At 67.0% G+C, this 99,202-nt stretch carries 81 protein-coding genes, 2 tRNA genes and 2 pseudogenes; 40 read left to right on the top strand and 45 right to left on the bottom strand.

The features are described from left to right. Both AC1DVA_RS15690 and AC1DVA_RS15685 read left to right on the top strand, forming a co-directional pair. On the top strand, nucleotides 1-781 hold a 781-nt coding region (locus tag AC1DVA_RS15690; RefSeq protein WP_476806460.1), incomplete at its 5' end, for a TRAP transporter large permease subunit. A gap of 356 nt (nucleotides 782-1,137) precedes the next feature. Then, entirely contained in the window at nucleotides 1,138-1,911 is a 774-nt protein-coding gene (locus AC1DVA_RS15685) for a maleate cis-trans isomerase family protein (protein ID WP_476806466.1), read from the top strand. Between the two features lie 191 nt (nucleotides 1,912-2,102). Here the strand turns inward: AC1DVA_RS15685 and AC1DVA_RS15680 are convergent, their stop codons facing one another. Then, complete coding sequence (locus AC1DVA_RS15680) at nucleotides 2,103-3,671, bottom strand: ABC transporter substrate-binding protein (protein WP_476806465.1); 1,569 nt, start codon at nucleotides 3,669-3,671, stop codon at nucleotides 2,103-2,105. A 352-nt stretch (nucleotides 3,672-4,023) separates the two neighbouring features. Here AC1DVA_RS15680 and AC1DVA_RS15675 point away from each other — a divergent pair, with 352 nt between their 5' ends. Together AC1DVA_RS15675 and AC1DVA_RS15670 are read left to right on the top strand one after the other, a co-directional pair. After that, a complete protein-coding gene (locus AC1DVA_RS15675; protein ID WP_476806459.1) occupies nucleotides 4,024-4,950 on the top strand; it encodes a DUF1989 domain-containing protein in 927 nt (308 codons plus the stop codon). A 1-nt stretch (nucleotide 4,951) separates the two neighbouring features. Beyond that, a complete protein-coding gene (locus tag AC1DVA_RS15670; RefSeq protein WP_476806458.1) occupies nucleotides 4,952-6,184 on the top strand; it encodes an amidohydrolase family protein in 1,233 nt (410 codons plus the stop codon). 264 nt (nucleotides 6,185-6,448) lie between these two features. Here the strand turns inward: AC1DVA_RS15670 and AC1DVA_RS15665 are convergent, their stop codons facing one another. Continuing rightward, nucleotides 6,449-6,712 carry a hypothetical protein gene (locus tag AC1DVA_RS15665; protein ID WP_476806457.1) on the bottom strand — a complete coding sequence of 88 codons (264 nt, stop codon included), beginning with the start codon at nucleotides 6,710-6,712 and terminating at the stop codon, nucleotides 6,449-6,451. A gap of 244 nt (nucleotides 6,713-6,956) precedes the next feature. Here AC1DVA_RS15665 and AC1DVA_RS15660 point away from each other — a divergent pair, with 244 nt between their 5' ends. Beyond that, the gene (locus tag AC1DVA_RS15660; RefSeq protein ID WP_265052912.1) at nucleotides 6,957-7,178 is read left to right on the top strand and encodes a hypothetical protein; all 222 of its coding nucleotides are present in this window, start codon (nucleotides 6,957-6,959) and stop codon (nucleotides 7,176-7,178) included. 730 nt (nucleotides 7,179-7,908) lie between these two features. Continuing rightward, entirely contained in the window at nucleotides 7,909-8,178 is a 270-nt protein-coding gene (locus tag AC1DVA_RS15655) for an ATP dependent DNA ligase (protein ID WP_476806456.1), read from the top strand. Nucleotides 8,179-8,271: 93 nt separating this feature from the next. Here AC1DVA_RS15655 and AC1DVA_RS15650 read toward each other — a convergent pair. From AC1DVA_RS15650 to AC1DVA_RS15635, 4 genes are all read right to left on the bottom strand, one after another. Next, nucleotides 8,272-8,348, bottom strand: a tRNA-Arg gene (locus AC1DVA_RS15650). Between the two features lie 450 nt (nucleotides 8,349-8,798). Further along, nucleotides 8,799-9,095, bottom strand: coding sequence for an ATPase inhibitor subunit zeta (locus AC1DVA_RS15645; RefSeq protein ID WP_476806455.1), 297 nt, complete (start codon nucleotides 9,093-9,095; stop codon nucleotides 8,799-8,801). A gap of 198 nt (nucleotides 9,096-9,293) precedes the next feature. Then, nucleotides 9,294-10,991, bottom strand: a complete 1,698-nt coding sequence (locus tag AC1DVA_RS15640; RefSeq protein WP_476806464.1) for a SulP family inorganic anion transporter — start codon at nucleotides 10,989-10,991, stop codon at nucleotides 9,294-9,296. A 178-nt stretch (nucleotides 10,992-11,169) separates the two neighbouring features. After that, nucleotides 11,170-12,684 (bottom strand): phospholipase D family protein, encoded by a 1,515-nt coding sequence (locus tag AC1DVA_RS15635; protein ID WP_476806454.1) that lies wholly within the window; start codon nucleotides 12,682-12,684, stop codon nucleotides 11,170-11,172. A gap of 535 nt (nucleotides 12,685-13,219) precedes the next feature. Between AC1DVA_RS15635 and AC1DVA_RS15630 the strand changes: the two genes are divergently transcribed. Next, nucleotides 13,220-14,551 (top strand): DUF2252 domain-containing protein, encoded by a 1,332-nt coding sequence (locus AC1DVA_RS15630; protein WP_265051324.1) that lies wholly within the window; start codon nucleotides 13,220-13,222, stop codon nucleotides 14,549-14,551. A gap of 141 nt (nucleotides 14,552-14,692) precedes the next feature. Here AC1DVA_RS15630 and AC1DVA_RS15625 read toward each other — a convergent pair whose 3' ends face one another. Next, a complete protein-coding gene (locus AC1DVA_RS15625) occupies nucleotides 14,693-15,025 on the bottom strand; it encodes a potassium channel family protein (RefSeq protein WP_265051325.1) in 333 nt (110 codons plus the stop codon). A gap of 523 nt (nucleotides 15,026-15,548) precedes the next feature. Between AC1DVA_RS15625 and AC1DVA_RS15620 the strand changes: the two genes are divergently transcribed. From AC1DVA_RS15620 to phhA, 3 genes are all read left to right on the top strand, one after another. Then, the gene (locus tag AC1DVA_RS15620) at nucleotides 15,549-16,613 is read left to right on the top strand and encodes an AI-2E family transporter (protein ID WP_476806453.1); all 1,065 of its coding nucleotides are present in this window, start codon (nucleotides 15,549-15,551) and stop codon (nucleotides 16,611-16,613) included. Between the two features lie 327 nt (nucleotides 16,614-16,940). Beyond that, entirely contained in the window at nucleotides 16,941-17,183 is a 243-nt protein-coding gene (locus tag AC1DVA_RS15615) for a hypothetical protein (RefSeq protein WP_442864865.1), read from the top strand. 1,512 nt (nucleotides 17,184-18,695) lie between these two features. Further along, nucleotides 18,696-19,571: a phenylalanine 4-monooxygenase gene (gene phhA, locus AC1DVA_RS15610; RefSeq protein WP_476806452.1), complete on the top strand. Its 876-nt coding sequence runs from the start codon at nucleotides 18,696-18,698 to the stop codon at nucleotides 19,569-19,571. Nucleotides 19,572-20,079: 508 nt separating this feature from the next. Here the strand turns inward: phhA and AC1DVA_RS15605 are convergent. Further along, entirely contained in the window at nucleotides 20,080-21,321 is a 1,242-nt protein-coding gene (locus AC1DVA_RS15605) for an amidohydrolase family protein (protein WP_265051328.1), read from the bottom strand. A gap of 219 nt (nucleotides 21,322-21,540) precedes the next feature. Then, nucleotides 21,541-22,293, bottom strand: coding sequence for a GntR family transcriptional regulator (locus AC1DVA_RS15600; RefSeq protein ID WP_476806451.1), 753 nt, complete (start codon nucleotides 22,291-22,293; stop codon nucleotides 21,541-21,543). Between the two features lie 124 nt (nucleotides 22,294-22,417). On the opposite strand from AC1DVA_RS15600, the gene AC1DVA_RS15595 reads away from it, so the two are divergent. From AC1DVA_RS15595 to AC1DVA_RS15580, 4 genes are read left to right on the top strand one after another with little or no spacing between them, the layout of a single operon-like run. Further along, complete coding sequence (locus tag AC1DVA_RS15595; RefSeq protein WP_476806463.1) at nucleotides 22,418-23,302, top strand: ABC transporter ATP-binding protein; 885 nt, start codon at nucleotides 22,418-22,420, stop codon at nucleotides 23,300-23,302. Nucleotide 23,303: 1 nt separating this feature from the next. After that, the gene (locus AC1DVA_RS15590) at nucleotides 23,304-24,080 is read left to right on the top strand and encodes an ABC transporter permease (protein ID WP_265051331.1); all 777 of its coding nucleotides are present in this window, start codon (nucleotides 23,304-23,306) and stop codon (nucleotides 24,078-24,080) included. Nucleotides 24,081-24,117: 37 nt separating this feature from the next. Continuing rightward, entirely contained in the window at nucleotides 24,118-25,143 is a 1,026-nt protein-coding gene (locus AC1DVA_RS15585) for an ABC transporter substrate-binding protein (protein WP_476806450.1), read from the top strand. Between the two features lie 14 nt (nucleotides 25,144-25,157). Next, nucleotides 25,158-26,591, top strand: coding sequence for an amidohydrolase family protein (locus tag AC1DVA_RS15580; protein WP_476806449.1), 1,434 nt, complete (start codon nucleotides 25,158-25,160; stop codon nucleotides 26,589-26,591). Between the two features lie 19 nt (nucleotides 26,592-26,610). On the opposite strand, the pseudogene AC1DVA_RS15575 reads toward AC1DVA_RS15580, so the two are convergent. Together AC1DVA_RS15575 and AC1DVA_RS15570 are read right to left on the bottom strand one after the other, a co-directional pair. Further along, nucleotides 26,611-26,951, bottom strand: a pseudogene (locus AC1DVA_RS15575) (ABC transporter permease); the annotation flags it as partial. Nucleotides 26,952-27,027: 76 nt separating this feature from the next. Further along, nucleotides 27,028-27,633 carry an FMN-dependent NADH-azoreductase gene (locus AC1DVA_RS15570; protein WP_476806448.1) on the bottom strand — a complete coding sequence of 202 codons (606 nt, stop codon included), beginning with the start codon at nucleotides 27,631-27,633 and terminating at the stop codon, nucleotides 27,028-27,030. A gap of 111 nt (nucleotides 27,634-27,744) precedes the next feature. Here AC1DVA_RS15570 and AC1DVA_RS15565 point away from each other — a divergent pair, with 111 nt between their 5' ends. Both AC1DVA_RS15565 and AC1DVA_RS15560 read left to right on the top strand, forming a co-directional pair. After that, nucleotides 27,745-28,737 (top strand): LysR family transcriptional regulator, encoded by a 993-nt coding sequence (locus tag AC1DVA_RS15565; protein WP_476806447.1) that lies wholly within the window; start codon nucleotides 27,745-27,747, stop codon nucleotides 28,735-28,737. Between the two features lie 78 nt (nucleotides 28,738-28,815). After that, entirely contained in the window at nucleotides 28,816-29,424 is a 609-nt protein-coding gene (locus tag AC1DVA_RS15560) for a glutathione S-transferase family protein (RefSeq protein WP_476806446.1), read from the top strand. Nucleotide 29,425: 1 nt separating this feature from the next. Here AC1DVA_RS15560 and AC1DVA_RS15555 read toward each other — a convergent pair whose 3' ends face one another. The 3 genes from AC1DVA_RS15555 to AC1DVA_RS15545 form a co-directional block, all read right to left on the bottom strand. Then, the gene (locus AC1DVA_RS15555) at nucleotides 29,426-31,135 is read right to left on the bottom strand and encodes a peptidoglycan L,D-endopeptidase MepK (RefSeq protein WP_476806445.1); all 1,710 of its coding nucleotides are present in this window, start codon (nucleotides 31,133-31,135) and stop codon (nucleotides 29,426-29,428) included. 259 nt (nucleotides 31,136-31,394) lie between these two features. Then, nucleotides 31,395-33,305 carry a L,D-transpeptidase family protein gene (locus AC1DVA_RS15550; protein WP_476806444.1) on the bottom strand — a complete coding sequence of 637 codons (1,911 nt, stop codon included), beginning with the start codon at nucleotides 33,303-33,305 and terminating at the stop codon, nucleotides 31,395-31,397. Between the two features lie 105 nt (nucleotides 33,306-33,410). Then, on the bottom strand, nucleotides 33,411-34,907 hold the full coding sequence (locus AC1DVA_RS15545; protein ID WP_265051339.1) for a sigma-54-dependent transcriptional regulator: 1,497 nt from the start codon (nucleotides 34,905-34,907) through the stop codon (nucleotides 33,411-33,413). A 194-nt stretch (nucleotides 34,908-35,101) separates the two neighbouring features. Between AC1DVA_RS15545 and AC1DVA_RS15540 the strand changes: the two genes are divergently transcribed. Then, the gene (locus tag AC1DVA_RS15540) at nucleotides 35,102-36,943 is read left to right on the top strand and encodes a M3 family oligoendopeptidase (protein WP_265051340.1); all 1,842 of its coding nucleotides are present in this window, start codon (nucleotides 35,102-35,104) and stop codon (nucleotides 36,941-36,943) included. Between the two features lie 175 nt (nucleotides 36,944-37,118). Here AC1DVA_RS15540 and AC1DVA_RS15535 read toward each other — a convergent pair whose 3' ends face one another. Then, the gene (locus AC1DVA_RS15535) at nucleotides 37,119-38,645 is read right to left on the bottom strand and encodes an outer membrane beta-barrel protein (protein WP_476806443.1); all 1,527 of its coding nucleotides are present in this window, start codon (nucleotides 38,643-38,645) and stop codon (nucleotides 37,119-37,121) included. Nucleotides 38,646-38,800: 155 nt separating this feature from the next. Between AC1DVA_RS15535 and AC1DVA_RS15530 the strand changes: the two genes are divergently transcribed. The 6 genes from AC1DVA_RS15530 to AC1DVA_RS15505 all read left to right on the top strand — a co-directional run bounded on the left by AC1DVA_RS15530 (nucleotide 38,801) and on the right by AC1DVA_RS15505 (nucleotide 45,942). Continuing rightward, a complete protein-coding gene (locus AC1DVA_RS15530) occupies nucleotides 38,801-39,775 on the top strand; it encodes a KpsF/GutQ family sugar-phosphate isomerase (RefSeq protein ID WP_476806442.1) in 975 nt (324 codons plus the stop codon). Between the two features lie 262 nt (nucleotides 39,776-40,037). Next, on the top strand, nucleotides 40,038-40,484 hold the full coding sequence (locus tag AC1DVA_RS15525) for a MerR family transcriptional regulator (protein WP_476806441.1): 447 nt from the start codon (nucleotides 40,038-40,040) through the stop codon (nucleotides 40,482-40,484). A 264-nt stretch (nucleotides 40,485-40,748) separates the two neighbouring features. Further along, nucleotides 40,749-44,141, top strand: coding sequence for a helicase-related protein (locus AC1DVA_RS15520; protein ID WP_476806440.1), 3,393 nt, complete (start codon nucleotides 40,749-40,751; stop codon nucleotides 44,139-44,141). A gap of 24 nt (nucleotides 44,142-44,165) precedes the next feature. Continuing rightward, nucleotides 44,166-44,474: an RNA-binding S4 domain-containing protein gene (locus AC1DVA_RS15515; protein WP_265051345.1), complete on the top strand. Its 309-nt coding sequence runs from the start codon at nucleotides 44,166-44,168 to the stop codon at nucleotides 44,472-44,474. Nucleotides 44,475-44,645: 171 nt separating this feature from the next. Then, complete coding sequence (fdxA, locus tag AC1DVA_RS15510; protein ID WP_265051346.1) at nucleotides 44,646-44,981, top strand: ferredoxin FdxA; 336 nt, start codon at nucleotides 44,646-44,648, stop codon at nucleotides 44,979-44,981. 376 nt (nucleotides 44,982-45,357) lie between these two features. Then, entirely contained in the window at nucleotides 45,358-45,942 is a 585-nt protein-coding gene (locus AC1DVA_RS15505; RefSeq protein WP_476806439.1) for a CarD family transcriptional regulator, read from the top strand. Between the two features lie 217 nt (nucleotides 45,943-46,159). Here the strand turns inward: AC1DVA_RS15505 and AC1DVA_RS15500 are convergent, their stop codons facing one another. From AC1DVA_RS15500 to AC1DVA_RS15490, 3 genes are all read right to left on the bottom strand, one after another. Beyond that, the gene (locus tag AC1DVA_RS15500; RefSeq protein ID WP_265051348.1) at nucleotides 46,160-47,029 is read right to left on the bottom strand and encodes a dienelactone hydrolase family protein; all 870 of its coding nucleotides are present in this window, start codon (nucleotides 47,027-47,029) and stop codon (nucleotides 46,160-46,162) included. Nucleotides 47,030-47,126: 97 nt separating this feature from the next. Beyond that, complete coding sequence (locus tag AC1DVA_RS15495) at nucleotides 47,127-48,605, bottom strand: M48 family metalloprotease (protein WP_476806438.1); 1,479 nt, start codon at nucleotides 48,603-48,605, stop codon at nucleotides 47,127-47,129. A gap of 4 nt (nucleotides 48,606-48,609) precedes the next feature. Then, nucleotides 48,610-49,341, bottom strand: coding sequence for a hypothetical protein (locus AC1DVA_RS15490; RefSeq protein WP_476806437.1), 732 nt, complete (start codon nucleotides 49,339-49,341; stop codon nucleotides 48,610-48,612). Between the two features lie 70 nt (nucleotides 49,342-49,411). Here AC1DVA_RS15490 and AC1DVA_RS15485 point away from each other — a divergent pair. Together AC1DVA_RS15485 and AC1DVA_RS15480 are read left to right on the top strand one after the other, a co-directional pair. Next, nucleotides 49,412-49,488, top strand: a tRNA-Arg gene (locus tag AC1DVA_RS15485). A gap of 103 nt (nucleotides 49,489-49,591) precedes the next feature. After that, the gene (locus AC1DVA_RS15480) at nucleotides 49,592-50,179 is read left to right on the top strand and encodes a hypothetical protein (protein ID WP_442864868.1); all 588 of its coding nucleotides are present in this window, start codon (nucleotides 49,592-49,594) and stop codon (nucleotides 50,177-50,179) included. Nucleotides 50,180-50,195: 16 nt separating this feature from the next. Here the strand turns inward: AC1DVA_RS15480 and AC1DVA_RS15475 are convergent, their stop codons facing one another. The 9 genes from AC1DVA_RS15475 to proB form a co-directional block, all read right to left on the bottom strand. Next, nucleotides 50,196-50,705, bottom strand: a complete 510-nt coding sequence (locus AC1DVA_RS15475; RefSeq protein ID WP_265051373.1) for an RNA pyrophosphohydrolase — start codon at nucleotides 50,703-50,705, stop codon at nucleotides 50,196-50,198. Then, nucleotides 50,702-51,925 carry a divergent polysaccharide deacetylase family protein gene (locus AC1DVA_RS15470; protein ID WP_476806436.1) on the bottom strand — a complete coding sequence of 408 codons (1,224 nt, stop codon included), beginning with the start codon at nucleotides 51,923-51,925 and terminating at the stop codon, nucleotides 50,702-50,704. The genes AC1DVA_RS15475 and AC1DVA_RS15470 overlap by 4 nt, the downstream gene beginning before the upstream one ends. Nucleotides 51,926-52,030: 105 nt before the next feature. Next, nucleotides 52,031-53,407, bottom strand: coding sequence for a S41 family peptidase (locus AC1DVA_RS15465; protein ID WP_265051375.1), 1,377 nt, complete (start codon nucleotides 53,405-53,407; stop codon nucleotides 52,031-52,033). After that, the gene (locus AC1DVA_RS15460) at nucleotides 53,407-54,771 is read right to left on the bottom strand and encodes a murein hydrolase activator EnvC family protein (RefSeq protein ID WP_476806435.1); all 1,365 of its coding nucleotides are present in this window, start codon (nucleotides 54,769-54,771) and stop codon (nucleotides 53,407-53,409) included. The genes AC1DVA_RS15465 and AC1DVA_RS15460 overlap by 1 nt, the downstream gene beginning before the upstream one ends. After that, the gene (rlmH, locus tag AC1DVA_RS15455) at nucleotides 54,768-55,247 is read right to left on the bottom strand and encodes a 23S rRNA (pseudouridine(1915)-N(3))-methyltransferase RlmH (RefSeq protein WP_476806434.1); all 480 of its coding nucleotides are present in this window, start codon (nucleotides 55,245-55,247) and stop codon (nucleotides 54,768-54,770) included. The genes AC1DVA_RS15460 and rlmH overlap by 4 nt, the downstream gene beginning before the upstream one ends. Before the next feature lie 12 nt (nucleotides 55,248-55,259). Further along, nucleotides 55,260-55,637, bottom strand: a complete 378-nt coding sequence (rsfS, locus tag AC1DVA_RS15450; protein ID WP_265051378.1) for a ribosome silencing factor — start codon at nucleotides 55,635-55,637, stop codon at nucleotides 55,260-55,262. Between the two features lie 103 nt (nucleotides 55,638-55,740). Beyond that, entirely contained in the window at nucleotides 55,741-56,352 is a 612-nt protein-coding gene (locus AC1DVA_RS15445) for a nicotinate-nucleotide adenylyltransferase (RefSeq protein WP_476806433.1), read from the bottom strand. A 15-nt stretch (nucleotides 56,353-56,367) separates the two neighbouring features. Beyond that, nucleotides 56,368-57,609: a glutamate-5-semialdehyde dehydrogenase gene (locus AC1DVA_RS15440; protein ID WP_476806462.1), complete on the bottom strand. Its 1,242-nt coding sequence runs from the start codon at nucleotides 57,607-57,609 to the stop codon at nucleotides 56,368-56,370. 111 nt (nucleotides 57,610-57,720) lie between these two features. Beyond that, nucleotides 57,721-58,845, bottom strand: coding sequence for a glutamate 5-kinase (proB, locus tag AC1DVA_RS15435; protein WP_476806432.1), 1,125 nt, complete (start codon nucleotides 58,843-58,845; stop codon nucleotides 57,721-57,723). Nucleotides 58,846-59,175: 330 nt separating this feature from the next. Between proB and AC1DVA_RS15430 the strand changes: the two genes are divergently transcribed. The 6 genes from AC1DVA_RS15430 (at nucleotide 59,176) to AC1DVA_RS15405 (ending at nucleotide 64,536) form a co-directional block, all read left to right on the top strand. After that, entirely contained in the window at nucleotides 59,176-59,550 is a 375-nt protein-coding gene (locus AC1DVA_RS15430; RefSeq protein ID WP_265051381.1) for a DUF6481 family protein, read from the top strand. A gap of 254 nt (nucleotides 59,551-59,804) precedes the next feature. Then, complete coding sequence (locus tag AC1DVA_RS15425) at nucleotides 59,805-60,365, top strand: sigma-70 family RNA polymerase sigma factor (protein ID WP_265051382.1); 561 nt, start codon at nucleotides 59,805-59,807, stop codon at nucleotides 60,363-60,365. 48 nt (nucleotides 60,366-60,413) lie between these two features. Continuing rightward, nucleotides 60,414-61,106, top strand: a complete 693-nt coding sequence (locus AC1DVA_RS15420; protein WP_476806431.1) for an anti-sigma factor family protein — start codon at nucleotides 60,414-60,416, stop codon at nucleotides 61,104-61,106. Nucleotides 61,107-61,167: 61 nt separating this feature from the next. Next, complete coding sequence (locus tag AC1DVA_RS15415) at nucleotides 61,168-62,676, top strand: S8 family serine peptidase (RefSeq protein WP_476806430.1); 1,509 nt, start codon at nucleotides 61,168-61,170, stop codon at nucleotides 62,674-62,676. Between the two features lie 46 nt (nucleotides 62,677-62,722). Then, nucleotides 62,723-63,877: a glycosyltransferase family 4 protein gene (locus AC1DVA_RS15410; RefSeq protein WP_476806429.1), complete on the top strand. Its 1,155-nt coding sequence runs from the start codon at nucleotides 62,723-62,725 to the stop codon at nucleotides 63,875-63,877. Then, nucleotides 63,874-64,536 carry a class I SAM-dependent methyltransferase gene (locus AC1DVA_RS15405; RefSeq protein ID WP_476806428.1) on the top strand — a complete coding sequence of 221 codons (663 nt, stop codon included), beginning with the start codon at nucleotides 63,874-63,876 and terminating at the stop codon, nucleotides 64,534-64,536. The genes AC1DVA_RS15410 and AC1DVA_RS15405 overlap by 4 nt, the downstream gene beginning before the upstream one ends. Nucleotides 64,537-64,547: 11 nt before the next feature. Here AC1DVA_RS15405 and AC1DVA_RS15400 read toward each other — a convergent pair whose 3' ends face one another. Both AC1DVA_RS15400 and AC1DVA_RS15395 read right to left on the bottom strand, forming a co-directional pair. Beyond that, nucleotides 64,548-66,056, bottom strand: a complete 1,509-nt coding sequence (locus tag AC1DVA_RS15400) for a methyl-accepting chemotaxis protein (protein WP_476806427.1) — start codon at nucleotides 66,054-66,056, stop codon at nucleotides 64,548-64,550. Between the two features lie 117 nt (nucleotides 66,057-66,173). After that, nucleotides 66,174-66,809 carry an LbetaH domain-containing protein gene (locus tag AC1DVA_RS15395; RefSeq protein WP_476806426.1) on the bottom strand — a complete coding sequence of 212 codons (636 nt, stop codon included), beginning with the start codon at nucleotides 66,807-66,809 and terminating at the stop codon, nucleotides 66,174-66,176. On the opposite strand from AC1DVA_RS15395, the gene phnN reads away from it, so the two are divergent. After that, nucleotides 66,808-67,407 carry a phosphonate metabolism protein/1,5-bisphosphokinase (PRPP-forming) PhnN gene (phnN, locus tag AC1DVA_RS15390; RefSeq protein ID WP_265051389.1) on the top strand — a complete coding sequence of 200 codons (600 nt, stop codon included), beginning with the start codon at nucleotides 66,808-66,810 and terminating at the stop codon, nucleotides 67,405-67,407. The genes AC1DVA_RS15395 and phnN overlap by 2 nt on opposite strands. On the opposite strand, the gene AC1DVA_RS15385 is transcribed toward phnN, so the two are convergent. The 8 genes and pseudogenes from AC1DVA_RS15385 to phnG all read right to left on the bottom strand — a co-directional run bounded on the left by AC1DVA_RS15385 (nucleotide 67,404) and on the right by phnG (nucleotide 74,244). Continuing rightward, nucleotides 67,404-68,099 carry a DUF1045 domain-containing protein gene (locus AC1DVA_RS15385; RefSeq protein WP_265051390.1) on the bottom strand — a complete coding sequence of 232 codons (696 nt, stop codon included), beginning with the start codon at nucleotides 68,097-68,099 and terminating at the stop codon, nucleotides 67,404-67,406. The two genes, phnN and AC1DVA_RS15385, sit on opposite strands and share 4 nt — an antisense overlap. Beyond that, nucleotides 68,096-69,235: an alpha-D-ribose 1-methylphosphonate 5-triphosphate diphosphatase gene (locus tag AC1DVA_RS15380; RefSeq protein WP_476806425.1), complete on the bottom strand. Its 1,140-nt coding sequence runs from the start codon at nucleotides 69,233-69,235 to the stop codon at nucleotides 68,096-68,098. Before AC1DVA_RS15380 ends, AC1DVA_RS15385 begins: the two co-directional genes overlap by 4 nt. Before the next feature lie 2 nt (nucleotides 69,236-69,237). After that, nucleotides 69,238-69,933: a phosphonate C-P lyase system protein PhnL gene (gene phnL, locus AC1DVA_RS15375; RefSeq protein WP_265051392.1), complete on the bottom strand. Its 696-nt coding sequence runs from the start codon at nucleotides 69,931-69,933 to the stop codon at nucleotides 69,238-69,240. Nucleotides 69,934-70,145: 212 nt separating this feature from the next. Continuing rightward, complete coding sequence (gene phnK, locus AC1DVA_RS15370) at nucleotides 70,146-70,952, bottom strand: phosphonate C-P lyase system protein PhnK (RefSeq protein ID WP_265051393.1); 807 nt, start codon at nucleotides 70,950-70,952, stop codon at nucleotides 70,146-70,148. A 161-nt stretch (nucleotides 70,953-71,113) separates the two neighbouring features. Further along, nucleotides 71,114-72,004: pseudogene (locus AC1DVA_RS15365) on the bottom strand (alpha-D-ribose 1-methylphosphonate 5-phosphate C-P-lyase PhnJ); the annotation flags it as partial. After that, a complete protein-coding gene (locus AC1DVA_RS15360; RefSeq protein WP_265051394.1) occupies nucleotides 72,001-73,188 on the bottom strand; it encodes a carbon-phosphorus lyase complex subunit in 1,188 nt (395 codons plus the stop codon). The pseudogene AC1DVA_RS15365 and the gene AC1DVA_RS15360, both read right to left, overlap by 4 nt. Before the next feature lie 22 nt (nucleotides 73,189-73,210). Next, nucleotides 73,211-73,813, bottom strand: a complete 603-nt coding sequence (gene phnH / locus AC1DVA_RS15355) for a phosphonate C-P lyase system protein PhnH (RefSeq protein WP_476806424.1) — start codon at nucleotides 73,811-73,813, stop codon at nucleotides 73,211-73,213. Continuing rightward, on the bottom strand, nucleotides 73,813-74,244 hold the full coding sequence (gene phnG / locus AC1DVA_RS15350; RefSeq protein WP_265051396.1) for a phosphonate C-P lyase system protein PhnG: 432 nt from the start codon (nucleotides 74,242-74,244) through the stop codon (nucleotides 73,813-73,815). Before phnG ends, phnH begins: the two co-directional genes overlap by 1 nt. Nucleotides 74,245-74,332: 88 nt before the next feature. On the opposite strand from phnG, the gene phnF reads away from it, so the two are divergent. Beyond that, nucleotides 74,333-75,076, top strand: a complete 744-nt coding sequence (gene phnF / locus AC1DVA_RS15345) for a phosphonate metabolism transcriptional regulator PhnF (protein ID WP_476806423.1) — start codon at nucleotides 74,333-74,335, stop codon at nucleotides 75,074-75,076. Between the two features lie 112 nt (nucleotides 75,077-75,188). Here the strand turns inward: phnF and phnE (AC1DVA_RS15340) are convergent, their stop codons facing one another. The 5 genes from phnE (AC1DVA_RS15340) to AC1DVA_RS15320 form a co-directional block, all read right to left on the bottom strand. Further along, nucleotides 75,189-76,043: a phosphonate ABC transporter, permease protein PhnE gene (phnE, locus tag AC1DVA_RS15340; RefSeq protein ID WP_476806422.1), complete on the bottom strand. Its 855-nt coding sequence runs from the start codon at nucleotides 76,041-76,043 to the stop codon at nucleotides 75,189-75,191. Further along, nucleotides 76,040-76,921, bottom strand: a complete 882-nt coding sequence (gene phnE / locus AC1DVA_RS15335; protein WP_265051399.1) for a phosphonate ABC transporter, permease protein PhnE — start codon at nucleotides 76,919-76,921, stop codon at nucleotides 76,040-76,042. The genes phnE (AC1DVA_RS15340) and phnE (AC1DVA_RS15335) overlap by 4 nt, the downstream gene beginning before the upstream one ends. Before the next feature lie 143 nt (nucleotides 76,922-77,064). Further along, nucleotides 77,065-77,994 (bottom strand): phosphonate ABC transporter substrate-binding protein, encoded by a 930-nt coding sequence (gene phnD / locus AC1DVA_RS15330; RefSeq protein ID WP_265051400.1) that lies wholly within the window; start codon nucleotides 77,992-77,994, stop codon nucleotides 77,065-77,067. Nucleotides 77,995-78,070: 76 nt separating this feature from the next. After that, a complete protein-coding gene (gene phnC / locus AC1DVA_RS15325; RefSeq protein ID WP_476806421.1) occupies nucleotides 78,071-78,889 on the bottom strand; it encodes a phosphonate ABC transporter ATP-binding protein in 819 nt (272 codons plus the stop codon). A 151-nt stretch (nucleotides 78,890-79,040) separates the two neighbouring features. Further along, nucleotides 79,041-79,805 (bottom strand): TetR/AcrR family transcriptional regulator, encoded by a 765-nt coding sequence (locus AC1DVA_RS15320; RefSeq protein ID WP_476806420.1) that lies wholly within the window; start codon nucleotides 79,803-79,805, stop codon nucleotides 79,041-79,043. A 78-nt stretch (nucleotides 79,806-79,883) separates the two neighbouring features. Between AC1DVA_RS15320 and AC1DVA_RS15315 the strand changes: the two genes are divergently transcribed. Then, nucleotides 79,884-80,963: an efflux RND transporter periplasmic adaptor subunit gene (locus AC1DVA_RS15315; RefSeq protein WP_476806419.1), complete on the top strand. Its 1,080-nt coding sequence runs from the start codon at nucleotides 79,884-79,886 to the stop codon at nucleotides 80,961-80,963. Then, nucleotides 80,963-84,049 (top strand): efflux RND transporter permease subunit, encoded by a 3,087-nt coding sequence (locus AC1DVA_RS15310; RefSeq protein WP_265051404.1) that lies wholly within the window; start codon nucleotides 80,963-80,965, stop codon nucleotides 84,047-84,049. The genes AC1DVA_RS15315 and AC1DVA_RS15310 overlap by 1 nt, the downstream gene beginning before the upstream one ends. A 601-nt stretch (nucleotides 84,050-84,650) precedes the next feature. On the opposite strand, the gene pbpC is transcribed toward AC1DVA_RS15310, so the two are convergent. Together pbpC and AC1DVA_RS15300 are read right to left on the bottom strand one after the other, a co-directional pair. After that, on the bottom strand, nucleotides 84,651-86,744 hold the full coding sequence (gene pbpC, locus AC1DVA_RS15305; RefSeq protein ID WP_476806461.1) for a penicillin-binding protein 1C: 2,094 nt from the start codon (nucleotides 86,742-86,744) through the stop codon (nucleotides 84,651-84,653). 92 nt (nucleotides 86,745-86,836) lie between these two features. After that, a complete protein-coding gene (locus AC1DVA_RS15300) occupies nucleotides 86,837-92,092 on the bottom strand; it encodes an alpha-2-macroglobulin family protein (protein ID WP_476806418.1) in 5,256 nt (1,751 codons plus the stop codon). A gap of 290 nt (nucleotides 92,093-92,382) precedes the next feature. On the opposite strand from AC1DVA_RS15300, the gene AC1DVA_RS15295 reads away from it, so the two are divergent. The 4 genes from AC1DVA_RS15295 (at nucleotide 92,383) to AC1DVA_RS15280 (ending at nucleotide 97,152) form a co-directional block, all read left to right on the top strand. Further along, nucleotides 92,383-93,933: a serine protease gene (locus tag AC1DVA_RS15295; protein WP_476806417.1), complete on the top strand. Its 1,551-nt coding sequence runs from the start codon at nucleotides 92,383-92,385 to the stop codon at nucleotides 93,931-93,933. Nucleotides 93,934-94,061: 128 nt separating this feature from the next. Continuing rightward, nucleotides 94,062-95,057, top strand: a complete 996-nt coding sequence (locus AC1DVA_RS15290) for a tripartite tricarboxylate transporter substrate binding protein (RefSeq protein ID WP_265051408.1) — start codon at nucleotides 94,062-94,064, stop codon at nucleotides 95,055-95,057. 84 nt (nucleotides 95,058-95,141) lie between these two features. Then, on the top strand, nucleotides 95,142-95,633 hold the full coding sequence (locus AC1DVA_RS15285) for a tripartite tricarboxylate transporter TctB family protein (protein ID WP_476806416.1): 492 nt from the start codon (nucleotides 95,142-95,144) through the stop codon (nucleotides 95,631-95,633). 13 nt (nucleotides 95,634-95,646) lie between these two features. After that, nucleotides 95,647-97,152 carry a tripartite tricarboxylate transporter permease gene (locus AC1DVA_RS15280; RefSeq protein WP_476806415.1) on the top strand — a complete coding sequence of 502 codons (1,506 nt, stop codon included), beginning with the start codon at nucleotides 95,647-95,649 and terminating at the stop codon, nucleotides 97,150-97,152. Nucleotides 97,153-97,426: 274 nt separating this feature from the next. Here the strand turns inward: AC1DVA_RS15280 and AC1DVA_RS15275 are convergent, their stop codons facing one another. After that, nucleotides 97,427-98,176: an enoyl-CoA hydratase-related protein gene (locus tag AC1DVA_RS15275; RefSeq protein WP_476806414.1), complete on the bottom strand. Its 750-nt coding sequence runs from the start codon at nucleotides 98,174-98,176 to the stop codon at nucleotides 97,427-97,429. 182 nt (nucleotides 98,177-98,358) lie between these two features. On the opposite strand from AC1DVA_RS15275, the gene AC1DVA_RS15270 reads away from it, so the two are divergent. Next, on the top strand, nucleotides 98,359-99,202 hold an 844-nt coding region (locus tag AC1DVA_RS15270; protein ID WP_476806413.1), incomplete at its 3' end, for an enoyl-CoA hydratase/isomerase family protein.

Here is a 99,202-nt window from a genome sequence, read left to right as displayed (position 1 = left end):
GTATGCGGCGGCCATGATCCCGGGTCTAATCCTGACCGCTCTGTTCATGCTGACCATCGTGGTGATCTGCGCGCTGTGGCCCAATCTCGCCGGTGATAGAGAGGATGGGGTCCCGCTGCGAGAGCGGCTTGCACGCGTCAAGGACCTCACCGGCCCAATCGTCGTCTTCGCCATCATCATGGGCTCGGTCTACACCGGCTGGGCGACGGTCACGGAATCGGCAGCGCTCGCGGTAATCGCGACGATCATCATTGCAGCCCTCCAGCGCAGGCTGACGGTAGCGATGCTGCATGACTCCTTCATCGCGACGGCGAACCTGACCGCGATCACCATGTTGATCCTGGCAGTGGCGTTCTACCTGAACTTCGCGCTCGGCCTGCTCAACGTCACGCAGACGCTGAGCGCCTGGGTCGGCGGCCTAGGCGCCAGCCCGCTCGCGCTCAAATGGGTGTTGGCCCTGTTTTACGTCCTGCTCGGCATCTTCTTCGAGACGCTGCCGATGATGGTCGGCACGGTGCCAATCCTGTTTCCCATTATTGTCGCCGCCGGCATCGATCCGATCTGGTTCGGGGTGTTCATCGTGCTGATGTGCGAGATGTCGCTGCTTACGCCACCGGTCGGCATGACGTTGTACGTCATCCAAACGGTTCGGCGCGAAGGCAATATCGGCACCGTGTTCGCGGGAACTATTCCTTTCGTGATCGCCATGATCGTGATGACCGCGCTCCTTATCCATTTCCCGCAGATGGCGACCTGGGCCAGCAAGGTCACGCCGCCATAATCTGGGTGGCGCATGACAAGGTTCTATGGATATCCGTGTCGCAACCGACCGCGCGCGACTATCGTCGGCATGCGCCTGATGTCGCAAATCCTCCCGGGCGGTTGTTCAGCGTTAGCTGTGGGACCTTGGACGAATTCATTATCGCCTATGCCGGTGCCCGTCCCGTTGTGCCTCTAAAGAATTCCGGTGGCTGGGCCGACCGCGTCATTCCCTGCTTGCAGGACGGCAGGTATGTCGATTACCGCCAGACCGCCGAGATCTCGATTGCGGACACACCTGCCGCCGCGATCGAACGCGCTCTCGCCCTCGCGACCGATATCACCGCGAAGATCCTACCCTCAAATCCAGGTCTGACGATGCTGCGCATTGGCATGCTGACACCGTCCTCCAACACGGTGCTCGAACCCGTCACCAACGCGATGCTTTCGGGCGTCGATGGCGTAAGCGCTCATTTCAGCCGCTTCAAGGTCACCGAGATCGCGCTTGATGCGAAGGCGCTGGCGCAGTTCGACGACAGCGAAATTCTCCGTGCGGCTGAACTACTCGCCCATGCCAAGGTCGATGTGATCTCGTGGAACGGCACCTCGGCGAGTTGGCTCGGGATCGAGCGCGACCGGACGCTGGCCGAGCGCATCACGCAGGCGACCGGGATCAGAGCCAGCACCTGCATCCTGTCGCTGGTCGAGGTCCTCGAACGCATCGGTGCGACGAGCCAGGGACTGGTCTCGCCCTATACCGATGATGTGCAGGCGAAGATCGTCGCGATCTATGCGGCGGCCGGCATCGCCTGTCCGGCCGAACGCCATCTCGGCATCCGCGACAATTTTGCCTTCGGAACGGTGCCCGAGGCGACGGTTGGCGCGATGATCGCAGAGGTCGCCGCTGCAGGGCCCGAGGCTGTCAGCGTGCTCTGCACCAATATGAACGGCGCACGGATCGGGGCGGAGCTGGAGACCGAAACGGGGCCGATGATCCTCGATTCCGTTGCCGTGACCTTGTGGGGCTGCCTGATGGCCATCGGCTTTCCGCTTGCGCCCTTCGCGTGCTGGGGCCGGCTGTTCCGCGATCCGAGGCTGGTTGCGCCACGTGAAGGTTTTGTTGCTCGCCCCCCAACACCAGCGAGAGCCTGACATCGCGGCTGCTGGACGTGGCCCTGCAGGTGATCGCACCCGGACTGAAATCGTGCCGGCAACGGCGCGCTGTGGGCGGCCGTCCACCACACCCGGGAGCTAGCTCTTCCTCTCCCCCTAACATGAGATGCGCCGCGATCAGGGATCACGGCGCATCAGGGGCAGCTGCGAGCGGGCGATAAGCCGCCAGGCTACTTTACGACTGTGAGCCACATCCGCGGCTTGTTGTCCGAGGTCTGGACGAGGGACGCGATCCGCGACCTTGCGGCCCAGGCCATCGGCTGCTGATGCAGCGGGATGAACATGTGCTGATCCTTGGCGATTTTCATCGCCGCGGTCAGCAGGGCGGTGCGTTTGGCGGCATCGTTCTCGATGGCAGCTTGGGCATTCAGGGCATCGATCCTATCATCGCCCCATTCGCCCCAGTTGAAGACGCCGGCCGCGGCATCCTTCTTATGGATCACCTGCGTCAGCAACGAGGACGAATCCAGTGTGGGCTCATTGGCCCAGCCGAACGCCACCACGTCGAACTCACCCCGAACACGCTTCGGTGTCTGCTGGCTGCGCGGGCCGATGCTGAGATTGGGCCGAAGGCCGATACGCGACCACATCGAGGCGACGGCCTGGCAGAACTCCTCCTCGTTTATGAGAGCGTCGCTGGCGCAGTTCATCAAGAAGGAGAAGCCATTGGGATACCCAGCCTCGGTCAGGAGGCGGCGCGCTTCGGTTGCATCGAAGGGCAGGCGCTGGTCGAGCTCGGGAGTGAAGCCCGGTATCGATGGTGCGACAAGGGCGCCGGTGGTGCGAGACAGGCCACGCATGGCGCGAGTTTGGATCGCGGTAATGTCGATCCCGCGATACATGGCTTCGCGCACGCGAATATCGCGTAGCGGGTTCTTGTCCTGCACATCGCTTTCCGTGAGTTTCTCGCGCCAGTTGAACCCGAAGAATGTTGAGCGAAGCTCGTTCGCCTGGAGGACCTTGATATCCGGCGAGGCCGATAGGCGGGTGAGATCCTGCAGCGGCGCGGCATTGGTGAAATCGATCTCACCCGAGAGCATGGCCGCGACGCGCGTCGCCGCCGATCCGATCGGAATGAACTCGATGCGCTCGAGATTATGGATGGGCTTATCCCACCACGAAGTATTCCTGACGAAGACCGTCTGGGTGTCCCGTCGTCGGGAGACGATCTTGAAGGGACCGGTGCCGTTCGTGTTGCTCGTGGCGAAACCTTCGACGCCCTTACCGGCATCGGTGGGCAGCAGGCTGTTATTCGTGATCAGCCACGCCTTGTTGAAGATGTGGACATTGGTCAGGTCGTTCAGGAGCAACGGATTTGGGCTGTCGAGCTCGATCTCGACGACGGAATCGCTGATTTTTCGAGCGCTCTTGTAACCGTGCAGTTCTCCCCGCATCGGCGAAGTGGGATGCGTGATTCGCTCTAGTGATGCGATGACGTCATCCGCGCCGAAGGGGGCGCCGTCATGGAAGGTGACGCCGGAACGCAAGGTGAAGCGCCAGAGCGTCGGCGAGGCAATCGTCCAGGCGGTGGCAAGTGCCGGTTCGATTTCCTGCTTGCCGTTATAGCGAACCAGTCCTTCATAGACATGGTTCAGGACCGAAAGGGCGTAAGTATCGCCAAAAGAATATGGGTCCAGCGAGCCGATCTCGCGGGGCGACCCCCACTTGAGCGTCTGCGCTTCGGCACGCCCCATTCCCGCATGTCCGACGCCCGCCGCGAATGCGGCTACCATCACCATCGAAAGCAAACGGCCCATCCAAACCCTCCACCAATGTCGTGCGGGATCGCACTGTCGGCAATAATTGCATACGATGCGATCCGCAGGCTGTATGCAATAAGAGCGACCTTATGTGCTGCATTTTTAATCAAGACTGCATGCAATCTTGTGCTAGCGTCAGTCTTGTGAGGCAAAAGCGGTAGGCGCAAATGGCAACCCGTCGTGTGGTTCTTCGGCTCAATCAGCAGCAAATCGAGTTACTCGGGCGCGCGGTCGCTGCAATCGGAGCACGCGATGTGCAGGCGCTTGTGCAACTGGCATTGAGCGAGGCCGCGGCGAAGCCGGCTGCAACGAATGGCGGGAGCACGCGGCAATGAGGACGGAAATCGCCAGGATCCGGCTCGAGCCCGGCACCGGGAAGGCCATTGAAGTCAGGGCTGGTCAGATTCTGCGGATCCAGCAGATCGAGGGGCAGCAATGCGTCGACTTCAACTGCTTCAATCTTCATGACTATAAGGAATTCATGCATTGCGGGCGCACGCGCACGGTGCACGGCTTCAATCCCAGTAAGGGCACGTTCCTCTGGTCGGCGCCGCCGCGCGAGCGGGCGATGCTCTACATTCTTGAAGATACATATGGCCGTAACGACGTGCTTTTCCCGCGTTGCAGCGCCTATCTCTATGAGAGCGCCTATGGCTTCGCAAAGCACACCAATTGCCACGACATCCAGGCCGAAGCACAGCGCGAATACGGGCTGACTCCGGACGACGTGCATGACAGCTTCAACCTTTTCATGTGCACGGAGATCACCGAAGCGGGATCGGCAACGATCACGCGACAGGCTTCACGGGCCGGCGACTATGTCGACCTCCTTGCCCTGATGGATGTCCTGGCGGTGCCAAACGTCTGCGGCGCCGACATCATGCGCACGAGCAATTTCGCGCTGAAGCCGGTTGAGGTGATCGTTCTCGAATCGACGGAGGAGGATCGAGAGCGCGTTCCGCGCACCCCGATCCTGTCCAGCCAGCGCACGCCGCGCGACTTCAAGAATCCAACGATCAAAGCCGATCGAGAACTGAGCCGCGATCCGGCCTACATGCCAGAATTCACCAACGTCCCATTGCATCAGGTCGAAATCGAGATCGACCTGACGGAGGAGGACGCTGCACGCTTCGAGGCGCTGCGACACGCGGTGCATGGCGACAACGACGGGGCTGCATTGCGCGACATCGTCTTCTCCTGGTGGGAGGCGCGATTCCTAGCGGCGAAGAGCGGCGCTCCTGCAATCGACGAAGCCTAGGATGCAAGACGCCGCAATGTGTTCGCTGCTCATCAAGCACGTCCGCCTCTGGCGAGGTCCAGGCCTCCTGCTTTCGCCGCCGCAGGATATCCTGATCCGGGACGGCATGATTGCCGCGACGGGCGAGCGACTTGCTGCGCCCGAAGGGAGCGCCGTCGAGGATGGCGACGGCAGGATCGCCATCCCTGGGCTCGTCGAAGCCCATACGCATCTGGGCTATTCCTTGCTCGGGCTGCCCTGGTTCCGAAACGAGGTCGGCCYGGCCCTGGCCGACAAGATCCAGGCCGAGAAGGATGAACTGCGCCGGCGGGGGATCGACCCGGAATTGCAATCGACGCGCCAGCTTGTCCGGTCGGCCGAACTGGGATCGACGTTGCTTCGTGGCCATGTCGCGATCGACACCGATGTCGGTCTGGCGCCGTTAGAAGGCGTCCTCAGATCGCGGGAGGCATGCCGTGGGACAATCGAGGTGCAGACGGTCGCGTTCCCGCAAGCGGGTCTGCTTTCTCGACCCGGCACCCTCGAACTGATGGAGCAGGCTCTTCGGATCGGCGCAGATATCGTCGGTGGCCTTGACCCCAGCCAGATCGACCGCGACCCGCGCGGCAGCCTTGACATGACATTCGGCCTTGCCGAGCGTTCAGGGAAGCCAATCGACATCCATCTGCACGAACCCGGAGAACTCGGGGCCTTCAGTGTCGAACTGATCCTCGAGCGCACGCGGGCGCTTGGCCTTCAGGGCCGCGTGATGATCAGCCACGCCTTCTGCCTTGGCGACATCGGACCTGCTTATGCTGGGCGGCTGGGCGAGATGCTGGCGCGCGAAAAGGTTGYCATCATGACGACGGCGCCCCTTGCCAGGGCGTGCCCGAGCCTTGCCCTGCTGACTTCGCTCGGCGTAATCGTCTGCTCCGGCTCGGACGGCGTCCGCGACACCTGGGGCCCCTTCAACAACGCCGACATGCTGGAACGCGCGATGCTTCTCGCTCAGCGCAACGGCTTCCGCCGGGACGATGATCTCGAGCTCGCGCTCGACTGTTGCACCTTCGGGGGCGCGCGGGCCCTGGGCGTCGCAGATTACGGTCTGCATAACGGCGCACGGGGCAATCTAGTCCTACTGACGGGTGAGACACTCGCCGACGCGATCGTCACCCGCTCCCCGAACCGGACCGTTGTCAGGCAGGGTAGAGTGATCGCGCGCGACAGCGAGTTTGTGGCCGCTGCCGCTTCGTAGAGTGGTTTTGGGCCGGTCGTGGGCGAGCCAGAATCCAGTTTCCCTGGCTCCGTCTGGAACCTAGCTGGCGGAAGGCACGCCTGATTCTATGGTTTAGGCATTTTTGCACAGTCCGCTTTTGTGAGGCACAACAATGTCCGCAAATGCGCGACCCAGCCTCGCCGGTCGGCCTTGAGGAATGCCCGGAAACCACCCTTGTATGCCCCATTCAACGTCAGCTCTCTGGCACATTATCGAACCATAAAGCTCATCCGCTGAGGCCGATCAGCGTCGCGGGCCGGTGGTCGTCCCGGTCATGCGCCCGCTGGAATCACGGAACGTCGTCGTCCCCTGGCTGTCGGTCGAGGCGCGCCCCGTCGTCCTGCCATCTGGGCCGTAGAAGGTCTGGTTGCCTTGGCTGTCGGTCGTTGAGCGGCCTGTGACGCGCCCGGAACTGTCGCGGAAGGTCTGCTGCGACTGCTGCGCCCCTGCATCGCCCGCCAGAGCTGCGAGCGTCAGGCCGGCGATGATGGCGGTCGTCCTACTCATGGTCGCCTCCCAGTTCAGTCTGGTTACGGACGCCGTGATCCGCTCTCGGCGCTACGGCGGGCGGGGCTTTTCCATTCCGGCCGGGGAGCCTTGGCTTCGCATCGCGGTTGGCCAAAGGTCTCCTTTCGGTTTGAGCGAACTACCCCGCTTGCGTGCGCAGGCGGGGATTTTGTTATGTCAAAATATATTGCCTCCAGTCGAGAGGCATAGATTCTCGCCCGTACCCATGGCGGAGGAAGGAGCCATGCCATTCTCATCGCTGAGCGACCCGGTCGACCTGGCCCGCGCGCAAGCCGCGCTTGATGCTGCCTGGTCCGAGATCCGATCGACCACTCCCGATGCATTTGACCAGCGAGATCGAACGAAGCTGGCTTACATCGTGGCAAGCTTGGTCGCAGTTGCGGAGGATGAGGACGATCTGACGCTTCGGGCGATCGAGCGATTTCGACGCTCCCTCGTTGTATGAGCGTTTGCGTCGGTGGAACTCCGCTGCCGCTACCTCGTTTTGGAAGTGCTACTATCGCGACGTGACCCGCGATGGTTGTGGTGGCCACCTGCCCAGATGGTTACCGAAGGGAGCCGGTACAGCCCCCCAGCACTCGGCTCCCTTCTCCCGCCGATCGGGAAGTTAGCCGCGGATGTACCGGCGGCACCGATCGGCCGGTAGACCATGGAATTCARAAGCGGCCGTTCGCCCGCGCGCGACGACGGTCAYRGGCCCGGCACTCCGAAAKGGGGCCGGGCCTCTTTGCTTCCCCTCCGCAGCTAAAATGCTGGTCGGTCAGGGCCATTTTTACTTCTTCTAATTAGGAACTGAGACGAGGCGCTTGCGTTGATGGCCGTCGCACCGAGGTGCGTGGACTGGAGAAGGGGCCTGAAAGGAGAAGCTATGCGAATTTTTGCGACGATCGCCACCTTCACCGCAGTGGGAGGATACTTCGTCGCCTTGCATTGGCTGACGCGTCCGTCCGCCTCTGACGCTGGCACGYGGATTGACGTCAAAGGCCCACCTAAACCGGGAGGCCGCTGACGTAAATGCCGGCGCTGTTCGTACTGGCCGCTCTCACAGCCGTGATACTCGGCGTGATCGGATACGTATCTTTCAGGTGAGAGGAAGGAGTGGTGAAGAAGCSCGCAAATCCAGGGTGATGTTGTTTCAATTACCGGGAGGACATCAGAATGTCCCTACGCGCAAGGTGCTTCGCAAGCTGGTCTACGTCGGCAGTGTCGGCACCGGCTTCAGCCACGCCAGCGCGACCGCGCTCCGCAAGCAGATGGACGAACTCGTTATCCTGAAGCCGGCGATCAGCCGGAGTGGGCGTCGCCAGGCCTATCGCTGGTTAAAGCCGGCGCTGGGGGCGGAAGTCGAGTTCCGTGCGTGGACCGACGACGGCAAGCTTCGGCACGCGTCGTTCAAGGGCCTGCGCGAAGGAGAGGATGCTGCCGACGTGTATGCGCTGGAATAGGCTCAGCTGCGCGAAAATTCGCCGCCCGCTTACCTATTGCTTACCCGGGTCCGAACGCATCCCGCCGACGTCGGTGTAAGTACCTGATTTTATTGGCGCGCCCGACACGATTCGAACGTGTGACCTTTGCCTTCGGAGGGCAACGCTCTATCCAGCTGAGCTACGGGCGCTAACCGTGAAGGCTGGATAGCCGATCCCCGCCGCTTCGGCAATGCGGGATTTTGCGAAGGAGCACATGCCCGAAGAGGCAAAGGTCACACGTTCGAATCGTGTCGGGCGCGCCGCGAGTGTGGCTGATGAGCGCCGGCAACCAAACCCGTGCATAACGCCGGGACTGGGGCCAGCCACAGAATTGGCAATCACGCCGCTCGGCAGAACCGAAGCGCAACCAATTTTTTGCAACGATCCGGGAAGGCAGCGCCGCTAATGGCCCTTTCCGGACTCTGACCATGTCCGCTTTCAGGCATTCTGGTTCGAGCTCAGTTCAACAGCCAGAAGGGGGCATGTCGAGCTCTACGGACGTCGGCTTGGCAATACGCGGGCTGTCGCCATGTCTGAATTTTGCCTGGCCCAAAAGCGCTTAGTGGCCTGCAGTCGGCCATGCCATTCCGTTCATCAGGTTAGCATCCCGTAGCGCTATACGGGCAATCGACAGCCGACCTCAGCGCGACGGGAGATCGCGCGTGAGCATCACCGCTGCGGCATCGCGGGAACCTCGCAGCGTTGTTGGCATGAAGTTCCCCCCCTTTGAGCATGAGTTTGGTCATGATGCGCAGGATTTGCTCGTCCGATTGGGCAACGCCCGCGGCGTCAAAGTCCTTGCGGATTTTGCTGAACAGGTCACTGCGCTCGGGATCGACCGTGCCCCTGGCAAAGTCGTCCGAATAGGCATCGGCGTCCCGGCCCGAGCTTGCCAATTTCTCAGCGGCCCACCTGCGAGGAGCTTGTTGCGGAGGATCGTCCTCTGCGCATCGTTTGAACTGGTCCTTCGAAATTCTCCGATTGCCGGCCGGTGAATGCGCCTTCCGCTGTAGCTCCGTGGCCCGATGGATTGCATCGCTGGAACCGATGTAGCTTCAGGATGGTGTCAACAAAGCCGATTGGAAAGCGGCCTCTCACGCTTTTGGCTCAGGAACCAACCCGGCAGCGTTGACGGTTAGCGAGTTCAGCGCCGTGTAGCGTTCGATGGCACCGCGTGCGTTGAAGAGCAACCGGTCTGGGCCAAGCAACGTGTCCAGGCCTGCATGGCGAATGACCTCGAGCGCACCAGGGTTCAGGCCCACGAACCAGACTGTGACAGCCTGTTCTGCCATCCGTCTCTCGCCTTCCAGCAGCATCTGGAGGGCCGAATACTCGATGTCCGGAACGCGGCTGAGGTCGAGCGCGAGGACCCGCGGCTTATGCTGACCAACGAGAGCGGCGATCTGATCAACCACATCCTGTGCATTGATGAAGAAGAGCCGCCCTTCCGGCCGCACGATCAACAATCCCTCGAAGGTTTCGTCATCGGGGTTTTCAGGTCCAAGAGGGCGGAGCACGTCGGCTCCACGCTTGCGGCCGATCACCGTAACCCGGGGGTGGAAAGTCTGGCTGGCCAGTCCGATCAGCGACAGGATGACCGCGATGACAATACCCTGAAGGGTTCCAAAGATCAGGACGCCAAGGGTTGCGACAATCGCCCAGCGGAACTCCATCGTGCGCACTTGGCGAATGGCGTTGAACTCCGCCGGCTGGATAAGAGGAATTGAGTAGACGATGACGATGGCTGCCAGCGTGGCATTCGGCAGGAGGCCGAGCAAAGGCGCGAACAGGAGCATGGTTGCAAGAGCCGCCGCCGCAGTCACCAGCGAGGCCGCCTGTGTTCTCCCGCCCGCTGCGCGAACAACGCCTGTTTGCGACGTGCCGCCGCCGCCCGGCATCGCGCCAAGCAAGGAGCCGACAAGATTGGCTGCGCCTGTCGCCACCAACTCTCGATTGGCATTGATCGGAGGATCGCGCGGACGAACAAAAGCCCGGCCTGCCGCAATGGTTTCGGTGAAACTCATCAGGGCAATCCCGAACGCTCCCGGCAGCAGCTGCAGTGCGAGCGCAAGATTGGGGAGCGTCAACGACGGAAGGCCCTGCGGTATATGCCCCACGGTAGAGACGCCCTGAGCGCCCAGGTGAAAGATCCACGAGGCTGCGATCGCGCCGGCCACTGCGATGAGGGGGGCGGGCGAATGCGGCTTGAGAAGCTCCATCCCGATCAGGACGATCACAGTCGCCGCCGCTACCGCGACAGTCAGCAGTGACGCCTCCGGAAGCGCGCGCACGACGCTCAGAATGTCGGCAAAGAAGGACTGTTTTGTGATGTGCACTCCGAAGAGCTTGGGCGCCTGGTCCAGCAGGATTACGAGGCCGATGCCGGCCTTGAAGCCTGTGAGTACCGGCGCGGAGATGAAATTGGCGACGAAGCCCAGGCGCAGGAGCCTGGCGAGAAGCAACAAGGCGCCAACCAGGGCCGTCAGCGTCGCCGTCGCAGTGAGCAGCTTGGTCGGGTCGCCGTCCGGGACCACTGCACCGAGTTGGGCGCCAGTGAGGATCGCAAGCGTGGTGGTGGAACTGACGCTGAGTACGCGGGAGGAGCCGAGCAATCCGTAGACGGCCATCGGCACGAGGGAGGTGTAGAGACCAACCTGTACGGGCAGGCCCGCCACGGTGGCGTAGGCCATGGCCTTGGGCAGCACGACGGCGGCCGCGGTAAGCCCCGCGACGACGTCGAAGCGGAGCCCGCCAGCATTCAAGTGGTTCCCGTGCATTGAAGCAGCCTGCATTGACACCGCCATCGCACAAGCTCGAAAGCTTGAAATACGCAAAGGGAGCCGAGCATCCTGACTAAAACCGCCGCCAACGTCTACTGCAGTACTTCAACCTAGCTTTTACGCGCACTTCAGGAGACCTCCTCCGTCGTATGAAATCGGCTCCAACGAGGTAGCCGGGCCTTCCACCGCATCAGAGTTGCGAGTCGATCGGCAGGAGCTTCAACAGGTCCGCGCCGAGACGCCGGCGGAAGCGGGTCTCGGGCTCGTCGCGATAATGGACGCTTTGCCCATCCCGCGCCGTCTCCCAGACGATGCCGCCATTCGGGGCAAGAAGAACGCGGTAGCTGTTGGCGGGCACGACGCCCGTGGCCATGTAGGCGACCAGCCTTTCCGCCAGCTCCGGGCTCTCGATATAGAGCCCGGCTTCGGTGTTGATCACGGCGGAGCGCGGATCGAGGTTGAAGCTGCCGATGAACACAGCCTCGCGGTCGAAGGCCATGGCCTTGGCGTGCAAGGCTGCGGGTGACCGGCCGGAACGGAGCGACCAGCCCGGCCGGTAGGCGTCGGTATCCGGGCGCAGCTCGTAGAGCTCCATGCCGTTCTCCAGCAGCCGCCTGCGGGTCTTGGCGTAGCCTGAATGCGCCGGCAGCATGTCGTTCGAAGCCAGCGAATTGGTCAACACGCGCACCCGGACATTGCGCTGGTGCAGCGCCTTGACGGTTGCCTGCGCCCTGGCGGGCAGAACGAAATACGGCGTCTCGACCAGCAGTTCTTGCTTCAGCTCGGCGACCCGCCCGCGGATGAACGCAACCACATGGTCGCTCTCGATGCCCGGCGCGATGGTTTCCGGATCGTCGGCGATGACCCGGCCCTGTGCCCAGACGAGATTATCGCGAAGCTCCGCGCTCTGGGCCGCCAGTTCGTCGAGGTCCTGGTCGATCGGATAAGGGTATTTGGCCGCGTCGATCTCCCCGCGCAGGCGAATGAGGATGGCATCGAGATCGGCAGCGCCATAACTGCGCTCGACGAGCGCCGCGATCGGCACGGCCGACGGGCTGTTCCAGAACCGGTCGAAGACATCGGACAGATTGCGGACGACGGGCCCGACCGCCAAAACGTCCAGATCGCGATAATTGGCGATCGTGTTCACGCCATAATAGATGTCACCGATATTGCGGCCGCCCACGATCGCCGCAGCATTGTCGGCAACCATCAGCTTGTTGTGCATGCGGCGGTTCAACCGGCCGAAATCGACGATGTAATCAAGCGCTGACCAGCGCCGATTTGTCACCGGATTGAACAGGCGGATCTCGACATTGGGGTGAGCGTCGAGCGCGGCCTTGACGGCATCGCTGGCCTTGTAGAAAGCGTCGTCGACGAGAAGGCGGACCCTGACTCCGCGATCGGCCGCCTTCATCACGCTATCGACGATGATCCGACCGGTGATATCGCCGTCCCAGGAATAATACTGCATGTCGAGACTGCGCTCGGCCATGTCGGCAAGCGCGAGACGGGCGATGAAGGCCTCGCGCCCGTGGATCAGGAGGCTGAAGCCGGAGAGGCCGGGATGCTCGGCGGCGGCCGCGCCGAAGGATTGTCCCAGCCTGGTCGAAGCGGGATCCCCGAACGCCGTCGATGCGCTGCGCTGATCGTCGGACCAAGGGCGGGCGGCACGGCCGTTGAGAACCCGTCCCAGCCAATTCACGATCCTGCGTGGGATTGCGCGCGCGCCCGGTGACCGAGGCCGGACCGCCCCCGCAAAACGGCCGGTTCCCAATGGATCGGAGCGTATCGGGCTGGGCTTTTCGCGGCGCATGGTGCTCTCCACCATCCCTCGCTGGCAGACAAGCGCGGCCTAGGCAATCCGTCAAGCACAAGCCGCGGGCAAGTGGGTTCGGGCCGGAAAATCGGGGCCGATGCCGCGGAGGATGCCCAGGCCGGCGCGGCGGTCGTCGCGCCCGGCCCGCCCCCCGCAGCAGGGGACGGCGCGCGCCACGATCCGACAATTCGGTGACATCATGGCCTCAAAGCCTGTTCTCGAACGCGCAAAAAGGCGTACGTTACGCAAAGATTGCGCCGGCTATTTCCTGTGTGGGGGCCTCATGTCTGCAAGATCGGAGAGGCTCGCGTCGCCGAAGAGGTCGCAGCTGGAGGTCGTTTACGGCGCCAGCGCCGACGCGATCCCTACCAATCAGCCGCCACCCAACGAATTCACGCAAGAGATGTCGTTGGCGGAGCGGATGAAGGCCGGGAAGGCGCTCCGTGATCGCGTTTCGCGCCCACAGCACAGGACATGGGCGCCTAATGGAAGCCGCCCCGACCCGCTCGCCCTCCTGCAGGCTGCCGATGCCGATCGCATTCCCGAACTCGTTCCCATCCGCTATGGGCGCATGCTGCAGTCGCCCTTCGCGTTCTACCGGGGGTCGGCCGGCATCATGGCGGCCGATCTCAGCACCACGCCGAACACCGGAATGCAGGTGCAGGCCTGCGGCGACTGCCACCTGATGAATTTCGGGGGCTTTGCCACGCCCGAACGCAACATCCTCTTCGACATCAATGATTTCGACGAGACTCTTCCGGCCCCCTGGGAGTGGGACATCAAGCGGCTTGCGACCTCGTTCGTCCTCGCAGCCCGGTCGATCGGATTGCCGGCCAGGACGGCGCGTGACACCGCCATCGCCTGCGTGCGCAGCTACCGCAGGCACCTTGCCACTTACGCGGAAATGCATCCGCTCGACGTCTGGTACGCGCGCGTCACCGGTGACGATCTCGTCTCCCTGGCGCCAGCGCGAGAACGTGGCCGGATCCAGAAGCGGATCGCGAAAGCGGCCCAGCAGGACGGCTCTGAAACCGATTTTCCCAAGATCACGGACATGGTGGGCGGCCGCATCCGCATTCGCGACATGCCGCCCCTGATCTACCATCCCGAGGGATCGCGTGGTCCGGATTTCGAGGAGCAGTTGAAGCGGATCTTCCGCGATTACCGGGAGACCCTGTCAGAGGACCGTCGCGTCCTGCTCGACCGCTATCATCTGGTCGACGCAGCCATCAAGGTCGTTGGCGTCGGCAGCGTCGGGCGCCGCTGCTGGGTTGTCCTGATGATGTCGTCCTGCAACGACCCCTTGTTCCTGCAGTTCAAGGAGGCGGTGACCTCGGTGCTGGAGCCCTATGCCGGCACGAGCGCCTATTCCCAGCACGGCCAGCGTGTCGTCGTCGGGCAGCGCCTGATGCAGCCTGCGTCGGATCTGTTCCTTGGCTGGGTCACCGCTGAGCTTTCGGGCAAGCAGTTCTATGTGCGCCAGTTGCGCGACGCCAAGATCAAGCCGCTTGTCGTGACCTTCGACGCGGAGCTGCTCCTGAGCTACGCCCTCGCCTGCGGCTGGGTGCTGGCACGCGCCCATGCCGTCGCCGGCAACGCTGCCGGCATTAGCGGCTATCTCGGATCCAACGACCAGTTCGATGAGGCCCTGGGAGATTTCTCCGTGAGCTATGCCGACCAGGCCGAGCGCGATCATGCCGCCCTCAAGGCCGCCGTGCGCCAGGGCAAGGTCAAGGCCTATCTGGACGCCTAGCCCGCCAGCGCGACGATCTCCTCGGGCTTGTGCTTCTTCTGCGCCATAGCGACATCCTGCCAAGCCTCAAAAGCCTGTTTCACGGAGGGTCGTTTTTCAGGGGCAGGCCAAGCTGCGGCATGGGGATTGGCGGGGTGAACCTTATTTCTTGTCGATAGAATCGATCTCCGTCGCGCGGAGTGCCTCGACGCTGACTGCCGCGACAAGCCCGGTCAGAACGATGCCGGAGAATCCAATGAAGATGGCGAGCACGCGCGAGCTGAAATGTTTGGGCGCAAAATCTCCGTAACCGATCGTAAGTCCGGTGACGAACGTGAAGTAGAGCGCTTCGCCCATCCTCCAATCCTCGATGCGTCCGATCACCAAGCCAATCGCGGCCATGACAACCACGACTCCGGACAGAATTGGCCCGACCACACGGAATTGTTGCGCGAAGGCGAAGAAAAAGGCGCGCCGTTTCTCTTTGGGTTCCATCGGATCAGACCCCGTAAAATTGGGCAAACAGACCGGTCGAGAAAGACTACCGCCACTCGGTGAATCGGAGGGCGTCCATGAGCGAGGCGCCGCAAGCCTGAACTGTCTAGTGATTGTATTCGCTGGTCAAGGATGCCGTTTCGCATAGACTAAGACAACCGCACGATGATGGGGGGCCGTCGGCGCTCTGACGAGCGTGTTGGAGAGCGTTTGACTTTTCGTCAGCCGCTAGGCGAGTCGGACGCGCATCATCCGGCGCAAGAGTTGCGTCTGTCGTGAGAAAGCCGCGGCAGGCCCAATGCCCTGTTTACAGGGCTTACATTCATTGTACTGTGTATTGCGTCGCAGAAGAGCCAAGATGGTCGGCCAATCTGACGGGCAGGAATCTAGAGCTTTTGCCCCGCTGAGCCGACCGGAGATCCAGCCCATTCTCCTCGCAACTCCAACCTGATCCAGAATGGTTGGGCTGACGACCGTACATCGCGCCGGCTCTTGCAGGGAACTCAATACGGGGGGCAGGTCGATGGACGAGAAGGCTCCAAACCTTGGTCGCTCATCGACCATGATCGATAATGCCATTCGGGTCGGTCTGGTTGCCCTGCTGGTCTATGCCTGCGCACGGATCGTGCTTCCCTTCGCATTCCTTTTGATCTGGTCGGCGATCCTCGCAGTGATCCTCTATCCGCTCCATCTGCGCTTGATGCCGCGGCTGGGAAATCGTGGATCGGCGCTTTTGATCGGGCTTATTGGCGTCGTCTTGATGCTGGGCCCGATGGTGATTGCGGTGACGTCGCTTGCGACGACGCTCTATTCGCTGATCTCGACCTTGCAGAGCCAGGACATTTCCATTCCACAGCCACCACTATGGCTCGATGGCACCCCCTTGATCGGCAAGAAACTAACGGAGATCTGGGCACTCGTCGCCTCCAACTTGCCCGCGGCGCTGGCAAAGTACGGTCACCTGCTCAGCGGGCCCTTGGCGTGGCTGGCTACGTTTGCTGGTGGCCTTGCCGTTGGCGAACTCTCATTCGTACTGTCCTTCGCGATTGCCGGGGTGCTCATTCTCTACGGGAAGGAGGCCGCAACGTTCGCTCATCGTCTGTTGACACGCGTCACAGGGAGCAACGAGCGCGCGGAGCAACTGGTCACGCTGACCGCAGCCACGATCCGCGGCGTGGGGCTCGGCGTGGTTGGCGTGGCTCTGATCCAGTCATCGCTGTTAGGCCTGGGCTTCTTCGCCATCGGAATTCAGGCAGCCGGCCCCTTGACGCTTATTGCGCTCATCCTGGGCATCATGCAGGTGCCGCTGATTTTGCTGACGCTGCCTGTGGTCGGCTATGTCTTCATTCACGAGGCAACGCAGCCAGCGGTCATCTTTCTGATCTGGAATATCGGCGTCGGTCTCGGCGATAATATTCTCAGACCATTGATGCTCGGCAGAGGGCTGAATGTGCCGATGCCGGTCATTCTGATGGGTGTCATCGGCGGCATGATCGTTGACGGGCTCCTCGGGCTATTTGTCGGGCCCGTGCTTCTGGCCGTCAGCTACGTGTTGCTGCTGGAATGGCTGCAGCAACACCCGGTGTGAATCGCGTCGTTCCGGGTCCTTGTGTCGTCTTACCTCGATCGTGGGCAGCACTGCACATGCGCCTGACGGGCTCCGTGAAAGGCCGCGCATCACGGCGCCGTGAGATACCGGACTATCTCACGGTCGCGATGGTGATGCTCCTCGTCGTAGCGGTGCTGACGGTTGGCACCATCTTCTTCCGCCTCCATACATTGCCGGAGCGAATGGCGCTGATCCGGATGTGCTGCACACCTCATGTACTCAGGTACAATGTTCGCGCCGCTGCGATAGTGACAGGGTTGATAGTTGCGAGCGCTTGTTTTCCTCAAAATCCTGGGGACACCCAAAATGACAAAGATGAAACTTGCCGTATTCGCTATGGCCACGGCCGGCATCGCCTTCACTGGCCTTGCCGCGACAACGAAAACCGCAAATGCCGTCGTTTATTGCACCTATATCGGTTACCCCAGTGGGTGCATCGCGCGGCCCGGCGTGCGTCTGGTCGCTCGGCCCGGCGGGGTTGGCGCTGTCACCGCGCCTCGTCCGGGAAATCGCAATGGCGGTGTCAACAGGGTCGGCGTTCGCCGCTGACGCCTGGCGGCGACCGAGCCGCGTTGCAGCGCTCTGAGATCAGGCCGCTGGCAGCCTGGGCGCATGCTCGTAACGTGGCGGCCCGGCCGGGTAGCCCTTTCGCATGGCTGCGTTGCCGCCGGCCGCTGATGCCAGAAGCAATTCCGCCGGCGCGACATGACAGCATCGGACTGAATATCGTATTCAGTCCGATGCTGCAGCGCTTTGTTTTTGAATCAGCTTTCCCAAAAATCGCACTCCACTTTTCGGACCGGCGCTCTGGTCGCGAGCATCCGCGTCTTCGGCTCGCTGCCGGCCTCAATGAAGCCGGCAGCGAGTGCGTTCGCGAAAGTTGCCGCCGTTCTGGAGCGTTCCGCGACGGAAGCGGCCGCCCAGTGGCTTTTCCGGCTGAATGTGGCTTATCGAGTACGGCTTTGCCGCTAGTGCGTTCGAAGCATGGTTTCGCCCAGGCGCTTTCGCTCTCGCCTTTCGGGGGGCTCGCCAACGCGCCATGTCCGAACAAGTGAGTTGAACGGTCAGGACGCTCAGTGCCGATGCGACAGTTCGGTCGCTCACTCAGTTTCGGCGCTCTTCACGCCTCGTCGTGCGGCCAGTACGCCGATCAGTGCGYCGAACGTCCCGKCCAGTGCGCCGATCCCCGCGTCGTTCCATGCCGCTGGTTTGAGCTTGGGATTGCGATGCCGTCAAAACCGCAGCAGCCCCCGCGAAGGCCAAGGTGACCGCCGACCACAAGAAGAAAAGGCCGCGTCGACGTGTCGTCCCTGCCGAGTTCAAGAATTCGCTCATGGCCGGTCTCCTCGGGTTCAATGAACCGCTTTCCCGCCCCCTCGCCCCTCCAGACCAACGTGCTTGAAGCCCTCACCTGCGATGGCAAACCACGGCGAGAAGCTATCCGCGTCACTCATGGATCGCTGACTATTGGCCTTTAAGGCGCATTACACAAGGCGGATTGGGTCGCGTTCAAAACACGCCGACGGCGCTCACTTTCTGGTCCAGGGCCCAAGGGGCTTGCGCACGAGGTCAAATCAGAGCCGGTTCTGATCAGCCCGCCCGCTGCTCCATATAGCGCGTAGTCGAACCATTCGATGAAGTTTCCGATCGCCGCCGTCATACGGCGCGCCGGACACGGCGTCCTGCACCCTCTCCGCGTCGCATCTGTCGGATTCGCGAGCGGTACTCCGACGGCAGCGATGACCTATGCGCTGCTCTTCATGGTCGCGCGAGGCAGTGATGAGCACGTTGATCTTTGGAACGCAGAGCTTCCGGGACTGGGCCTTTTCAGACTCTCGGAACGCCAGCTCTTGGGCAGTCTGGTTTGCTAGTCGAGCGCGGCCGCCCTCTCCTGCAGGGAGGGATCGCGGCTCCACACCCTTCACGTCCTTCGCGCCCGGCCGCCAAGGGCGTATTCTAGCTTCGCTCCCGGCGCTGCCGGATCTGCGAGGCCATGTCGCGCGTTATGGCGATGCGGAGCCCCGCAGCCGGAGTTGGGGCCGGCTCTCAGGAGAGAACGCGATGCCCGGACATGCTCTTTTGACCGCGCAGACGGTCGAGGACTGCATCATCGACCAGGGCTGGGAGCGCTACACCCCCGAGGACCACGCCATTTGGCGCGCGCTGTTCGAGCGTCAGCAGCGGGCCCTGAGTGGCCATGTGTGCCAGGAATATCTCGACGGCCTCGCCGCGCTGGGCATCGGCCCCAAAGGCGTGCCGAATTTCGCGCGCATGAACGAGCGGCTTCGGCGGCTGACCGGCTGGGAGGTGGTGGCGGTGCCGGGGCTCATCCCGTCGCGCCCCTTCTTCCAGATGCTTGCCAACCGCCAGTTTCCGGCCGGCACCTTCATCCGCAGCCGCGAGCAGCTCGACTATCTGGAGGAGCCCGACGTCTTCCACGATGTCTTCGGCCACGTGCCGCTGCTGACCAATCCCGCCTATGCCGACTACATGAACGAATATGGCCGCATCGGGCTCGTCGCCGTCGAGACCAAGGGGGTGAAGTTCCTCGCCCGCCTCAACTGGTACACCATCGAATTCGGGCTGATCCGCAAGCCCGAGGGGATCCGCATCTACGGCGCCGGCATCGTCTCGTCCTTCGGCGAGGCAAAATACGTGGTGGACGACCCCTCCGCCCACCACGTGGCCTTCAATCTGGAGCGCGTGCTGCGCACCGGCTATTACATCGACGATTTCCAGGCGACCTATTTCGTCATCGACCGCTTCGAGGACCTGTTCGACCTGCTCAGCGGCACCGATTTCACCAAGCGTTTCGAGGAACTGCGCGCTCTGCCGGCCCACACGCCCTTCGACATCCTGCCGCAGGACGTGGTCATCCGGAAAGGCACCGGCCATTTCTGGCGCGATTTCCCGGTAGCGAAAGCGAAGCTGAAGTGAGGCTTAATCCAACGTCAGCGAGCTTCTCAAGCGTGGCAGTGCCGGCCTTGAAGGGCTTCTTGGGGGCGGGACAAGAACTGTTCTCCCACGCACGCCGAGGCCAACGAAGTGCGCACGCTTGTGAGGGATCCGTAGAAGGACTGACGGACCCGTTGCAACCTTTCGGCCGATCTCTGGCCATTTGCCTGCAGGTTCTTCAAACATCCGAGGAAGCTCGCTTGCGGCCGTGTCGCTGCGGCGCTGCGGAGGTCCTCGTTCCAGCGGCAAGCCAGAGGCCGCTCCTGGCGCGTTGCGTTGGGATACGGGGACGGCGCGCACTTTCGCGTCTCTTCATTGCGGGCGTGCTTCGCTAGCGGCGCGCTCAGGCTTGCGCAACCGGCGAGTAACTTCGCAGCGGATGGGAGCCATTCTTATGAGCGAGCGGCTTGGTAGAACGGCTCACGTGTCGGGCGCGCCGCGAGTGTGGCTGCGCCCGATATGCCTATCTGCCTCACATCGCCTGCGGGTCTCATCGCGCCAGCGCGTGCAGTCGTGCCGAAGGTCTCTCGAAGCTGAGCCGGCCGTGCTTGAAGCCCATGACGGGCTCTGCGATTTCGGCGAGTGCGTCAGCCGGCGTGGGGGCATCGAGGACAATGAGGTCGGCGGGGTTGCCAGGGGCGATGCCGTAGTCGTCGAGTCGCATGAGCCTGGCCGGAAGGGACGTGACGAGATCGAGGCAGCGCTCGAAGAGCGGCGGCTCGCATTGGACGACGTTGGCGTAGAGATTGGCCATGCGCAGCAGGGAGGCGTCGCCGAACGGCGTGAAAGGGTTCAAGACATTGTTTGTTGCGACCGAGCAGATCACGCCCTGGTCGACGAGCAAGTGGGCCGGCGTCACGCCACGCGGCTTCGCGTGCGTCAGCTCTCGCGCCGTCAAATAAAGATCCGTCGCGGGCAGCACCGTCAGCGCGATGCCCGCTTCGGCGAGCCGGCACCCGATCGACGCAAGCGCTTCCGGTGTCACCATCGACAGCTTGGTGACATGCCCGATCGCGACCCGGCCGCCCCAGCCATGTCGCTCGGTCTGGCGGCAGACCTCCTCAAGATGCATCCAGCTGGGGTCCAGGTCGAAATCCAGGTGGAAGTCGAGATCCACATCGAACTCCTGCGCGAGTTCGAAGAGCCGATCGATCTGCGCCGCCGGATCGGTGTCGGTATAGGGGCAGCCGCCCAGCAGGTCGGCGCCGTTCCGCAGGGCCTCGATCAGCAGCTCTTCGGCTCCGGGATCATTGGTGAGCCCTTCCTGGGGAAAGACACAAATCGAGAGATCGAGCGCCCAGGCGTAATCGGCCTTCAACGCTTTGACGGCGGTGAAGCTGCGCAGGCCCGCTCGCGGATCGACCTCGACATGGGTGCGCATGCGGGTCGTGCCTTTCGCGATCGCTTTCTCGATCACGCGCGCGCCACGCTTGTAGACATCCGCCTCCGTGAACGCGCGCTTCATCGCGGCGACCGCCGCGATCGCATCCCCGAGCCCACCGTGAACATGCCCGCAGCGATCGAGCAGGCAGGCCTTGTCGAGATGGACATGGCTGTCGACGAAGCCTGCGATGACGGTGCGGCCGGCGACGTCGATCGCGGGTGCGTCACAGACGAGGCGTGGCGCGATCGTGGCGATTCGTCCGGCGCTGACACCGATGTCGAGCGGCTCGTCGCGCCCAGGAATGACAGCTTGGCGAAAGACGAGATCAAGGGCGTTGTGCGTGGGCATTCGGATGCTTGGGAACCGGCATTCAATTGTGCAAAAAACTTGCATGCACTTTGTGTGCCGGAGTAGCGCGCCGCCGGGCTCGCTGAGCACGGGCCGCCGCAAGATGCCGGCAGACCTGGAATTCACCGGCATGCGTTCGGCCGCAGGTGTCACACGGTGCGGCTTGTCCGAAACAACTGTCGGGAGGGCACTGTCACACCAGCGCCCATATGTCCGCGGCTATTCGGCTGCGTTCAGCGGCCGCTTGCGCGAGATGGCCTGGACAGCTGGCGGTTCGGCATAGGGCGCCAGGATATCCACGATGTTGCGGCCGCGCGGCTTGGCCTGGGCGACAAGAGCCCGCTCCGCGACGGAATCGAGATGGTGGTGCATCAGGCTCATCACCTGCTCCGTATTGCCCTTTTCCAGCGCATCGATGAGCAGGCGGTGCTCGTTGATTGCGCATTCGGAGGAATGCGGCCGGCTGAACAGCGATAGCGTCAGGCAGCACCGATAGGCGATCTCGCTGACATAGCGGATCAGGATCGGGCTCTCGGTCATGGTTGCCAGCAGGATGTGGAATTCCGTGGCGAGGCGGATCGATACCGCGTCAGCGCCGCCGCGCACCGCATCCTCGGCGTCGACATGGGCGCGCAAGGCCGCGAGCTGGGCCTTGCCAAGCCTGCCCGCGAGCTGACGAACGACCAGGCGTTCGAGCTCGATCCGGATATCGAATGTGTCGCGCGCTTCCTGCCAGCTCGGCGTCGCGACGACGGCGATGCGGTTGCGGCGCAATTCCACGAGACCTTCGGCGGCGAGCTGGCCGAGCGCGTGGCGTGCGATCGTGCGGCTCACCCCGAAGCTTTCGCCGAGCGCATCTTCCGGCAGCTTGGCGCCCGGCTCCAGCGCCTGCTCGATGATCGCGCGGCGCAGCGCTCGGCAGATCGTCCCAACCTTGTCCGACGATGCCTTCCCGGCCGTGTCGCGCGCCATGCTCGGTATCCGCGGTTGAATCAGCCCGTCTTTAACGCCTCGCTTCGACGCTCCGCAATCCCGGGCCGAGCCTGATCGAAGATCAGGATACAAGATGGCATCACGATTGCATGCACTTTCCTGCATGAGCCCGGCCAAGATCAAACTTTCCGTCGTTGCGGCGCCGCTCGCGTTCACAGGGCAGGCTGCCGGCCCACGGCCTCCTGCGATCGAGCTGTCGCAGGCCAGCATCACCTTCGGACACGGGACGAATGCCGTCCCGGCATTGGCGCAGACGAGCCTGCGCGTTCAGGACGGCGAGTTCCTCGCTCTGGTCGGTCCGTCGGGTTGCGGCAAGTCGACCATTCTCAGGCTGGTCAGCGGGCTGGTGAAGCCCACATCCGGCGTTGTGGTCGTCGGCGGCCGGGAGGTCGCCGCCAACGCGCTGCGGATCGGCATGGCCTTCCAGAACCCGACGATGCTGCCCTGGCTGACGATCGAGCGGAACATCATGCTGCCGCTGAAGATCGTCCAGCCGTTTCGGGCCCGCTACGCGAAGGAGAAGCGCGGCGCCTTTCGCGACAAGGCGCATGCCCTGCTCGCGCAGGTCGGCCTCAGCGGATTTGCCGGCAAATATCCCTGGCAGCTCTCGGGCGGCATGCTTCAGCGCGCCAATCTGTGCCGGGCTCTGATCCACGAGCCGCGCATGCTCCTGCTCGACGAGCCCTTCGGGGCGCTCGACCAGTTCACGCGCGAAGAGCTCTGGGCGATCCTGCAGGAGCTCTGGCTGGCCCATCGCCCCACCGTGCTGCTCGTGACGCACGACCTGCGCGAGGCCGGCTTCCTGGCGAGCCGCATCTGCGTGATGAGCGCCCGCCCCGGCCGCATCATCGACGACAGTGCGGTTGCCTTCGCCAGGCCGCGCTCGATCGCGATGACCTTCGAGCCGCATTTCGTCGCCCTGAACCAGCGCCTGCGCGATCTCATCGTCGATGCCCGCTCGGCGCCTGCTCCCGAGGAGGGCACCTGACATGGCCGATCGTCGCATCAGGCAAAGGCTTGGATCGGCCGCACTGATCGTTCTGTTTTTCGTCTGCTGGGAGCTGTTCTGCCTGATCTCGGGCATGTCGGACCTGATCCTGCCGCGGCCGAGCCAGGTGGTCGCGACGTTGGTGCAGCGGTTCCCGATCCTGTGGCCGCATATCCTGCAGACATTGGCGACGACGATGGCGGGCTTCGTGCTCGGTGTCGCGCTCGGCGTCCTGCTCGGCGCGGTGATCGGCGTCTCGCGCACGGCCTATGACACGGTCTATCCGCTGCTGATCGGCTTCTCCTCGATCCCGAAGGTCGCGGTCGTGCCGATCCTGGTGCTCTGGTTCGGTTCGGGCACGGTGCCCGCCGTGCTGACCTCGCTCTCGATCTGCTTCTTCCCGATCGTGGTCAACATCGCCACCGGCCTCGCCACGACCGAACCGGAAATGGAGGATGTGCTGAAGGCGCTCGGCGCCAGCAAGCTCGACATCCTCTGGAATGTCGGCCTGCCGCGGACGATGCCGTTCTTCTTCGCCTCGCTGAAGGTCGCGATCACCTATGCCTTCGTCGGCACGGTGCTGGCCGAGACGGTCGCCTCCAATCGCGGCATCGGCAATGTGATGATGTCGGCCTCGTCGAACTTCAACACGCCGCTGGTCTTCGCCGGGCTGTTCATCCTCGCCGGCCTCGGTGTCGCGCTCTACGTCGCCTTCTCGCTGATCGAGATGCGCGTCACGGGCTGGGCCAACCGCAAGGGCGACCTCGCCGCCGCCTGAGATCCACCGCCACCGTCCAAAAAAAGGGGAGACCACGATGTTCAAGACATTGACCGCGACAGTCCTTGCAAGCCTCGTCTGCGCCGGCGCAGCGCTGGCGCAGGAGACCACGATCAAGTTCACGCTCGGCTGGAAGACCCAGGGCTCCGACGCCGCCTTCTTCGTCGCCCGCGACAAGGGCTACTACAAGGCAGAGGGGCTGAACGTCGTGATCGACCAGGGCGAAGGCTCCGGCGCGACGGTGACCCGGATCATGGGCGGCGCCTACGAGGCCGGCTTCGGAGACGTCAACGCCATCATCCAGAACGCGGCGGCCAAGCCCGGCGAGGCGCCGGTGATGGTCTACATGATGTGGAACCGGCCGCCCTTCGCCATTGTGACGAAGAAGGCCACCGGCGTGGGCAAGCCGGCCGATCTCGTCGGCAAGACGCTGGGTGGCGCGCAGGGCACGCCGACGACGCGCTTGCTCGAGGTGTTTGCCCGCAAGAACGATGTTGGGATGGACAAGATCAAGCTCTCCAACATGGCGCCGAACCTGCAGGAGCCGCTGCTGATCAAGGGCGATATCGACGGCGCGCTGGTCTTCAACATCACCAGCTATTTCAACCTCGTGCTGAACCGCCAGGACCCCGACAAGGACTTCAACTGGCTGATGTTCGGCGATTACGGCCTCGATCTCTATTCGAACGGGCTGATGGTCTCGCAGAAGCTGGTCAAGGAGAACCCGCAGGCCGTGGCCGGGCTGGTGCGCGCCACCAACAAGGCGATGATCGAGATCGCCAGGGACCAGGCCATCGGCATGAAGGGCGTGATGAACTTCGACAATCTCGTCGACGAGAAGGTCGAGAAGCGCCGGCTGCAATACTCCTTCAGCGAGCTCATCGTCTCGCCCGAGATGAAGGAGATCGGCATCGGCGACACCAAGGATGACCGCATGGCGCGCGCCATCGGCATCATCGTCGAGGGCTACCAGCTCGGCCGCACGCCCAAGCCGGAGGAAATCTTCTCGCGGGCCTTCCTGCCGGCCAAGGCGGAACGCGAGCTGGTCTACACCGCCAACTGAGACGAGAGGGCGCAATGAGGGAGACGGCCTTCGCGACGACCCTGTTCACGGGCGAGAGCAGCGTCGCGGATGCCGTGCTTCGGCACGCGGATGGCGTCATCGATGCGATCCTGAGCGGGCAGGTTGCGCCGGCGGGCGGGCGCCGGCTGATCATCCCGGCACTGGTCAACGCGCATGACCATGCCCGGCCGAGCATGACCTCGTTCGGCGCTGCCAATTTGCCGCTCGAAAGCTGGATCCTGCGCGCCACCTTCGGCACGCCGCCCGACCCTTACCTCGCAGCCGCCGTCTCGCTCGCCAGGACCGCGCGCGCTGGCTGCGGCGCGATGATGGTTCACTACACCCGCCCCAGCGGCGCGATGCCGATCATCGAGGAGGCGAAAGCGATTGCCCGCGCCGCCGGCGATGTCGGCATCCGCCTGGCCTTCGCCCTGGCGGTGCGCGACCAGAATCCGCTCGTCTACGGCGACAGCGCGGCCCTGCTGGATGCGTTGCCAGCCGAGGCGCGGCAGCCGGTCGAGGAGCTCTTCATCCGGCCGGCCTTGCCGCCGGCGGCCTATCTCGACCTGATCGAGGAGGTCAGTGCCGCCATCGCCGGGCCGATGATCGACGTGCAGTTCGGGCCGGCCGGCGTGCAGTGGTGCTCGCCGGCCCTGCTCGAGGCCATCGCCGAACGTTCGGCCGCGACCGGCCGGCGCGTGCACATGCATCTGCTGGAGACGGTCTACCAGCGTGAATGGGCCGACCGGGCCTTTCCCAACGGCATCCTGCACTACCTTAGGGATATCGGTCTGCTGTCGGAGCGGCTGACGCTGGCCCATTGCGTCCATGCCAGGTCCGATGAACTGGATCTGATCGCCGAGGCCGGCGCCACCATCGTCTCCAATTTCAGCTCGAACCTGCATCTGCATTCCGGGCTAGGGCCGATCGCCGAAGCCCATGCAAGAGGCTGCGCCATCGCCGTCGGCGTCGACGGCTGCGCGCTCGACGAGGACGACGACGTGCTGCGCGAGATGCGGCTGGTGCAGCTTGCACATGACGGCGTGGGCTTCCGGCGCAACTGGAGCCGGCCCGAGTTCCTGGCGCTGGCGGTGCGAAATGGGCGCAAGGCTGTCGGCGCTCCCGGCCCCGGCGCGCTGGTCGCGGGCGCGGCGGCCGATTTCACGGCGATCGACCTCGACCATCTCGACCGCGATGCGATCATGCCGGTCGATCCGCTTGACCTGCTGTTTGCGCGCGGCAGCACGGCTTGCGTGCGCGACGTCGTCGTGGCCGGCCGGACGATCGTCAGGGACGGGTGCCCAACCGGTATCGAACTGGAGCGGATGGAAGCCGAATTGCGCGCTCTGTTTCGCAGGAACCTGCCGCGCTACCGGGGATTGCAAGCCGCCTGGCCGGCGCTCGCCGCCGCCACCGCCTCATGGTTCGAGCCCGGTTGCTGCGGATAGGCGGTGGGCGCTTGAGCCCCTAGACAAGCCTCTTCCCGGCGTCCGAACCGCGCCTGGCCTGCCGGGCGCGCAGCAGGATCGCGATCAGTGCCAACTCGATCACCACGAAGGAGACGCCGGTGGTGATGGTCCCCAGCGCATAGATTTTGGCGTCGTCACCGTCGAGGTCAGCGCCTGCAATTCGAGCGGCAGCATGTTCTTCTCGCCAACCGTCTGCGATGTCAGGGCAATCTCGTCTCATGACAGCGTGAAGCCGAACAGGCCAACGCCGATCAGCGACGGCAGGATGACCGGCACGATGACATGCCATAATGTCCGCCGCGGCGTTGCTCCGAGATCGCGCGCGGCCTCCTCGAGCCGATCGGCGGCCACAGGACGCAGACAAAAAAAGCCCCGCATCGGTTGTCCGATGCGGGGCTTCCTGTTCGTGTCGTCTTCAGGCGACGAGGGCGAGCTCGGCGTTGGCGTTGCGGATCGCTTCCTCGCGCGCTTCCGGGCCGTAGCCGAGCTTCTCGGCGCGGATGAAGGTGACTTCGGTGATGCCGGCGAAGCCGAGCATCGTGCGCAGATGCGGCTCCTGCGAGTCCATCGCCTGGGCCGGGCCGCTGCTGTAGAGGCCGCCGCGGCTCTCGACGATGATGGCGCGCTTGCCCTTGAGCAGGCCCTCGGGGCCGGCTTCGCTGTAGCGGAAGGTGACGCCGGCGCGCAGCACGTAGTCGAACCAGCTCTTCAGGGTGGAGGGAATGCCGAAATTATACATCGGCGCGCCGATGACGATGGTGTCGGCGGCCTTCAGCTCATCGACCAGCGCATTAGAGAGGGCGAGCGCCTCGCGCTGCGCCGGGGTCTCGGTGACGCCGGCACGCACCGCAGCCGTCGTTTCGGCGTTGAGATGCGGGATGGGGTTGGCGTCGAGGTCGCGCTCGACGACATGCACGCCGGGGTTCTGGCTGCGCAGGCGCTCGACCGTGCTTCGGACGAGCTGCTTCGATACCGAGTCGGGGCCCGAGGCGCTGCTGTTGAGGACGAGGACGGTGGCCATGATGATGCTTCCTGTGTCGGAATGATCTCGATGGCCTGCAAGGTAGTGGTTCACGAACCGCACTAGAACCGCCATAATAGGGACCAGACTGTTGCTGCAGGAGGAACGCCGATGGCGGAGCTCGACGATATCCGAAGCTTCATTGCCGTGGTTGATGCCGGCGGTTTCGGCCGGGCGGCGCAGACCCTCGGTGTGGCGAAGTCTATCGTCAGCCGTCGCGTCAGCCGGCTGGAGGAAGAGCTCGGCACGCGCCTGCTCAGCCGCACGACGCGCGGCGTGAGCGCGACCGAGGCCGGGCTCGAATTCAAGGCGCGCAGCGAGCGCATCCTGGCCGAGCTGAACGAGGCGCGCGAGGCCGTGGCGCAGCAGGCGGGCGGGGTCGCGGGCCGTTTGCGGCTCGCAATGCCGCTCACCTTCGGCAACAGGCATGTCGCGCCGCTGCTGGGCGATCTGGCGCAGACCTATCCGCGGCTGGAGATCGACGTGCAGGCGAGCGACCGCTATGTCGACCTGATCGGCGAGCGTTTCGATGCCGCGATCCGCATCGGCTCCCTCAAGGATTCCAGCCTGATCGCGCGCCGCATCGCACCGGTCCACGCCACCGTCGTCGGCAGCCCGGCCTATCTGGAGCGGCGGGGGCGCCCGGCGACGCCGGCCGATCTGCACGACCATGACTGCCTGCTCTATAGCGGCACGGCCGATCAGGACTGGGTCTTCCGCGCCGGCAAGCGCTGGGTCTCGGAGCGGCCGGCGGGGCGCATGCATTCCGACAGCGGCGACACGCTGCTCGCCTGGGCGATCGCGGGCCTTGGGCTCGCCGTCCTGCCGACCTTCATCGCCTCGGATGGGATCCGCTCCGGCGCGGTCGAGCCGATCCTGCTGGACTATCCGATGCCGACGCGCGCGCTGTATGTCGTGCGCCCGCCGGGAGCCTATGTGCCCGGCAAGGTCAGGGTGCTGATCGATCTGCTCGTCGAGCGCTTCGGCGGCACGCCTTACTGGGACCCCTGTCAGATGGAGGCCCATCAGCGCGGCATCAGGCTGGACGAACCCCTGAGCGGCCAGCTCACGCCCGCCGCGGAGCCGGAATATCAAGTGGCGTGATCTCGCGCATCACGCGAATTCGCGTGGTTTCCTTGGCGGGTTTCGGCACTCTTCCCGCGGTCTCATCTGGAGGAAGCGATGCTGCTCGTCGGAATGCTCGATAGCCCCTATGTCCGCCGCGCCGCGATCACGGGCACCTTGCTGGAAGTCCCCTTCGAGCACCGCTCGGTCTCGGTGTTCCGGCACATGGACGCTTTCCGGGAGATCAACCCGCTGATCAAGGCGCCGACATTGGTCACCGACGATGGCATCGTCATCAGCGAATCCCTGCTGATCATCCAGCATTTCGAGGATGTGGCCGGCCGCTCGTTGCGTCCGATCGAGGGCGTGGCCCGCCGGCGCGACCTGTCGCTCACCGGCATCGGCATCGTCGCCGCCGACAAGGCGGTTTCGGTCGAATACGAGCGCAAGCGGCCGGAGGCGCAGCGCTATGCCCCCTGGCAGGAGCGGATCGTCACCCAGCTGCATACGGCGCTCGATCTGCTTGATGCGGCTGCGAAGGAGGGCGAGCTCTCTGCGGGGCCGGAATTGCTGCCGAGCGACATCGCCGCCGCCATCGCCTGGGGTTTCTGCCGTTTCGTGATCCCGGAATTCGTACCGGAGGAGCGGTGGCCGGCTCTGGTTGAGCAGGCGCGAGCCTGCGAGGCGCTCGACGTCTTCAAGGCCTGGCCGATCGACCGCGAATAGCTCAGTTCTGGACGAAATTCGTCGGGAGCGGGCGGACCGCCGGGCCGGTGAAGGCGCCGGGCTTGGCGTCGACAGGATCGGCATGGCTGAAGCCGAGCGCGGCGGCCGGGCTGGGGCCGGCGATCGGCGCGGCCGACGGGCCCGCGGCCTTGGAACGTGCCGTCGCGACATTGACAGGCCTGCCCGGCGAAACGGTCGTGCGCGCCACCGTGGCGAACAGCGAATTCAAACCCGAGCGATCCATCGGCTCCGGCTCTTCCGGCTCGGCGGCGACGGGAACCGAGCGCTGGCTGGCCGCGATGAAGCTGACACCGCCTTCGCGCGGGCGAACCGGCGGTAGAGCCGCCATCACGAGCCTGCCCTCCGCAGCAGGAGCCGCTGCGGTCTCGGGAACATCGGTCCCGCGCAGCGAGGCGATGGCGGCATCGGCGAGCGCGGTCGGCCGCATCGGCGGCAGCGGCGCATTGGTCGGGCTGCCGGCGAGCGCAACGGCGGCCGCAGCCATCTCGTCCGGCCGGCGCGGCGGCAGCGAGGCGAGGATGAGGCGCTGGTCCCCTGCAGGGCCGGATGGCGACGCAAAGGCGAGCGCGCCGCCGGTCGAGGGCAGGGCGGCGATCTGGGTCGTCTCATCCACGGGCGAGGAGAGGCCGCGCGGCCGCGCCAGAGGCAGCGGCGCATCGATCAGCTGCGGCCTGTTCTCCTGGAGGGGGCGCTGTTGCGGTTGAGCGGGCGGGGTCGGCAAGGCAGCCGGTTCCGGGGCGGGGGCCGCTGCCGGCACCGGTGCTGCGGCCTGCGGCGCCAGGCGCTCGGACCGCTCGCGCGCAAGCGCTCTTGTCGAGGGCTCGGGCGCGGCGGCGACGGCGAAGCGGCCGCCATCGCCGGAGTTGCTGTCGCTGTAGCCCGGATTGGCATAGGCCATGACGGCCGGCTGCTGGCGCGGCGCGCTGCGGCGGCCGCGGGTCGGCCGGGCATCGACCTCCTCCTCGTCGCCGCCGAAGAGCGAGGCCCACAGGCTCTTGCCGCCGGAGGCTATCACGGCGCCCTCGTCGAAATCGGCGGTGGCATAGCCGGCGACGGCGCCGCCGCCGGAGAGGATCTCCGCCTTGGCGATCTCGTAGCCGGCGAGCGGGTGCCCATCGGCCGGCAGGTGGACGGTCTTCTCGTCCGGGAACAGCCGCACGAGCTGGTCGTGCGTCATGCGTGGCCAGGAGCGGACTGAGCCGACGTCGAGATGGACGAATGGCGTATGGGCGTTGGGGTAGAAACCGACGCCGCCGCGCTGGAGCCGCATGCCGATCTCGCGGATGCGCGCGGTCGGGGCGTCCGGCAGGTAGAAGTCCATCGCCTTGCCGAGCATGTGCTGGCTGTGCTTGGCGACGGCGCGCGAGCGGCGGCGCAGCATCGCGTTGGTGCCGGGCGAGCGATAGGCCGAGACGACGTGGAAGGGCTGGTCCGAGCCGAGCTGGCGCTGCACCTCCCAGACGACGTCGAACAGGCGCGGATCCATCCGAATCGGATCGTCGTTGCGCCAGTCGCGCAGGGCCCAGTTCAGCTTTTCCAGCGCCGCGGAATCGTAGCGGCCGTCACGCTTGAAGGTGACGGTCGTCTCCTCCTTGGTATGCATGTGCCGGATCGTGATCGTGCGGGTATCGCCGTTGGCGACGGCGTCCTGTGTGCCGCGAATCGCCATGATCGAGGCGGCGAAGGCCATGCCGATGGTCAGGACGTGCCGCAGGGCTGGCCTGGAGCCGGACGGCAACCATCCTGCAAGCTTGGCGTTGATCCTGCCCAATCTGTCTGACCCGTCTCGGTGCCCCCGCCGAAGCGGCGCGATGAACGTGAACGAACAGTTGCGGAGAAGCGTTAACGACTCGTTATCGAGCCGGCAATCGCCGCGCCAGAAATTTCTGGAACGAGGTGGCTAAGGGCGGATCGTGGCAAAAAGGTGCCCGCCTTGTGGCGGGCACATTTCAGCCGCGTTGTTCAAGAGCCTGCCGCACCATGCGGTGGAAGCCGTAGACATCGTCGAACCGGGCGATCTGGCCGTCGGCGCCGACGACGATCGTGTTGTAGACGAGGTGGATCGCCAGCGGCTGCGGCAGGTTGATCCGGCGCTCGCCCGAGCCGATCAGGCGCTTCAGCCGCTCATGCGTCCATTCCGGCCCGAGCACCTGGTCGGCCAGCGCGAAGGGGTTCTCGACACGCACGCAGCCATGGCTGAGCGCCCGCCTCTCGCCGGCGAAGAGCCGGCGGTTCGGCGTATCGTGCAGATAGACCGCGTGCTCGTTCGGGAACATGAACTTGATCCAGCCGAGCGCGTTGCGCTCGCCGGGCGGCTGGCGCACCGAGATGCCGCCGCCCTTGGTCCGCGTGACGACATAGCCGCGCCTGGCTGCATAATCCGGATCGGCGGCGAGGCCGGGCAGGAATTCCTTCTTGAGGATCGAGGGCGGCACGTACCAGGACGGGTTGACGATGACGTGGTCCATCTTGTGCGAGAAGATGGGCGTCGCCGATTCCGGCTTGCCGATGATGGTGCGGGCCTCGTGGACGACCTTGCCGGAGCGGATGACCCGCACCCGCATCTCCGGCACGTTGACCATGATGTGGTCGGTACCGAGATCGGGCGGCAGCCAGCGCCAGCGCTCCATCTGCGCGACCATGTCCTCCTCGCCGCGCACGGTGGCCGGCTTGCCCAGCGCGGCCAGCGTGCGCTCGCTCAGGACGCCGTTGGCGGGCAGCCCGGCCTTCTTCTGGAAGTCGGCCAGCGCGAGCGAGGTCGAGCGGTCGAAGACCGGCTCCTCGCTCGGGCCGAGGCCGAGGCGGGCGCGCACCAGCGGGACGCGCTCGTCGCGCATGCCGAGCTTGAGCGGCGGGCCGGCGGGGATGCGCACCAGCGGCGTGTCGTCGAGATGCTCGCGCATCTCGGCCAGCTTGGCCTTGAGGCGCTGGTAGCCTGCATGCGGCGGGTTGTAGGCGGCGAGCACCGCGCCGGCATCGGTGGCACCGGCGAGCTCGGAGAGCACCTCGGTCGCCGACGGCAGGTAAAGGGTCGGCGTGATCAGCTTCGAGAGACGGCGGGGATCGATGCGGCCGCCGCGCGCGTCGCGGGCATAGAGCACGGCCAGCGCCGAGAGACGGATATCGGCTTCGGCGAGCTTGGCCTTGTCGCTGGCCTCGAAGGCGGGGAGGGGATAGTCGCCCGGGCGCAATCCGTCTTCGGCGGCGCGGCCGAGCTGCGCGACGAGGCGCTTTCCCGCCTCGTTCCAGCCCTTGCCGTCGATCCAGAACGGCTTGTTCTCGTTGGCCTGATAGCCGGCGATGATCTCGTTGCGCTCGCGTTCGGCGAGGCGTTGCAGCGCGACCGCGTCCGGAAGGCGCTCGGCCACCGCCGTCGCGAATTCCAGGCCGGGCGGAACCGTGACCACGACCTTGGGCATCTCGGGCGGCGGCACGAGCGGCTCGACGCTCTGCAGCGGTCCGGTCTGCGGCGCAGGCGCCGGCTCGACGGATTTGGAGGCCGGCACCAGCGCCGGGTCGGCCGCGGGCATCTCGATGGCGGGAATGTCGAGCGTGACCGGCTCCTGCTCGGCCTCCACCGGTGCGGTGGCGTCGAGCTTGGCCGGGTCGCGCAGGCGGCCGCCGGCCGAGACCGTGCCGGTGACGATCTCCGCTTCGGAGGCATCGCCGGAATGGGCGGCCGTGGCTTGCGGAGAGGCCGGCCGCTCGGCGTCGAGCAGCTTAAGCTCCGGCTGTTCCGGCAGCGGGATTCCGAGCGTGGCGTCGGTCTGGACCGGGGTTTCGGCGCGGAGCGGGACGGATCCCAGAATAATGGCCAAGGCTGTTGCCGTGGTCAGTTTCGCCCAGTGGCGACGACGCATGGTCGCTTTCCCGATAGCTGCCGAATCCCGCCATTCCTGCGTGACTCGGTTGGTTGAGACAAGATGCGGCGGCGCAACACGCCGCCGCATTCGGTTTGTCGCGGCTCAGGCCGCGTCGGTTTCGTCGGGGCCGGTCTCGTTGTCGATCAGCCCGTATTCCTTCAGCTTCCGGTAGAGCGTGGAGCGGCCGATGCCGAGCTTGCGCGAGACCTCGGACATGTGCCCGCGGTAATGCGCCAGCGCGAAGGTGATGATCTCGCGCTCGAGATCGTCGAGCTTGCGCATGTCGGAGCCCGCGACGAGCTCCAGCGCGTTGGGATCGCGCACCGGCATCTGGATGATTCGGGGCGGAAGCTCGTCCTGCGCCTCGCCGCGCGCGATCGGGGCGGGGGCGGGCGGGATGCGGACGTCGTAGCCCTCCATCTGCGCGGCGATCTGCGGGAACTCGGTGACATCGAGCTCGTCGCCATCGGCCAGGACGACGGCGCGGAACACGGCGTTCTCGAGCTGGCGGACATTGCCCGGCCAATCGTAGCTGCTGATCAGGGCGGCCGCTTCGCGGGTCAGGCCGCTGAGCTTGCGGCCCTCCTCGGCGGCGAAGCGGGCGAGGAAGCCGCGCGCCAGATCGGCGATGTCCTCGCGGCGCTGGCGCAGCGGCGGCAGGGTGATCGGGAAGACGTTGAGGCGGTAGTAGAGGTCCTCGCGGAACTCGCCGCGCTTCACCTGCTCCAGCAGGCTCTTGTTGGTGGCGGAGATCAGGCGGATATCGACGCGCACCGACTTCTTGCCGCCGACCGGGTCGACCTCGCCCTCCTGGATGGCGCGCAGCAGCTTGACCTGCGCGTCGAGCGGCAATTCGCCGACCTCGTCGAGGAAGAGCGTGCCGCCATTGGCTTCGACGAACTTGCCGAGATGGCGTTCGGTCGCGCCGGTGAAGGCGCCCTTCTCATGGCCGAACAGGATCGACTCGACGAGATTATGCGGGATCGCGCCGCAATTGACCGTGACGAAGGGCTTGCCCCTGCGGTCGCTGGAGCCCTGGATGGCGCGGGCGAGCACTTCCTTGCCGACGCCGGATTCGCCTTCGATCAGGATCGGGATGTTGGATTTCGCCGCGCGCTCGGCCAGCCTGACGACGCGGGCCATGTCGGGGCTCTTGGTCGCGAGATCGCGGAAGCCGAGAGTGTTCGAGGCGCGGTGCTTGATATGGCGCAGCTCGTGCTCGAGCGCGCCGAGCTTGAGCGCGTTCTTGAGCGAGACCTGCAGGCGCTCGGCCCCGACGGGCTTGACGACAAAATCGGAGGCGCCGGCGCGCATCGCCGACACCACGGTCTCGATCGAGCCGTTCGCCGTCTGCACGATCACCGGGGTTTCGATCCCGCGCTCGCGCAGATCGGCCAGCACGCCCATGCCGTCGAGGCCGGGCATCTGCAGGTCGAGCACGATCGCATCGATGCGTTCGCCGTCCGGGCCGCCGATCAGGGCGACGGCCGCCTTGCCGTCCTCGACCACGGTCACGCCGTAGCCGAAGCGCTTCAGCATCGCGTCGAGGAGGCGGCGTTGGACGGGATCGTCGTCAACGACGAGGACGGTGGCGGTCATGACACCTCGAAAGCCGATGCAATATGTAAGAAATGCTTTGTGCCGACGGAATCGTCTGTTCCGTTCTGGGGCATCGTCGGCCAGAAGGGTTAAGCCGGGTTTAAGGCGGCGCGCCCCGGGCATATCCCGCGTTGATCCCCGGGCCGGAGCCGGCCTATTGAAGATCCATGTCAGTGCGGCGAGGTGTCGAGCGAATGCGTTTTCATGAGACGATCCGGCGTTCCCGCGCTGTGGCGGGCGCGGCCAGGCCGGCCGGGGCTTCCGGCGATCTGCCGGAATGGGATCTGAGCCATCTCTACCCCGGCGTCGATTCGCCTCAGCTCAGGAGCGACCTCGATCGGGCGCTCTCCGAGGCGCAGGCCCTGGCCGAACGCTATCGCGGCAAGCTCGCCGAGATCGCCGACCAGTCCGACGCCAGCGAAAGATTGGCCGAGGCGGTCAGGAGCTACGAGGGCCTGAGTGATCTGCTCGGCCGCATCGGCGCCTATGCCGGGCTCGTCTATTCCGGCGATACGACCGATCCACAGCGCGCCAAGTTCTACGGCGACACGCAGGACAAGGTGAACGCGGCGATCACCGAATTGCTGTTCTTCGAGCTGGAGCTCAACCGCATCGCCCCGGAGGTGATGGCGAAGGTGTCTGCGGAAGCCCCGCTCTCGCACTGGAAGCCCTGGCTCGACGATCTCGCCAAGGACAAGCCGCATCAGCTCGAAGACCAGATCGAGGCGCTCTTCCACGAGAAGTCGATGACCGGCGCCGCCGCCTGGAACCGGCTCTTCGACGAGACGATCGCCTCGCTGCGCTTCATGGTCGGCGACGAGGAGCTGACGCTGGAACTGACGCTGAACAAGCTGCAGGACAGCGATGGCGAGGTTCGCCGTGCCGCGGCCGAGGCGCTGAGCACAGTGTTCCGCAAGGAGCTGCGCACCTTCGCGCTGATCACCAACACGCTCGCCAAGGACAAGGAGATTTCCGACCGCTGGCGCAAGTTCGACGATGTCGCGGATTCCCGCCACCTCGCCAATCGAGTCGAGCGGGAGGTCGTGGATGCGCTTGTCGCGGCGGTACGCGAGGCCTACCCGCGCCTGTCGCATCGCTATTACCGGCTGAAGGCCAAGTGGTTCGGCCGCGACGCGCTGGATTTCTGGGACCGCAACGCGCCGCTGCCGCAGGTCGAGCAACGCATCATTCCCTGGGCGGAGGCGCGCGAGACCGTGCTCTCGGCCTATGGCGCCTTCTCGCCGAAAATGGCTGCCATCGCGCAGCGCTTCTTCGACGAGCGCTGGATCGACGCCCCGCCGCGTCCCGGCAAGGCGCCGGGAGCCTTTGCGCATCCGACCGTGCCGTCCGTGCATCCCTATGTGCTGCTCAACTACCAGGGCAAGCCGCGCGACGTGATGACGCTGGCCCATGAACTCGGCCATGGCGTGCACCAGGTGCTGGCGGCGCCGAACGGCGCGCTGATGGCGCCGACGCCGCTGACCCTGGCCGAGACCGCGAGCGTCTTCGGCGAGATGCTGACCTTCCGCCGGCTGCTCGACACGACCTCCGACCGCAAGCAGCGCAAGGCGATGCTGGCCGCCAAGGTCGAGGACATGATCAACACGGTCGTGCGGCAGATCGCGTTCTACTCGTTCGAGCGCAAGGTCCATCAGGCGCGCCGCGAGGGCGAGCTGACGCCGGAGGCGCTCTGCGAGATCTGGATGAGCGTGCAGGCCGAGAGTCTGGGCCCGGCAATCCGCCTATCGGCGGGCTACGAGCCGTACTGGTGCTACATCCCGCACTTCATCCATTCGCCGTTCTACGTCTACGCCTACGCCTTCGGGGATTGCCTGGTGAACTCGCTCTACGGCGTCTACCAGAACGCCGCTGACGGCTTCCAGGAGCGCTATTTCGCGCTGCTCTCGGCCGGTGGCACCAAGCACCATTCCGAGCTGCTCGCCCCCTTCGGGCTGGACGCGCGCGATCCCGGCTTCTGGCAGATCGGCCTCAAGATGATCGAGGGCATGATCATCGAGCTGGAAGGGATGGAGTAGGACGCGGGAACGCTTCCGGCCTCGTTTCAGCAAGGCGTGGGTCATCCCGGACAAGCCGCGTGAGCGGCGCCGATCCGGGATCCATGCCTGACCTCTGTCGGAAGCGCTCTGGCATGGATCCCGGGTCTTCGCTTCGCTGCGCCCGGGATGACCGCGCTTATTGAAGTGCGGCGACTTAGAACTGAACCCTGAGCCCGGCCTGCGAGACATTCGCCGTGTAGTCCGCGCCGATCGCTGTCGAGTTCAGGCGCTCATGGGTGAAGCTGGCGCGGATGGAGAAGGTGCGGGTCAGCTTGTACTCGATGCGCGCCCCGACATTCATGAAGTCCTCGCGCAGGCCCTGGCCCTCATAGTCGGTGCGGCTGAAATTGGTGAAGCCGGTGACGACCAGGTTGCGCCGCAGCGCATGGGCGATTTCGAGCGTCCCCCGCCGCACCGTGGTGCCCGAGGAGCCGGCGATGGTGGTGTCGCCCAGCTCGCCGCCGCCGCGCAGCGTCACTGTCGTGAGCGGTGTCGGCTGCCACAGCACCGCGGCATCGCCGATGAAGCCGCGCAGGTTCTTCAGCCGGGCATCTTCGTATTTGCGATCCTGATAGCCGCCGGAAATCTCGCCGGTGAGCTGGCGGCTGATCTCGAAGCTCGAGCCGATGCGCCCGGTCACGCCGCTCGATGAGCGCATATAGCCGCTCGAATCGACCTTCTCGTCGAATTCCCGCTGGTCGATCTCGCCCTGCACGAAGGGCTTGAAGCCCGGTGTCACCTCGTAGGCGGCGCGCAGACGCAGACCGTACTGCGTCTGGTTGCGGTCCTTCTGCGAGAGGATCGCGCCGCTGGTGAGGCGTGCATCCTCATAGTCGCTGCGGTCGACCGAGCCGCGCAACGTCAGCTGCAGACGGTTGATATCATGGGTGACGCCGGCCGAGCCGCCATATTGCCAGATCAGCGGGCGGCCCTGCACGGCGGCGGTCAGATCGGGCGAGCCGGGGCGCTGCGTATCGAGCCTAAAGCGCGATTCGAGCAGGATGCGGGTGTCGCGGGTGGCGTCGAGCCGCAGGTCGAGATTGCCTTCGCCATCCGGGCGCGAGGCCTCGCCGTCCCTGAAGAACTGCAGATAGCTGCCGCGCAGCTTGCCCTTGAGCTCGTGCGCGTTCCAGTCGGACTGGATGTCGAGATCGGCCTCGTAGCGGGCGAAGGGCGAGCCCTTCACGCCGGGCGTGGAGCTGCGCTGCGGGTTGGTGTCGTAGCCGACCGAGTTGGTGATGCCGGGCCGCAGCGTCACCGAGCCGAGGCGCAGCCCCAGCGCGGCGTAAGGATCCTCTTCCGCTGCGCTGCGGCGGCGCGGCGGGGGCGGCGGCGGAGCAGGCGGCGGCAGCGCGGCCACGGTGGGCGGCGGCGCGCGGAACTGGCGTTGCGTGACGCCGCGCAGCGTCGGCGCCTGGATGGGCTGGCTGGCGCGGGAAGGCTGGCGCGCCGAGACGGTCGTGCTCTGGTTCTGGATCAGGCCCGCCGGGTCGCGAATGGCCTCGGGATCGCCGCTCGCCGCTGCGAGCGGTGCCGCCGGCGGCGCTGGCTGCTGCGCGATATAGGTCGGCGTGCCCGTCCTGAGCGCGCGCGCCTGCTGCGCCACGGCCATCGTCCAGCCGAGCACGAGCCCGGCCAGGGCGGTGCCGGACAGAAGCAGGATCTTCGTGCGGCCGGACACGGGGTTCGCAAGGCTCCAGGCAACAGCTGACGCGCCCTGGAGGACGCGTATGGTTAACGGAGTTAGAACGAACAGGGTTAAGGAGCCGTCAACGCAGGCATCGTGCCCCCGGCAACGGTGGAAATGCCGAGGGAGCTCGTGCTAGAGCGCGCGCCATGACCGATGACATCCGCGCTTCCGCCCTCCGCACCGTCGCCACGGAACGGGCCGGGCTCGACACCCTCCATGCCGCGCTCGCCGACGGGCTGGGCCAGCCCTTCACTGACGCCGTCGCGCTGATCCGTGCCGCGAGCGGCCGCGTGATCGTCTCAGGCATGGGCAAGTCCGGCCATGTCGGGCGCAAGCTCGCCGCGACGCTGGCCTCGACCGGCACGCCCGCCCATTTCGTTCACCCGGCCGAGGCGAGCCATGGCGATCTCGGCATGGTCAGGCCGGAAGACGTGGTGATCGCGCTGTCCTGGTCGGGCGAAACCGCGGAGCTGGCGGCGCTTGTCGGCTATACCCGCCGCTTCCGCGTCGGGCTGATCGCCTTCACCTCGAACCCCGAGAGCACGCTCGGCAAGGAGGCCGATGTCGCGCTGATCCTGCCCAAGGCGACGGAGGCCTGCCCGAACGGCCTGGCACCCACCACCTCGACGACGATGCAGATCGCGCTCGGCGATGCCTTGGCCGTGGCACTGCTGGAGGCGCGCGGCTTCTCGCCGCAGGATTTCTTCGTCTATCACCCCGGCGGCAAGCTCGGCGCGCAGCTCAAGACCGTCGAGAGCATCATGCATCGCGGCGCCGACCTGCCGCTGATCGGGCTCGACACGCTGCTGCCCGACGTGATCGCGATGATCTCGGAGAAGAGCTTCGGCTGCGCCATCGTCATGGACCTGGATGGCAAGCTCGCCGGCGTCGTCACCGATGGCGACCTGCGCCGCAAGGCGACGATGGGCGGCGGCGGATCGCTCAGGGCACGCGACATCATGACGGCCGATCCGCGCCGCATCGGGCTCGATACGCTCGCGGTCGAGGCGCTGGAGCTGGTCAACCGGGTGCGGATCACGGCGCTGATCGTCGTCGATGCGCAGGAGCGGCCGGTCGGCCTCGTCCATGTCCACGACCTGCTGGCGATGGGTGTGGCTTGATCGCGCAACGGAACCGCGCCGTCATGCCGGGGCAAGCGCGCAGCGCTTGAGCCCGGAACCCATGAACACGGTGATCGCCGGACAGGCGCATCGGCCGCCGCTCCCGGTTCTTTCTGAAATGTCGTGTTCATGGGTTCCGGGCTCGGCCCTGCGGGCCCCCCCCGGAATGACGACGCGGTTCCGTTCAACATGACAGGCTCTTGTCTTCGGAGTGCTGCGGTCTATTTAAAGCTGTAGACACTACAGCTTCGGAGATGATGTCATGACCGCGGCGGACAGGCTCGAACGCGTGATGCCGATCGGCGCGCTGGCGGAGCGTACCGGCGTCAAGGTCGAGACGATCCGCTATTACGAGCAGGTCGGGCTGCTGCCGCCGCCGGAGCGTTCCGAAGGCAATCAGCGCCGCTATGGCCGTCGCCATGCCGAGCGGCTCGCCTTCATCAAGCATGCGCGCGATCTTGGCTTCGCCGTCGAGAACATCCGCACGCTGCTCCGGCTCTCCGATACCCCCGGCATCGCCTGCGACGAGGCGCATGCGATTTCGGTCGCCCATCTCGATGAAGTTCGCGACAAGATCGCGCGGCTGCGCTCGCTGGAGAAGGAACTGGAGCGGATCGCCACCACCTGCTCGGGCGGCGTCGCGGCCTGCGATTGCGCGATCATCGAAGCCTTGGCCGACCATGGCCAATGCAAGCACGCCCGCCATTGAGCCGGCCTGCAGGCTGGAAAACCGTATTGCCTCTCGTTTCCCCGCCCGAAAGGCTTAAATAGGAAACCTGAACGGCGGCCTCTGCGCCGCCTCCACGATCACTTTGCGGGAGGGCGCGCGATGCGGCCATGGCCCATGCCGAAGGGAGTGTGGCCCCGAAAGGGGAACAAATCCCGATTCTGCCGGAGTCACCGATTCGGCCCCGCTTCGTTCCGGACTCGTTCCTGATTCAAGTTCACGCTCCCGCCCGCATGGGCGGGCGAGATGATCGGCTCCATCGCCTTGCTTCCTTTCCGTTCGCTGCCGCCCGCTGCCCGCGCCCATGGCGTCACGGCGGTGCTGGGCCCCACCAATACCGGCAAGACCCATCTCGCCATCGAGCGCATGGTCGCCCATCCGACGGGGATGATCGGCCTGCCGCTGCGCCTGCTGGCGCGCGAGGTCTACCAGCGCACCGTCGAGAAGGTCGGCCCCGAGGCTGTCGCGCTCGTCACCGGCGAGGAGAAGATCAAGCCGGAGCGGCCGCGCTTCTGGGTCTGCACGGTCGAGGCGATGCCGCGCGACCTCGCGGTCGATTTCGTAGCGATCGACGAGATCCAGCTCGCATCCGATCTCGACCGCGGCCATGTCTTCACCGACCGGCTGCTCAACCGGCGCGGCCGGGCCGAGACCATGCTGATCGGCGCCGGCACCATGCGCCCGCTGGTCGAGCAGCTGATCCCCGGCGTCAATGTGGTGTCGCGCCCGCGCCTGTCGAACCTGACCTTCGCGGGCGACCGCAAGATCACGCGGCTGCCGCCGCGCTCGGCCATCGTCGCCTTCTCGGTGGAGGAGGTCTACGCCATCGCCGAATTGATTCGCCGGCAGAAGGGCGGGGCGGCCGTGGTGCTCGGCGCGCTCAGCCCGCGCACCCGCAACGCGCAGGTCGAGATATACCAGTCCGGCGATGTCGATTATCTGGTCGCGACCGATGCGATCGGCATGGGGCTCAACCTCGACGTCAACCACATCGCCTTCGCGGCCGACAAGAAATTCGACGGCCATCATTTCCGCAAGCTCAACCCGGCCGAGTTCGGCCAGATCGCCGGGCGCGCCGGGCGGCATCTGCGCGACGGCACCTTCGGCACCAGCGGGCGTTGCCCGCCTTTCGATGCCGAACTGGTCGAAGCGATCGAGAATCACCGTTTCGAGCCGATCCGGCAGATGCAGTGGCGCAATTCCGATCTCGACCTGCGCTCGATCGCCGGTTTGCTCGACACCCTGAATATCCAGCCCTCCGAACTCGGCCTGACGCGGGCGCTGATCGCCGAGGACATGACGACGCTGGAAATCTTGGCGAGGGACCCGGACGTCGCGGCGCTGGCGCAAGGGCGTGCGGCGGTCGAGCGGCTCTGGGAGGTCTGCAGCCTGCCCGATTATCGCAAGATCTCGCCGATGCAGCACGCCGATCTGGCGACCACGCTGTATCTCCGGCTGATGCGTCATGGCCGGCTCGATGCCGACTGGTATGCGGCGCAATTGGCCTCCCTCGACCGCACCGATGGCGAGATCGACACGCTCTCGGCGCGCATCGCGCAGGTCCGGACTTGGACCTTTGTTGCAAACCGTCCGGACTGGTTGCCCGATCCTGAGCATTGGCAGGGCATGGCGCGTCTTGTAGAGGACAAGCTGTCGGATGCTCTGCATGAGCGTCTCGCCAGCCGATTTGTCGATCGGCGCACCAGCGTGTTGATGCGCCGCTTGCGGGAGAATGCGATGTTGGAGGCTGAGGTCACTGCGACGGGCGATGTGCTCGTCGAGGGCCAGCACGTTGGAATGCTGCAGGGTTTCCGCTTCACGGCGGACCCGAAGGCTGGAGGGGCCGAGGTCAAGGCCCTGAACCTGGCGGCGATGAAGGCGCTTGGCGCCGAGATCGAAGCCCGGGCGGCGCGCGTCGTGCTGGCGGGCGACGATGCCTTCGTGCTGTCGCATGACGGGCTGGTGCGCTGGGTCGGCGAGCCGGTGGCGCGCCTGACGGCCGGCGAGAAGGTTCTGGAGCCGCGCCTGCGCCTGCTCGTCGAGGAGCATCTGAGCGGTGCGGCGCGCGAGCAGATCGAGGCCCGCCTCAATCTCTGGCTGAAGAATCATGTCACCCGCCTTCTCGGCGCGCTGCAGATACTGGAAGCGGCGGAGAACGCCACCGGGATCGCGCGCGGCATCGCCTATCAGGCGGCCGAGGCGCTCGGCGTGCTCGAACGCGCCAAGGTCGGCGAGGAGATGAAGGCGCTCGACCAGGAGGGCCGGGCCGCGCTGCGCCAGCTCGGCATCCGCTTCGGCGCTTTCCACATCTATATGCCGGCGCTGCTGAAGCCGGCGCCCCGCGCGCTCGCCGCCCAGCTCTGGGCGCTCAAGCATGGCGGGCCGGAGACGGCCGGGCTCGACGACATCGCCCATCTCGCGGCGTCGGGCCGCACCTCCTTCCCGGTCGACAAGGCCGTGCCGAAGGGGCTCTACCGCGCGGCGGGCTACCGCGTCTGCGGCGAGCGCGCGGTGCGCGTCGACATCCTCGAACGCCTCGCCGATCTCATCCGGCCGGCGATCGCCTATCGTCCCGGCGCGACCCAGGGCACGCCGCCGGCCGGCACCGCAGATCAGGACGGCTTCGTCGCCACCGGCGCGATGACATCGCTCGTCGGCTGCGCGGGCGAGGACTTCGCCTCGATCCTGCGCTCGCTCGGCTATGTCTCGGTCAAGCGCCCCGGCCCGGCGATCACCGTGCCATTGGCGCCGCCGCCGGCAGCGACCGAGCCGGCAAAACCCGTTGTGGCCAAGGCGGATGACGCCACTGCCGCCGATGAGGCTGCACAGGCTGAGCCCGAAACGGCACAGGCTGAGAGCGAAACGGCGGGCACCGAAACGATTGAGGCTCCGGTAGAGGCCGAAGCTCCGGCCGAGCCCGCCGTGGCGCTGAACGACGATGCGTCGGCGGAAGGTGAGGCACCCGTCGCCGAAGCGCCGGCGGTCGAGACGGCGGATACGCCTGTTCTCACCGAAAGCGAGCTGGATCAGGCTCGCGAGCCGGTTCCGGCCGATGCTCTGGTGGCTCTGCCGGCCGAGGCCGAGACCGCCGAGACGACCGAGACCCCAGATGTGGCCGAGGCGGCAACTGCCGAGGCGCCTGCCGCGGAAGCCGCGACCCCGGCCGAGCCCGAGCTCATCGAAGTCTGGCGGCCGCATCGCCATCAGGGCGGGCGCCGACCGGAGCATGCCCCGCGCGGCCGCCGCGACGGCGATCAGCGCCGCGGCGAGCGTCCCCAGCGCGAAGGCCAGCAGCCGGGTGGTCAGCGTCGCGATCAACGCCCCGGACAGCAGCAGCCTGCCGCGGCAGCGCGCAGCGAAGGCGAGGCGCCGCAGCGGCAGGAGCGCCCGCAACGCCAGGAGCGGCCACGCCGCGACGAGCAGCCGCCACGGCAGGGGCGCCCCGAGGGCGGCCGCGGTCCGCGGCCCGACTTCAAGCGCGACGGCCGCCCCGGCGGCCCGCGGCGCGAGGAACGCGGCGGCGGCGAACGCTTCCAGCAGGCGCCGCGTCCGCGGCCGGCCAATCGCGAGCCGGATCCGGATTCACCCTTCGCCAAGCTCGCCGCACTCAAGGCGCAGCTCGAAGGCGGCAAGAACTGAACGATCCCGGGAGGCGCGGACCGCTTGCAGGAGCATCGTCAACGCCTCGACAAATGGCTCTGGTTCGCGCGGTTCGCGCGAACCCGTCCGTCCGCCGTGCGTCTGGTAGAGGACGGGCATGTCCGGATCGAGGGACGCCGCGCCGAAAATCCCGCGCAGGGGATCAGGGTCGGAGCGGTGCTGACGCTGGCCTTGCCGCACGCGACCATGGTCGTGCGCGTGCTCGCCTTCGCCGAGCGGCGCGGTCCCTTCGAAACGGCGCGACAGCTCTATGAGCGGCTCGACGGCGGCAGCGGCGATGCGCCGCTTGCGGAGGCGGAAGGCGGAGACTAGATCGCGGCTTGTCGTCGGCAGATGCCGCGAGCGGGCAAGCGATGAAAACATTCTCCTGGGCGCCAGAGGAATGAAAAAACGTTCTGCCGAAGATCACGAAAACAGCCTTGAAACCTGCGCCGGGCAGGGGTTTATGGGGCTGTTTAGAAGCGTTGGAAGGGCCGATCGATCATGACCTATGTGGTCACCGAGAACTGCATCAAGTGCAAGTACATGGATTGCGTCGAGGTGTGCCCGGTCGACTGCTTCTATGAAGGCGAAAACATGCTCGTCATCCATCCCGACGAGTGCATCGATTGCGGCGTCTGCGAGCCGGAATGCCCCGCCGAGGCGATCAAGCCCGACACCGAGCCCGGCCTGGAAAGCTGGCTCCAGCTCAACGGCAAATATGCCGGAAGCTGGCCGAACCTGACCCAGAAGAAAGAGGCGCCGGCCGACGCGAAAGAGTTCGACGGCGTGCCCGGCAAGCTTGAGATGTTCTCACCGGAGCCCGGCGAAGGCGACTGATTTTCGCCCCCTCAAGAGCCCAGCGCTGCATTAACCAAGACCGCGCCATGCCGTCACAGGGGAACGCCTTCCGGCGTTTACCTTTGATTCGGCGTGTTTTTTATGCTACAAGCTAGCCCCAGTCGAATTCGTTCCGCATGCCCCTGCGAGATTCCCACAAAAGGGGTGCCCCCAACGATCAGAGCGTCAGAGACAGCCGGTTCAACCGCCGGGCCTCGATCGTCGTTCTCGTCCTGGAGGAAATGAAACAGTCGACTGAGGGAGCGTGAAGCGGTGCCTTTCAAGCGTCGCATCAGGCGGAAAGTCTTCGTCCGACCGGATGAAGACGTGTCATCGCGTGCTCGCGTCGAGCGGGCCGGTCAGGAGTCGTAACGGCATGTCCACTGCGAAGAAAGCTGTTGTGCGCCAGGGTTTCAAGACGGGCGAGTATGTCGTCTACCCGTCCCACGGCGTCGGTCAGATCACGGCGATCGAGGAACAGGAAGTCGCAGGTTTCAAGCTTGAGCTCTTCGTGGTCAGCTTCTCCAAGGACAAGATGACGTTGCGCGTCCCGACCGCCAAGGCCGCCAGCGTCGGCCTGCGCAAGCTCGCCGATGCCGAAGCCGTCACCAAGGCGCTGACCACGCTCACCGGCCGCGCCCGCGTCAAGCGGACCATGTGGTCGCGCCGCGCCCAGGAATACGAAGCGAAGATCAACTCGGGCGATCTCGTCGCCATCGCCGAGGTCGTGCGCGATCTCTATCGTTCCGAGGCGCAGCCCGAGCAGTCCTATTCGGAGCGCCAGCTCTATGAAGCCGCGCTCGACCGCATGACCCGCGAGATTGCGGTCGTCGACGACGTCACCGAGACAGAAGCCCTCAAGAAGATCGAGGGTCAGCTCGCCAAGTCGCCGCGCCGCGCCGGCAAGAACGAGGCGGAGTTGGAAGGCGACAACGACGACCTGCAGGAAGAGGCCGCCTGAACGGCTGCTTCCATCCGGAATTCAGAAACCCGGCGGGCGACCGCCGGGTTTTTTGTTGTCCGGACCGCTCCGGGATTTTCCCGGAAACGCGAGTCATCCCGGCCGGAGCGAAGCGAAGAGCCGGGATCCATGCCTGAACCCTGATCGGAGGCGCTCCGGCATGGATCCCGGGTCAAGCCCGGGATGACGACTTGGTACCCCGCGCGATGAACAGGACTCAGGCGGTGCCCGTTCCCGCCTTGAGGAAGGCGATCGTCCGCGCCCAGGCCTGCTTGGCGGTGGCGGCGTTGTAGCGCTCGGCGCTGGTGTCGTTCATGAAGGCGTGGTCGACATCGGGGTAGATGATCGCCTCGTACTGGATGCCGGCCGCCTTCAGCGCCTTCTCGTAATCGGGCAGCATCTGGACGAGGCGCGTATCGCGCGAAGCCTGCTGGATCAGGAGGCGGGCCTTGATCTGCGGCACCTTGGCGAGATCGGGCGGGCCGCCATAGAAGACGACGCCGGCGGCGAGCTCGGGCGCCGCGACCGCGAGATTGTTGACCGCGCTGCCGCCCCAGCAGAAGCCGACCGCGCCGACCTTGCCGTTCGCGTCCGGCCGGGAGGCCAGGTATTTGAGGGCCGCGCGCCCCTGTCCGACGACGGCGTCGTTGGAAAGCTGCGGGAACAGCGCGCGGGCGGCGTCTGGATCAGCAGGCGTGCCGCCCAGCGGGGTCAGGAAGTCCAGGCCGAGCGCCGTGAAGCCCTCCAGCGCCATGCGCCGGGTGATGTCCTCGATATGCGGATTGAGGCCGCGATTCTCGTGGATGATGAGGACGCCGCCGCGCTTGGCCTCCGCCTTCGGCGTGGCGAGATAGCCCTTCAGCGCGACGCCGTCGACGGTGGTGTCGACCCGCGACGTCGCGATCCGGGCATCGTCCGGCGCGATCTGCTGCGCCCTTGCATAATTGGGTTCGAGCAGGGCCAGTGCCGCTTCAGCTGCGGCAGTGGTGCCGGCGATGGCGAGCAGCCGGTTCATGAAGACGCGCCGGTCGAGCGGTTTGTGTGTGTATTCGTCGTAGAGTTCGACGATCCTGCGATCGAGCGCCATTCCTGCCTCCCCGTGGGTTATAGCGGCGATCATAGCGACGTATTCGCCGAGCGCAGGAGGCAGGCGCCCGGGCTCGCAGCCTTGTGAAGGCGCAGGGCTATTCGGCGACGACCTTGTAGCGCTGGCCCGGCGTCAGCGCGGCGTTGCGCTCGATCCCGTTCAGAAGCTGGAAGAGCTCGCTCGGGCGATCCTGCTCGGGCATGCGCTCGGCCATGCTGGCGACGGTGTCGCCGGCTTCGGCCGCGACCAGCCGGATCTGCATCGGCCGGATGGCCTGGGCTTCCGCCGGGCTCAACGTTCGGAAGCTCTCGGCGATGCTGCGCATCGGCCGCTCGGGGTCGCTGGCGCCGCGCGCGGCGAGGATGAAGCGATAGACGCGCTCGCCGACCTGCACGGCGGCAAGGCGGAACATCCAGTCCGTGCCCTTGCCATAGGCGATGACCGCCGGCTGCCCGCCGATATCGACCTTCTCGATCCCGGTCGTCTCGACGCCCTCGATCCAGCCTGCCGCGACATAGGATTCAAGCGTCTGGCCGCTCTTCAGGGTCACGGAGTCGAAGCGCAAGGCCTGGGAGCCGCTGGCGCTGACGCCGATGACCATGTCCTGCGCGGCCTCCAGGCTGAAGCCCTCGGGCGCGGTGAAGCCGATGCGCAGCGTGCTGTTCAGATACCGCCGGCCGCGCACCACCCCGTCGCGCGGGTCGTCGCCATAGGCCAGCCCCTCGATGGCGTTGAGCCAGCGATTGGCGTCGCGCTCGCCGATGCCGGGCGCGCCGATCTGCCTTGCGGCGGCCGTCACCGCGGCGATGCGCTCGGGCGTCTGCGGGTGGCTGGAGAGGATGTCGAGCCGCTTGTCCTCGGCGCTCTGGTTCTGCCCGCTGTTGCGGAAGGCGGTGTTGCGCCCGAGGGTCGCCAGGAAGCGGCCGGCGCCGTACGGGTCGTAGCCTGCGCGCGAGATATTGCGCACGCTGATCTGGTCGGCGGTCAATTCCTGCTGGCGCGAGAAGCGGGCGAGCGAGAGCTTCGAACCCGCCCGCACGGCGGCGCCCTGCGAGGGGTCTTTCAGCACCTGCGAGACGACCTGGCTCACCAGCGCCGATTCGGCCTCCTTCTCGGCGCGCTCGACGGCGTGCTGGGCGGTGACGTGGGCGATCTCATGGGCCAGCACCGAGGCGATCTCGGAGGTGTCGTTGGCAAGCGCGAGCAGGCCGCGCGTCACGTAGAGCCGGCCATTGGGCAGGGCGAAGGCGTTGACCACCGGCGAGTTCAGGATGGTGATCTCGTAATGGCCGATCTGGCCCTCGCCGGCCTTGGCCAGCCGCTGCACCACCTCGTCGAGCGCGGCGCGGGCCTTGGGCGCGCGGTATTCGCCGCCGAAGGCCGTCAGCAGCCGTTGATGCTCCTGATCCGAGGCGCGCTGGACGGTGTTGATGCGCGGGGCGATGTCGTCGCCCGAGGGCGTCGGCAGCAGCGCGCTCTGGTCGCCGAGGCAGCCGACGAGCAGCAGGCCCGGCAGCACGATGGCCGCCAGCCGCTTCGAATGCCGCGAAAGCGATGTCCGCCAGGGCTCCAGCATATCCTCAGTCGATCAGTTCCAGCGCTGCCCGCGATGTCGCCTCCAGCAGGAGGCCGTCGCGCCCGGACATGACGCCATAGGCTCGCAGGCGTTTACCGCCCAGGCTGCCCGCGGTCCAGCCGGCAGCCTTCAATTCACGCCAAAGCGCGCGCGAGACGACGATCGAGGCAGCCTCCCCGGGACGGCGGGACAAATTCAGATAGGTCCGCTGGGAGCGCTCGCCAACGGAGGCGATCCGACCTTCCAGCATGACGTAACGCCCCTCCTGCGCCTTCACGGCGGCGAGATCATGACCGTCGACGGCCACGAGCTGCGAAGGTTGGAGGGCAGATGTTACCGTTTTCTGAATGGGAGCAGGCGCGCCCTTGCAGGAGGCTGTGGCCGGCTCGGGCAAGGGCAGGGCCGCGCCGCTGCGTTGCAGGGCGGTGGAAAGCTCCAGCGGCTCGCGAGCAGCCCCCTCGGGCGGGATGAAGAGCTTCGCGGGCCAGCGCCCCCAGCGGTCCGGCTCGCCCAGGACGGCGAGATCAAGGGCCCGATCGAGGAAGGGCTGGAGCCCGGCGCGGAAGCGCGCGGCTTCGTCGAGGTCCTGGCGCGGCGCCAGCCCGACCAGCCGCAGGGCGCGGCCATCGCTCAGGACCGGGTCACCGGCGGCGTTGATGCCGGTCAGCCGCGCTGCTGTCGTCTCGGCCCTGGGTTCGGCGCAGGCGGGCGCCGCCTGCACCGGCGCGCCGGGCAAGACCGCGATCATGACAGTTGCAAGAAGGGACTTCACCCGCATCGCGATTATGCTACACGACGTTTTGTGCGTCCCGGTAGCTCAGCAGGATAGAGCAACGGTTTCCTAAACCGTAGGTCAGGGGTTCGAATCCCTTCCGGGACGCCATTCGACAGTTCGCATGAGAGCGGCCACGTTGTTCTCCAGCGTCTCGTCAAGGCGCCGGCCATTCCGGATTCCCCTTCTCGGCGCGGTGCTTTAAGCAACGTTCATGGAGAACGTGACGCCGCAAGAACTCTTCATCCATGTCCGCATCGTCATGGGCATGGTCATCGGCCTCGGTATCACCCGGATGCTGGCCGGCATTGCCGGCTTCATCCAGCATCCCGGCCGCCACCGCGTCTCGTTGCTGCACATGCTCTGGGTCGGCTCGATCCTGCTGGAGCTGGTGCTGTTCTGGTGGTGGGAGTTCGGGCTCTCGCGCATTCCGGGCTGGAGCTTCGGCATCTACCTGTTCCTGATCGGCTATGCCGTGGTCCTCTATCTGCTCTCGGCGCTGCTCTTTCCGGACAACATCTCGGAATACGCCGGCTACGAGGATTTCTTCATCAGGCGCCGGCGCTGGTTCTTCGGCCTGATGGCGGCGGCGTTCCTGCTCGACATCGTCGACACGCTGATCAAGGGCAGCGAGCACTGGAGCCAGCTCAGCGGCGACTATCTCATCCAGGTCCCGATCGGGCTGCTGCTATGCCTCGTCGCCTTCGTTTCCGCGCGGCGCTCGGTCCAGATCGCGCTGGCATCCGTGCACATCGGCTATCAGGCTTACTGGATCGGGCGCGTCGTCTACACGATGGGCTGACGCCGCGCGAACAGGTTCAGCGCTCGGCGAAGGGCGCGAAATGCCTGGCGACCTGCCGGTAGACGCCCTGCTTGAACGGGATGATCAGCTCCGGCGTCTCGTCGAGCCGCGCCCAGCGCCAGGCGTCGAACTCGGCCTTGTGGCCGCCGGCCGGGGTGAGGATGTTGATCTCGTCATCGGCGCCGACGAAGCGGAAGGCGAACCATTTCTGCGTCTGGCCGCGCCAGCGGCCTTTCCAGGCCTCCTTGCCGATATCGCCGGGCAAATCGTAGGTCAGCCAACCCGGTGCCTCGGCGAGCAGCTCGACGGAGGTGACGTTGGTTTCCTCCATGAGCTCGCGGCGGGCGGCCTCCAGCGGGGTTTCGCCCTTGTCGATCCCGCCCTGCGGCATCTGCCAGGCATGGCCCGGCGCGACATGCTCGCGCTTCGTCTTGTCGGCGCGCCGGCCGATGAAGACGAGCCCCTCGGCATTGAACAAGGCGAGCCCGACGCAGGGACGATAACCTTCGGGGGCGGTCTCGGTCATCGCTGCGATCCGGTGGAGAGTGATCCGGTGGTCTTGGGGCTGCGGAAGCCGCGCGCGGCGCTGACGGGGACGAGCGCGATCTTCTTGGCTTCCAACGATTGGGCCCAGCGATTGATCCGCTCGATCGAGACCGGCAGGGCGCTGGCCGAGGCGACGACGATGCCCTGATCGCGCGCCAGCGCTTCCAGCGCCGCGAGTTCCTTGTCGATGACGTCGGCGCGGGTGACGGAATCGATGACCCGGTCGATCTTCAAGGCGGGGATCTGGGCGCGCGTGGCGGAGGCGGCCAGCAGGCTGCGCGGCGAAGAACCGTCGTCGACGACCATCAGGCCGCGGCCCGCAAGCTCGCGCAGGATCGGCGACAGGGCGCCCTCATCCGAGGTCAAACGGCCGCCGAGGAAATTGACGATGCCGACATAGCCGGTGAAGCGGCCGAGCGACCAGTGCAGCCTGTCGAGATTGTCCTGCGCCTTGGGGCCGGTCAGCAGCGTATGCGGGCCGGGGTCGTTGTCGGGATAGTCGAAAGGCTCCATCGGCAATTGCAGGAAGACCTCGTGCCCTTCGCCGCGGGCGCGCTGGACTGTGCGTTCGAGCTCGGTGCCATAGGGCGCGAAGGCCAGCGAGACCGGTCCGGGCAGCTTGGCGATGGCATCGGCGGTGCCGTTCTGGCTGATGCCGAGGCCGCCGATGAGCAGGGCGATGCGGCCGGCCGGCTTTGTGGCCGGCTCCGGGCCGAGGGGGCGGGCATAGATCTTCGCAGGCGTCGCGCCGTCGGGGCCTTGCTTCGGCAGCAGGCCGTAGCGGGTGCGTTCGGTGAGGCGGCTGTCGGGGGCGGAGGCAAGCTTGATGGCGCCGGCTTCGTCGGGAACGGTGATGATGATGGCGCCGGGCGCATCTTCGCCGGCGCGCACGACCGTGACGCCGGCGCTGTTCTCGAGCTGCGCAGCGCTCGCCGGCCCGCGCGAAGCGGCAAGAGGCGTATCGTTGCTGGGCGGAATGGAGGAGACGGGTGCCGCCCGCTTTTCGATGGAGGCGACGGCGACGGGCTCGCCGCCTTCTGGGTCGCGGCGGATCGCAGCAACCAGCAGCAGACCGAGGATCACGGTACCGACGCAGGCTGCGGCCGCGGTCGCAGACCAGCGGCCCCACGGCTTGCCGGAGGGCGCGGCTCGATCCTGGCCGAGCGGCCGATTGAGCTCCGTCAGCGGCGTTCCGGCCAAGGTCAGCCGTCCTCAAGGTTGCGACGCGGACCCGAATCAGTGGCCCGCGCGCTAGTCTTGTCGCCTAAGAAGCCCGCCGTCGAGCCCGAAGGCTCCCCTGTAGGCTCAGTTCGGCTGCTTCGGGGCTTCCGGGGCGGCGGGGGCCGCAGCGGTCGGAGCCGGGTCGGCCGCCGGCTTTTCGGCCGGTGCGGCAGCGTCCTTCTTGACGCCACGCAGCTGGTTGAAGGCCGCGATCAGCTGGGTGTCCTTGGCCGCGTCGTTCGGGACATAGGAGGCGGAACCGGACTGCTCCTCGCCCTCGCCGGCCTTGAGATGGCCTTTCAGCGCCGCCTCGCCCTTGTTCTCGACGAGCTTGTCCTTGATCTCCTGCGGGATGTCCTGCTGGACCTCGATGTCCGGCGTGATGCCCTTGGCCTGGATCGAGTTGCCCGACGGCGTGTAGTAGCGCGCCGTAGTCAGGCGCAGGCCGCCGTTCGAGCCGAGCGGGATCACGGTCTGGACCGAGCCCTTGCCGAAGGAGCGCGTGCCCATCACGACGGCGCGCTTGTGGTCCTGCAGCGCGCCGGCCACGATCTCGGCCGCCGAGGCGGAGGAGCCGTTGATCAGCACGACGACCGGCTTGCCCTTGGTCAGATCGCCCGACTTCGCGTTGAAGACCTGCGTCTCCTCGGCGTTGCGGCCGCGCGTCGAGACGATCTTGCCGCGATCGAGGAAGGCGTCGGAGACCAGCACGGACTGGTCGAGGCGCCCGCCGCGGTTGTTGCGGAGGTCGATGACGTAGCCCTTGAGCTTGTCGGCGCCGATCTCGTTCGAGAGCTTGTCGATGGCCTTGCGCAGGCCGTCATAGGTCTGCTCGGAGAAGGTGCCGATGCGGATGTAGCCGATGTCGCCCTCGACGCGCTCCTCGACCGCGGGCACGACGATGGTCGAGCGGGTCAGGGTGAATTCGAGCGGCTCGGTCTTGCCCGGCCGCTCGACCTTGAGCGTGACCTGGGTGTTGATCAGCCCGCGCATCTTCTCGACCGCCTGGGTCAGGGACAGGCCCTTCACCTCGGTGCCGTCGATCTGGCGGATGATGTCGTTGGCCAGGATGCCGGCCTTGGAGGCGGGCGTGTCGCGGATCGGCTTGGCGACCTTGAGGACGCCGTCCTCCATCGTCACCTCGATGCCGAGGCCGCCGAACTGGCCACGCATGTCCGTGTCCATGTCGCGGAAGGCCTTGGAGTCCAGATAGGACGAATGCGGATCGAGCGAGGAGACCATGCCGTTGATGGCGGCCTCGATCAGCTTCTGCTCGTCCGGCTTGTCGACATAGTCGGTGCGGATCTTCTCGAAGATGTCACCGAAGAGATTGAGGCTGCGGTAGACCTCCGCCGAGGCGGCGACAGCACTGGTCGAGCTGAGCAGCCTCGTCTGAGTAGCCAGTCCGGTCAGGCCCGCACCCATGATGGCGCCGGCGAGAACGAGGGAAACCTTGCGCATCATCCGCGAACCTTTTCGCCTTGCAATTTCGTCCACCACGGGCTCGGGTCGACCGAAACGCCGTCTTTCCTGAATTCGATATACAGGACCGGCTGGCCGGTTCCCACTCCTACTGTCGTCGCGGCAGCTTCCGATGTTTCGCCCATCATCGCAACCGGCTCTCCCGCCAGCACGAACTGATTGAGCGCGACATCGATCCGCTGCATGCCGGCAAGCAATATGTAGTATCCCCCCCCAGCGTTCAGGATCAAGAGTTGCCCGAACGAACGGAACGGCCCCGCATAAACCACCCAAGCGTCTGAAGGCGCCGAAACTAGGGCATTGGGCCGGGTCTCGAGCGAAATTCCGCGAATTGTGCCGCCGGCACCGTCGGGATCGCCGAAACCACGCAATCGTGATCCCGCGACAGGCAGCGCGAGCAGCCCCCTGGCATCGCCGAAGGCGATCTTCGGGGCGAGACGGGCCGGGTCCTTGAAGGCGAGCGCCGTCATGCGCTCGCGCTGCTCGCGGGTCTCCTGCTCGATCGCCTGGCGCGCGGCGTCGGCCGCCCTGTTGGCGACCGAGATCTCCTTCTCGATCTTCTCGACGAAATCGCGCATCGACCGGGCCTGGCCGGCGAGCTCGCTGCCCAGCGCGCGCTGGGCCTCGACATCCTTCGCCGCCGAGGTCTCGCGCTCGCGTCTTGCCTCGATCAGGGAGGCCAGGCGCTGGCGTTCGCCCGCGAGCTGCTGCATCTCCTCGCCGATCTTGATCTTCTCGGTGGCGATGCCGTCGCGCAGCCGCACCAGCTCGCCGAGATCGGTCGCGAGGATCTCGATCTCCTGGCGCAGATCGGGGACGACGGCGCCGAGCAGCATCGAGGCCCGCACCGCTTCGAGGATATCCTCGGGGCGCACCAGCACAGCCGGCGGCGGGCTTCGCCCGATGCGTTGCAGCGCTGCCAGCACCTCGGCGATCAGGCCGCGCCGGCCCTCGAGCGAGCGGCGAATCGCGGTCTCGCTGGATTGCAGCAAGGCGAGGCGCTTCTCCAGCGCGCCCAGCCGCTCCTCGCCGGCCTGCGTCCTTGCGGTGGTGTCGAGCAGGGCCTTGTTGAGCGCGGCACGGTCGGCGCGGATCGCGGCGATCTCCTTCTCCAGACCGGCGCGGGCCTCGGTATTGCCGGCGAGGCGCTGTTCGATCGCCTTGACCTCGGCTTCGCGCGCCTGCTTCTCCACAAGCTTCTGCATCGCCTCACGGGCGAGAGCGTCCGGATCCGGCGCGTTGCCCTGTGCGAGGGCCGGCGTGCCGAGCAATGCCACGGCCAGCAGGGCGGCGAGGCCCGGACGGCCCAGCCCGGAGCGAATCAGCAGGGCGGCAAGGTTCATGCGCGATGATAGGGGTGTCCGGCGATGATCGTCATCGCCCGATAGAGCTGTTCGAGCACGAGCGCCCGCACGATCTGGTGCGGGATCGTCAGGGCGCCGAAGGCCAGGGTGATGTCGGCCTTGTCGCGGATCTCCTCGCTCAGCCCGTCGGCACCGCCGATCACGAGGCTGGCATGGCCGACGCCTGAATCGCGGGCGGCGGCGATGCGGCTGGCGAAGGCGTCGCTGCCGAGAGGGCGGCCGCGCTCGTCGAGGGCGATCAGCAGGCCGCGCTGCGCCTTGCCGAGGATGGCTTGCGCCTCCTCGCGCTTGCGCTCGTCAGGGCGCCGGCCCCGGCCCTCGGTGATCTCGACGATGTCGGGACCGCTCAGGCCGATGCCCCGGCCGAGCGCGACGCCGCGCTCGCGGTAGCGCTCGCAGAGCTCCCGCTCCGGCCCATCCTTGAGCCGGCCGACGGCGATGACTGCGAGCCGCATCCGAGAACGGCGTCAGCTATCGAGGCGTTCGTTCGGCCGGTCGGTGCCCCACATCTTCTCGAGATTGTAGAACTGGCGCACTTCGGGCCGGAAGACGTGGATGATGATGTCGCCGGTATCGATCAGCACCCAGTCGCAGGCAGGCATGCCCTCGACGTTGGGCGCGGGGAGGCCCGAGCCCTTCAGGGCTTCGATCAGCGCGTCGGAGATGGCGGCGACATGGCGGTTGACGTTGCCCGAGGCGATGATCATCGCGTCGGCCAGAGATGTCTTGCCAACGAGGTCGATCACCGTGATGTCCTCAGCCTTCATGTCTTCGAGGACACGTTGCGCGAGGGCGATGCTATCGGCAGAGGGGTTGTCTGCGATAGCGGCCTGGGGAAGCGGCATCGGCTCGGCTTCACCAAGGGTTTGACGGTTCAGTGACGTATCCTCTCGAACGCGACGCGCTCTCGGCGCGACGCATTTAAAATAGGCCAAAAGGCCCCGGAATTCAATCGCGGCCAGCCTGACGGCGCAGCATGGTCGAAGACAGCGCCGAGCGCTTGCCGTGCAGGAAAACCCAGGCAGGGGGTCGCGTGCGCGGCAGGCTCGCCGCCTGATTCTCCGGAATGCGCCAGCGCGACAGCCAGTTGGCGGCGGGCGAGGCCATGGCGCTGTGGGTCGAACCCGGCCGGTCGATGATGGCGATCGGCGTCATCCGGGCGATCGTCCGCCACTCGGCCCAGCGATGGAAGCCGGCGAGATTGTCGGAGCCCATGATCCAGACGAAGTTGACGCCCGGGCAGCGCCGCTTCAGCGCGCGCAGCGTGTCGGCGGTATAGCGGGTGCGCAGCATCGCCTCGATGCCGGTGACCTGGATGCGGGCATGGTTGGCGACGCCGCGAGCCTGCCTTATGCGCTCGGCTAGCGGCGGCAATTTCGCATTGTCCTTCAGCGGGTTGCCCGGCGTGACCAGCCACCAGACACGGTCGAGCTGGAGCCGGCGCAGCGCGGTCAGGCTGGCGAGCCGGTGGCCGTCATGGGCGGGGTTGAAGCTGCCGCCGAACAGGCCGATGCACAGCCCCGGCGCATGGGGCGGCAGGCGCAGATGCTCGTTCGTCATCCCAGATGCATCGGCTCAGGGACGAATCTGGCCCGCGCCATGGACGCGGTACTTGAAGGAGCAGAGCTGTTCGACGCCGACCGGGCCGCGCGCATGCATGCGGCCGGTGGCGATGCCGATCTCGGCGCCGAAGCCGAACTCGCCGCCATCTGCGAACTGGGTCGAAGCGTTGTGGATGACGATGGCGGAATCGACCTCGGCGAGGAAGCGGGCGGCGGCGGCCTCGTCGGCGGTGACGATAGCATCGGTATGGTGCGAGCCGTAGCGCTCGATATGGTCGATGGCGGCATCGAGCCCGGCGACGGTCTTCACCGCGATGATCCGGTCGAGATATTCGGTCGACCAGTCCTCTTCGCTCGCGGGCGTCACGCGCGCGTGCACAGAAAGAGAGGCGGCATCGCCACGCACCGCGCAGCCGGCTTCGAGCAGCGCGGCGACGAGCGGCGCGAGATGGGTTCCGGCACAGGCCTCGTCGACCAGCAGCGTCTCGGCTGCGCCACAGACGCCGGTGCGGCGCAGCTTGGCGTTGAGCAGGATGTCACGGGCCATGGCGAGATCGGCTTGCGCATGGACATAGACATGGCAGTTGCCGTCGAGATGGGCGAAGACCGGCACGCGCGCCTCGCTCTGGACGCGGGCGACGAGGCTTTTCCCCCCGCGCGGCACGACGACATCGACGTTTCCGCTCAAGCCTGCGAGGATTTCACCGACGGCGGCGCGGTCCCGCGTCGGCACCAGCTGGATCGCGTCGGCCGGCAGGTCGGCCGCCTCCAGCCCCTCGCGCATGGCGGCGGCGATCTCGGTCGAGGAGCGGAAGGAATCAGAACCGGCGCGCAGGATCGCGGCGTTGCCGCTCTTCAGGCACAGCGCTCCGGCATCGGCGGTGACATTGGGCCGGCTCTCGAAGATCACGGCGATGATGCCGAGCGGCGTGGCGACGCGCTCGAAGCGCAGGCCGTTGGGCCGCGTCCATTCCGCCAGCACCCGGCCGAGCGGGTCGGGCAGGCCGGCGACGTCGGCGACGGCATCGGCGATGGCGGCGAGGCGCTTCTCGTCGAGGGCGAGGCGATCCATGAAGGAGCCGCTCAGGCCGGCCGCCTTGCCGTCGGCGAGGTCCTGCGCATTGGCGGCGAGGATGCGGGCGCTGCGGGCGCGCAGTGCATCGGCCATGGCGATGAGGGCGGCGTTGCGTTGCGCGGCCGGGGCGAGGGCGATCCGGCGCGCGGCGGCGCGGGCGCGCCGGCCGATCTCATGCATGACGAGCCCGACATCGTCGGCCCCGTTCGTCGCGATGATGCGCAATGCGCTGTCGCCCGTCATGTCATCCAGCCCAAAAACCCGTTCGCCAAAGCCTGTCCGAAAGGAAGCTTAGCCCAGCCCGAGCGCCATGTCGTCCCGGTGGATCATCTCGGCGCGGCCGGGATAGCCGAGCACCGCCTCGATGTCGCGCGAGGCCTTGCCGAGAACGAGCGCCGCCTCGGCTGCGTCGTAGGCGACGAGGCCGCGCCCAAGCAATTGCCCGTCCGCATCGCGGATCAGCACGGCATCGCCGCGCGCGAACTCGCCCTCGATGCGGCTGACGCCGACCGGCAGCAGGCTGGCTCCTCCACGCAGCGCGCGGGCCGCGCCGGCATCGACATGCAGCGTGCCGCGCGGCTCCAGCGTGCCGGCGATCCAGGTCTTGCGCGCGGTGGCGGGCGTCGATGCCGTCAGAAACCAGGTGCAGCGGCCGCCCGCGGCCACGGCGGCGAGCGGATTCTTGCCGCGCCCATCGGCGATCAGCATATGCGTGCCGCCGACGACGGCGATCTTGCCGGCCTCGATCTTGGTGCGCATGCCGCCGCGCGAGAGCTCGGAGGCCGCGCCCCCGGCCATGGCGTCGATCTCGGGCGTGATCCGCTCGACGACGGGGATGTGCCGGGCGGACGGGTCCTTCGCGGGCGGGGCGGTATAGAGCCCGTCGATGTCGGAGAAGAGCACGAGCAGATCGGCGCCCGCCATGGTAGCGACGCGGGCGGCAAGCCGGTCGTTGTCGCCATAGCGGATCTCGGTGGTGGCAACGGTGTCGTTCTCGTTGATGACGGGGATGGCGCGCAGATCGAGCAGGCGGCCGAGCGTGGCGCGCGCGTTGAGATAGCGGCGCCGTTCCTCGGTGTCGGCCAGCGTCAGCAGGATCTGCCCGGCGGTCAGCCCGTGGGCGGCGAGCGCCTCGGCCCAGTTGCGGGCGAGCGCGATCTGGCCGACGGCGGCGGCGGCCTGGCTCTCCTCCAGCCGGAGCGGGCCCGAGGGCAGGTTGAGCACGGTGCGGCCGAGCGCGATGGCGCCGGACGATACGACAAGCACGTCGGCGCCGCGCTGATGCAGCTCGGCCAGGTCTTCGGCCAATGCGGCGAGCCAGGCATGGCGCAAACGGCCACGGGCCCGGTCGACCAGCAGGCTGGAGCCGACCTTCACGACGATGCGGCGGAAATCGGAAAGCGAGGGCGTCTTCACGGGATACACGATGGGTTGCAGCGGGCCACCTGCCTGTTGGCGAAAACGGCGCGCTTGTAAAGACGTGGTTGCCACGGCAATTGCGCGGGATGCCGGAGGCTGGCCGGATTGACAGCGGGAAACCTGGCCCCCATATCCGAGGGCGCCCCGCTCGGCTTCGTTCCGCGCTGTCCACGCCTTCTTTATGGGCAGTCGTCGGTCTACACCGGCTCGATAAGCGCTGGATGCGGGGCTGCCGCGCGTCGATTTCGATACCAATCCTTCGCGATCTGGATTATTTCGCCCGCGCGGGCCGAAAATCGTCCGTAACAACCCGAGAGAAGATCACCCTTGAAGAACCCGAACGACCGCAGCTTCACCGACCGCCAGTCCAATTCCGCCAAAGCCAAGCAGGCTCTGCTCGAGCGCTTCAAGGCGCGGCCGAAGGCCGACGACCCGGTCATGATGCAGCGACGCGCGGAACGGGAAGCCATCGCCGGGGCCCGCGCCGAGCGCGAAGCCGAGAAGGCGAAGATCCGGGCCGAGAATGAACGTCTCGAGGCGCTCGAGCGTGCGCGTATCGAGGAAGAGAAGCGCCAGGAAGAAATCGCCCGCGAAGTCGCCCGCAAAGCGGAGCAGGCCAAGCGCGATGCCGAGCGTCCGCGCAAGGTGCTGCTCGAAGCCGTGCAGTACATGCAGCTGCGCACGGCCGGCAAGCGCCGCTGACGCGCTTTGCGTTCGGCTGGTCACAGCCGGGTGCCGGAATTCGCGCAAAATCATAGGTCGATCTGGGGCGCCGCGGGCGCCCCTTTTCATATCCGCCGCATATAAAGCTCGCGCGCGACCCCTTCACGCGCCGAAAAGCGCCTCTTGCCTATCGGCAAAATGAATTCACCGGATTAGTCTCTCGCCGATTGAACCTTTTCCCGCCTCGCCGCGACCAATTCATGCGAGCCGGAATGCTGGGTCTTCGAGGGGCGATGCATACGGAATCGGACGAGGATCTCGTCAAGCGGATCGCTTCGGGCGACCGGCTCGCGATGAAGGTGCTGTTTTCGCGGCACCAGGTGCGGGTCTACCGTTTCGTGCTGCGGCTTGTCCGCGACGAGACGCTTGCCGAGGATGTGATCAGTGACGTGTTCATGGATCTCTGGCGACAGGCGGATCGCTTCGAGGCTCGCGCCTCCGTCGCGACCTGGCTGCTCGCCATCGCCCGGAACAAGGCGTGGTCGCTTCTGCGCAAGCGCCGCGATGCCGAGCTGGACGAGGATTACGCCGGCACCATCGAGGACGAGTCCGATGGGCCGGAAATCGTGCTGCAGAAGCAGGACAAGGGGCTGGCGATCCGCGCCTGCCTCGAACGCCTTTCTGCCGACCACCGCGAGGTCATCGACCTCGTCTACTACCACGAGACCTCCGTCGAGGAGGTCGCGCGGATCGTCGGCATTCCCGAGAACACCGTCAAAACCCGGCTTTTCCATGCCCGCAAGAAGCTGGGCGAGATGCTCAAGGCCGCCGGTATCGACCGTGGCTGGCCCTGAGACGACCGGAATCATGAACCGGGGCAGAGCCGCCGGAGGAGTGGCGTGATGAGCGACAGCATCGCAAGCGATCCGAAGCGCCGGGAGCTCGAGGAGCTGCTGCCCTTCTATGCCAATGGCCGGATTTCGGATGCCGACAAGCGCCGCCTCGAAGCGGCTCTCGCCGGCGATGCCGAGCTGACGGCGCGGCTCGACATCATCCGCGACGATATGGCCGAGACCGTGCTGCTCAATGAAAGCCTGGGCGCCCCGTCGCCCCGGGCGCTCGAGAAGCTGATGGCCGAGATCGAGACGGTCCCCCGTCAGGCGCCGCTGTTGACGCGGGCCAAGGACGGCTTTGGCCAGAGCTTCCTGGGCTGGCTCGGCGGCCTGCTGGCGGCACAGCCGCAGCGCCGGCTCGCCTATGCCGGCGCGGCCGCGATCGCGCTGATCCTGCTGCAAGGCGTTGCCATCACCGGCCTTGCCCTGCGCGAAGGCGCCGGCTTCCAGACCTCGTCGGCGCCGGGCGCACAGACCTCGGAGCGCTATGTGCTGCTGAGCTTTTCGCCGGATGCCAAGGCGGGCGAGATCGCCTCCTTCTTCAAGCGCTTCGACGCCTCGGTCGTCGATGGGCCGCGCGCCAACGGCTTCTTCAAGGTGCGCGTCGGCGACGCATCGCTGTCATCGGCCCAGGTCGATGCCATCGCCGCGCGGATGAAGAGCGAGAGCGCGATCATCTCCTTCGTCGCACCCGCACCGTGATCGTGCTGGCGCCGCCCGAGGGCGCCATGGCATGATGTGTCCGCCGCAGGAGGGCCAGGCCATGCTGCAATCCGGTTTCGCTCGCAGGACGGTGCCGATGCGGCGCCTTGCCGGGGCCGCATTGCTGGCATGGGGCGTCGCTTTCGTGCCGGCTGCCGCGCTGGCCCAGGCTCCCGCTGCCGGAAGTTCGGCCTCCGACAAGCGTGTCGCTCCGGCGACGGCACCTCAGCCGCCGCCTGCCGCCAATCCCCCCAATCGCTCGATGCGCGTGCCGCCGGGGTCCTGGATGCAACCGCGCCAGCAGCGCGCCATCGTGCCGGCGCTGGACGAGACCCGCTTCGTTCCCGACGAGGTGCTGTTCGAGCTCGCGCCCGATGCCGAGGCCGACGCCGTGCTGCGCCGCTACGGCGCGACGCTGATCGCCCGCCAGCGGTTTGAGCTTGCCGGCGTCACCATCATCCGCGCCAAGCTTGAAGCCGGCCGCGACCTGCGGGCCGTGCTGACGCAGATGGGCGACGACAGCAGCATCGCCGGCGCGCAGCCCAATTTCCTGTTCGATTTGCAGCAGGGCTCGCAGTCCAGCCCCGGCACCCCGGCCGTTCCGGCCGTTCCGGCCTCTCCGGCGACGGCGTCCTCCGATGCGAGCACCCCGTCGGCGCCTCCCGCGCTGCGGCTTGGCGAGCCGACGACGGCGGCGCGTAGCGGCGCGGCGGTGCGCCGTGTGCTGCCGCCGCAATATGTCGTCGACAAGCTGCGCCTCGGCGAGGCGCGCAAGCTCGCGCTGGGGCGCGGCATCCGGGTCGGGATGATCGATTCCGGCGTCGACATGGACCATCCCGAGATCAGCGGGTCGGTCGTCGGTTATCTCGATGCCGTCGACGGGCTGGCGACGCCGCACGCCCATGGCACCTCGATGGCGACCGCCATCGTCGCCCATGGCGAATTGCAGGGCATCGCGCCGGCCGCCCGGCTGCTCGTCGCCCGTGCCTTCGGCGGGACGCAGGCGACCTCCGCCAACGGCAAGTCCTTCCAGATCCTGACGGCGCTGGAATGGGTGGTCCAGCAGCGCGCGAAGGTGGTCAATCTCAGCTTCGCCGGCCCGCAGGACCGCCTGCTCTCGAAGGCGCTTGCCGGGGCGAAGGAGCGCGGCGTCGTCACGGTCGCCGCGGCGGGCAATGGCGGCAGCCGCGCCGCGCCACTCTATCCCGGTGCCGATCCCAGCGTCATCGCCGTGACGGCGACCGATGCCGACGACAAGGTCTTCGCCGACGCCAATCGCGGCAGCTACATCGCCTTGGCCGCGCCGGGTGTCGATGTGCTGACGGCGGAGCCCGCAGGCCGGTACGCCTTCACCTCGGGCACCTCGATCGCAGCCGCGCATGTCTCAGGGCTGGTAGCGCTGCTGCTCGAAAAGCAGCCCGAACTCGACCCTGACAGCGCCCGCCGCATCCTCGGCGAAAGTGCGAGCGATCTCGGCTCGAAGGGGCGCGACCCCGTCTTCGGCGCCGGACGGATCGATCCGGCGGCGGCGCTGGCGCGGGTGCTGCCGGTCGCGACGGCCCGGCCCTGATCTGCGACGGGCTTGACCTGCGCCGTCGCATCGGCCTCATGGCGCGATGCCGCGCCCGAAACTCCTCTTCGTCGCCACCGAGGACTGGTTCTTCGCCTCGCATTTCCTGCCGATGGCGCGGGCGGCGCGTGAGCTCGGCTTCGACGTCGCGGTCATCGCGCGCGAGCGCAACCATCGGCGCATCATCGAAGCGACGGGCGCGCGCCTGATCGCGCTGGAAGCGGAGCGGCGCAGCCTCGATCCGCGCGCGCTGTTCAGGCAGATCACGGCGCTCAAGGCTCTGATCGCGGCGGAAAAGCCCGATATCCTGCATTGCATCGCGCTGAAGCCGATCGCGCTCGCCGGCCTCGCCGGCAAGCTCGCGGGCATCGACAGGCGCGTTTATGCTCTAACGGGGCTCGGTTTCCTCGGCGCGAAGCAGGGCGTGCTCGCCGCCGCTGCCCGCTTCGCCGCGATCGTCTGGTTGCGCGGCGCGATCGACGGGCCGCAGGTCCGCTTCCTGTTCGAGAATCCCGACGATCCCGTCACGCTCGGCCTCGATCCGCAGGATGCCGCGAAGGTTGCGCTGGTCGGCGGGGCCGGTGTCGATCCGCTGATCCTGATGCCGTCGCCGATGCCGAACGCGCCGCCGCTCAAGGTTGCGCTGGTGGCACGCATGCTCTGGTCGAAGGGCGTCGATCTCGCGGTCGAGGCGGTCAGACTCGCCCGCACTGAGGGCGCGAAGGTCACGCTCACCATTCATGGCGCGCCCGACCCGTCCAACCCGAAGGCCATTCCCGAGGCGACGCTGAAGGAATGGGCGGCGCGGCCCGGAATCACCTGGGCCGGTCCGACGCGCGATATCGAGGCGGTCTGGAAGGCGCATCACCTCTGCATCCTGCCGTCGCGCGGCGGGGAGGGGCTGCCGCGCACGATCCTGGAAGCAGCCGCCTGCGGCCGGCCGATCCTGACGACGGATGTCCCGGGCTGCCGCAGCTTCGTCCGCGAAGGGCAGGACGGCATGGTCGTACCCGTCGACGATGCCGCCGCACTCGCCAAGGCGCTCACGGTCTTCGCCCGCGCTCCCGGACTGGCGGAGCGCATGGGGGCGAACGCCCGCGCGCGCCTGCTCGACGGCCACACCGAGCGCGACGTGATGAATGCGGTGAAGGCGCTCTATCAGGGGCTCCTCGCCGCGCCCGCCGCGGACAAGGTCGCATGAGCGACGCGAGTGCTCCGCTTGACCGCGAGACGTTCATCCTCACGCATACGCGGCTGATGCCCGTGCCCTATGCGCCGGAGATCGCGCTGCATGTCGCCGAGGAGGCGACCGAGCTCTGGCAGAAGACCGAGGACGAACTCGCGGTCATCGGGCTGCCGCCGCCGTTCTGGGCCTTTGCCTGGGCCGGCGGGCAGGCCCTCGCCCGCTATCTGCTCGACCATCCGCAGGTCGTCGCGGGCCGGCATGTGCTCGATTTCGCCTCCGGCTCCGGGCTGGTGGCGATCGCCGCGGCGAAATCGGGCGCAGGCCGGGTAGAAGCCTGCGATATCGACGCCTTCGCCGGTGCCGCGATCGGCATCAACGCGCGCGCCAACGGGGTCGCGATCCTGCCCCGCGTCGACGACCTCGTCGGCCGCGACGAGGGCTGGGATATCATCTGCGCGGGCGACGTCTGCTACGAGCGCGAGATGGCCGAGCGCGTCATTGGCTGGCTCGCTGCCCTGTCGGCGCGCGGCGCGACGGTGCTGATCGGCGATCCCGGTCGCAGTTACCTTCCGAGGGGACGATTGGAAGCCGTCGCCACCTATGAGGTGCCGGTGACGCGCGCCCTGGAGGACGCCGAGATCAAGCGCAGCTCGGTCTGGCGCCTGGCGGGCTGAGGGCGCGGCGCTCAGGCTGCGCGCCGTCGTGACGGACCGGAACCGGGCTGCGGCTCCGTGCGGAAAGCCGCGACGAGATGGTTGAGCTGTCCGATCTGGTTGAGCAGCGTCCGCGCCGAGGCGGCGCTTTGCTCGGCCAGCGCCGCATTCTGCTGGGTGATCTCGTCCATATGGCTGACGGTCTGGCTCATCTCGTCGATGCCGGTGGCCTGCTCGCCGGCTGCCGAGGCGATCTCGTCGACCGTGCTCGAAACCTTGGCGGAGGCGGCGACGATCCGGTCGAGCGTCTTGCCGGCCTGCCGCACCAGCTTGACCCCCTCGGCGATTTCCGAGTCGGAGGATGAGATCAGGCCGGTGATGTCCTTGGCGGCGCTGGCCGAGCGCTGGGCCAGCGCGCGCACCTCGGCGGCGACCACCGCGAAGCTGCGCCCCGCATCGCCGGCTCGCGCCGCCTCGACGGCGGCGTTGAGCGCGAGCAGGTTGGTCTGGAAGGCGATGTCGTCGATCAGGTCGGTGATCTCCGAGATCCGCTTCGAAGCGCCCTCGATCCGGGCCATGGCCTCGACCGCTTCCCTGACCACGTCGCCGCCGGTGCGGGCGACGTCGGCGGCCTCGTCCGCGAGCGCGACGGATTCGCGCGAGGCCTGCGAGGAGGTCTTGACCGAGGCTGCGAGCTGCTCGGTGGTCGCAGCGCTTTCCTCCAGCGCCGAGGCCTGCTGCTCGGTGCGCGTCGAAAGGTCCTGCGCGCCGCTGTTGATCTCCTGCGAGGAGGCGGCGATCGCGGCCGAGGTCGCCTTGATGGTCGCCGCCATCTCCTGGAGCCGGGCCATCGCCGCGTTGAAGTGCTCGCGGATCTGCCCGTATTCGGCCGGGATCTCAGCGCTCATGCGGTGGGTCAGGTCGCCTTCGGCTAGCGCCGCCATGCTCTGGCTGACGCAGGCGATGGCCTGGTCGCGCTCGGCCGCCTTGGCCTGCTCGATGGCGCGCGCCTCGGCCTCGGCCTTCAGCCGGGCTTCCTCCGAGGCTTCGAGATAGACCGTGATCGCGTAGTCCATGTCGAGCAGCGCCGCTTTGACGATGGCGCCGATCTCGGCAGCGCGCTCCTCGGCGCCGGGCATGCGCTTGCCGAACGCGTTCTTCGGCCAGCGCGTCTCGATCACGCTGGCGAGCATCTTTTCGAGGATCAGCGCGTAGCCGCCGATATACCAGCGCGGTTCGAGCCCGATCCGGGCATGGACCTTGCCGACCTTGGTGACGGCATCGACGTAATTCGCGTCGAACTGGCCCGTCGCGATGCCGCTCCAGTGCTGGAGCTGACGCTGCTTGGCGTTTTCGATGTGCTGCTCGCTACCGAAGAAAGCCCTCGTCTCCGGGAATTGCCGCATCTGGCCGTAGAAGGCGTCGAGCGCGTCCGGGATGGCGGCGCCCAGGGCGTCGCCGACATTGCGGATGCGCCCTTGCGCTGCGCTGTCGAGGCCGATGAATGCCAGGCGCCTGGCGAGGTGATCCGATGCGGACATGAAACGGAAATCCCAGCTGGGGCCACTGTTCGAGCCCGCCCCGGTCTCGCCGATCAAGGGTTAACGGCCGGTGATGGCCGGTATTGACCTGCATCAATCCGGCTGCGGCCGAGTGCCTCAGCTTTTACCGCCGCCCGCTTCGTATTTGTCGAGGAACGCCTCCACCGGGAGATGGCGGAAATCGTCCAGCCCTTCGCGCAGGCGGGCATGCTCCCAATCCCACCAGCCCAGCGCCTGCAACCTTTCCGCGACATCCTCGGAGAAGCGCCGCCGGACCGGGCGGGCCGGATTGCCGGCGACGATGGTGTAGGCCGGCACGTCCTTGGTGACGACCGCGCCGCCCGCGACCACGGCACCGGTGCCGATGCTGCGCCCGGCCAGCACGATCGCGCCATGGCCGATCCAGACATCGTGGCCGATCGTGACGGCATGGGAGCGCCGCCAGTCGAAGAAGGCGGAATCGTCCTGCGCATCGTCGAAATAGGCGGAGGCGCGATAGGTGAAGTGCGACTGGCTGGCGCGATGCATCGGATGGTTGCCCGGGTTGATCCGCGTCATCGCCGCGATCGAGCAGAATTTGCCGATCGTCGTGTAAATGACATTGGCGTCGTTCACGACATAGGAGTAGTCACCCATCGTCGACTCGACGAAGACGGTGCGGGCGCCGATCTCGGTGTAGCGTCCGAGCGTCGCCTGCCTGACCTGTGCGGTCGGGTCGATCACCGGTTCGAGTCCCAGCTTCTTCGCGGCCATGTCGTCATCCTCTCCTGATATCGCAGCAGCCGCCGCCCTGGCGGGTGCCCTTGTTCTCGTCGTCGGCCCGTCGGGTGCGGGCAAGGACACGTTGATGGATGGCGCGCGGGCGGAATTCGCCGGCGACGGCCGCTTCCGTTTTGCGCGCCGGCTGATCACCCGGCCGGCGATGCTCGGCGCCGAGGATCACGATTCCTGCGACGAGGCCGCTTTCGCAGCCGCCGAAACCCGCGGCGAGATGGCGCTGAGCTGGCGGGCGCATGGCCTGAGCTACGGCATCCCGGCGAGCGAACTCGACGGCATCGCCGACGGAACGGTGGTGATCGCCAACATCTCGCGCGGCACCATCGCGGCTGCGGAGCGGCTCGCGGCGCGTGTCGTCGTGGTCAACATCACCGCCCCGGCGGCCGTTCTGGCGAAGCGGCTGGCGGCGCGCGGGCGCGAAAGCGAGGCCGACATCGCGGCCCGGCTGGCGCGCGAGGCGCCGCTCGAAGCCGAGCACGCGCAGATCGTCACGATCATGAACGATCGCAGTATTGCGGAGGCGACCGGTGACCTGCTGGCGGTGCTGCGCGCGCTCGGCCGCCATGGTTGCTAGCCGAGCTGATAGGAATCGAGCAGCCTGAAACGGGCTTCGCGGCCATCCTGCCGAAACAGCGCGAAGCGGTCGAGCGCGACGGTCCCCGGCGGAACGGCAGCGGCATAGGCCGCCTCCAGCGACTGCCGGATCGGCCCGACCCGCTCCGCCGGCAGCGACCCGGTCAGCGTCATGTGGAAGCGGAAGGCGTCGCCGACATAAGGATAGCCATAGGCTTCGAGATAGGCGCGCTGCGCCGGGGTGAGCGGGCTCTTCAGGCGTCGCGCCCGGTCCGCTTCGGCCAGCGGCGCCCGGAAGGGTTCGAAGGCCTGCACGAGCGCGAAGGCGAAGCGCTGCAGATCCTCGCTCGGCTCCGATGGCGTCAGGGCTATGAACGAGCCGAGCGCCGTCACGGACAGCCCGCTCAGCGTCACGCCGTCGAGGCCGGCAGCGTAGTTGCGGGCGAAGGCGCGCAACTGATCCTCGCTGCGGCCATCGGCCAGTTCGAACGGCGCTTTGAGCGTGGCGTGGAAGCCGTAGCGGCGTGGCTCGTCGGTCAGCGCCGGCCATTCCGATCCGTCGCAGCCGGCGGGAACGGCGAAGGGGATGTCCTCGCCCGTCAGCGCGTCATAGCCCAGCGCCGCGCTGCCGAAGCGCCAGAGCGCGCTGTCGACGGCGGGAGCGTAATAGAGTGCGTAGCGCTGGCGGCTCAAAATGCGCGCTCGCCCTTCGACCAGACCGCCGCGAGGACAGGCGTCGCGCCCAACACCTTGAAGCGGACGAGATCGGCCCGCAGCCCGGTCTTGAGATGGCCGCGATCCCTGAGGCCGAGGATGTCGGCGACTTTCCAGGTCACCATGCCCATGGCCTCGGGCAGCGCGATGCCATGCTCGGCATTGAGCTTGACCACGGCCTGCAGCAGGCTCGCCGGCACATAGTCCGAGGAGAGGCCGTCGAGCAGGCCCTTTTCGGCGAGTTCCGAGACCGAGACGCCGCCGGAATGCGAGCCGCCGCGCACGACGTTGGGGGCGCCTGCGACCGTGGCGAGGCCGTGCTTCTTGGCGGCTGCCGCAGCCTCGACCGTGGTCGGGAATTCGGAGATCACAGCGCCCGAGGCGACGCCTTCCTCGACATGCTCGGGAATCGTGTCGTCATGGGTCGCGAGCGGGATGCCGCGGGCGCGGAAGATATCGACCACCGCCTGCCAGTTCCGGGCGACGTTGGCGGCGCCTTCGCGCTGGCGGACCTCGACGTCCTCCTCGAATTCCGCGACCGTCTTGCCGTTGCCGACCGCATAGATCTTGAGGTGCTGGAGATCGCGCCACTGGCGCTGGCCCGGCGTGTGGTCCATCAGCGACACCAGCTGGACCAGCTCGTCGTCCTGGTAGGGTGCGATGTCTTCCAGCAGCTGCGGGCTCGTCAGTTCGCAGCGCATATGGATGCGGTGGTCGATGCGGAAGACGTTCTCGCTCTTGCCATAGGCCAGCGACTTCATCACGTCGGCGAAGATGTCCTTGCGGTAGTCCTTGGCCGAGAAGGGCGTGCCGGCGCAGACCGCATTATAGACGGTGGTGACGCCGGCCGCCGCCATCTGCGCGTCATGGACCAGCGCCGCCGCCAGCCCGTTCGGCCAGAAGACCTTGGGGCGCGGCATGAAGTGCTTTTCCATGTTGTCGGTGTGCATCTCGACAAGGCCGGGCGCGACATAGTCGCCGCCTGCGTCGATGGCGTTAGGCAGGGATGAGCTGCCCTGATCGACAGATGTGATGCCGGTCTCGTCGAAGGCAATGGTGCCGGTGACGACCTCGTTCTCGAGGATCAGTCTGGCGTTGGTGAGAACGGTTTGCATCGTCAGGCCTTCCGGAAATCGGTGATGTCGAGATAGCGCGTCGCGACGCGTTCGCGAACCGCCTCGTCGTGGAAGATGCCGACGATGGCGGAACCGGTGGCGCGCGCCTCCGAGATGAGTTCGACGACGACGTCGCGATTGTTGGCGTCGAGCGAGGCTGTCGGCTCGTCGATCAGCATGATTGGCGAGGGGTCGACGAAGGAGCGGGCGATGTTGACGCGCTGCTGCTCGCCGCCGGAGAAGGTGGCGGGCGCGATGCTCCACAGCCGCTCGGGCAGGTTGAGGCGGGCGAGCATCGCCTTGGCCTTCTCCGTTGCGACCTCGGGAGCGGCGCCGCGCGCCAGCAGCGGATCGCGGACGATATCGAGCGTCGAGACGCGCGGAATGACACGCAGGAACTGCGAGACGAAGCCGAGCGTGCGGCGGCGGACGTCGAGCACGGTGCGCGGCACGGCGGCGACGATGTCGACGAGACGGCCGGCATGGGTAACGCGGATGCTGCCCGCCGTCGGCCTGTAGTTGCCGTAGAGGATGCGCAGCAGGCTCGATTTGCCGGCGCCGGACGCACCCGCCAGCACCAGCGCCTCGCCGGCCTCGACGCTGAAATTGACGTTGTCGAAGACAGGCAGCCGGGCTCCGCCCTGGTTGTGCAGGGTGAAGGTCTTGGCGACGTTCTCGACCTGAATCATCGTGGTCATGGTGTCAGTGCCTTGTGCCGACGAGGTGACGAGGATGTGACGGGACCTCCGCCGTCATTCCGGGGCGCGCCGCAGGCGCGAGTCCGGAACCCAGAACCGATGCCGATTGTCTTTCTACGCGACGCAGCCGCGCGGCTTTCTCCGCCATCGCATCGGTTCTGGGTTCCGGGCTCATCGCTACGCGATGCCCCGGAATGACGGTGGTGGTTCCCTCACACACTCAGCACCGCCGAGGTGAGAAGCTGCGTATAGGCGTGGTGCGGATCGTCCAGCACCTGGTCGGTCAGGCCCTGCTCGACGACACGGCCGTCCTTCATCACCATCAGCCGGTCGGTCAAGAGGCGGGCGACGGCGAGGTCGTGGGTGACGATGATCGCGGCCAGCCCGAGATCGCGCACCAGCACGCGCAGCAGGTCGAGCAGGCGCGCCTGCACGGAGACATCGAGGCCGCCGGTCGGCTCGTCCATGAAGACGAGGCGCGGCCCGGAGACCAGCACGCGGGCGATCTGCAGGCGCTGCTGCATGCCGCCTGAGAACTGGCGCGGACGGTCGTCGATACGGGCGCCGGCAATCTCGACGCGGCTGAGCCAGTCGAGCGCACGCTCGCGGATCTGGCCGTAGTGGCGGTCGCCGCGATCCATCAGGCGCTCGCCGACATTGCCGCCGGCGGTGACGTCCATGCGCAGGCCGTCGCGCGGATTCTGGTGGACGATGCCCCAGGCGGTGCGCATCAGGCGGCGGCGCTCCTGCTCGGAGACTGAATAGATGTCGAGCGGCTCTGCGCCGCCCCGGAACAGCACTTCGCCCTCATCGGGCTTGTCGATGCCGGCGAGGCAGCGCAGCAGGGTCGACTTGCCCGAGCCGGATTCGCCGACGATGCCCAGCACCTCGCCCGGCCAGAGATCGAAGGAGACATCGGCGCAGCCGATGCGCTCGCCATAGAAACGGCTGACGCCGTTGACCGAGAGCAGGGGTGCCGGTTCGAGAGCGGCTTCGGGGAGCGTGACGTGAAGGGTCATGATGCAGCTCCGGATTTTACATCCGCGCCGTCATCCCGGGCGGAGCGAAGCGCAGACCCGGGATCCATGCCGGAGCGCTGATCGGTGGGGTTCAGGCATGGGTCCCGGGTCTCCCTTCGGTCGCCCGGGACGACCTCGGAGCCTGAAACAAGCCCGCTTGCCGCCGCATCGCCCAGCATCGCGCCCCGATGCCCTTCGGCCCGGCGCGTCTCGCAGTAATGGCTGTCGGAGCAGACGAACATGCGCCCACCCTGGTCGTCGATGACGACCTCGTCGAGATAGCTGTCATCAGCGCCGCACAAGCCGCAGGGTTGCGTCCAGCTCTGGATGCGGAAGGGGTGATCCTCGAAATCGAGGCTGCGCACGCTGGTATGGGGCGGCAGCGCGTAGATGCGCTTCTCGCGTCCGGCGCCGAAGAGCTGGAGCGCGGGCGACATATGCATCTTCGGATTGTCGAATTTCGGGATCGGCGAGGGCGCCATCACATAGCGGCCGTTGACCATGACCGGGTAGTCATAGGTCTTGGTGATCTCGCCGTAGCGGGCGATGTCCTCGTAGAGCTTGACCTGCATCAGCCCGTATTCGGCCCAGGCGTGCATCTTGCGGGTCTCGGCCTCACGTGGCTCCAGCCGACGCAGCGGCTCGGGCGTCGGCACCTGATAGACCATGACCTGTCCGCTCTTCAGCGGTGCCTCCGGGATGCGGTGGCGGGTCTGGATGATCGTCGCCTCCTCCGTCGCCTCGCAGGTGCGGGCATCGGCGGTGCGCTCGAAGAACTTGCGGATCGAGACGGCGTTGGTGGTGTCGTCGGCGCCCTGGTCGATCACCTTGAGCGTATCGGCCGGGCCGATGATTGCGGCGGTGATCTGGATGCCACCCGTGCCCCAGCCGCGGGCGAGCGGCATCTCGCGCGAGCCGAACGGTACCTGATAGCCGGGCACCGCGACCGCCTTGAGCAAAGCGCGGCGGATCATCCGCTTGGTCTGCTCATCGAGATAGGCGTAGTTGTAAGCCGGCTTTGTATCGTCTGCCGGTATTTGATGGATGGTCATTCCGCAGCCTCCGGCATGGCATTCTGCTCTTGGGCCAGCCGCTCCTCGCGCTCCCTGCGGATGCGGCGGATCAGCTCGAGCTCGCCCTGGAAATCGACATAATGCGGCAGCTTGAGATGCTCGACGAAGCCGGCGGCCTCGACATTGTCGGCGTGGTAGAGGACGAACTCGTCCTGCTGCGCCGGATAGCTGGCGGCTTCGCCGAATTCGCGCGCCTTCAAGGCACGGTCGACCAGCGACATCGACATCGCCTTGCGCTCGCTATGGCCGAAGACGAGGCCGTAACCGCGGGTGAATTGCGGCGGGACTTCCTTCGAGCCCTGGAACTGGTTGACCATCTGGCATTCGGTCAGGGTGATGTCACCGAGATCAACGGCGAAGCCGAGCTCTTCCGGCACGAATTCGACCGCGACCTCGCCGACGCGGACCTCGCCGACGAAGGGATGCGAGCCGCCGAAGCCGCGCTGCACGGAATAACCGAGGCCGAGCAGAAAGCCCTCATCGCCGCGCGCCATCGACTGCAGGCGCACGTCGCGATCGGCCGGGAAGGAGACAGGATCGCGCGTCAGGTCGAAGGGCCGCGGATCGCCCTCCGGCGGCTCTTCCGCCTCCATCAGCCCTTCGGCGCCGAGGATATCGGGCACGCGCGGCATGGTAGCATCGAGGGGAGCTTTCAGGTCGTCATGCTCGGGCTTGACCCGAGCATCTCCTGACACCGAGGCTCCGGCGCCTTCTGGTCCTGAGATGGCCGGGTCGAGCCCGGCCATGACGTCGGGGGAATCCATCAGCGCGAAGTCGAACAGCCGGTGGGTGTAGTCATAGGTCGGGCCGAGCACCTGCCCGCCCGGCAGGTCCTTGTAGGTCGCCGAGATACGGCGGCGGATCGCCATGGCGGCGGTGTCGAGCGGCTCGGAGGAGCCGAAGCGGGGCAGCGTCGTGCGATAGGCCCGCATCAGGAAGGCGGCCTCGATCACGTCGCCCTGCGACTGCTTCAGCGCGAGCGCCGCGAGGTCCTGGTCGTAGAGCGAACCCTCGTTCATCACGCGGGCGCAGGCCAGCGCCTGCTGCTCACGGATCTGGGCGACACTGATCTCCGGCACGGCCGGGTCGCCGCGGCGGGCTTCGGCGACGAGATCATGCGTGGCGAGGATGGCGGCTTCGCCACCTTTGACTGCGACGTACATCAGCAAGACTCCCGGTGGGGCATCAGCGGGGCTCCTCGATCTGCGTCGAACGCGGCAGGCCGATCAGGCTGTCACCATGGGCGAAGACGACGTCGACCCCGAGCGGATAGAGCGCGCTGTTCTCGCTAAGCTCCTCGGTGAAGCCCGGGTGCAGGCCCTGAGGCGCGATCGAGCGCGAGCCGAGAATGCCGGGGCCTGAGAGCGAGAAGCCCGCGCCGCCATCCAGAGCAGCGCATTGCACGAACACGGTTGTCGAGCGATCCGGGAACTGGTCGTTGCCGGGATTGAAAGCGGCGAGCTTCGGCCCATCCGCCGCGCTGTCGATCACGGCGAAGGCGGCCTCAGCGGGATCGTCGACTAAGGCGGCGCCGCAATGGAAGCGCAGCCAGGCGCCGGCCGGGCCGTCGCGCAGGGCTTCCGGCAGCCAGACCGGCGTCTCGTAATCGGCGAGCGTCAGCAAAGCAGTCGCCGTCGCGATGTCGAGCCCTTCCGGCGGCGTGATCTCGGCCACGACGCGCTGCAGCATGCCGGGCTCGGACAGGGCGCTGAGCAGGGCGCGGAAGGCCGTTTGCGACTGGAAGACCGGGTCCAAGAAACCGGGGGAGATCATGGCTTGAGCCGACATCACGAACCCCTGACCAGCGTGAAGAAATCGACCTTGGTCGCCGCCGCCTTGCGCGAGGCGAGGTCGCGGGCGGTGGCCTGCTGCGCGGCGAGCGTGGCGACGCCTTGATGCAGTCCGCTGCCATCGGCCTCGTCCTGAAGCCGGGCGTCGAGCAGGGCGGCGAGCCGCGCCTTCCGGCCGTCGCGGCCGAGCGCATAGGAAAACCCCATCCGCCCGCTGGAGAGGCGCACGACGCAACGCGTCACGGTGGCTTCGCCGAGGTTGAAGCGGCGTCCGGCGCCGCCGGCGCGGCCCTCGACCATCACCGTTCCGGTCTCCGGCGCCTTCAGCACGTCGTGGTCGGGCGGGTCGCCGAGCAGGCTCTCGATCTCGGCGCGGGAGGCGCGCGCCAGCGTCGCCATCCAGCTTTGTCTCGGGGTTCTCTGGCTCATCGGCGCGGGCTCGCTGGTCAGTTCCGAATGTCTAGACTATACTAGGGGAGTTGATGGAAAAGGTCTATACTTTTCGGATGAAATTTTGATGACGGACACAGCAATCGCCGAACGGGATGGCGGCACTGCCTGGCGACGTATCGCCGACGAACTGGCGGAGGCGATCGGGCGTGGCGAGTACAAGCTCGGCGACACGCTGCCGGCCTCGGTCGCGCTGGCCGAGCGCTACGGCGTGCATCGCCATACGGTGCGGCAGGCCTTCCGCCATCTCGCCGAGCAGGGGCTGGTGACGGTCTCGCGCGGCCGCGGCACGCAGGTGACGGCGCCGCGCCTGCCGTATCCGATCGGCCGGCGCGTCAGCATGCGCACCAATATGGGCAAGCTCGGCATCCTCGGCACAAGCCGCATGCTCGCGGCCGAGACGGTGGTGGGCGAGGCGCCAGCCTGCGCGGCGCTCGGCCTGAAGAACGGGACGCCGCTCTGGCGCGTGCAGGGTGTCAGCCTGGCCGACGGCGTGCCGATGGGCACCGGCACGCATTGGCTCTCGGTCGAGCGCTTTCCCGATTTCGACAAGGCCTATCGCGAGGCGGCCGGCTCGATCACGGCTGCCTTCAAGATCTACGGCATCACGGATTACGTGCGCCTGTCGACGCGGTTGACGGCGCGGCTCGCCGACGAGCACGAGGCCGAACTGCTGGAGATCGCGCCCGAGGCAGCCGTGATGATCTCGACGGCGGTCGACGCGCTGCCCGACCTGACACCGATCCATCTCGTCAGCAGCGTCTTTGCGGCTGAGCGCATGGAGATGGTGATCGAGCCGTTCGGGGATTGAACCGCTCCGTCATGCTCGGGCTTGACCCGAGCATCTCAGGACGGAGAGGCGCCCTCTGCCTTCTTGCAAGAGATTCTCGGGTCAAGCCCGAGAATGACGCGCCAAGCCGAGCTTAACTCGCCCGCTTGCCGATGATCGCGAAGCGCAGCTTGCCGGAGAGGAAGTCGATGGCCGAGACCGCGGCGAGGATCAGCAGGATCAGGAAGGAGACCTGCTGCCATTCGAGCGTGCGGATCGTCTCGGCGAGATAGAGGCCGATGCCGCCGGCGCCGACGATGCCGATGATCGTCGAGGAGCGGGTGTTCGACTCGATATAATAGAGCACCTGGCTCGCGATCACCGGAAGGACCTGCGGCAGCAGGCCGAAGCGGATCTCATGCGCCTTGCCGCCGCCGACCGAGGCGACGCCTTCGACAGCTTTGCGGTCGGCCGCCTCGATCGCTTCCGAATAGAGCTTGCCGAAGGCGCCGAGATCGCTGGTCATGATCGCAAGCATGCCGGCGAAGGGGCCGAGGCCGACGACATTCACCCAGATCAGCGCCCAGATCAGCGCATCGACGCCGCGCACCGTGTCGAGCGAGCGGCGGGCGAGGAAATGCACGACGCGGTTGGCGACGACGTTGCGCGCGGCGATGAAGCCGAGCGGCAAGGCGAGCGCCGCCGCCAGCACGGTGCCGAGGAAGGCGATCGCGACGGTCTCGAACAGCGCCTGCACGAAGATCAGGGCGCGGGTCCAGGACCCCGGATGCGGCGGCAGCATCAGCGCGACGAAGGAGCCGAGATTGCCGAGCCCGGCGATGATCTTCCAGAGCGTCGTCTCGAGCGTGGTCAGTCCGTAGAGGAAGAGGCCGAGCAGAGCGACGATGGTGCCGATGGTCGCGAGTTTCGTCTTGAGCGATCCACGGATCGCGGCCTGGTGGCGGCTCAGGATGGCCGAGCGCTCGGCCGTGTCGAGGGCGAGGCTCATCGGCCGTGCTCCAGGCTGAGGAGTGCGTGGCGCAGCCGCTCGGTGCCGTAGTCGATCAGCATCACCGTGACGATGATCAGCAGCAGGATGGCGCTGACATCGGTGAAGTAGAATTTGCGGATCGCTTCGATCAAATCCTGGCCGATGCCGCCGGCGCCGACGAAGCCCATGATCGAGGCGCCGCGGACATTGATCTCGAAGCGCAGCAGCGCGTAGCTGGCGAAATTGGAGAGCACCTGGGGCACGACGGCGAAGCGCACGATCTGCCACCAGCCGCCGCCTGTGGCGGTGACGCCGTCGACCGGCTTCAGGTCGATGTTCTCGACGACTTCCGAGAAGAGCTTGCCGAGCGCGCCCATGGTGTGGATCGCGATGGCGAGCACGCCGGGCAAGGGTCCGAGTCCGAAGGCGATGACGAAGATCAGCGCGAAGACGATCTCGGGAACGGTGCGGCAGAATTCGAGGTAGCGGCGGACTGCGAAGCGCAGCCAGGCGGACCGGCCGAGATTGGCCGCGGCGGCGAAGCAGAACAGGAAGGCGCCGATGGCGCCGAGCACGGTGCCGACATAGGCGATCAGGACGGTCTGCCAGAGCAGCTTCAGCCAGCCCTTCAGGCCCCAGTACCATTCGGCGAGGTCGGCACCGAAGCTGGAGAGGCGCAGTGTCGGCAGCGTCTCGAAGATGTATTTCGGGAAGCGGTGGATGTTCTCGGCGAACTTGCCGAGATCGACCTCCGAACCCCGCGCCGCGAGCAGCACGCAGACGATGAAGACGGCGGCGCCGATGAAGGCCTGCCGGCGCTTGACGGTCGCCGCCTGCCGATAGGCTTCGGCATGGGCCCGGATGGCCGGGTCGTTGCGATCGATCGCGAGTGTCATGGAGAGGCGCTTCCGAGAGGTCGCGGGGACCGGCTGGCGCCGACCCCGGACAAGGGCGTCATTCTCGGGCGAAGCGAAGCGCGGAGCCCTGAGAATCTCTGGCGAGAGATGCCCGGGTCAAGCCCGGGCATGACGGATGCTGCTTACGACGACTTCTTCTTGCGGAGTTCGTCGACGAACTTGTTCAGCTCTATGATCGGCTCGTAGGACTTGTTGTCGACGGCGACGAGCGGGCCCTGCTTGCCTTCATAGATCTTGTCGAAGGCGACCTTGTCCTTGGTGGCGAGGTTCAGCACCGCGTCGCGGATCTTGGCCTTCAGGTCGTCGGGCAGGTCGGTGAGATAGGCCATCGGCGAGTTCACGATCTGCTCGGACTTGTAGATGATCCGGAAATCCTCGGCCTTGACCATGTTCTTGCGGGCCATGCGCAGGAGGTTCGATTCCTGCTCGTCGTTCCACCAGTTGGCGGCGATGTCGACGGTGCCCTGCTGCAGCGCGATCACCGCGTTCTCGTGGCTGCCGGTATAGACGACCTTGGAGAAGAAGGTTTCCGGCTCGATCTTCATGCCGTTGAGCACGAAGCGCGGTACGTTGTTGCCCGAGGTGGAATTGGGGTCGACGAGGCCGAGGTTCTTGCCCTTGAGGTCCTCGACCTTCTGATAGGGCGAGTCCTTCTTCACGTAGAACACCGAGTGATAGCCCTTGGTGCCGTCGAGGTTGGTCTCGATCGCGAAGGCGTCGACCTTGGCGCCGGTCATGCGGGCGCGGGCGAAGGACGCCGGGCCGTACATGCCGATATGGATGTTGCCGGCGCGCTGGCCCTCGATGATCGCGGCGTAGTCGTTGGCGATGCGCAGCGTCACCTTGGTGCCGAGCTCCTTCGAAAGGTAGTTCACGAAGGGGGTGTAGCGCTCGACGACGCCCGAGGCGTTCTCGGCCGGGATGATCGCGAAGATCAGCTCGGGATACTTCGCCTTCCAGTCCTGGGCGAAAGCAACGTTGCTAAAAGGCTGGGCGGCGGTGGCGGCAAGGCCGGCGGCGGCGAGCTTGAGGGTATGGCGACGGGTCAGCATTGGGTCTGCTCCTGGTTGCTGTCGGGATAGTCTTCTCGCGGCGCCGGCCCCGGGCCGCGCCGGCGATGCTTTGACGTCAGGCGATCTTCTGGCGGGCGCGCTTCGCTTCGGAGGCGGCGATGGCGTCGAGCGCATCCAGCGCCTCGGCCCCGGCATCCTTGGCCTCGATGCCGTAGAGCTCGRCCGCGACCTCGCGGGTCAACGCCTGCGGCACGTCGTCGAACACGACCTTGCCGGCCGACATGCCGATCAGCCGGTCGCAATACTTCGCGGCGATGTCGAGGTCGTGCAGGTTGCAGACCACGGTGATGCCGTCCTCGCGATTGATGCGGAACAGCGCGTCCATCACGACCTGGGTGTTGCGTGGGTCGAGCGAGGCGATCGGCTCGTCGGCGAGGATGATGCGCGGCTCCTGGACGAGCGCGCGGGCGATGGCGACGCGCTGCTGCTGGCCGCCCGAGAGGGTCTCGGTGCGCTGTGCAAGGAGATGTCCCATATCGAGACGCTCAAGAGCCGCGATGGCACGGATCTTGTCGTCTTCCGAGAAGCTCTTGACCAGCGTCAGCGCGACGGATCGATGGTTGAGGCGGCCGAGCAGCACATTGGTCAGCACGTCCAGGCGGCCGACGAGGTTGAACTGCTGGAAGATCATCGCCGTGTCGCGGCGCCAGCGCCGAAGCGAAGCGCCCTTCAGCGCCGTGACGTCCTGCTCCTCGCAGACGATACGGCCCGAGGTCGGTTCGGCCAGGCGGTTCAGCATGCGCAGCAACGTCGATTTGCCGGCTCCGGACCGGCCGATCACGCCCACCATCTCGCCCTTCGGGATGGACAGCGCGACATTGTCGACGGCGTTCCTGTCGCCAAAGCGCTTGGTCAGGGCTTCGATACGCAGCATGGATGGCTTCTCGGGCACGATACGGGCATGAGCGCGGCCCCGGCGGCCAAGGCCGAGGGGCAAGCGCGTCTCCATGGCGACGAGAGCTATCGGCTGCGAATGACAGCGGCGTGACAGCAGGCAGGGTAGGGCGAGTGCGGCCGGGGCCGTCTCAGACCGAGGTCAGAAGCATGTCGACGCAGGCGCCGACATAGGCCTTTCGCCTGGCGGCTGGCATCGGCCTGACGCCGAGCAGCCCGCGTGCCTGATGGAAGCCGCGCAGCATGCCGACGAACTGCTCAGCCAGCATCTCGGCCTGCGCCGGGCCGATCGGCCGCGAGAGCCCGTCGCCGATTTGTGATCGCGCGACGAGCAGGGCTGCCAGATCGTTCAGCATCCGCCTGGCGCCGGCCTCGTAAGCCACCCGGCCGAGCTCGGGGAAGCGCGGGGCTGCGCTCGCGACGAGGCGATGCAGGTCCAGCGCCGCGGGGCGCAGCATCATCTTCAGCATATCCTCGCCGAGGCGCACCAAAGTGTTGCGCAAATTCGACGCGGAAGAATTTTCGCGCAGCGGAATCGTCAACGTTTCCGTGAGCTCGGTGCAAATCGCCTTGAAGAGCGCTTCCTTATCGGCGAAATGGCTGTAGATCGTCTGTTTTGAAACACCGGCCCGATGGGCGATCTGGTCGAGACTCGCGCGTTCGAAGCCTTCCGCGAGGAAGGTTTCCGCGGCTGCGCGGGTGATGGCGTCGTGCTTGTCAGGGCGCGCACGCTCGGCGGAAGGGGATTTGGCCGGATTTGTCTCGGTTTGAGCAGAGGCGAGCAGGCGAGCCTTGGCGCCGTTTCGCCGGTGCGATTTCGGCACGGGTCTTGCCTCGGCAATCGCCGGGTCGGTGAGAAGGGTCGCCCGGTGTCGGCGGAGGGGGGTGTCAGCCATGCTTCCGCCCACTAAGCCTCTTATCAAACTGGACCGTCCAGTCTAAGATAGTCCTGCGGTATCGGAGCGTCCAGTCTTATGAAGCGGTTTCTCCTCCTCGTTTTAGTCGCGGCGCTCGCCGGCGGCGGCTATTACGCCTACCGCAACCAGCGCGCCGGTACGCAGCAGGCACAGGCCAGTGCGGTCTCCGGGCCGCGCGCGGTGCCGGTCGAGGTCGCCTCCATCGAACTGATGACCGTCAACGAGGAGGTCGAGGCCCTCGGCACGCTCGCGGCGGATGAATCCGTGGTCATCGCCCCCGAAATCGCCGGCCGCGTCATCGCGCTCGGCTTCAAGGAGGGCGAGCGCGTCAAGGCCGGGCAGGAGTTGGTCAAGCTCGATACCGCGATCCTCGATGCCGAGCTGAAGCAGGCGCAGGCCGATCTCGGCCTCGCCCGTGACACGAATGACCGGCTGAAGTCGCTGGTGTCGCGCGGCTCGGGCACGCAGGTCGCGCTCGATGAATCGACGGCCAAGCTCGCTTCCACCGAGGCGCGCGTCCAGCTCGCCAAGGCGAAGCTCGCGCAATCGACCATCGTCGCGCCGTTCAACGGCGTCGTCGGCCTGCGCGCGGTCAGCGTCGGCGACTATGTCTCTGTCGGCAAGCAGCTGATCACCCTGACCAACATCGATCCGATCAAGGTCGATTTCCGCGTTCCCGAAATCTATCTGAGCCGCCTCAAGACCGGCCAGCCGGTGCAGACGCGGGTCGATGCGGTCGCCGATCGCACCTTCACCGGCCGGATCTTCGCGATCGATCCCGTCGTCGACGTCAACGGCCGCGCGATCCGCCTGCGCGCCAACATCCCCAACGCCGATCTCACCCTGAAGCCCGGCCTGTTCGCCCGGCTGACGATCACCGTCGACCAGCGTGAGAACGCCATCGTAGTGCCCGAGATGGCCGTGGTGCCTGATGGCATCGGCAAGATGATCTACGTCGCCGAAAACGGAAAGGCGCGCCGCGTCGCCGTCGAGCTCGGCAAGCGGCTGCCCGGCAAGGTCGAGATCGTCAAGGGTCTGACGCCCAAGATGCAGATCATCACCGCCGGCCAGATGCGCTTGCGCGACGGCAGTGCAATCTCCATCAAGGAGAAGCCCGTCCAGACGAGCCAGCTCTGATGAGCCTGTTCGAGCTCTTCGTCCGCCGGCCCGTCCTCTCGACGGTGCTGAGCCTGCTGGTGATGCTGATCGGCATCGTCAGCTATGGCCGCCTCACCGTCCGCGAATATCCCAATATCGACGAGCCGATCGTCTCGGTGCAGACGGTCTATCGCGGCGCCTCCGCCGAGATCATCGAGACCCAGGTCACGCAGATCCTGGAGAACTCGATCGCCGGCATCGAAGGCATCGAGATCATCTCCTCGGCCAGCCGCCAGGAGCGCAGCCAGATCTCCGTGCGCTTCCGCCCCGACATCGATCCCGACGTCGCGGCCTCCGACGTGCGCGACCGCGTCAGCCGCGTGCGCGGGCGCATGCCGGACGAGATCGACGAACCGATCATCGCCAAGGTCGAGGCGGATTCGCAGCCGATCCTCTATCTGTCGCTGACCAGCACGCGGCACAGCCCGCTCGAGCTCACCGATTTCGCCGACCGCTTCATCGCCGAGCGCGTCCAGAACATCACCGGCGTCGCCGAGGTCCGCATCCTCGGCCAGCGCCAATATGCGATGCGCATCTGGCTCGATCGCTCGCGCCTCTCGGCCTACAACGTCACGGTCCAGGAGATCGAGGCGGCGGTCCGCGCCCAGAACATCGAGATCCCGTCGGGCCGGATCGAGAGCAGCGCCCGCGAATTCACGGTGCTGTCGCAGACCAGCCTGGTCACGCCGGAGCAGTTCCGCGAGATCGTCGTCAAGGACGCCAACGGCTTCCCGGTCAAGGTGAAGGATCTGGCGCGGGTCGAGCTCGGTGCGCTGGAAGAGCGCAACGCCGCCTGGTTCAAGGGCTCGCCATCGGTGACGGTGGGCATCGTCAAGCAGGCCACCGCCAACCCGCTCGACGTGTCCAGCGGCGTCCAGGCTGCCTTGCCCGGCATCATCGAGGACCTGCCGGACGGCATGTCGATCGCGACCTCCTACGACACCTCGATCTTCATCGATCGCTCGATCAAGGCGGTCTACCAGACGATCGTCGAGGCCATCGTCCTCGTCGTCCTCATCATCTTCATCTTCCTGCGCTCGCTGCGTGCGACGCTGATCCCGCTGGTGACCATCCCGGTCTCGCTGATCGGCTCCTTCGCGCTGATGTATGCGCTCGGCTTCACGGTCAACACGCTGACGCTGCTCTCGATGGTGCTCGCCATCGGCCTCGTCGTCGACGACGCCATCGTCGTTCTCGAGAACGTCCATCGCCATGTCGAGGACGGTATCGAGCCGACCAAGGCGGCGGTGCGCGGCATCAACGAGATCGCCTTCGCGGTGGTGGCGATGACGCTGACGCTGGTCGCGGTCTATGCGCCGATGGCGTTCTCGACCGGCCGCACCGGCAAGCTCTTCATCGAGTTCGCGCTCACGCTCGCGGGCGCGGTGCTGGTCTCGGGCTTCGTCGCGCTGACGCTGACGCCGATGATGTGCGCCAAGCTGCTGCGCCACCACGACAAGCATAGCTGGCTGTACAACGTGCTGGAGCGCGGCTTCGACGGGCTGTCGCGGGGCTACAAGGCCTCGCTGCGCGCCGCGCTCAGCGTGCGCCCGCTCGTCGTCCTGCTCGCGGTCGGCGTCGCCGGCTGCGGCTATTACTTCTTCACCCATCTGCGCTCGGAGCTGGCGCCGGTCGAGGATCGCGGCACGATCAACGTCATCGGCGTCGCTCCGGAAGGCGCGACCATGTCCTTCACGGCGGACTATGCCCGGCGGGTCGAGGAGTATTTCAGCAAGATCCCGGAGGTGGATACCTATCTCGTCATCGTCGGCTTCCCCGACGTGACGCGCGCCATCGCCTTCGCCCGGCTCAAGCCCTGGGAGGAGCGCCAGCGCAAGCAGCAGGATCTCGTCGCCGACATCACCCGCGACCTCGGGCAGATCCCCGGCATCCGCCTGTTCGCCAACAACCCGCCCTCGCTCGGCCAGGGCGGCGCCAACAGCAAGCCGGTCGAGTTCGTGCTGCGCTCGTCGGAGCCCTATGCGCAGCTCAAGGCCTATGTCGATCAGGTGATGGCGGAGGTCGCCGATTCTCCGGTGCTGTCGAACGTCGAGACGAACCTCATCCTCGACAAGCCGCAGTTCAAGGTGACGATCGACCGGCAGCGCGCCGCCGATCTCGGCGTCGGGGTCGATGTCATCGGCCGGACGATGGAGACGCTGCTCGGCGGGCGCCAAGTCACGCGCTTCAACATGAACAGCAAGCAGTACGACGTGATGCTGCAGGTCGCCGGTTCCGAGCGCAACACGCCGCAGGCCTTGCAGTCGATCTACCTGATGGGCCGCAACGGCGCGGTGGTGCAGCTGTCGAGCCTCGTCAAGATCGACGAGACCGTCGCGCCCAAGGAGCTCGTGCGCTTCAACCAGCTGCGCTCGGCCACCATCACCGCCTTGCCTGCGCCGGGCTATTCGCTCGGCGACGCGCTCAAGGTGCTGGAGGATGCGACGGCGCGCGTGCTGCCCAACACGGTCCAGATCGACTATTCCGGCCAGAGCCGCGAGTTCAAGCAGTCAGGCGCGAGCATCTTCCTCGTCTTCCTGCTGGCGCTCGGCTTCATCTATCTGGTGCTGGCGGCGCAGTTCGAGAGCTTCGTCGATCCCATCGTGATCATGGTCTCGGTGCCGCTCTCGCTGACCGGCGCGCTGGCCGCGCTCTACTTCACCGGCGGGACGATGAACGTCTACAGCCAGATCGGCCTGATCACGCTGGTCGGCCTGATCACCAAGCACGGCATCCTGATCCTGGAGTTCACCAACCAGCTGCGCGAGGAGGGCAAGGAGATGATCGACGCCCTCGTCGAGGCGGCGGAGCTGCGCCTGCGGCCGATCCTGATGACCACAGGCGCGATGGTGCTCGGCGCCGTGCCGCTCGCGATCGCCCATGGCGCCGGTGCCGAAAGCCGCTCGCAGATCGGCTGGGTCATCGTCGGCGGCATGACCTTCGGCACGCTGCTGACGCTCTATGTGGTGCCCGTCGCCTACAGCTACCTCGCCCGCAAGGTCCACGGCTCGCGCCATGGCGCGCATGACGAGGTGCAAGGGGCGCATCCGCATCCGGCGGAGTAGGCGTCCTCGCCGTCATTCTCGGGCGAAGCGTAGCGCAGACCCGAGAATCTCCGGACGGGATGGCGCAGGAGCCTCTTTCGGCATGATATGCTCGGGTCAAGCCCGGGCATGACGCCTCGGCCCGGCCACGGCAGGGCTGAGCCCAAACTTATCCCCGCTGCTCCACCCATGCCTATCCTGCGCGCGTCCYATCCGACCGAGGGGCTTCGCGAGGCATCGTGGGCCGGATGGGWTTGCGGGCTTCGCGTCCCGGACCGTTGCGGGTCCGCTCGATCGCCGCGCGTCCGATTGGACGCGATAACGGTGATCGATTTATCCAATATCGCATCGGAAACATCCGATGCGATAGCGCGGAGGTGCCGACTTCGTCCGGGCCCAACAGGCAGGCCCGCTCCTTCGCCGGAACCCAGAACGAAGCGGAACCCCCAGATACCCGTGCGCGGAGCCGGGCAGCGCGAGGTCGTCGCTGTTCGACACCATCGACATCGACTCGACATCGGCCCGCAGCCGTCGACTGCGAAACGCCGCCCGGCTCCGCGAATCCCTCGGATGTCCAAGCCCGAAACCCCGCAGGCTCAGGCCTGACGGGGCTTTCGGTGCGCTACTGCAACCTGACCGACACGCTCTCGCTGGCCCCGGTCGCATCGATGACCGATATCCGCATGAAGCCCTTGCCGGGCGGCTGCCAGGCGGCTTCGCGGCGGCGCTGCGGGCCGGTGACCGGCGTGCCGTCGACCAGCCAGGTATAGGGCGGGGCGCCGCCGGCCGCCTTGAGGTTGAGCTGGCTCCGCCCGTCGAGGCTCGCGGCCGACAGGTCGATGCGGGCGCCGTCGGGCGGGAAGGCGAGCTTGAGCGTCGGCGTCGTCATCGCCATGACGGTCTTCGGCACATCCTGCCTGAGATGCCTGAGAGGCGGCGGCAGATGGCTGGTGCTGGCGACGATGGCGTCGGATGGCTGCGGGAAGGGTCGCTGGTCGATGCCGAGCCGGGCGAAGGCGTCGAACAGGATCGGCGCAGCCACCGTGCGGCCGACGAGGCCGGGCACGGCGCCATTGTCGGCTCGGCCGACCCAGACGCCGATCGTGTGCTTGCGGTCGAAGCCGACGGCCCAGGCGTCGCGATAGCCATAGGAGGTGCCGGTCTTGTAGGCGATGCGACCGGGCACGGCGTTGAGCGGCGGCGGCGCGCCGAGCAGCGTATCGGCGACATACCAGGCAGCGACGGGGTCGACGAGGCGTGGCGCGGGCGGGCTCAGCCCGGCCTGTTCCTTGAAGCGCAGCGGCACCAGTTCGCCGCCGCGCGCCAGCCCGACATAGGCGCGGGTCAGATCCTGCAGGGTGATGCCGAGCCCGCCCAAGCCCACGGCGAGGCCGGGCGCGCCGCTCTCCTTCGGCATGGCCAGCGCGATGCCGGCATCGCGCAGCCGCGAGACGAAGCGCTGCGGGCCGAGCGCCGAGAGCAGCTCGACGGCCGGCACGTTGAGCGAGAGCTGGAGCGCCTTGCGCGCACTGACCATGCCCTGGAAGGTCATGTCGAAATTTTCGGGGATGTAGATGCCGTAGCGCGCCGGACGATCCTCCAGCATCGTCTCGGGATGGGCGATGCCGTTATCGAAGGCGAGGGCGTAGATGAAAGGCTTCAGCGCCGAGCCGGGCGAGCGCAGCGCCCGCGTCAGGTCTAGCGAGCCCGCCCGCTCGGCCGCGAAGTAATCGACACCCCCGACTGAAGCCCGGACCTCGCCCGTCTCGTTGTCGACGGCGAGGATGGCGATCGAGATTTGTGGTGCCAGTCCGAGGCTGCGCTCGCGGGCGAGGCCTTCGAGGGAGGCCTGCAGCCGTGCGTCGAGCGCGAGCTTGTGGACGCGCAGCGCCGGCGCTTCCGCTACGACCTGCTCCGCGACATGCGGGCTCAAATTCGGGAAGGGGCGGCGCGCGGTCGGGATCGGCTCGTTGCGGGCGGCGGCGACCTCGTCCGATGTCGTGAGGCCGGCCTGCTCGACCCGTTCCAGCACGCGCTCGCGCGCTTTGCGGGCGGCCTCGGCGAAACGGTCCGGCCGGCGCGTCTCGGGCGATTGCGGGAGGGCGACGAGCAGAGCTGCCTCGGCAGTGGAGAGCCGCTTCGGCTCCTTGCCGAAATAGGCGAAGCTCGCGGCGCGCACGCCTTCGAGATTGCCGCCGAAGGGAGCCAGCGTGAGATAGAGGTCGAGAATCCCTGCCTTGTCGAAGCGCCGTTCCAGCTCGACGGCGCGCACCGCCTGCCGCAGCTTGGCGGCGAGCGTTCGCTCCTCGCGCGGTTCGAGCAGCCGCGCGACCTGCATGGTCAGTGTCGAGCCGCCGGAGACGACGCGGCCATTCGCCAGCATCTGGCTGATGGCGCGCAGCATCCCGAGCGGGTCGATGCCGGCATGGCCATCGAAGCGCTTGTCCTCGAAGGCCTTGAGCATGGCGAGATAGCGCGGGTCGACATCCTCGCTGGTGACGGGCAGCTTCCAGCGCCCGTCGGCGGTGAGGAAGGGCCGCAGCAGCTTGCCCTCGCGGTCGAGCACCACGGTCGAGCGCTCGGCCGCGGCCGAGAGGTCTAGCGGGGGCAGGGAGCGGGCGTAGAGGGCGAGGGCGCTGGCTCCGGCGATAGCTGAGACGGCGAGTGCGCCCGCGGCGATCTTCAGTTTGCGAAAGAGCCCACGGTGCGCCGTCATGCTCGGGCTTGACCCGAGCATCTCCTTGTCGAGATTCTCGGGTCTGCGCTGCGCTTCGCCCGAGAATGACGGATGGGGCGTCTCCTTGCCCATCACCGCGCCGAACTGATCTCCACCGCGCCGAAACCCGTCCGGCCGAAGCGGTCGGGCCGGTACATGTCCTCGATCACGGCGGCGGGGGAAACGTATCGGCCGGGCGAGACCGCTCGCGCGATATAGGCGACGGTGTAGGAGAGCTTGTCGGTCTTCGAGCCCGAGCGCTCGAAGGCGGCGACATAACGGTCGTCGCGCGACTCGGTATGAACAGGCGAGACCTCCTGCTTCAGCCAGTCGAGCCCCGCGACCGAGGCGCCCTCGGTCAGGTTGGCGTTCTCGATCTCCAGCCCGGCCGGGACGGGGTCGACCAGCAGCAGCCTTCCATAGCGCGGCGCGCCCTCGGTCACGGTCAGCGCCACGACATAGCGCTCGTTCTGGCGCAGGCGCGCGGGATCGGCCCGCTCGCCCTTCATCGTGTAGATCACCCGCTCCAGCCCAAAGCCCTGGTTCAGCGCCGGTTCGGGCGCGCTCGGGATGCCCGCCACGGTGATGACGGCCTGTGCGCTGGCCGCGCCGGGATTGGAGATGATCAGGGACTTCGCCTCCAGCGCCTCGGCCGAGAGCGTGCGATAGAGCGCGCCTTTCCGGGCCGTGCCGTCCACCGTCAGCGTCATGCCCTCGGCATCCTTGGCCATGGCCTGCGCCGCCAGCACCATCCACATCTGCTCCTGCGTCGAGGTGTAGCTGTAGCGGGCGCTGTTGCGGGTGGCGTCGAGGATCGAGACGGCGCGGCTGATGTCGGCGCGCTCGCCATTGGCCTCCGCGATCAGTGCGAGCACGCCGGCGCCGTCGCGCAGGCGCGAGCCGTAATCCGGCCGCGAGAGACCGTCATCACCAGCCTGCTGCAAGAGCCCGAGCGCGCTGGTGAAAGCGGCGCGGCCGCGGCCGCGATCGCCCAGCGCCGAGAGCGCCGCGCCGATCTGGGCGCGGGCGAGCGGGGTCGCGAAATCGCCGAGCTTGTTGTCGGCGAGATAGCGGAGATCGCCCATCACCGGCCGGCCGTTGCGGGCGAGCACATAGAGCGCATAGGCGATGCCGGCCGCTTCCTCCTTGTTGATGTCGCCGGTGTTGACGACTTGGTTGCGCAGGCGGTCGAGCGCGAGGTTGAAGGCGATCTGCGGCACGGCGAACTGCTTCTCGCGAGCCCGCGTCAGGAAGTCTGCGACGAAGGCGTCGAGCCACAAATCCTCGCCGCCGACGCTCCACAGGCCGAAGGAGCCGTTGCCGCCCTGGCGGGCAAGCACGCGCTCGATCGCGTTCTGCACGCGCTCGTCGGCCTTGTCGTCGAGGGCGAGCTGCTCCATCGAGGCGAGCTGATTGACCGCTAGCAGCGGCAGGGCGCGCGAGACGGTCTGCTCGGTGCAGCCATAGGGGTAGCGGTCGAGCGCCTTGAGCAGGCCGGGCACGTCGAGCGAGCCGAAGGGCGAGACCGTCACCGAGACCTGGCCCGAGTTCGGCACGAGATCGGCCATCAGGTCGGAGGAGACGGTGATCGCCCCGCCATTGCCGGGGATGGCCCGGACGATGCGGCGAGCGATGGTGGCAGCCGAGGGCTGCACGCGCACGGCGAGGTTCTGCACCGTGCCGATGCCGTTCGGGCCGGAGACGCGCACGTCGAACTCGGCGCGGCCGAGGCCGGCGGCGGTGACCGGGATCGTCATCTGCGTCTTGGCGCCGGCCGCGAGCTGCATCGTGCGGCGCGTCGCGTCGGCCGCGACCACCACCGGGCCCTTCACGTCGAGATCGACGGTATAAGCGCCGGCAGGACCCTCGACATTGTCGACCTGCAGATGGAAGCGCGATTGGTCGCCGATGGCGAGGAAGCGCGGCAGCGTCGCCTGCGCCACGATTTGGTCGCGCACGATCACGTCGGCGCTGGCCTGGCCGGTGCGCCCGGTCGACCAGGCGACGCCCATGACGCGGACCGAGCCGTTGAAGGCGGGCATGTCGAAATCGATCTTCGCCGTGCCGTCAGCCCCGACCCTGACCACGCCGGAATAGCGGGCGAGCGGCTCTTGCGTCGGCTTCTCACCATCCATCTTGGGTGCGGCATCGCCGCCGGTGCGGATCGCACCGCGCGTGCCCTGCATGCCGTCGATCAGATAGCCGTAGAGGTCGCGCAGGTCGTGGCCGAGCTGGCGCTGTCCGAAGAAGAACTTGCTGGGATCAGGGCTCTCGTAGCGGGTGAGATTGAGGATGCCGATATCGACGGCCGCGAGCGTGACATAGGCCTCCTCGCCGGCCTTCATGCCGGTGACCTTGACCGGAAGCGACAGCGTCGAGAGCGGACGCACCAGCTGCGGCGCGCCGAGATCGACAGCCAGCGTGCGCTGTTCCTTGCCGATCTGGAACCAGGACAGGCCGATGGCGCGGCCGGGCAGGCGCTTGGCGGCGGTATCCATGGGCCGATGCGCGAGCACGACGAGATAGGCGCTGGCGCCCCATTCCGCTTTCACCGGGATCGAGGCGGTGGTGCCGCCTTCCGCGATGTCGATGGTGCGGATATCCGCGACCTTGTCGGTGATCACCGCGAGCGTCGCCTTTCCGGCGAAGCGCGGCGAGAGGCGGAGCTGCAGGCTCTCGCCATCGGCGTAAGCAGCCTTGTCCAGCGCGACGTCGAGCACATCCGGCGTATCCGCCGTCTTGTCGCTCTCATAGCCGACGCTGAAGGAAACGGAGGTCTCGGCGGCCTCGTTGCCGTCAGAGGTCACGTCGAGCCGGTAATTGCCCCATTCGACGGGTGCCGCGATCCTGGCGCCTGCGGCTTCCGCCACCGCGATCTCGCCATCGGCGACACGGCGGGTGGTCTTGACGCCCTCATAGTTCCAGCGGCCGTCCTGGAAGAACCACTGGTAGTTGCGACGGACCTTCGACAGCACCCATTTGACGCCGGGGCGGGCGAGGCGCTTGCCGTCGCCGGTGGCCATGATGACTTCGAAATTCGCGGTCTGGCCGTTGCCGAGATCGCCGTCCCTGAAGAGCTTCTTCACGCCGATAGCGGCGCCCTTGGGCACGATCGGCAGGGTGACGGAGCGGGCGATGGCGCGCCCGCCGGGTTCGCCGACGCGCACGGTCATCTCGACCTCGAGCGGGCGGTTGGTGTCGGGCTGCTGGACCGGATTGGTGATCACCGCCTTGCCGGCAGCGTCGGTGGTGGCACTCTCTTCGAACTCGCTCTGGACCGGCTCGAACTCCTCGTCGGTCAGGCCGACCTGATAATCCTTGAAACCGGGGATGGCGCTCGCGCCCGCCGCGCGGATCGTCATCGAGCCGGTGACGTCGAGCGCGGAGCCCGGCGCGCCGTAGAGATAGCGCGCGTTGACGTTGAGCTCGGCCGGCTCGCCGGCCTGCAGCAGCGGCGTCTTGGGCGACAGCGTCAGCTCCAGCCGCTCGGGGACATAATCCTCGACGAGGAAGGAGGTCTCGCCGATCGCCTGCCCCTTCGGGTCGGAATAGGCGAGGACGCGCCATGTCCCGGTCGCCGCGCCGGAGACGAGCTGGATCGAGTGGGCCCGCCCACCCGCGCCCTGATCCTCGACCTGGCGGCGGCGATACTCGACGCCATCCGGGCGCTTGACGACGAGGGTCAGCGGCAGGCCGGTGACGGCCGCACCCTTGGCGTCGCGCAGCAGCGACGTCAGATAGACCGTCTCGCCCGAGCGATAGACGCCGCGCTCGGTATAAAGATAAGCGTCGAGCCCGGCCGGCGCGACGCGGCCCTTCACGCCGCGATCGGACAAGTCGAAAGCGGTCTGCTTCAGGTCGAGGAAGCCGTAATCCTCGGCGAGCGAGGCGGTGACGAGGCCCGGCGCATTGCCACCCTGGCCCTTGCCCAATCCGGCATCGAAGCGGGCATAACCGTTGCCGTCCGTCTTCGCCGTGCCGAGTACCTCGTTGTTGCGGGCGACCAGGCGCAATTCCGCATTGGCGACCGGCTTCGCATCGGCGAGCGAGCGGGCCAGCACATGCACGCCGTCGGGGCCGGTGAAGGAGGTCAGGCCGAGATCGGAGACGACGAACCACTGCGTCGCCCGGGTGGAGCCATCATCATAGTCGCCATCGTCGCCGGAGGGCGCCGCGACCGGCCCGCCCGAGGGCTTGGCGAACATCACGTAGACGCCGGGCTTGAGGCTGCCGACAGCCTCCGTCACCGGGAAGGCGGTGATCACGTCCTGATTGAGCTCGGACTTCACGTCCATCGTGCCGGTCCAGACGCTCTGGCCTTTGTCGCCGGAAATCTGCTTGGCGGAATAGGAGCCGAGCTGGCCGAGGAAGTCGTCGGAATGGACGGAGTTGATCAGGTTGCGGTCGCCGATCCGCATCACCTCGAGGTCGAGCTTTCCCGAGTTGACCGAGACGACCGGAATGCCCTGCTGGCCGGTGCGCGGCAGCACGTAGTTCTTGCCGGTGAAGCGAACGGAAGGCGTGCGGTCGCGGACATAGATTTCGTAATCGGCCGATTTCAGCAGGGTTTCGTCGGGGATGGCGGAGGGCACGCCCTGACGGATGACGATGGCATAACGCTCGCCATGCTTGAGCCCGTCGACGCAGATCTGCTTGTCCTCGGCGCTGACGGCGAAGTCGCCTTTCCCGCCTGAGATCGCGACATAGGGCGCGAAATCGACGCGGCCGCGCGCCAGCGCTTCCGAGAATTCGAAGCAGGCGCGCGGCGAGGCGGCGTCGGAATCGGTCTTGTTGGAGATCAGGCGGAAGCCGCGCTTCTCGCGCAGGCTCTCATAGGAGCTTTGCAGCGCTGGATTGGCGGCGAGGTCGAGGCTGAGGCGATAGCTGGTCAGCGCCGGGCGCCACAATTCGTTCTTCTCGAAGGTGCGGGCGAGCACGCCCAGCGACGCGGCCTCGTCATTGCGGTTGGTCGCTCGGCTGTAGGCGAGATAGGCGGCGCTGATCGCGCGCTCGCGCAGCTCCCAGCGCTCGCGATAGTCGCGCGGCTCGATGGCGTTGGCGGCGCGCGCCATCAGGCGCCAGCCGGCGGCATTGCTGGAATCGGCGACGATCGCGGCATTGGCCTGGGGCAGGGCGGCGCGGGCGTCGCCGCGGGCGAGCGCGATCTCGCCGGCCCGGATCGCATCGGCGGCGGAGCGGTTCCCGGCCGAGACCTCGCGCTTCAGGCGCTCCTCCAGCCGCTGCCCATCGGCGAGCAGGTCGTTTCGGACATAGGCCTTCTGGGCGAAGGCGGGTGCGGCTGCGAAGACGAGGCAGAGGGTGAGCGCGAGACGGGATAGCAGGGTCATCGTCGTTCCTCTTCGTCGGCCGCCCGCCAGCGTCGCCGGAGATTGCCTCGGGCGGATGACGGCGTGAGCGGGGCCGGCAGGCTATCACCGCCCGGCGCGCGTTCAAGTCATGCGAATGCAGGTCGCGGGGTGAAAGCTGAAGGGCCATCTCTTCGGGCTTATTGAACTCCGCCGTCATTCCGGGACTTCGCGATAGCGAAGGGACCGGAACCCAGAACCGATGCCTTTCGACAGAAAGCTCTCTGCTCTGGCCTCTTCTATCGGCCGCACCGGTTCTGGGTTCCGGGCTCATGCCTGCCATGCCCCGGATGACCGGCATCTCGGTTGCGGCGCCACGCATTCTGACGCTCAATGCAGCCGCTAGTCCGTTTTCCAAGGATCTGATGATGCCGCGCGCGCTTCGACCTCATTCGCGAAAGAACTCCGTCGCGGCCGCCGCGCTGGCGCTCGCGATGCTGGCGGTGCCGCTTGCGGGGGCATGGGCGCAGGCTCCCGGCGCGCCGGCTCAGGCTGCCAATCCGCAGATGGCGGCGGCGCAGGCGAGCTTCGAGGCGCTGCCCGAGGCCGAGCGCAAGGCGATCCAGTCCGACCTGATCTGGGCCGGGCAGTTCAACGGCGCGGTCAGCGGCTCGTATGGTCCGCTGACCTTCCGGGCGATCAACGCCTTCAAGGGCGCGCGCGGCCCGGCCGATGGCGTGCTGGCGCCGGCCGATCGAGTCGCCCTGGCGAGGGCCGCGCAGGCTGCGCGCGATGTCGCGGGCTTCCGCGTCCTGGCCGACGACAAGACCGGCGTGCAGATCGGCATTCCCTCCAAGCTCCTGCCAAGGCGCGACGCGACGCCCACGGGCGGCAGCCGCTGGCAGAGCATCGACGAGAAGGTCACGCTTGACACCTCCGCCTCGCCGCCGGGCGAGGATCTCGCCGCGCTGTTCGAGAAGGCGACCGCGCTCAACCCGAACAATCCCGGCCGCAAGATCACCTACAAGCTGCTGCGCCCCGACTTTTTCGTGGTGACGGGCGAGACCCCGACCGGGCGGTTCTATCGCCGCCTCTCGGCCGGGCCGCAGGGCTTGCGCGGCTTCTCGATCGGCTACGACAAGGCGCTGGCGCCGACCGTCGACAAGCTCGTCATCGCCATCGCAGCGAGCTTCGAGCCGTTTCCGAGCGGTGCGGTCCCGGCCGCGCCCTCGGCCGTCGCCGGCACGGCGAGCCCGGCGCCCGGCCTGTCGTCGCTGTTGCCACCGGCCGCGCGCAGCAACGAACGCTACGGCGTCGCGCTGGCGCTCTCGGACAGGACGGCCCTGAGCGCAGCCGTCGCCATCGACGGCTGCCGCAGCCTGCGTGTCGGCGGACGCACTGCGAAGCTGCGGCTGAAGGACGATGCGAGCGGGCTCGTGCTGCTCGATCTCGATGGCGCCGGTGCGGCCAAGCTGCCGGGACTGCGCACCGAGGCGCCGGGCGCGGAGGAGGCGTTGGTTCTGGTCGCCTTCGGCGACGATGCTGGCAAACGGGCGGCCGTCGCCCTGCCGGGGCAGAGCGTCCAGGCGGGCGGCAAGCCCGCGCTGCGGGCGCCGCTGCAGCCCGGCCAGGCCGGCACCCCGGCCTTCGACCGTCAGGGCCGATTGGTCGGTGTCGTCACGGATAATCCCTCCGACAAGGTGCTGATCGCGGGCGTCGCGCCGCAGCGCAGCTATACTCTTGCCAACGGGGCGGCGATTCAGGCGATGCTGACCAAGGCCGGCACTTCGCTGCCGCCGGCCGCGGTCGGCTCCGACCTCAGCACCGGCGCGGTGGTGGAGCGGGTCACGAGCGCGGTCCTGCCCGTCATCTGCGGTCTGTGACATCGGCCAAAATGAGGTGTTGTCACCCGCCGCGCGATCGGCTCAGATAATCGCGTCACATCAAGGGCGCCCCGTTCAAGGACGAGGAGCGGCCGGACACTAAATCGATTTAGCGGAGGAGATGGGGAATGAGCGATTTCATCGACAGGCGTAGTGTGCTCAAGGGCGCCGCGGCAGCGGGCGCGGCGAGCCTGATCGCGGCGCCGGCACTGGCGCAGGCCAACTGGCCGAACCGGCCGCTGACCATGGTCTGCCCCTGGGGCGCCGGCGGCGGCACGGATGCCACCGCGCGCATCGTGGCGCAGCTTCTGGAGAAGGATCTCGGCCAGCCGGTCAACGTCGTCAACCGCACCGGCGGCTCCGGCGTCGTCGGCCATTCCGCCATCGCGACGGCGGCGCCGGACGGCTACAATATCGGCATGCTGACGGTCGAGATCGCCATGATGCATCATCAGGGCCTGACCGAGCTGACGCCTGCGAGCTACGTTCCGCTCGGGCTGATGAATGAGGACCCGCCGGGCGTGCAGGTTTCGGCGTCCGGCCCTTACAAGGACATCAAGGGGCTGGCGGACGCGATCAAGGCGGCGGCTCCCGGCAAGCTCAAGGCCTCCGGCACCGGCCAGGGCGGCATCTGGCATCTCGCGCTGATCGGCTGGCTCGTTTCCATGGGGCTGAAGCCGGACCATGTCGCCTGGGTGCCCTCGAACGGCGCGGCGCCGGCGATGCAGGATCTCGCGGCCGGCGGCCTCGACATCGTCACCTGCTCGGTGCCCGAGGGGCGCGCGATGATCGACGCCGGCAAGGCCAAGTCGCTGGCGATCATGGCGAGCGCGCGCAATCCGCAGTTCAAGGACGTGCCGACACTCAACGAGACGCTCGGCGTCAACTATTCGATCGGCGCCTGGCGCGGTATCGGCGCGCCCAAGGGCCTGCCGCCCGAGATCGCGGCCAAGCTGACGGCGGCGCTGAAGAAGGCCTTCGACTCGAAGGACTACCAGGACTTCATGAACGCGCGCGGCTTCGGCATGAAGTTCGCAGACGGGCCGGGCTTCGCCTCCTTCATGGCCGAAAGCGACAAGTCGATGGCCTCCGCCATGAAGGCGGCAGGGCTCGCCAAGGGCTAGTCGGCGCCAGACCACGACGCCGGGAGCAAGAAAGCTCCCGGCGTTTTCGTCTCTTCACGATCAGAATTCCAAGGAGGTTGCCCCTTGCAACTATCCGACCGCATCACCGGCTCCGCCCTCGCCGCGCTGGGGGCTGCCGCGTTCCTTTACGGCTCGCGATTGCCGCCGGTTCCCGGCCAGCAGGTCGGACCCTCCGCCTTTCCGATGGTCGTCGGCGCGGGGCTCGTGCTCTGCGGCGGGCTGATCGTCTTCGGGATCGGCCGGCATTTCGAGGAGGTCGCCGAGGCCGATGTCGTCAGCCATGCGACGCCGGAGGAACTCGCGCCGCTGCCGGCCTGGCGCAACTGGCTGGCGCTGCTGCCGCCGGCCCTGCTCGCCTTCTACGCGCTCGTCTCGGAGACGCTCGGCTTCCTGCCGACGGCCGCGATCATGGTGCTCGCCGCCAGCCTCGCCTTCGGCGCCAAACCGAAGCTCGCGGTGCCGCTGGCGATCATCGCGCCCTTCGCGATCAACCTGATCTTCCTCAAGCTGCTGCGCGTACCCCTGCCCGGCGGCATCCTGCCCTTCCCCTGGTGAGCGAGGCCTGACGATGGACACCGTCATCAAGGCCTTCGGGCTGGTTTTTCAATTCGACGTTATGATTGCCATTGTGGCGTCCGCCTTCTACGGCCTGACCGTCGGCGCGTTGCCCGGCCTCTCCGCCACCATGGCGACGGCGCTGCTCGTGCCGGTCACCTTCTATCTCTCGCCGATCGCGGCGGTGGCGACGATCATCACGGCCTCCGCCATGGCGATCTTCTCCGGCGACATTCCGGGCTGCCTGCTGCGCATCCCCGGCACGCCGGCCTCGGCCGCCTATACCGACGAAGCCTATGCGATGACGCGCAAGGGCCAGGCCGAGACGGCGCTCGGCATCTGCCTGTGGTTCTCGGCGCTCGGCGGCATCGCCGGCACGCTCTCGCTGATGCTGATCGCGCCGCTGCTCGCCGAGATGGCGCTGTCCTTCTCGACCTACGAGAACTTCTGGCTCGCCATGCTCGGCCTGATGTGCTCGACGCTGGTCGCCCGGTCATCGCCGATCAAGGCGATCGCGGCGATGCTGCTCGGCCTGCTCATCACCTGCGTCGGCATCGACAATCCCGGCGGCGTGCCGCGCTTCACCTTCGGCTCGACTGATCTGCTGGGGGGTATCGAGCCGATCCCTGCGCTGGTCGGCGTCTTCGCTTTGGCCGAGGTGATGCGGGCGCTGACCGAGCGCGAGCCGCCGAAGATCGAGAACCGGCGCCTCGGCTCGATCCTCAAGGGCCAGTGGCAGCTCACCAAGGAATATCCGAAGCAGCAGGCGCGCGGGAACATCGTCGGCATCATCATCGGCGTGCTGCCCGGCGCGGGCGCCGACATGGCGGCCTGGGTGAGCTATGCGATGTCGAAGCGCTTCTCGAAGACGCCGGAGAAGTTCGGCACGGGGCACCCGGAAGGGTTGATCGAGGCCGGCGCCTCCAACAACGCCTCGCTGGCCTCGGGCTGGGTGCCGGCGCTGCTCTTCGGCATCCCCGGCGACACCATCACCGCGATCGCCATCGGCGTGCTCTACATGAAGGGGCTGAACCCCGGGCCGACGCTGTTCACCCAGCAGGCCGAGAGCATGTACGCGCTCTACATCATCTTCATTCTCGGCAACATCATCATGATTCCCTTCGGCATCATCATGATCCGGCTGGCGAGCAAGGTCGTCGGGGCGCCGCGCTCGGCGGTGATGCCGGTCATCATGATCTTCTGCGCGGTCGGCGCCTTCGCGACGGCCGGCAACAACCTCTTCGCCGTCTGGTGCGTCGCCTTCTTCGGCCTCTTCGGCTTCGCGATGGAGAAGAACGGCTATCCCGTGGCCGCCATGGTGCTCGGCATCGTCATGGGCACGATGGTGGAGCAGAGCTTCGTGACGTCGCTGATCAAGTCTGATGGATCGGTGCTGCCCTTCTTCGACAGGCCGGTCTCCTCGGTGCTGGCATCGATGACCTTCGCGGCGCTGCTCTGGCCGGTGTTCTCCTGGACGCGCGACTGGCTCAAGGGGCGGCGCCGGGCGGTGGCGGCCTGAGGGTACGCAGGCAGGTTCGCGGGGAAACACTGCCGTCATTCCGGGGCGGGCCAAAGGCCCGAGCCCGGAACCCATGAACACCACGCTATTCCAGAAGCGTCGTGCTTGCCCTTGTGGCGAGCATCCACGTCTTGAGCACTGACCTCGACGAAGAAAGACGTGGATGGTCGAGACAGGCGCGACCATGACGGAAGCGCCGTGTTCATGGGTTCCGGGCTCAAGCGCTCTGCGCTTGAGCCCGGAATGACAGCTGCGGCTTCGCGAGCGCCCGCTGCTACTTCTTCAGGAACGCCGCGAAAGCCGCCATGGCTTCGGCCGAACGCAGGCGCTCGCTGAAATGGTGCGCCTCGGTACCGATGGTCTCGGCCACGGCCTGAGCCGAGCCACGCTTCAGCAGCATCTTCGTCAGCGCGACCGATTCCGGCGGCAGCGCCGCCAATGCCTTGGCCTTGGCGAGTCCGGCTTCCAGCGCCGTGCCCTCTTCGACCACCGCATTGACGAGGCCGGCATCTTCAGCCGCCTCGGCGCCGAAAGGCTCGCCCAGCATCAGGAGTTCGGCCGCCTTCTTCGAACCGGCGACGAGCGGCAGCAGGTAGCTCGACCCGCCCTCCGGCGAGAGGCCGAGCGTGACGAAGGGCAGGCGGAAGGTGGCGGTGCGGCCGGCGAAGGCGAGGTCGCAATGCAGCAGCATCGTCGTGCCGATGCCGACGGCGAAACCCTCTACGGCGGCGACGATCGGCTTCTTCGCAGTCGAGATCGCATTCAGGAAATCGATGGCGATGGTCAGGCCCTGGCCCGTTGCGGCGGCGGCCGCGAAGTCCTTGATGTCGTTGCCGCTGGTGAAGCAGCCGCCAGCGCCGGTCAGCAGGATCGCGCGGATCGAGGCATCGGCTTCGGCGGCGGCGATGGCGGCGATCAGCCCGGCATAGCTCGTGCGGTCGAGCGCATTCTTGCGGTCGGGCCGGTTCATCGTGATCTGCACGACGCCGGCCGCGACGGTTTCGCTGATGACACTCTCGCTCATCGATCCGCTCCTGATGGTGTTGCCGGGATGGCATGCGCTTTCGGGAGGGGTCAAGCGCGGCCGGATGCGTCTTTCGTCGCCGCGCTTGACATCGCGCGGGCCGGGCTCTCCCTACCCGATGGACGCCTTCGCTGCTTTGGCTAGCGAGTCGGAGCGCGGAACGAGGATTGCGGAGGCCGTCGATGACGAAGGTTCAGCTTGAGGTGCGCGGCCGGGCCGCGGTCGTCACCATCGACAATCCGCCGGTCAATGCGCTCGGTGCCGCCGTGCGCGAAGGGCTGGCGAAAGCGATCGAGACCGCCAATGCGGATGCCTCGGTCACCGCCATCGTGATCGCATCCGCCGGCAAGGCCTTCATCGCCGGGGCCGATATCAGCGAGTTCGGCAAGCCGCAGGCCGCGCCGCTGCTGCCCGATCTGCTCGACGCGATCGAGGCCTCGGCCAAGCCCGTCGTAGCGGCTATCCAGGGCGTGGCGCTCGGCGGTGGCCTCGAGGTCGCGCTCGCCTGCCATGGCCGCGTCGCGCTGCCCGTAGCGAAACTCGGCCTGCCCGAGGTCAAGCTCGGCCTCATTCCCGGCGCGGGCGGCACGCAGCGCCTGCCCCGGCTGATCGGCGCGGCGAAGGCCTTTCCGATCATGCTGTCGGGCGAACCCATTTCGGCCGGTCAGGCGCTCGAATACGGGCTGCTCGACGAGATCGTCTCCAGCGATCTCGTCGCGGCAGCGATCAGGCTGGCCGAGGGGCTGGCGGCCGAAGGGCGCCGACCTGTCACGAGCGCCGACGACGAGAGGCTGACGGAGGCGGATCGCGAGGCCTTCGAGGGGCTGGCGAAGGAGGCGCTCAGGAAAGCAGAGGGCATGCCGACCGTGCCGGCGCTAGTCGAGGCGGTCCGAAGCGCCTTCCTCCTGCCCTTTGCCGAGGGGCTGGCGGTGGAGCGCAGGCTCTTCCTCTCGCTGATCGCCGACGAACGCTCCAAGGCGCTGCGCCATGTCTTCTTCGCCGAGCGCGAGGTCGCGAAGGTGCCGG

The sequence above is a fragment of the Allobosea sp. P4_C6 genome (assembly GCF_056402015.1).
Note: the sequence above shows the minus strand (reverse complement) of the source record. Positions and strands in the feature narration are given on the sequence as shown.

Excerpts from the sequence above, each read along its gene's own strand:
- AC1DVA_RS15640 (WP_476806464.1), bottom strand. The coding sequence starts at position 10,991 with ATGCAGGCTGCTTCAATGCACGGGAACCACTTGAATGCTGGCGGGCTC.
- AC1DVA_RS15290 (WP_265051408.1), top strand. The coding sequence starts at position 94,062 with ATGAGCGATTTCATCGACAGGCGTAGTGTGCTCAAGGGCGCCGCGGCA.
- AC1DVA_RS15310 (WP_265051404.1), top strand. The coding sequence starts at position 80,963 with ATGAGCCTGTTCGAGCTCTTCGTCCGCCGGCCCGTCCTCTCGACGGTG.
- AC1DVA_RS15415 (WP_476806430.1), top strand. The coding sequence starts at position 61,168 with ATGCTGCAATCCGGTTTCGCTCGCAGGACGGTGCCGATGCGGCGCCTT.
- AC1DVA_RS15685 (WP_476806466.1), top strand. The coding sequence starts at position 1,138 with ATGCTGCGCATTGGCATGCTGACACCGTCCTCCAACACGGTGCTCGAA.
- AC1DVA_RS15440 (WP_476806462.1), bottom strand. The coding sequence starts at position 57,609 with ATGCATGAGATCGGCCGGCGCGCCCGCGCCGCCGCGCGCCGGATCGCC.
- phnL (WP_265051392.1), bottom strand. The coding sequence starts at position 69,933 with ATGACCACGATGATTCAGGTCGAGAACGTCGCCAAGACCTTCACCCTG.
- rlmH (WP_476806434.1), bottom strand. The coding sequence starts at position 55,247 with ATGCGGCTCGCAGTCATCGCCGTCGGCCGGCTCAAGGATGGGCCGGAG.
- phnK (WP_265051393.1), bottom strand. The coding sequence starts at position 70,952 with ATGACCCTTCACGTCACGCTCCCCGAAGCCGCTCTCGAACCGGCACCC.
- AC1DVA_RS15500 (WP_265051348.1), bottom strand. The coding sequence starts at position 47,029 with ATGGCGCTCGATCGCAGGATCGTCGAACTCTACGACGAATACACACAC.
- AC1DVA_RS15625 (WP_265051325.1), bottom strand. The coding sequence starts at position 15,025 with ATGGAACCCAAAGAGAAACGGCGCGCCTTTTTCTTCGCCTTCGCGCAA.
- AC1DVA_RS15295 (WP_476806417.1), top strand. The coding sequence starts at position 92,383 with ATGCCTGCCATGCCCCGGATGACCGGCATCTCGGTTGCGGCGCCACGC.
- AC1DVA_RS15675 (WP_476806459.1), top strand. The coding sequence starts at position 4,024 with ATGAGGACGGAAATCGCCAGGATCCGGCTCGAGCCCGGCACCGGGAAG.
- AC1DVA_RS15495 (WP_476806438.1), bottom strand. The coding sequence starts at position 48,605 with ATGCTGGAGCCCTGGCGGACATCGCTTTCGCGGCATTCGAAGCGGCTG.
- AC1DVA_RS15565 (WP_476806447.1), top strand. The coding sequence starts at position 27,745 with ATGGCGGAGCTCGACGATATCCGAAGCTTCATTGCCGTGGTTGATGCC.
- AC1DVA_RS15580 (WP_476806449.1), top strand. The coding sequence starts at position 25,158 with ATGAGGGAGACGGCCTTCGCGACGACCCTGTTCACGGGCGAGAGCAGC.
- AC1DVA_RS15425 (WP_265051382.1), top strand. The coding sequence starts at position 59,805 with ATGCATACGGAATCGGACGAGGATCTCGTCAAGCGGATCGCTTCGGGC.
- AC1DVA_RS15600 (WP_476806451.1), bottom strand. The coding sequence starts at position 22,293 with ATGGCGCGCGACACGGCCGGGAAGGCATCGTCGGACAAGGTTGGGACG.
- AC1DVA_RS15380 (WP_476806425.1), bottom strand. The coding sequence starts at position 69,235 with ATGCAAACCGTTCTCACCAACGCCAGACTGATCCTCGAGAACGAGGTC.
- AC1DVA_RS15570 (WP_476806448.1), bottom strand. The coding sequence starts at position 27,633 with ATGGCCACCGTCCTCGTCCTCAACAGCAGCGCCTCGGGCCCCGACTCG.
- AC1DVA_RS15420 (WP_476806431.1), top strand. The coding sequence starts at position 60,414 with ATGAGCGACAGCATCGCAAGCGATCCGAAGCGCCGGGAGCTCGAGGAG.
- AC1DVA_RS15275 (WP_476806414.1), bottom strand. The coding sequence starts at position 98,176 with ATGAGCGAGAGTGTCATCAGCGAAACCGTCGCGGCCGGCGTCGTGCAG.
- fdxA (WP_265051346.1), top strand. The coding sequence starts at position 44,646 with ATGACCTATGTGGTCACCGAGAACTGCATCAAGTGCAAGTACATGGAT.
- phnF (WP_476806423.1), top strand. The coding sequence starts at position 74,333 with ATGACGGACACAGCAATCGCCGAACGGGATGGCGGCACTGCCTGGCGA.
- phnG (WP_265051396.1), bottom strand. The coding sequence starts at position 74,244 with ATGAGCCAGAGAACCCCGAGACAAAGCTGGATGGCGACGCTGGCGCGC.
- AC1DVA_RS15520 (WP_476806440.1), top strand. The coding sequence starts at position 40,749 with ATGATCGGCTCCATCGCCTTGCTTCCTTTCCGTTCGCTGCCGCCCGCT.
- AC1DVA_RS15605 (WP_265051328.1), bottom strand. The coding sequence starts at position 21,321 with ATGCCCACGCACAACGCCCTTGATCTCGTCTTTCGCCAAGCTGTCATT.
- AC1DVA_RS15280 (WP_476806415.1), top strand. The coding sequence starts at position 95,647 with ATGGACACCGTCATCAAGGCCTTCGGGCTGGTTTTTCAATTCGACGTT.
- AC1DVA_RS15395 (WP_476806426.1), bottom strand. The coding sequence starts at position 66,809 with ATGGCCGCGAAGAAGCTGGGACTCGAACCGGTGATCGACCCGACCGCA.
- AC1DVA_RS15405 (WP_476806428.1), top strand. The coding sequence starts at position 63,874 with ATGAGCGACGCGAGTGCTCCGCTTGACCGCGAGACGTTCATCCTCACG.
- AC1DVA_RS15665 (WP_476806457.1), bottom strand. The coding sequence starts at position 6,712 with ATGAGTAGGACGACCGCCATCATCGCCGGCCTGACGCTCGCAGCTCTG.
- AC1DVA_RS15550 (WP_476806444.1), bottom strand. The coding sequence starts at position 33,305 with ATGCGTCGTCGCCACTGGGCGAAACTGACCACGGCAACAGCCTTGGCC.
- AC1DVA_RS15620 (WP_476806453.1), top strand. The coding sequence starts at position 15,549 with ATGGACGAGAAGGCTCCAAACCTTGGTCGCTCATCGACCATGATCGAT.
- pbpC (WP_476806461.1), bottom strand. The coding sequence starts at position 86,744 with ATGACGGCGCACCGTGGGCTCTTTCGCAAACTGAAGATCGCCGCGGGC.
- AC1DVA_RS15300 (WP_476806418.1), bottom strand. The coding sequence starts at position 92,092 with ATGACCCTGCTATCCCGTCTCGCGCTCACCCTCTGCCTCGTCTTCGCA.
- AC1DVA_RS15555 (WP_476806445.1), bottom strand. The coding sequence starts at position 31,135 with ATGGCCTTCGCCGCCTCGATCATGGCGATTCGCGGCACACAGGACGCC.
- AC1DVA_RS15475 (WP_265051373.1), bottom strand. The coding sequence starts at position 50,705 with ATGACCGAGACCGCCCCCGAAGGTTATCGTCCCTGCGTCGGGCTCGCC.
- phnE (WP_265051399.1), bottom strand. The coding sequence starts at position 76,921 with ATGACACTCGCGATCGATCGCAACGACCCGGCCATCCGGGCCCATGCC.
- AC1DVA_RS15320 (WP_476806420.1), bottom strand. The coding sequence starts at position 79,805 with ATGGCTGACACCCCCCTCCGCCGACACCGGGCGACCCTTCTCACCGAC.
- AC1DVA_RS15445 (WP_476806433.1), bottom strand. The coding sequence starts at position 56,352 with ATGACGAACGAGCATCTGCGCCTGCCGCCCCATGCGCCGGGGCTGTGC.
- AC1DVA_RS15660 (WP_265052912.1), top strand. The coding sequence starts at position 6,957 with ATGCCATTCTCATCGCTGAGCGACCCGGTCGACCTGGCCCGCGCGCAA.
- phnE (WP_476806422.1), bottom strand. The coding sequence starts at position 76,043 with ATGAGCCTCGCCCTCGACACGGCCGAGCGCTCGGCCATCCTGAGCCGC.
- phnN (WP_265051389.1), top strand. The coding sequence starts at position 66,808 with ATGTCGTCATCCTCTCCTGATATCGCAGCAGCCGCCGCCCTGGCGGGT.
- AC1DVA_RS15585 (WP_476806450.1), top strand. The coding sequence starts at position 24,118 with ATGTTCAAGACATTGACCGCGACAGTCCTTGCAAGCCTCGTCTGCGCC.
- phnD (WP_265051400.1), bottom strand. The coding sequence starts at position 77,994 with ATGCTGACCCGTCGCCATACCCTCAAGCTCGCCGCCGCCGGCCTTGCC.
- AC1DVA_RS15545 (WP_265051339.1), bottom strand. The coding sequence starts at position 34,907 with ATGACCGCCACCGTCCTCGTCGTTGACGACGATCCCGTCCAACGCCGC.
- AC1DVA_RS15680 (WP_476806465.1), bottom strand. The coding sequence starts at position 3,671 with ATGGTGATGGTAGCCGCATTCGCGGCGGGCGTCGGACATGCGGGAATG.
- AC1DVA_RS15465 (WP_265051375.1), bottom strand. The coding sequence starts at position 53,407 with ATGCGCAAGGTTTCCCTCGTTCTCGCCGGCGCCATCATGGGTGCGGGC.
- AC1DVA_RS15360 (WP_265051394.1), bottom strand. The coding sequence starts at position 73,188 with ATGTACGTCGCAGTCAAAGGTGGCGAAGCCGCCATCCTCGCCACGCAT.
- AC1DVA_RS15460 (WP_476806435.1), bottom strand. The coding sequence starts at position 54,771 with ATGAACCTTGCCGCCCTGCTGATTCGCTCCGGGCTGGGCCGTCCGGGC.
- AC1DVA_RS15560 (WP_476806446.1), top strand. The coding sequence starts at position 28,816 with ATGCTGCTCGTCGGAATGCTCGATAGCCCCTATGTCCGCCGCGCCGCG.
- AC1DVA_RS15505 (WP_476806439.1), top strand. The coding sequence starts at position 45,358 with ATGTCCACTGCGAAGAAAGCTGTTGTGCGCCAGGGTTTCAAGACGGGC.
- AC1DVA_RS15540 (WP_265051340.1), top strand. The coding sequence starts at position 35,102 with ATGCGTTTTCATGAGACGATCCGGCGTTCCCGCGCTGTGGCGGGCGCG.
- AC1DVA_RS15400 (WP_476806427.1), bottom strand. The coding sequence starts at position 66,056 with ATGTCCGCATCGGATCACCTCGCCAGGCGCCTGGCATTCATCGGCCTC.
- AC1DVA_RS15615 (WP_442864865.1), top strand. The coding sequence starts at position 16,941 with ATGACAAAGATGAAACTTGCCGTATTCGCTATGGCCACGGCCGGCATC.
- AC1DVA_RS15480 (WP_442864868.1), top strand. The coding sequence starts at position 49,592 with ATGGAGAACGTGACGCCGCAAGAACTCTTCATCCATGTCCGCATCGTC.
- phnH (WP_476806424.1), bottom strand. The coding sequence starts at position 73,813 with ATGTCGGCTCAAGCCATGATCTCCCCCGGTTTCTTGGACCCGGTCTTC.
- AC1DVA_RS15590 (WP_265051331.1), top strand. The coding sequence starts at position 23,304 with ATGGCCGATCGTCGCATCAGGCAAAGGCTTGGATCGGCCGCACTGATC.
- phhA (WP_476806452.1), top strand. The coding sequence starts at position 18,696 with ATGCCCGGACATGCTCTTTTGACCGCGCAGACGGTCGAGGACTGCATC.
- rsfS (WP_265051378.1), bottom strand. The coding sequence starts at position 55,637 with ATGCCGCTTCCCCAGGCCGCTATCGCAGACAACCCCTCTGCCGATAGC.
- AC1DVA_RS15530 (WP_476806442.1), top strand. The coding sequence starts at position 38,801 with ATGACCGATGACATCCGCGCTTCCGCCCTCCGCACCGTCGCCACGGAA.
- AC1DVA_RS15595 (WP_476806463.1), top strand. The coding sequence starts at position 22,418 with ATGAGCCCGGCCAAGATCAAACTTTCCGTCGTTGCGGCGCCGCTCGCG.
- AC1DVA_RS15630 (WP_265051324.1), top strand. The coding sequence starts at position 13,220 with ATGAAGGCCGGGAAGGCGCTCCGTGATCGCGTTTCGCGCCCACAGCAC.
- AC1DVA_RS15525 (WP_476806441.1), top strand. The coding sequence starts at position 40,038 with ATGACCGCGGCGGACAGGCTCGAACGCGTGATGCCGATCGGCGCGCTG.
- AC1DVA_RS15315 (WP_476806419.1), top strand. The coding sequence starts at position 79,884 with ATGAAGCGGTTTCTCCTCCTCGTTTTAGTCGCGGCGCTCGCCGGCGGC.
- AC1DVA_RS15410 (WP_476806429.1), top strand. The coding sequence starts at position 62,723 with ATGCCGCGCCCGAAACTCCTCTTCGTCGCCACCGAGGACTGGTTCTTC.